The sequence below is a fragment of the Bacillus sp. 3103sda1 genome, from assembly GCF_024159135.1.
Taxonomy (GTDB): Bacteria; Bacillota; Bacilli; order Bacillales; family Bacillaceae_G; genus Bacillus_A; species Bacillus_A rhizoplanae.
Genome location: NZ_JAMYWS010000001.1, coordinates 149,680 through 252,500, shown reverse-complemented (window position 1 = coordinate 252,500; position 102,821 = coordinate 149,680). Strand labels below are relative to the sequence as shown.

At 39.1% G+C, this 102,821-nt stretch carries 83 protein-coding genes, 24 tRNA genes, 10 rRNA genes and 2 riboswitches (2 of these 119 only partly in view); of the genes, 26 read left to right on the top strand and 91 right to left on the bottom strand.

Going from position 1 to position 102,821, the window contains the following annotated elements; translation table 11 throughout:
• Window positions 1-327 (bottom strand): 16S ribosomal RNA (locus tag NKR74_RS01430); it reaches 1,225 nt to the left of the window's first position.
• Between the two features lie 599 nt (window positions 328-926).
• The gene (locus NKR74_RS01425; protein ID WP_253628408.1) at window positions 927-1,814 is read right to left on the bottom strand and encodes a DMT family transporter; all 888 of its coding nucleotides are present in this window, start codon (window positions 1,812-1,814) and stop codon (window positions 927-929) included.
• Window positions 1,815-2,215: 401 nt separating this feature from the next.
• Between NKR74_RS01425 and NKR74_RS01420 the strand changes: the two genes are divergently transcribed.
• Window positions 2,216-2,758, top strand: a complete 543-nt coding sequence (locus NKR74_RS01420; RefSeq protein WP_253628407.1) for a DUF1697 domain-containing protein — start codon at window positions 2,216-2,218, stop codon at window positions 2,756-2,758.
• A 170-nt stretch (window positions 2,759-2,928) separates the two neighbouring features.
• On the opposite strand, the gene NKR74_RS01415 is transcribed toward NKR74_RS01420, so the two are convergent.
• From NKR74_RS01415 to groES, 8 genes are all read right to left on the bottom strand, one after another.
• Window positions 2,929-3,789: an SMP-30/gluconolactonase/LRE family protein gene (locus tag NKR74_RS01415; protein ID WP_253628406.1), complete on the bottom strand. Its 861-nt coding sequence runs from the start codon at window positions 3,787-3,789 to the stop codon at window positions 2,929-2,931.
• Between the two features lie 133 nt (window positions 3,790-3,922).
• A 5S ribosomal RNA gene (gene rrf, locus NKR74_RS01410) occupies window positions 3,923-4,038 on the bottom strand.
• Between the two features lie 50 nt (window positions 4,039-4,088).
• Window positions 4,089-7,011 (bottom strand): 23S ribosomal RNA (locus NKR74_RS01405).
• A gap of 137 nt (window positions 7,012-7,148) precedes the next feature.
• Window positions 7,149-8,700, bottom strand: a 16S ribosomal RNA gene (locus NKR74_RS01400).
• The 16S, 23S and 5S rRNA genes sit together here, the layout of an rRNA operon.
• A gap of 570 nt (window positions 8,701-9,270) precedes the next feature.
• Window positions 9,271-10,596 (bottom strand): NCS2 family permease, encoded by a 1,326-nt coding sequence (locus NKR74_RS01395; RefSeq protein ID WP_253628405.1) that lies wholly within the window; start codon window positions 10,594-10,596, stop codon window positions 9,271-9,273.
• A gap of 129 nt (window positions 10,597-10,725) precedes the next feature.
• A riboswitch (purine riboswitch) is annotated at window positions 10,726-10,828 on the bottom strand.
• Window positions 10,829-10,990: 162 nt separating this feature from the next.
• Window positions 10,991-12,529: a glutamine-hydrolyzing GMP synthase gene (gene guaA, locus NKR74_RS01390; protein WP_301287634.1), complete on the bottom strand. Its 1,539-nt coding sequence runs from the start codon at window positions 12,527-12,529 to the stop codon at window positions 10,991-10,993.
• Window positions 12,530-12,680: 151 nt separating this feature from the next.
• Window positions 12,681-12,782, bottom strand: a riboswitch (purine riboswitch).
• Window positions 12,783-13,168: 386 nt separating this feature from the next.
• Window positions 13,169-14,806 carry a chaperonin GroEL gene (gene groL, locus NKR74_RS01385; RefSeq protein ID WP_154712711.1) on the bottom strand — a complete coding sequence of 546 codons (1,638 nt, stop codon included), beginning with the start codon at window positions 14,804-14,806 and terminating at the stop codon, window positions 13,169-13,171.
• Between the two features lie 38 nt (window positions 14,807-14,844).
• A complete protein-coding gene (groES, locus tag NKR74_RS01380; protein WP_098309780.1) occupies window positions 14,845-15,129 on the bottom strand; it encodes a co-chaperone GroES in 285 nt (94 codons plus the stop codon).
• 370 nt (window positions 15,130-15,499) lie between these two features.
• Between groES and NKR74_RS01375 the strand changes: the two genes are divergently transcribed.
• Window positions 15,500-16,228 (top strand): CPBP family intramembrane glutamic endopeptidase, encoded by a 729-nt coding sequence (locus NKR74_RS01375; RefSeq protein WP_253628404.1) that lies wholly within the window; start codon window positions 15,500-15,502, stop codon window positions 16,226-16,228.
• Window positions 16,229-16,230: 2 nt separating this feature from the next.
• The gene (locus NKR74_RS01370) at window positions 16,231-16,428 is read left to right on the top strand and encodes a YdiK family protein (protein WP_098309782.1); all 198 of its coding nucleotides are present in this window, start codon (window positions 16,231-16,233) and stop codon (window positions 16,426-16,428) included.
• Window positions 16,429-16,454: 26 nt separating this feature from the next.
• Here NKR74_RS01370 and NKR74_RS01365 read toward each other — a convergent pair whose 3' ends face one another.
• Window positions 16,455-17,084, bottom strand: a complete 630-nt coding sequence (locus NKR74_RS01365) for a redox-sensing transcriptional repressor Rex (RefSeq protein ID WP_098309783.1) — start codon at window positions 17,082-17,084, stop codon at window positions 16,455-16,457.
• 182 nt (window positions 17,085-17,266) lie between these two features.
• Here NKR74_RS01365 and NKR74_RS01360 point away from each other — a divergent pair, with 182 nt between their 5' ends.
• Window positions 17,267-19,192 (top strand): ABC-F family ATP-binding cassette domain-containing protein, encoded by a 1,926-nt coding sequence (locus NKR74_RS01360; RefSeq protein WP_218007850.1) that lies wholly within the window; start codon window positions 17,267-17,269, stop codon window positions 19,190-19,192.
• A 306-nt stretch (window positions 19,193-19,498) separates the two neighbouring features.
• Here the strand turns inward: NKR74_RS01360 and tsaD are convergent, their stop codons facing one another.
• The 23 genes from tsaD to NKR74_RS01245 form a co-directional block, all read right to left on the bottom strand.
• Window positions 19,499-20,515 (bottom strand): tRNA (adenosine(37)-N6)-threonylcarbamoyltransferase complex transferase subunit TsaD, encoded by a 1,017-nt coding sequence (tsaD, locus tag NKR74_RS01355; protein ID WP_253628403.1) that lies wholly within the window; start codon window positions 20,513-20,515, stop codon window positions 19,499-19,501.
• Complete coding sequence (gene rimI, locus NKR74_RS01350) at window positions 20,515-20,958, bottom strand: ribosomal protein S18-alanine N-acetyltransferase (protein WP_098309786.1); 444 nt, start codon at window positions 20,956-20,958, stop codon at window positions 20,515-20,517. Before rimI ends, tsaD begins: the two co-directional genes overlap by 1 nt.
• Window positions 20,959-20,969: 11 nt before the next feature.
• Window positions 20,970-21,662: a tRNA (adenosine(37)-N6)-threonylcarbamoyltransferase complex dimerization subunit type 1 TsaB gene (tsaB, locus tag NKR74_RS01345; RefSeq protein ID WP_098309787.1), complete on the bottom strand. Its 693-nt coding sequence runs from the start codon at window positions 21,660-21,662 to the stop codon at window positions 20,970-20,972.
• Window positions 21,643-22,116, bottom strand: a complete 474-nt coding sequence (gene tsaE / locus NKR74_RS01340; RefSeq protein ID WP_098309788.1) for a tRNA (adenosine(37)-N6)-threonylcarbamoyltransferase complex ATPase subunit type 1 TsaE — start codon at window positions 22,114-22,116, stop codon at window positions 21,643-21,645. The genes tsaB and tsaE overlap by 20 nt, the downstream gene beginning before the upstream one ends.
• A gap of 190 nt (window positions 22,117-22,306) precedes the next feature.
• Window positions 22,307-22,382, bottom strand: a tRNA-Asp gene (locus NKR74_RS01335).
• Between the two features lie 3 nt (window positions 22,383-22,385).
• Window positions 22,386-22,462 (bottom strand) — tRNA-Met (locus NKR74_RS01330).
• A gap of 11 nt (window positions 22,463-22,473) precedes the next feature.
• Window positions 22,474-22,589, bottom strand: a 5S ribosomal RNA gene (rrf, locus tag NKR74_RS01325).
• Between the two features lie 50 nt (window positions 22,590-22,639).
• Window positions 22,640-25,562 (bottom strand): 23S ribosomal RNA (locus NKR74_RS01320).
• 137 nt (window positions 25,563-25,699) lie between these two features.
• Window positions 25,700-27,251, bottom strand: a 16S ribosomal RNA gene (locus NKR74_RS01315).
• A 74-nt stretch (window positions 27,252-27,325) separates the two neighbouring features.
• A tRNA-Gly gene (locus NKR74_RS01310) sits at window positions 27,326-27,396 on the bottom strand.
• A gap of 1 nt (window position 27,397) precedes the next feature.
• Window positions 27,398-27,474, bottom strand: a tRNA-Pro gene (locus NKR74_RS01305).
• Between the two features lie 4 nt (window positions 27,475-27,478).
• A tRNA-Arg gene (locus tag NKR74_RS01300) sits at window positions 27,479-27,555 on the bottom strand.
• A gap of 83 nt (window positions 27,556-27,638) precedes the next feature.
• A tRNA-Leu gene (locus tag NKR74_RS01295) sits at window positions 27,639-27,724 on the bottom strand.
• A gap of 3 nt (window positions 27,725-27,727) precedes the next feature.
• Window positions 27,728-27,808: transfer RNA gene (locus tag NKR74_RS01290), tRNA-Leu, on the bottom strand.
• 13 nt (window positions 27,809-27,821) lie between these two features.
• A tRNA-Lys gene (locus NKR74_RS01285) sits at window positions 27,822-27,897 on the bottom strand.
• 5 nt (window positions 27,898-27,902) lie between these two features.
• Window positions 27,903-27,977 (bottom strand) — tRNA-Gln (locus tag NKR74_RS01280).
• 127 nt (window positions 27,978-28,104) lie between these two features.
• Window positions 28,105-28,180: transfer RNA gene (locus tag NKR74_RS01275), tRNA-Asp, on the bottom strand.
• Window positions 28,181-28,183: 3 nt separating this feature from the next.
• Window positions 28,184-28,260 (bottom strand) — tRNA-Met (locus NKR74_RS01270).
• A gap of 20 nt (window positions 28,261-28,280) precedes the next feature.
• A tRNA-Val gene (locus tag NKR74_RS01265) sits at window positions 28,281-28,356 on the bottom strand.
• 4 nt (window positions 28,357-28,360) lie between these two features.
• Window positions 28,361-28,435, bottom strand: a tRNA-Glu gene (locus NKR74_RS01260).
• Window positions 28,436-28,442: 7 nt separating this feature from the next.
• A tRNA-Ser gene (locus tag NKR74_RS01255) sits at window positions 28,443-28,533 on the bottom strand.
• Between the two features lie 8 nt (window positions 28,534-28,541).
• A tRNA-Asn gene (locus NKR74_RS01250) sits at window positions 28,542-28,616 on the bottom strand.
• Window positions 28,617-28,721: 105 nt separating this feature from the next.
• On the bottom strand, window positions 28,722-29,186 hold the full coding sequence (locus NKR74_RS01245; RefSeq protein ID WP_253628402.1) for a SprT family protein: 465 nt from the start codon (window positions 29,184-29,186) through the stop codon (window positions 28,722-28,724).
• A gap of 110 nt (window positions 29,187-29,296) precedes the next feature.
• Between NKR74_RS01245 and cmpA the strand changes: the two genes are divergently transcribed.
• Window positions 29,297-29,410: a cortex morphogenetic protein CmpA gene (gene cmpA, locus NKR74_RS01240; protein ID WP_098309274.1), complete on the top strand. Its 114-nt coding sequence runs from the start codon at window positions 29,297-29,299 to the stop codon at window positions 29,408-29,410.
• A 129-nt stretch (window positions 29,411-29,539) separates the two neighbouring features.
• Here cmpA and NKR74_RS01235 read toward each other — a convergent pair whose 3' ends face one another.
• The 6 genes from NKR74_RS01235 to acpS all read right to left on the bottom strand — a co-directional run bounded on the left by NKR74_RS01235 (window position 29,540) and on the right by acpS (window position 35,555).
• On the bottom strand, window positions 29,540-31,708 hold the full coding sequence (locus tag NKR74_RS01235) for a Tex family protein (RefSeq protein ID WP_253628401.1): 2,169 nt from the start codon (window positions 31,706-31,708) through the stop codon (window positions 29,540-29,542).
• Window positions 31,709-31,773: 65 nt separating this feature from the next.
• Window positions 31,774-32,124: a type II toxin-antitoxin system endoribonuclease NdoA gene (gene ndoA, locus NKR74_RS01230; RefSeq protein WP_020063273.1), complete on the bottom strand. Its 351-nt coding sequence runs from the start codon at window positions 32,122-32,124 to the stop codon at window positions 31,774-31,776.
• 4 nt (window positions 32,125-32,128) lie between these two features.
• Window positions 32,129-32,416: an antitoxin EndoAI gene (locus NKR74_RS01225; RefSeq protein WP_000004571.1), complete on the bottom strand. Its 288-nt coding sequence runs from the start codon at window positions 32,414-32,416 to the stop codon at window positions 32,129-32,131.
• Between the two features lie 245 nt (window positions 32,417-32,661).
• Window positions 32,662-33,831: an alanine racemase gene (alr, locus tag NKR74_RS01220; RefSeq protein ID WP_253628400.1), complete on the bottom strand. Its 1,170-nt coding sequence runs from the start codon at window positions 33,829-33,831 to the stop codon at window positions 32,662-32,664.
• A gap of 260 nt (window positions 33,832-34,091) precedes the next feature.
• Window positions 34,092-35,039, bottom strand: a complete 948-nt coding sequence (locus NKR74_RS01215; protein ID WP_253631060.1) for a LolA family protein — start codon at window positions 35,037-35,039, stop codon at window positions 34,092-34,094.
• Window positions 35,040-35,195: 156 nt separating this feature from the next.
• Window positions 35,196-35,555 (bottom strand): holo-ACP synthase, encoded by a 360-nt coding sequence (acpS, locus tag NKR74_RS01210; RefSeq protein WP_098309278.1) that lies wholly within the window; start codon window positions 35,553-35,555, stop codon window positions 35,196-35,198.
• Window positions 35,556-35,643: 88 nt separating this feature from the next.
• On the opposite strand from acpS, the gene NKR74_RS01205 reads away from it, so the two are divergent.
• Window positions 35,644-36,198, top strand: a complete 555-nt coding sequence (locus tag NKR74_RS01205) for a rhomboid family intramembrane serine protease (protein WP_253628399.1) — start codon at window positions 35,644-35,646, stop codon at window positions 36,196-36,198.
• A 166-nt stretch (window positions 36,199-36,364) separates the two neighbouring features.
• Here the strand turns inward: NKR74_RS01205 and uvsE are convergent, their stop codons facing one another.
• The 12 genes from uvsE to NKR74_RS01145 all read right to left on the bottom strand — a co-directional run bounded on the left by uvsE (window position 36,365) and on the right by NKR74_RS01145 (window position 49,948).
• Window positions 36,365-37,327: a UV DNA damage repair endonuclease UvsE gene (gene uvsE, locus NKR74_RS01200; RefSeq protein WP_098309280.1), complete on the bottom strand. Its 963-nt coding sequence runs from the start codon at window positions 37,325-37,327 to the stop codon at window positions 36,365-36,367.
• 105 nt (window positions 37,328-37,432) lie between these two features.
• Window positions 37,433-38,971 carry a degradosome RNA helicase CshA gene (cshA, locus tag NKR74_RS01195; protein ID WP_253628398.1) on the bottom strand — a complete coding sequence of 513 codons (1,539 nt, stop codon included), beginning with the start codon at window positions 38,969-38,971 and terminating at the stop codon, window positions 37,433-37,435.
• Between the two features lie 805 nt (window positions 38,972-39,776).
• A complete protein-coding gene (locus NKR74_RS01190) occupies window positions 39,777-41,153 on the bottom strand; it encodes a UDP-N-acetylmuramoyl-tripeptide--D-alanyl-D-alanine ligase (RefSeq protein ID WP_253628397.1) in 1,377 nt (458 codons plus the stop codon).
• 61 nt (window positions 41,154-41,214) lie between these two features.
• Window positions 41,215-42,303 (bottom strand): D-alanine--D-alanine ligase, encoded by a 1,089-nt coding sequence (locus tag NKR74_RS01185; RefSeq protein ID WP_253631059.1) that lies wholly within the window; start codon window positions 42,301-42,303, stop codon window positions 41,215-41,217.
• A gap of 259 nt (window positions 42,304-42,562) precedes the next feature.
• Window positions 42,563-43,837 carry an MDR family MFS transporter gene (locus NKR74_RS01180; protein WP_253628396.1) on the bottom strand — a complete coding sequence of 425 codons (1,275 nt, stop codon included), beginning with the start codon at window positions 43,835-43,837 and terminating at the stop codon, window positions 42,563-42,565.
• 104 nt (window positions 43,838-43,941) lie between these two features.
• Window positions 43,942-45,357 (bottom strand): branched-chain amino acid transporter BcaP, encoded by a 1,416-nt coding sequence (gene bcaP, locus NKR74_RS01175; RefSeq protein WP_253628395.1) that lies wholly within the window; start codon window positions 45,355-45,357, stop codon window positions 43,942-43,944.
• A 373-nt stretch (window positions 45,358-45,730) separates the two neighbouring features.
• Window positions 45,731-46,906 carry a homogentisate 1,2-dioxygenase gene (locus NKR74_RS01170; protein ID WP_141525037.1) on the bottom strand — a complete coding sequence of 392 codons (1,176 nt, stop codon included), beginning with the start codon at window positions 46,904-46,906 and terminating at the stop codon, window positions 45,731-45,733.
• Window positions 46,866-47,822 carry a fumarylacetoacetate hydrolase family protein gene (locus NKR74_RS01165; protein WP_253628394.1) on the bottom strand — a complete coding sequence of 319 codons (957 nt, stop codon included), beginning with the start codon at window positions 47,820-47,822 and terminating at the stop codon, window positions 46,866-46,868. Before NKR74_RS01165 ends, NKR74_RS01170 begins: the two co-directional genes overlap by 41 nt.
• 181 nt (window positions 47,823-48,003) lie before the next feature.
• A complete protein-coding gene (gene hppD, locus NKR74_RS01160; RefSeq protein WP_253628393.1) occupies window positions 48,004-49,122 on the bottom strand; it encodes a 4-hydroxyphenylpyruvate dioxygenase in 1,119 nt (372 codons plus the stop codon).
• 315 nt (window positions 49,123-49,437) lie between these two features.
• Window positions 49,438-49,548 (bottom strand): DUF3948 family protein, encoded by a 111-nt coding sequence (locus tag NKR74_RS01155; RefSeq protein WP_141525038.1) that lies wholly within the window; start codon window positions 49,546-49,548, stop codon window positions 49,438-49,440.
• A gap of 89 nt (window positions 49,549-49,637) precedes the next feature.
• Window positions 49,638-49,748 (bottom strand): DUF3948 family protein, encoded by a 111-nt coding sequence (locus tag NKR74_RS01150; RefSeq protein WP_098309290.1) that lies wholly within the window; start codon window positions 49,746-49,748, stop codon window positions 49,638-49,640.
• An 89-nt stretch (window positions 49,749-49,837) separates the two neighbouring features.
• Window positions 49,838-49,948 carry a DUF3948 family protein gene (locus NKR74_RS01145; RefSeq protein WP_154709425.1) on the bottom strand — a complete coding sequence of 37 codons (111 nt, stop codon included), beginning with the start codon at window positions 49,946-49,948 and terminating at the stop codon, window positions 49,838-49,840.
• A gap of 326 nt (window positions 49,949-50,274) precedes the next feature.
• Between NKR74_RS01145 and NKR74_RS01140 the strand changes: the two genes are divergently transcribed.
• Together NKR74_RS01140 and NKR74_RS01135 are read left to right on the top strand one after the other, a co-directional pair.
• The gene (locus NKR74_RS01140) at window positions 50,275-51,144 is read left to right on the top strand and encodes a Cof-type HAD-IIB family hydrolase (RefSeq protein ID WP_301287631.1); all 870 of its coding nucleotides are present in this window, start codon (window positions 50,275-50,277) and stop codon (window positions 51,142-51,144) included.
• Window positions 51,145-51,292: 148 nt separating this feature from the next.
• Window positions 51,293-51,499, top strand: coding sequence for a hypothetical protein (locus NKR74_RS01135; RefSeq protein ID WP_253628392.1), 207 nt, complete (start codon window positions 51,293-51,295; stop codon window positions 51,497-51,499).
• A 105-nt stretch (window positions 51,500-51,604) separates the two neighbouring features.
• On the opposite strand, the gene abc-f is transcribed toward NKR74_RS01135, so the two are convergent.
• The 3 genes from abc-f to NKR74_RS01125 form a co-directional block, all read right to left on the bottom strand.
• Window positions 51,605-53,476, bottom strand: a complete 1,872-nt coding sequence (abc-f, locus tag NKR74_RS01130) for a ribosomal protection-like ABC-F family protein (protein ID WP_253628391.1) — start codon at window positions 53,474-53,476, stop codon at window positions 51,605-51,607.
• A 132-nt stretch (window positions 53,477-53,608) separates the two neighbouring features.
• Complete coding sequence (locus tag NKR74_RS23890) at window positions 53,609-53,743, bottom strand: RAxF-45 family protein (RefSeq protein ID WP_301287752.1); 135 nt, start codon at window positions 53,741-53,743, stop codon at window positions 53,609-53,611.
• A gap of 315 nt (window positions 53,744-54,058) precedes the next feature.
• A complete protein-coding gene (locus tag NKR74_RS01125; protein ID WP_253631210.1) occupies window positions 54,059-54,199 on the bottom strand; it encodes a hypothetical protein in 141 nt (46 codons plus the stop codon).
• 206 nt (window positions 54,200-54,405) lie between these two features.
• Between NKR74_RS01125 and NKR74_RS01120 the strand changes: the two genes are divergently transcribed.
• Window positions 54,406-54,645 carry a YciI family protein gene (locus NKR74_RS01120; protein WP_309247645.1) on the top strand — a complete coding sequence of 80 codons (240 nt, stop codon included), beginning with the start codon at window positions 54,406-54,408 and terminating at the stop codon, window positions 54,643-54,645.
• A gap of 34 nt (window positions 54,646-54,679) precedes the next feature.
• The gene (locus NKR74_RS01115; RefSeq protein WP_253628390.1) at window positions 54,680-55,447 is read left to right on the top strand and encodes a DUF4931 domain-containing protein; all 768 of its coding nucleotides are present in this window, start codon (window positions 54,680-54,682) and stop codon (window positions 55,445-55,447) included.
• A gap of 18 nt (window positions 55,448-55,465) precedes the next feature.
• On the opposite strand, the gene NKR74_RS01110 is transcribed toward NKR74_RS01115, so the two are convergent.
• From NKR74_RS01110 to NKR74_RS01095, 4 genes are all read right to left on the bottom strand, one after another.
• Entirely contained in the window at window positions 55,466-55,999 is a 534-nt protein-coding gene (locus NKR74_RS01110) for a transglycosylase SLT domain-containing protein (RefSeq protein WP_098309334.1), read from the bottom strand.
• A gap of 607 nt (window positions 56,000-56,606) precedes the next feature.
• On the bottom strand, window positions 56,607-57,365 hold the full coding sequence (locus NKR74_RS01105; RefSeq protein ID WP_253628389.1) for a TatD family hydrolase: 759 nt from the start codon (window positions 57,363-57,365) through the stop codon (window positions 56,607-56,609).
• A 713-nt stretch (window positions 57,366-58,078) separates the two neighbouring features.
• Entirely contained in the window at window positions 58,079-58,687 is a 609-nt protein-coding gene (locus tag NKR74_RS01100; protein WP_253628388.1) for a lysophospholipid acyltransferase family protein, read from the bottom strand.
• Window positions 58,688-59,135: 448 nt separating this feature from the next.
• Entirely contained in the window at window positions 59,136-60,065 is a 930-nt protein-coding gene (locus NKR74_RS01095) for a substrate-binding domain-containing protein (protein ID WP_253628387.1), read from the bottom strand.
• Between the two features lie 164 nt (window positions 60,066-60,229).
• On the opposite strand from NKR74_RS01095, the gene modA reads away from it, so the two are divergent.
• The 7 genes from modA (at window position 60,230) to NKR74_RS01060 (ending at window position 66,170) form a co-directional block, all read left to right on the top strand.
• On the top strand, window positions 60,230-61,033 hold the full coding sequence (gene modA, locus NKR74_RS01090; RefSeq protein WP_253628386.1) for a molybdate ABC transporter substrate-binding protein: 804 nt from the start codon (window positions 60,230-60,232) through the stop codon (window positions 61,031-61,033).
• A gap of 5 nt (window positions 61,034-61,038) precedes the next feature.
• A complete protein-coding gene (gene modB / locus NKR74_RS01085) occupies window positions 61,039-61,713 on the top strand; it encodes a molybdate ABC transporter permease subunit (RefSeq protein ID WP_098309301.1) in 675 nt (224 codons plus the stop codon).
• 100 nt (window positions 61,714-61,813) lie between these two features.
• On the top strand, window positions 61,814-62,302 hold the full coding sequence (locus tag NKR74_RS01080) for an NUDIX hydrolase (protein WP_098309302.1): 489 nt from the start codon (window positions 61,814-61,816) through the stop codon (window positions 62,300-62,302).
• A 440-nt stretch (window positions 62,303-62,742) separates the two neighbouring features.
• Window positions 62,743-63,594, top strand: coding sequence for a GRP family sugar transporter (locus NKR74_RS01075; protein ID WP_098309303.1), 852 nt, complete (start codon window positions 62,743-62,745; stop codon window positions 63,592-63,594).
• Window positions 63,595-63,729: 135 nt separating this feature from the next.
• The gene (gene proC, locus NKR74_RS01070; protein WP_098309304.1) at window positions 63,730-64,533 is read left to right on the top strand and encodes a pyrroline-5-carboxylate reductase; all 804 of its coding nucleotides are present in this window, start codon (window positions 63,730-63,732) and stop codon (window positions 64,531-64,533) included.
• Window position 64,534: 1 nt separating this feature from the next.
• A complete protein-coding gene (locus tag NKR74_RS01065) occupies window positions 64,535-65,368 on the top strand; it encodes an aldo/keto reductase (protein ID WP_098309305.1) in 834 nt (277 codons plus the stop codon).
• Window positions 65,369-65,711: 343 nt separating this feature from the next.
• Entirely contained in the window at window positions 65,712-66,170 is a 459-nt protein-coding gene (locus tag NKR74_RS01060; protein WP_253628385.1) for a YusW family protein, read from the top strand.
• A 376-nt stretch (window positions 66,171-66,546) separates the two neighbouring features.
• Here the strand turns inward: NKR74_RS01060 and NKR74_RS01055 are convergent, their stop codons facing one another.
• The 3 genes from NKR74_RS01055 to NKR74_RS01045 all read right to left on the bottom strand — a co-directional run bounded on the left by NKR74_RS01055 (window position 66,547) and on the right by NKR74_RS01045 (window position 67,827).
• Window positions 66,547-66,771 (bottom strand): hypothetical protein, encoded by a 225-nt coding sequence (locus NKR74_RS01055; protein ID WP_098309307.1) that lies wholly within the window; start codon window positions 66,769-66,771, stop codon window positions 66,547-66,549.
• A gap of 1 nt (window position 66,772) precedes the next feature.
• Window positions 66,773-67,096, bottom strand: coding sequence for a YbjQ family protein (locus NKR74_RS01050; protein ID WP_098309308.1), 324 nt, complete (start codon window positions 67,094-67,096; stop codon window positions 66,773-66,775).
• Window positions 67,097-67,293: 197 nt separating this feature from the next.
• Window positions 67,294-67,827 carry a hypothetical protein gene (locus tag NKR74_RS01045; protein ID WP_253628384.1) on the bottom strand — a complete coding sequence of 178 codons (534 nt, stop codon included), beginning with the start codon at window positions 67,825-67,827 and terminating at the stop codon, window positions 67,294-67,296.
• 307 nt (window positions 67,828-68,134) lie between these two features.
• Between NKR74_RS01045 and NKR74_RS01040 the strand changes: the two genes are divergently transcribed.
• Window positions 68,135-69,142 carry an alpha/beta hydrolase gene (locus NKR74_RS01040; RefSeq protein ID WP_253628383.1) on the top strand — a complete coding sequence of 336 codons (1,008 nt, stop codon included), beginning with the start codon at window positions 68,135-68,137 and terminating at the stop codon, window positions 69,140-69,142.
• A gap of 301 nt (window positions 69,143-69,443) precedes the next feature.
• Here NKR74_RS01040 and dctP read toward each other — a convergent pair whose 3' ends face one another.
• From dctP to NKR74_RS01025, 3 genes are all read right to left on the bottom strand, one after another.
• A complete protein-coding gene (gene dctP, locus NKR74_RS01035) occupies window positions 69,444-70,721 on the bottom strand; it encodes a C4-dicarboxylate transporter DctP (RefSeq protein ID WP_098309311.1) in 1,278 nt (425 codons plus the stop codon).
• A gap of 122 nt (window positions 70,722-70,843) precedes the next feature.
• The gene (locus tag NKR74_RS01030; protein ID WP_098309312.1) at window positions 70,844-71,542 is read right to left on the bottom strand and encodes a response regulator; all 699 of its coding nucleotides are present in this window, start codon (window positions 71,540-71,542) and stop codon (window positions 70,844-70,846) included.
• Window positions 71,532-73,133 (bottom strand): ATP-binding protein, encoded by a 1,602-nt coding sequence (locus NKR74_RS01025; RefSeq protein WP_253628382.1) that lies wholly within the window; start codon window positions 73,131-73,133, stop codon window positions 71,532-71,534. The genes NKR74_RS01030 and NKR74_RS01025 overlap by 11 nt, the downstream gene beginning before the upstream one ends.
• An 88-nt stretch (window positions 73,134-73,221) precedes the next feature.
• Here NKR74_RS01025 and NKR74_RS01020 point away from each other — a divergent pair, with 88 nt between their 5' ends.
• The 4 genes from NKR74_RS01020 to mug all read left to right on the top strand — a co-directional run bounded on the left by NKR74_RS01020 (window position 73,222) and on the right by mug (window position 77,239).
• Complete coding sequence (locus NKR74_RS01020; RefSeq protein WP_253628381.1) at window positions 73,222-74,292, top strand: TRAP transporter substrate-binding protein; 1,071 nt, start codon at window positions 73,222-73,224, stop codon at window positions 74,290-74,292.
• Window positions 74,293-74,668: 376 nt separating this feature from the next.
• Window positions 74,669-74,818 (top strand): six-cysteine ranthipeptide SCIFF, encoded by a 150-nt coding sequence (scfA, locus tag NKR74_RS01015; protein WP_253628380.1) that lies wholly within the window; start codon window positions 74,669-74,671, stop codon window positions 74,816-74,818.
• Between the two features lie 103 nt (window positions 74,819-74,921).
• Window positions 74,922-76,328, top strand: a complete 1,407-nt coding sequence (scfB, locus tag NKR74_RS01010; RefSeq protein WP_253628379.1) for a thioether cross-link-forming SCIFF peptide maturase — start codon at window positions 74,922-74,924, stop codon at window positions 76,326-76,328.
• Between the two features lie 404 nt (window positions 76,329-76,732).
• Window positions 76,733-77,239: a G/U mismatch-specific DNA glycosylase gene (gene mug / locus NKR74_RS01005; protein WP_253628378.1), complete on the top strand. Its 507-nt coding sequence runs from the start codon at window positions 76,733-76,735 to the stop codon at window positions 77,237-77,239.
• Between the two features lie 46 nt (window positions 77,240-77,285).
• Here mug and NKR74_RS01000 read toward each other — a convergent pair whose 3' ends face one another.
• The 3 genes from NKR74_RS01000 to NKR74_RS00990 all read right to left on the bottom strand — a co-directional run bounded on the left by NKR74_RS01000 (window position 77,286) and on the right by NKR74_RS00990 (window position 80,464).
• Window positions 77,286-78,137, bottom strand: a complete 852-nt coding sequence (locus tag NKR74_RS01000; protein WP_253628377.1) for a putative protein N(5)-glutamine methyltransferase — start codon at window positions 78,135-78,137, stop codon at window positions 77,286-77,288.
• Window positions 78,138-78,428: 291 nt separating this feature from the next.
• Window positions 78,429-78,809, bottom strand: coding sequence for a VOC family protein (locus NKR74_RS00995; RefSeq protein WP_098309319.1), 381 nt, complete (start codon window positions 78,807-78,809; stop codon window positions 78,429-78,431).
• Window positions 78,810-79,279: 470 nt separating this feature from the next.
• On the bottom strand, window positions 79,280-80,464 hold the full coding sequence (locus NKR74_RS00990) for an FAD-dependent monooxygenase (RefSeq protein ID WP_253628376.1): 1,185 nt from the start codon (window positions 80,462-80,464) through the stop codon (window positions 79,280-79,282).
• Between the two features lie 352 nt (window positions 80,465-80,816).
• Between NKR74_RS00990 and NKR74_RS00985 the strand changes: the two genes are divergently transcribed.
• Window positions 80,817-82,253, top strand: coding sequence for an APC family permease (locus NKR74_RS00985; protein ID WP_253628375.1), 1,437 nt, complete (start codon window positions 80,817-80,819; stop codon window positions 82,251-82,253).
• Window positions 82,254-82,466: 213 nt separating this feature from the next.
• Here the strand turns inward: NKR74_RS00985 and NKR74_RS00980 are convergent, their stop codons facing one another.
• Window positions 82,467-82,763: an RNA polymerase alpha subunit C-terminal domain-containing protein gene (locus tag NKR74_RS00980; RefSeq protein ID WP_253628374.1), complete on the bottom strand. Its 297-nt coding sequence runs from the start codon at window positions 82,761-82,763 to the stop codon at window positions 82,467-82,469.
• Window positions 82,764-82,993: 230 nt separating this feature from the next.
• On the bottom strand, window positions 82,994-83,872 hold the full coding sequence (locus NKR74_RS00975) for a LysR family transcriptional regulator (RefSeq protein WP_253628373.1): 879 nt from the start codon (window positions 83,870-83,872) through the stop codon (window positions 82,994-82,996).
• A 195-nt stretch (window positions 83,873-84,067) separates the two neighbouring features.
• On the opposite strand from NKR74_RS00975, the gene NKR74_RS00970 reads away from it, so the two are divergent.
• Window positions 84,068-85,270, top strand: coding sequence for an MFS transporter (locus NKR74_RS00970; RefSeq protein ID WP_253628372.1), 1,203 nt, complete (start codon window positions 84,068-84,070; stop codon window positions 85,268-85,270).
• 235 nt (window positions 85,271-85,505) lie between these two features.
• Here NKR74_RS00970 and glmS read toward each other — a convergent pair whose 3' ends face one another.
• From glmS to NKR74_RS00875, 19 genes are all read right to left on the bottom strand, one after another.
• Window positions 85,506-87,308, bottom strand: a complete 1,803-nt coding sequence (gene glmS / locus NKR74_RS00965) for a glutamine--fructose-6-phosphate transaminase (isomerizing) (RefSeq protein ID WP_253628371.1) — start codon at window positions 87,306-87,308, stop codon at window positions 85,506-85,508.
• A gap of 484 nt (window positions 87,309-87,792) precedes the next feature.
• Complete coding sequence (gene glmM / locus NKR74_RS00960; RefSeq protein WP_253628370.1) at window positions 87,793-89,139, bottom strand: phosphoglucosamine mutase; 1,347 nt, start codon at window positions 89,137-89,139, stop codon at window positions 87,793-87,795.
• 2 nt (window positions 89,140-89,141) lie between these two features.
• Complete coding sequence (locus NKR74_RS00955; protein ID WP_253628369.1) at window positions 89,142-90,482, bottom strand: CdaR family protein; 1,341 nt, start codon at window positions 90,480-90,482, stop codon at window positions 89,142-89,144.
• On the bottom strand, window positions 90,475-91,299 hold the full coding sequence (gene cdaA / locus NKR74_RS00950; protein ID WP_253628368.1) for a diadenylate cyclase CdaA: 825 nt from the start codon (window positions 91,297-91,299) through the stop codon (window positions 90,475-90,477). Before cdaA ends, NKR74_RS00955 begins: the two co-directional genes overlap by 8 nt.
• A 205-nt stretch (window positions 91,300-91,504) precedes the next feature.
• A complete protein-coding gene (rocF, locus tag NKR74_RS00945) occupies window positions 91,505-92,398 on the bottom strand; it encodes an arginase (protein WP_253628367.1) in 894 nt (297 codons plus the stop codon).
• Window positions 92,399-92,558: 160 nt separating this feature from the next.
• Complete coding sequence (locus NKR74_RS00940) at window positions 92,559-93,710, bottom strand: glycerate kinase (RefSeq protein WP_098309330.1); 1,152 nt, start codon at window positions 93,708-93,710, stop codon at window positions 92,559-92,561.
• Window positions 93,711-94,007: 297 nt separating this feature from the next.
• Window positions 94,008-94,080, bottom strand: a tRNA-Ala gene (locus NKR74_RS00935).
• 4 nt (window positions 94,081-94,084) lie between these two features.
• Window positions 94,085-94,159: transfer RNA gene (locus NKR74_RS00930), tRNA-Gly, on the bottom strand.
• Between the two features lie 7 nt (window positions 94,160-94,166).
• A tRNA-Lys gene (locus NKR74_RS00925) sits at window positions 94,167-94,239 on the bottom strand.
• Window positions 94,240-94,244: 5 nt separating this feature from the next.
• Window positions 94,245-94,319: transfer RNA gene (locus NKR74_RS00920), tRNA-Gln, on the bottom strand.
• Between the two features lie 69 nt (window positions 94,320-94,388).
• Window positions 94,389-94,472 (bottom strand) — tRNA-Tyr (locus NKR74_RS00915).
• Window positions 94,473-94,488: 16 nt separating this feature from the next.
• A tRNA-Val gene (locus NKR74_RS00910) sits at window positions 94,489-94,564 on the bottom strand.
• Between the two features lie 5 nt (window positions 94,565-94,569).
• Window positions 94,570-94,644, bottom strand: a tRNA-Glu gene (locus tag NKR74_RS00905).
• Window positions 94,645-94,667: 23 nt separating this feature from the next.
• Window positions 94,668-94,740: transfer RNA gene (locus NKR74_RS00900), tRNA-Thr, on the bottom strand.
• Between the two features lie 3 nt (window positions 94,741-94,743).
• Window positions 94,744-94,818, bottom strand: a tRNA-Asn gene (locus NKR74_RS00895).
• Window positions 94,819-94,827: 9 nt separating this feature from the next.
• Window positions 94,828-94,943, bottom strand: a 5S ribosomal RNA gene (rrf, locus tag NKR74_RS00890).
• Window positions 94,944-94,993: 50 nt separating this feature from the next.
• A 23S ribosomal RNA gene (locus NKR74_RS00885) occupies window positions 94,994-97,916 on the bottom strand.
• Between the two features lie 136 nt (window positions 97,917-98,052).
• Window positions 98,053-99,604 (bottom strand): 16S ribosomal RNA (locus NKR74_RS00880).
• Between the two features lie 219 nt (window positions 99,605-99,823).
• Entirely contained in the window at window positions 99,824-100,042 is a 219-nt protein-coding gene (locus tag NKR74_RS00875) for a hypothetical protein (protein ID WP_098310024.1), read from the bottom strand.
• 269 nt (window positions 100,043-100,311) lie between these two features.
• Here NKR74_RS00875 and pdaB point away from each other — a divergent pair, with 269 nt between their 5' ends.
• A complete protein-coding gene (gene pdaB / locus NKR74_RS00870; RefSeq protein WP_098310023.1) occupies window positions 100,312-101,076 on the top strand; it encodes a polysaccharide deacetylase family sporulation protein PdaB in 765 nt (254 codons plus the stop codon).
• Window positions 101,077-101,146: 70 nt separating this feature from the next.
• Here the strand turns inward: pdaB and NKR74_RS00865 are convergent, their stop codons facing one another.
• The gene (locus tag NKR74_RS00865; protein ID WP_098310022.1) at window positions 101,147-101,749 is read right to left on the bottom strand and encodes a KinB-signaling pathway activation protein; all 603 of its coding nucleotides are present in this window, start codon (window positions 101,747-101,749) and stop codon (window positions 101,147-101,149) included.
• Window positions 101,750-101,887: 138 nt separating this feature from the next.
• Here NKR74_RS00865 and gerD point away from each other — a divergent pair, with 138 nt between their 5' ends.
• Entirely contained in the window at window positions 101,888-102,496 is a 609-nt protein-coding gene (gerD, locus tag NKR74_RS00860; RefSeq protein WP_098310021.1) for a spore germination lipoprotein GerD, read from the top strand.
• A 15-nt stretch (window positions 102,497-102,511) separates the two neighbouring features.
• Here the strand turns inward: gerD and NKR74_RS00855 are convergent, their stop codons facing one another.
• A protein-coding gene (locus tag NKR74_RS00855; protein ID WP_253628366.1) for an Mrp/NBP35 family ATP-binding protein crosses the window boundary here: on the bottom strand, window positions 102,512-102,821 show its final stretch. It continues 752 nt past the right edge of the window; only the last 310 of its 1,062 coding nucleotides appear in the window; its start codon lies beyond the right edge, outside the window; its stop codon occupies window positions 102,512-102,514.

The following is a 102,821-nucleotide window of genomic DNA, read 5'->3' as shown; positions in this document are numbered from 1 at the left end:
CCAGTGTGGCCGATCACCCTCTCAGGTCGGCTACGCATCGTCGCCTTGGTGAGCCGTTACCTCACCAACTAGCTAATGCGCCGCAGGTCCATCTATAAGTGACAGCCGAAGCCGCCTTTCAATTTCGCACCATGCGGTGCAAAATGTTATCCGGTATTAGCCCCGGTTTCCCGGAGTTATCCCAGTCTTATAGGCAGGTTACCTACGTGTTACTCACCCGTCCGCCGCTAACTTCTTAAGAGCAAGCTCTTAATTGGTTCGCTCGACTTGCATGTATTAGGCACGCCGCCAGCGTTCATCCTGAGCCAGGATCAAACTCTCCAATAAAGTGTTTGTCTAGCATCATAAATAAAAATTGACGTTTCACGTTGTTTGTTTCGTTCAGTTTTCAAAGAACTTGTTTGCCGCTCAATTGCGACTTCCTTATGTTAACATCTTTGTGTTTCAATGTCAACTAAGTTTTTCATTTCGTTTTCGCTTTCTGCTCTGTTTCATCAGCGATTCTTAATATATTACACACTTCTTTCTATAGAGTCAACATTTTTTTCAAATCTTTTTATTAACGATTTCCTTTCATAATGAATAACTCTAAGTGATCATCTTCAAAATAAATTTAACTCCCCTATAACGAACTATTTTAACACCAGGGATCTTCTCGATATCACTCAATCAAGTAGATTCCCTAACGATTAAACACATTTATCCACATAACTACAATTTATTGTTATCCAAACACCTAACTGTTCTTCTCTCACTATAACAAGTCATCACCAATGTGAGATCACGTTATTTTATACGGACATTTTAAAAACTCTTTAATTTCATGAATCAATTCCTGAGCATGGTCAAACATCATAGCATGAGACGTTTCAGGAATTACAACTGTTTTACTTTTACTTAATTTAGATTCAAATAAGTATTAATTTTTATTTACTTATACTTAATACTGATTGAAATAACATTTTAAACTTTTCTTGATCTGCCCAGATAATTGCTAACAAAACAAGTCCCCCGCCCACAACAATTCTCCAAGTTATAACCTCATCTAATAAAATGACAGATGCTATCATACTAACTAATGGAAGAATATTTAAATACATCCCACCAACAGCTGCTGAAACTTCTTCCAATGCCTTGTTCCACAGTAAGTAGGCAAGAATAGTAGGGCCGATAATCAAATAGGCTAAACTTCCCCATGCCTGCCACGTTATTACATCCGGGATTCCACGATACGATACTTCAAAGATAGTAAAAGGCAAAACTATAATAGCCCCAGCAAGTAAAGTTAATGTAGTAAATGCTCCACTCGATAAATCCGCTTCTTCCTTCGGCTGTTTCAATAAAATATTATAAAAAGCGAACAAAACCGTACTAGCTAAAATAAGTAAATCCCCCATAGGCGATGATGTACTCTCTTGCTCATTTAACGGGATCGTTATTAGTAATACACCGCACATCCCCAAAAACATGCCAACCCAATATTTCCAATTAATTTTTTCTTGAAGAAAAAAAGCAGAAAACATAATAGTAAATAAAGGTAATGTAGCATCAATAATACTCACATGCATTCCACTTGTAAGCGAAATTCCATATGAAGTAAACATAAAGTATCCCGCAACACCTGTGAAAGATAAAAGTATCATTCTATTCCAAGGAATATACGTCTGTCGTATTTCCTTCCAATGAAAGGGAAAGAATAAGCAACCAGCTAAGGATAAACGCAAAAAAAGTAAAGTAAAAGGCGGGAACGAATATAATGCCCATTTCGTTGGTGCGATAGCAATTCCCCAGAACATAATCGCTATTATTAGCATAAAAGTGCCTCTCATATGCATTTCACATCCGTTTCAATTACAATTGTTAAGTTAAGTACTAGATTGCATCCAAATCCACACCCAAAACAGTTGTTCGATTTGAAAAATTATTTTAGATTAAACGTCTTTGAACTAATTAGATTTTTCTAATTTACTAAAAGATGATGTAGATTCGATACTGAATATATAATTTGTATAAGGAGAATACAAGAAATTCAACAGTAACCTGTAAATATAGGATTTTTCGTATTTTAATAGACTGTGTAAAATATATAGTTGAATAAATTTCGTGATTTTAACTACTTACTACATAGAGCTTTTCCTACATGAAAAAGGAATCCCTCTTCAAGGTAACGAATTTGTTAGTTGCAATCTAAAACAAAAAGACTGAAGGTGACAGAATGACAATTTATATCGCGCTATTGCGAGGCATTAACGTAAGTGGACATAATAAGATCAAAATGGCTGAATTGAGGCATATGCTAGAAACAATGGGTCTCAACCGAGTACAAACATATATTCAAACTGGCAATGTCCTATTTGAATCAGCGGAGGATATAGAGTCATTGCGCTCCCGAATTGAGAATGAAATTAAAACAGTTTTTGGAATTTCAATCACCGTTGTCTTAAGAACATCCATGGAATTTGAGAATATCATTGAGCATTGCCCATATACAGATGTACCCTTAGCCAAAGGAGAAAGTGTTCATGTTTCCATTTTGACTGAAGAGCCTCAGCCAAAGGTAGTCGAACTGTTGTCGAACAGCGAACGTGATAATGATGAATACTATATCCACGGACGTGAAATTTACTTCTTGTTCCATCAAAGCATGCTGGATTCCAAGTTGGCAAAGAATCTACAGAAACTCGGAAATACAGCAACAACACGCAACTGGAATACAATCAATAAGTTGGCTGCGCTATTGAAAGCGATGCAAGCTTAATAGGGAAAAACATATTCTGAGGGAGGAACAATAAAAAACTGAAATTTCATGAAGACATTCATATCTTTTCGCTATTGTTCTCCCCTAAAAATCGAAGGAATGATGTAATTTGTACATAAATGAACTATAGGGATTAAATTAATTTTTCCATATAGTACTCATCAGTAAATTCATCCATTAAATTGATACGTAGGACATCCTCTTATGTTCGTTTTTATTCGAAATACTCCACCGGCACTCGGACCTGTACTATGCATTCTTGCCGTTGTAATATATAACTCATTTAATTCACTTCCACCAAATGTACAAGAGGTTACATATGAAGCAGGTATAGGAATAGTTAGCAATTGTTCTCCATTTACAGGGTTCCACCTCGATACTTTAGAACCTCCCCAGTGTGCAATCCATAGCATACCTTCTTCATCAATCGTCATTCCATCAGGAAGGCCTTCTTCTTTTGGTATGATAACAACATCTTGAGGATTTTCAATATGCCCTGTATGGATATCATAATCAAAACGAACCACTTTTCTTGTAGGTGTATCTATAAAATACATGTATTTATGATTAGGTGACCATGCTAAACCATTAGAAGTACACACTTGTTCTAATTTCTTTTTGACAGTTAAATCAGTATCTAAACAGTAAAGCGCTCCCTCTCCACTTATACCAACTGAGTCCGTAGTACCTGCCCAAAAACGGCCTGCCGGATCACACTTCCCATCATTAAAGCGATTGTCTTGTAAATGGCTTTCCGGATTATAAATAGCCTGTAGTTCTTCCGTATCCGGATTTAATGAATGAAAGCCGTTCTCTAAAGCAAGGATCATGTTACCAGATTCACTAGGAACCACTGATCCTACCATCTGTCCAACAAAGATTCCCTTATTTTTATTTGTAATAGGATTATAGATATGAACCTTCTTCTCTAAGATATCAACCCAATATAGTAACTGCTTTTTACTATCCCAACAAGGCCCTTCCCCAAGGGTAGCCTTAGCATCAATCACTAACTCTAATTTACCTAACAAATTAACATCTCCTCATTAAAGAATATTCTGTCTATTTATAGTAACATGTATGAATATCTCTATTAAAGCTTGGATATGCCAATTACAATATAAAAGCACAAAAAAGACGAGTCATACTGACTCGTCTCAGATTGCCTGGCAACGTCCTACTCTCACAGGGACAAAGTCCCAACTACCATCGGCGCTAGAGAGCTTAACTTCCGTGTTCGGTATGGGAACGGGTGTGACCTCTCTGCCATCATTACCAGACTTATGAAGGTATATTCCTTCAAAACTAGATAACATTTGCTTCATATTATATGGTTAAGTCCTCGATCTATTAGTATTCGTCAGCTCCACATGTCACCATGCTTCCACCTCGAACCTATCAACCTGATCATCTTTCAGGGATCTTACTAGCTTAACGCTATGGGAAATCTCATCTTGAGGGGGGCTTCATGCTTAGATGCTTTCAGCACTTATCCCTTCCGCACATAGCTACCCAGCTATGCCCTTGGCAGAACAACTGGTACACCAGCGGTGCGTCCATCCCGGTCCTCTCGTACTAAGGACAGCTCCTCTCAAATTTCCTACGCCCACGACGGATAGGGACCGAACTGTCTCACGACGTTCTGAACCCAGCTCGCGTACCGCTTTAATGGGCGAACAGCCCAACCCTTGGGACCGACTACAGCCCCAGGATGCGATGAGCCGACATCGAGGTGCCAAACCTCCCCGTCGATGTGGACTCTTGGGGGAGATAAGCCTGTTATCCCCGGGGTAGCTTTTATCCGTTGAGCGATGGCCCTTCCATGCGGAACCACCGGATCACTAAGCCCGACTTTCGTCCCTGCTCGACTTGTAGGTCTCGCAGTCAAGCTCCCTTATGCCTTTGCACTCTACGAATGATTTCCAACCATTCTGAGGGAACCTTTGGGCGCCTCCGTTACTTTTTAGGAGGCGACCGCCCCAGTCAAACTGCCCACCTGACACTGTCTCCCGGGTCGATAAGACCCGTAGGTTAGAATTTCAATACAGCCAGGGCGGTATCCCACCAGCGCCTCCACCGAAGCTAGCGCTCCGGCTTCAAAGGCTCCCGCCTATCCTGTACAAGCTGTACCAAAATTCAATATCAGGCTACAGTAAAGCTCCACGGGGTCTTTCCGTCCTGTCGCGGGTAACCTGCATCTTCACAGGTACTATAATTTCACCGAGTCTCTGGTTGAGACAGTGCCCAAATCGTTACACCTTTCGTGCGGGTCGGAACTTACCCGACAAGGAATTTCGCTACCTTAGGACCGTTATAGTTACGGCCGCCGTTTACTGGGGCTTCAGTTCAGAGCTTCGCTTGCGCTAACCCCTCTCCTTAACCTTCCAGCACCGGGCAGGTGTCAGCCCCTATACTTCGCCTTACGGCTTCGCAGAGACCTGTGTTTTTGCTAAACAGTCGCTTGGGCCTATTCACTGCGGCTTTCCGTTAAGAAAGCACCCCTTCTCCCGAAGTTACGGGGTCATTTTGCCGAGTTCCTTAACCAGAGTTCTCTCGCACACCTTAGGATTCTCTCCTCGCCTACCTGTGTCGGTTTGCGGTACAGGCACCTTTTATCTCGCTAGAAGCTTTTCTTGGCAGCGGGGAATCAAAGACTTCGCTCCATAAGGAGCTTCCCCATCACAGCTCAGCCTTTGCGGTAAGCGGATTTGCCTACTTACCAGCCTAACTGCTTGGACGTGCACAACCAATCGCACGCTTCTTCTATCCTTCTGCGTCCCTCCATTGCTCAAACGATAAAGAGGTGGTACAGGAATATCAACCTGTTGTCCATCGCCTACGCCTGTCGGCCTCGGCTTAGGTCCTGACTAACCCTGAGCGGACGAGCCTTCCTCAGGAAACCTTAGGCATTCGGTGGACGGGATTCTCACCCGTCTTTCGCTACTCATACCGGCATTCTCACTTCTAAGCGCTCCACCAGTCCTTACGATCTGACTTCACAGCACTTAGAACGCTCCCCTACCACTGATACCATAGGTATCAATCCGCAGCTTCGGTGGTGTATTTAGCCCCGGTACATTTTCGGCGCAGAGTCACTCGACTAGTGAGCTATTACGCACTCTTTAAATGGTGGCTGCTTCTAAGCCAACATCCTAGTTGTCTAAGCAACTCCACATCCTTTTCCACTTAATACACACTTTGGGACCTTAGCTGGCGGTCTGGGCTGTTTCCCTTTTGACTACGGATCTTATCACTCGCAGTCTGACTCCCAAGGATAAGTCATTGGCATTCGGAGTTTGACTGAATTCGGTAATCCGATGAGGACCCCTAGTTCAATCAGTGCTCTACCTCCAAGACTCTCACACTTGAGGCTAGCCCTAAAGCTATTTCGGGGAGAACCAGCTATCTCCAGGTTCGATTGGAATTTCTCCGCTACCCACACCTCATCCCCGCACTTTTCAACGTGCGTGGGTTCGGGCCTCCATTCAGTGTTACCTGAACTTCACCCTGGACATGGGTAGATCACCTGGTTTCGGGTCTACGACCACGTACTAAACGCCCTATTCAGACTCGCTTTCGCTACGGCTCCGCCTCTTCAGCTTAACCTCGCACGGGATCGTAACTCGCCGGTTCATTCTACAAAAGGCACGCCATCACCCGTTAACGGGCTCTGACTATTTGTAGGCACACGGTTTCAGGATCTCTTTCACTCCCCTTCCGGGGTGCTTTTCACCTTTCCCTCACGGTACTGGTTCACTATCGATCACTAGGTAGTATTTAGCCTTGGGAGATGGTCCTCCCGGATTCCGACGGAATTTCACGTGTTCCGCCGTACTCAGGATACATTCAAGAGGGAACGAAGTTTCAACTACAGGGTTGTTACCTTCTATGACGAGCCTTTCCAGGCTGCTTCGTCTACCTCGTTCCTTTGTAACTCCGTATAGAATGTCCTACAACCCCAAGAGGCAAGCCTCTTGGTTTGGGCTAGATTCCGTTTCGCTCGCCGCTACTCAGGAAATCGCATTTGCTTTCTCTTCCTCCAGGTACTTAGATGTTTCAGTTCCCTGGGTCTGTCTTCTTTACCCTATGTATTCAGATAAAGATACCATACCATTACGTATGGTGGGTTTCCCCATTCGGAAATCTCCGGATCAAAGCTTACTTACAGCTCCCCGAAGCATATCGGTGTTAGTCCCGTCCTTCATCGACTCCTAGTGTCAAGGCATCCACCGTGCGCCCTTTCTAACTTAACCAAAATTAAAAAAATATGAGCTACACTGTTATCTAGTTTTCAAAGAACATATATTTTCGAGAGATAGTTCTCTCAAAACTGAACAAAACGAAACACGGAAACTTATATTGATGAACAGCGTTCATCAATTCTCCATAGAAAGGAGGTGATCCAGCCGCACCTTCCGATACGGCTACCTTGTTACGACTTCACCCCAATCATCTGTCCCACCTTAGGCGGCTGGCTCCAAAAAGGTTACCCCACCGACTTCGGGTGTTACAAACTCTCGTGGTGTGACGGGCGGTGTGTACAAGGCCCGGGAACGTATTCACCGCGGCATGCTGATCCGCGATTACTAGCGATTCCAGCTTCATGTAGGCGAGTTGCAGCCTACAATCCGAACTGAGAACGGTTTTATGAGATTAGCTCCACCTCGCGGTCTTGCGACTCTTTGTACCGTCCATTGTAGCACGTGTGTAGCCCAGGTCATAAGGGGCATGATGATTTGACGTCATCCCCACCTTCCTCCGGTTTGTCACCGGCAGTCACCTTAGAGTGCCCAACTTAATGATGGCAACTAAGATCAAGGGTTGCGCTCGTTGCGGGACTTAACCCAACATCTCACGACACGAGCTGACGACAACCATGCACCACCTGTCACTCTGCTCCCGAAGGAGAAGCCCTATCTCTAGGGTTGTCAGAGGATGTCAAGACCTGGTAAGGTTCTTCGCGTTGCTTCGAATTAAACCACATGCTCCACCGCTTGTGCGGGCCCCCGTCAATTCCTTTGAGTTTCAGCCTTGCGGCCGTACTCCCCAGGCGGAGTGCTTAATGCGTTAACTTCAGCACTAAAGGGCGGAAACCCTCTAACACTTAGCACTCATCGTTTACGGCGTGGACTACCAGGGTATCTAATCCTGTTTGCTCCCCACGCTTTCGCGCCTCAGTGTCAGTTGCAGACCAGAAAGTCGCCTTCGCCACTGGTGTTCCTCCATATCTCTACGCATTTCACCGCTACACATGGAATTCCACTTTCCTCTTCTGCACTCAAGTCTCCCAGTTTCCAATGACCCTCCACGGTTGAGCCGTGGGCTTTCACATCAGACTTAAGAAACCACCTGCGCGCGCTTTACGCCCAATAATTCCGGATAACGCTTGCCACCTACGTATTACCGCGGCTGCTGGCACGTAGTTAGCCGTGGCTTTCTGGTTAGGTACCGTCAAGGTGCCAGCTTATTCAACTAGCACTTGTTCTTCCCTAACAACAGAGCTTTACGACCCGAAGGCCTTCATCGCTCACGCGGCGTTGCTCCGTCAGACTTTCGTCCATTGCGGAAGATTCCCTACTGCTGCCTCCCGTAGGAGTCTGGGCCGTGTCTCAGTCCCAGTGTGGCCGATCACCCTCTCAGGTCGGCTACGCATCGTCGCCTTGGTGAGCCGTTACCTCACCAACTAGCTAATGCGCCGCAGGTCCATCTATAAGTGACAGCCGAAGCCGCCTTTCAATTTCGCACCATGCGGTGCAAAATGTTATCCGGTATTAGCCCCGGTTTCCCGGAGTTATCCCAGTCTTATAGGCAGGTTACCTACGTGTTACTCACCCGTCCGCCGCTAACTTCTTAAGAGCAAGCTCTTAATCGGTTCGCTCGACTTGCATGTATTAGGCACGCCGCCAGCGTTCATCCTGAGCCAGGATCAAACTCTCCAATAAAGTGTTTGTCTAGCATCATAAATAAAAATTGACGTTTCACGTTGTTTGTTTCGTTCAGTTTTCAAAGAACTTGTTTGCCGCTCAATTGCGACTTCCTTATGTTAACATCTTTGTGTTTCAATGTCAACTAAGTTTTTCATTTCGTTTTCGCTTTCTGCTCTGTTGCATCAGCGACTTCTAGAATATTACACTCTTTTATATTAAACGTCAATATGTTTTTCTAAGAAAATATAAAAAGGTTTATTTATCCCGCATTAACGGGCAGTCCCCCCACCTCAAGATTCTGAGAAAAGCGAAGAAGGTGGGTAGCCCGATTAGTTCAACTAACCATCATTGAGGGGTAAAGCTCTCTACTACTGATGGAAGTTTTGATTTATCTTTCTTATTATAATTGTTAAAGAAACTATGAATCGAATAATCACGCAGTAAATAAAAATCCATAATAAACGTAAGTGGTGCCCGGAACTCATACAACCTATTTTTCTCTTTTTCTATACGTTTATTATAAAAACTCCTAAAGATGCAAAAAAGGACTAGGCATCCCCTCCTAGTCCTTTCAAAAAACCCCTTTTATTGACGAACGTAGACAAAATACAGTACGAATAAAACTCCCAGTACATACATAATTGGATGAATCTCTTTACGACGACCACTTACAACCATTGTAATTGGATAAAAGATAAAACCAATCGCAATCCCTGTTGCAATACTATATGTGAGCGGCATTGCAATAATTGTAAAGAATGCCGGTACTGCAGTTTCAAATTTCTTCCAATCAATTTCTCCTAATGATGAGACCATCAAAACCCCTACAATAATTAAAGCCGGTGCTGTTACGGATGGTGTTACTACACTTAATAATGGTGAAAAGAAAAGTGCTAATAAGAAAAAACCTGCCGTTACAACTGCTGTAAATCCAGAACGTCCTCCTGCTGCTACCCCTGCAGAGGATTCAATATAAGACGTCGTTGTAGATGTACCAAGTATTGCTCCGATTACAGTTGCAATCGCATCAGAGATTAATGCTCTTCCTGCACGTGGTAATTTATTATCTTTCATTAAGCCAGCTTGATTGGCAACTGCAACAAGTGTTCCTGCTGTATCAAAGAAATCGATAAAGAAGAAAGTTAAAATAACAACAAGCATTTTAGGAGTGAAAATGTCACCAATATGTTGAAGAGCAACTCCAAACGTTGGCTTCAAGCTTGGAACTGCACCAACAATCTCCTTTGGTGCGTCAATTAATCCTGTCGCCACACCAACGATTGCTGTAAGCACCATCCCATAAAACACTGCTCCATTAACTTTTCTTGTCATTAAAATAACAATTGCAACTACACCAAAAATAGCGAGTAATGTTGTTCCTTTTGTTAAATCACCTAAACCAACAAGTACAGCATCATTATTTACAATAATCCCTGCATTTTGAAAACCAAGAAATGCGATGAACAATCCAATTCCAGCTGCTACTGCAAACTTTAATTCTGTTGGAATTGCGTTAATAATTTTTTCACGAATGCCGGAAGCTGTAAGAATGATAAAAAGAATACCTGATACTAGCGTCCCAGCAATCGCTGTTTGCCACGGAATCCCCATTGTTAATACAGCTGTATAAGCAAAGAAAGCATTAATCCCCATTCCCGGTGCTAATGCGATTGGGTACTTTGCAAAAATCCCCATAATTAGTGATCCAATTGCTGCTGCTAAAGCAGTTGCAACAAACACTGCACCTGGATCCATTCCTGTTCCTGCCGGTAGTCCCTTAACGTGGCTAAGCGACAACGTAGCAGGATTGACGAATAACACATATGCCATAGATAAAAATGTTGTTAACCCTGCAATGAACTCTGTTTTATAATTTGTTCCGAGCTCATCGAACTGAAAGTAACGTTTCATTCTATGTTTCCCCCGTTATATGATTGCTCATCGTAACTCTTCCTAGCCCCTCTTTTATCTATAAAAATAAAAAAGGCTTCCATTGCATATACATGGAAGCGTCTGTAAACAAAGGCAATGATCCCTTACCTTTATATTAAAACGCCTCGTAGTCAAGCCATTTACGGTAGCTAGGTAGAAACTTTCGGGCCATATCCCCGATATTATACGACGGCTGTAATATTCACTTTTATTATTAATTACATACTCATAGTAACTCGTATTCATCTAAATGTCAAACGAAAAACGAACGTTTTTTATTTAAAACTAAATTTCGTTCGTATAAAAACAAAAAAGACGATCCATCTACACATCAAGGTATAGATGGATCGTCTTCTATATCATGAAATTCACTTTATTCCCACTCAATTGTTGCTGGTGGCTTACTTGTTATATCATACACGATACGGTTCACGTGTTTTACTTCGTTTACGATACGTACAGAGATTTTCTCTAATACGTCCCAAGGAATACGTGCCCAGTCTGCTGTCATACCATCGATAGATGTTACTGCACGAATACCTACTGTGTAATCATACGTACGCTCGTCACCCATAACACCTACGCTGCGCATGCCAGGAAGTGCAGTGAAATATTGCCAAACTTCACGGTCTAAACCGGCTTTTTTGATTTCTTCGCGTAAGATCGCATCAGATTCACGAACGATTTCTAGTTTTTCTTCTGTAATTTCACCTAATACACGAATACCAAGACCTGGACCTGGGAATGGTTGACGCCATACGATTTCATCTGGAATTCCTAGTTCGGATCCTAACGCACGTACTTCATCTTTAAATAATGTATTTAATGGTTCAATTAATTTAAATTGCATATCTTCTGGAAGTCCACCAACGTTATGATGAGACTTAATTGTTTGTGCAGTTGCTGTACCACTTTCAATAATATCAGTGTACAGTGTACCTTGTGCTAAGAAGTCCATTCCTTCTAATTTAGATGCTTCATCATCGAATACATAAATAAATTCGTTACCGATGATTTTGCGTTTTTGTTCTGGATCTTCAACGCCTTTTAATTTGCTCATGAATCGTTCTTGCGCATCCACTTTAATAACGTTCATGTGGAAGCCTTCACTAAATGTTTTCATAACCCCTTCAGCTTCTCCTTTACGAAGTAAGCCATGGTCAACGAAAATACATGTTAGTTGATCACCGATTGCTTTATGAATTAATACAGCTACAACAGAAGAGTCTACACCACCGCTAAGTGCACATAGTACTTTTTTGTCGCCAACTGTTTCACGAATCTTTTCTAATTCTACTTCAATGAAGTTCTCCATATTCCAGCCTTCAGAACATCCACATACACCGAATACAAAGTTCTTAATTAAATCATTACCGTGCTCAGAGTGACGTACTTCCGGGTGGAATTGTACGCCGTATAAGTTTTGCGCTTCATTGCTCATACCAGCAATTGGGCAAGACTCACTTGTTGCATCTACTACAAAGCCTTCTGGTAAGCCTGTTACTAAGTCACCATGACTCATCCAAACAACTTGTTCTTCTGGAAGGTTTGTATATAATTTCGATTGATTCTCTACTTTTAATACTGCTTTTCCGTACTCACGATGGTTTGCACGTTCTACTTTTCCACCAAAGTGCTTTGTCATTAATTGCATGCCGTAGCAAATACCGAAGATCGGTAAGCCTAAGTCAAAGATTTTTTCGTCACAGTGGAAGGCACTTTCGCCATATACACTGTTTGGTCCACCAGAGAAAATAATTCCTTTTGGATTCATCGCTTTAATTTCTTCTGCTGTAATTGTATGCGGATGAAGTTCACTATACACGCCAAACTCACGAATGCGACGTGCAATTAACTGGTTGTACTGACTTCCAAAATCTAAAACGATAATCGTATCGTGCTGTTTCTTCAAAATAATCACCCCATAGTTCTGTATATAAACATTTTCACCAATTTGGTAAAAACAATTACCAATATAATAAAAAAAGCCAGTCCCCTGCCCTCAGTCTCATAACAAAGAAAAGGCAGGAGTCTAGCCCTATAAAGGAATCCGTTCCTTATAAACATAGACACACTGCCTTCATAGTCAGGTTGTTTACGGTAACCCGGTAGAGACTCTCAATCCATATTATTGAGGATATATGAAGGAATACTTTATATTATCTTCCTAGATTCTAACAATGAAGTATGAATACGGTCAAGAGAGAAAGCGACAAAATTCTACAGAAATTATTTTCCTGTATAGAGAAACTTCCTTCAACCCCAGCTTCACTAACAGTTATTCGAACGAGTCAACATCTTATAGACAGTTTCCCGAAACACCTATCTTTTTTATCCCGCATTAACGGGCAGTAAGCCTCCCACCTCAAGTTTTAGAGAGAAGCGAGGAAGATAAGCGGGGGACAACTGCCCGTAAAAGCCCGATTGGTTCAACTAACCATCAGTGGGGATGAAAAAAACCACTGATGGAAGTTTCACTTTATATTTTACTGCTTATAGAACAAAAAACATCCATCTCTATAAAGAGATGGATGTTTCGCGGCGCATGAAATTACATCATGCCGCCCATACCGCCCATGCCCATGCCGCCCATGTCAGGCATTCCAGCAGCACCAGCTGGTTCTGGTTTGTCAGCAACAACTGCTTCAGTTGTTAAGAACATTGCTGCAACAGATGCTGCATTTTGAAGAGCAGAACGAGTTACTTTCGTTGGATCTACGATACCAGACTCAAGCATGTTTACCCATTCGCCTGTTGCTGCGTTGAAACCAACGCCTACTTTTTCACCTTTTAAGCGTTCTACAACAACAGATCCTTCTAGACCAGCATTGATTGCGATTTGACGAACTGGTTCTTCTAACGCACGAAGTACGATGTTAATACCTGTTGCTTCATCACCTTCAGCTGTAATACCAGCTACTTTAGCATATACGTTCATAAGTGCAGTACCACCACCTGCTACAATACCTTCTTCTACTGCTGCACGAGTTGAGTTAAGTGCATCTTCAATGCGAAGTTTGCGCTCTTTCAATTCAGTTTCAGTTGCTGCACCTACTTTAATTACAGCTACGCCACCTGCTAGTTTAGCAAGACGCTCTTGTAATTTTTCACGATCGAACTCAGAAGTTGTTTCTTCTAACTGCGCACGAATTTGACCAATGCGAGCTTCGATTTGTTCTGTATTTCCTACACCTTCAACAATTGTTGTATTTTCTTTCGTTACAACAATTTTGCTAGCACGTCCTAAAGATGCGATAGTTGCAGATTTTAAGTCGCGGCCTAATTCTTCTGTAATTACTTCACCGCCAGTTAAGATAGCGATATCTTCTAGCATCGCTTTACGACGATCACCAAAGCCAGGAGCTTTAACAGCTACTACGTTGAATGTACCACGAAGTTTATTTACTACTAATGTAGCTAACGCTTCGCCTTCTACGTCTTCAGAGATGATAAGAAGTGGTTTACCTTGTTGTACCACTTGCTCTAATACTGGTAAGATTTCTTGAATGCTAGAAACCTTTTTATCAGTAATTAAGATAAATGGGTTATCAAGAACAGCTTCCATTTTATCAGAATCAGTAATCATGTAAGGAGAAGCATATCCACGGTCGAACTGCATACCTTCTACTACATCTAATTCTGTTGTGAATCCTTTAGATTCTTCTAATGTAATAACGCCGTCGTTACCAACACGCTCCATTGCTTCTGCAATTAATTGTCCTACTTCTTCGTCAGCAGCAGAAATAGCAGCTACTTGTGCGATAGAAGATTTACCTTCGATTGGTTTAGAAATCGTTTTTAATTCTTCAATTGCTGCTACAGTAGCTTTTTCAATACCTTTACGAAGACCCATTGGGTTCGCACCAGCTGTTACGTTCTTTAAACCTTCACGAATCATTGCTTGTGCTAATACAGTTGCAGTTGTCGTTCCATCACCAGCTACATCATTTGTTTTGCTAGCAACTTCTGCTACTAGTTTTGCACCCATATTTTCAAATGCATCTTCTAATTCGATTTCTTTTGCAATTGTTACACCGTCATTTGTAATAAGCGGAGAACCGAATTTTTTCTCAAGTACAACGTTACGACCTTTTGGTCCAAGCGTAACTTTTACTGCGTTTGCAAGAGTGTCGACACCGCGAAGCATCGAACGACGTGCTTCTTCACTAAATTTAATATCTTTTGCCATAATATTTGACCCCCTTGAATTTTTAAAGATTTATATAATTAACTGATAACTGCTAAAATGTCGCTTTCACGTAAAATTAAGTATTCTGCACCTTCGTATTTTACTTCAGTACCTGCATATTTTGAGAAGATAATACGATCGCCTACAGCTAACTCTAAAGCAACACGCTCACCATTTTCAAGCACACGACCAGTACCAACTGCCACTACCTTACCTTCTTGTGGTTTTTCTTTTGCAGTGTCTGGTAATACGATACCACTTGCTGTTTTTTCTTCTGCTTGAACAAGTTCAATTACAACGCGATCACCTAATGGCTTTAGCATGAACAATAACCTCCTCAATTTACTATGTAAATTTTATGTTTATTAGCACTCAAACACTTAGAGTGCTAACACACTTATTATAATAAAGAATCTCATTTTCTTTTGCAAGTGAAAAAACGTAATTTTTCGGAAAACTATTTTACATCCTCTTCAGTCTTTCCATAAGCTTCTCTTCTTTACCTGATGGGTAGCGCAATAATATAAATCCTTGGCTTCATGGAAGATCGGCACTGATAGAAGATTCTATTTGATATTCCATCGTTTTTCCCTCTTCTCCTATGTTACAATAAGAAGATGCCATAAGTTGTTTTCTCTATGGATAGAGCATTTTCCTTTTTCATTACAAAAAATTTAAAAAGGAGTTACGAAATTGAAGAGACAATACTGGTGGGTTGTTGTTACATATATTTTAATGCAATTATCAGGTGTAATTGGAGGGTGGCTCCTTTTAAAAAGCGGAATATACAACAATGGAAACAGGAGCTTTCAAGAAGAGGTTCAATTGGCAACTGCACATTGGGGAATAATTAGCTTCTTTGTTGCTCTTATTATTATCCTTCTGATATTACGCAACGATACACAATCAGAAAAATGGGATCGGGAAAGAACAAACATTCCCGCTACAATAGGATGGATTATTTTGGGGGTTTTTCTTGCTTTATTTGCCCAAGTAATTGCTGGCACAATTGAAACACAAATTTTTAAAGTTAAACCTGAATCTGAAAATACACAAAACATTATCGAGATTATAAAAGCTGCTCCATTATTTATGATTGTTTCTTCTATATTCGCTCCCATTCTTGAAGAAATTGTATTTAGAAAGATTCTATTTGGAACACTATATAAACGATATAACTTCTTTATCGCAGCAATTGTGAGTTCACTTATATTTGCTTTAATTCATTTTGACCCTACACATTTATTAGTGTATATTTCCATGGGGCTTGTTTTTTCATTTTTATATGTAAAAACAAAACGAATTATTGTACCTATTATGGCTCATGTTATGATGAATACAAATGTTATGCTAATTACATTTGTACTTCACCCATACATAGAAAAAGCTGAAAAATTGCAAGGATTCATCGGGGGATTTTAAACATGCGAACTTCACCATTTGTTATGGCAACTTTGTATTTTCTTCTTGGGTGTATTTTTACATACTTAGCAATTACAAGTGTTGAAGATACAATTTGGAACTTTTATACAATATTACTCGCTATAATGGCAACAGTTGATTTTAATTTGGCACTTCGCCTTCTTTTTTCTAAACCGAAAAAAGGTAGTATGAAGAAATAATAAAAACGCAGGGAATTCCTGCGTTTTTATTGTGGGTAATTTTTTAAAAAGTACACAAGCGTTTGTAATTCTACCGCTAAATCGATATGATGAATTCGAATATGTTCTAATATATTTAACCTAGCAGGTGTAAAGTTTAAAACACCTTGTATACCAGTATGCGATAAGCGATCTGCTACAGCTTGTGCAACAGAAGCAGGTACTGTTAATATTGCCACTTTTATATCATCGGATAATTTCTCTTCTAATTCATCCAGATGATATACTGGAATTCCTCCGATTTCTTTTCCAACTTTCTCTTCATCAACGTCAAATGCCATCTCAATTTTTGTATTATTATTTTTCGTAAAATTGTAATGTAAGAAAGCTGTCCCTAAATTACCTACCCCTATTAGTGCTACACGCGTTACATCATCTTGATCAAGTGTTTCACGGAAAAACGACAATAAATAATTTACGTTATAGCCGTATCCCTTTTTCCCTAATGCCCCAAAGTATGAAAAATCTCTTCGAATCGTCGCCGAATCCACTTTCACCGCTTCACTTAATTCTGCAGATGATACGCGTTGCTTACCAGATAACGATAAGTTTTGGATAAATCGATAGTATAGAGGCAATCTTTTGGCAGTCGCCTGCGGAATTTTAGGCTGCTCCATGCAACCCCCTCCTCTCTTCCTATCTGTTCAAGTGATTGAAACATGTACGGAAGTTTAGCATTGAAAGTTTTCCCTGTATAATAGAGAGAGAACTTCTCTATTATGTTCAACTATACACTATTTTTAGTATGATTGAGAAATATAATCATGGCAAAGTTAAGAAATTATTTGAGGTGAAAACATTGATTCTACTACAAGTGAATAACCTTTCCAAGTTATACGCCGCTGAAGTGATTCTTTCAAACATTAAGCTAGAGGTACAGACGCGTGATCGCATTGCACTTGTCGGCCGTAACGGCGCTGGAAAGTCTACATTATTAAAGATTATTGCGGGAGAACTGTCCCATGACAGCGGAGAAATTATTAAACCGAAAGATGTATCTATCGGTTACTTAGCACAGCACACTGGTCTTGAAACATCATTAACCATTTGGGATGAAATGCTAACGGTATTTCTCGACTTGCAACGCATGGAGAAAGAACTCCGAAGGCTAGAACAAGAAATGGGGAAAGAAGAAAATTTCACAAATGTCACTGTACATGAAAGATTGTTAGCAGAGTATGATCGCCTGCAATTAGATTATAAAAATAAAGGCGGCTACCAATACGAAGCTGATATTCGCTCTGTTTTAAGCGGACTTGGCTTTCCTTCTGAGACACACGGAACTACAATCTCCACTTTAAGTGGTGGGCAAAAAACCCGTTTAGCTCTTGGCAAATTATTATTAACAAAACCAGATTTGCTTATTTTGGATGAGCCAACCAACCATTTAGATATCGATACATTAACGTGGCTGGAACAATATTTACAAGGCTATCCTGGTGCTATTTTAATCGTTTCACACGATCGATACTTTCTAGATAAACTCGTAACACAGGTGTATGAAATCTCTAATAAACAAAGTCGAAAATACACGGGGAACTACAGTAAGTATTTAGAACTTAAAGCATCGCTATACGAACAAGAGATGAAGCGTTATGAGAAACAGCAAGAAGAAGTCACAAAGTTACAAGACTTCATTCAAAAAAATATCGCCCGCGCTTCCACAACAAAACGGGCACAAAGTCGCCAAAAACAATTAAATCGTATGGAGCTTATGACAAAACCACTCGGTGATACAAAATCTGCTTCTTTCCACTTTGATATCGATAGGCAAAGTGGAAATGATGTACTACAAGTAAAAAATATCACAATTGGTTATAATAACGAGCCAATCATTGAGCACATTCATTTCCAATTAACGAGAGGTGATAGTGTTGCACTTGTAGGTCCAAATGGAATCGGAAAATCCACTTTATTAAAATCTCTTGTGGATAAACTTCGTCCTTTAAACGGCAGTTTTTCATTCGGCTCTAACGTTTCTATTGGATATTATGACCAAGAACAAGCAAACTTAACATCATCAAAACGCGTATTAGATGAACTTTGGGATGATTACCCGCTGCAACCAGAAAAAGAAATCCGCACAGTACTTGGAAACTTTTTATTTTCTGGTGATGATGTTTTAAAGCCAGTCTCTTCTTTAAGTGGTGGACAAAAAGCACGTTTAGCTCTTGCAAAACTTATGATGCAAAAATCAAATGTACTTATTTTAGATGAACCGACAAACCATTTAGACTTAAGTAGTAAAGAAATATTAGAAAATGCTCTTATTGATTTTCCAGGAACTATTTTATTTGTTTCTCATGACCGCTATTTCATTAATCGCATCGCCACAAAAGTTATTGAATTGTCAACAGACGGGGCAGCGGAATATCTAGGCGATTACGATTATTATATAGAAAAGAAAAATGAAATGTTAGAGCGGGCAGAACTTGAAGAACAAGAAACGAATAAACCTGCACAAAAACAAGTGGCGCAAGAAAAATTAAATTATATTGAAGAAAAAGAACGTAAAAAGCAAGAGCGCCAACGTACGCGTAGAATTGAGGAATTAGAAGAAAACATTGCTGCAATGGAAGAGCAAATCGCTACATTAGAAGAACAACTTTGTCTGCCTGAAGTATATGCTGATTACGAAAGAGCAAGTGATATTACAGCAGAAAAACAAACACTACAAGAACAATTAGAAGCATGTATGGAAGAATGGGAAGAATTACAAATATAAAAATAAAAAGGTTAGCAGTTACGCTGACCTTTTTATTTATCCACAGTGTTATTCACATATTCAATTTCATATTATCAAGCTAAATATTAATTTTTCCACATTATCCACAAATAAAATAATATTTATCCACAGTTTATACTCACAAAAAAACCTATATTATCAACAGATAATATAGGTTTTATCCACAGGTTGTGGTTAATTATGTGTATAAAGTGAAACTTTCATCTGTGGCCCCACTAACATTTAACTAAACTTATCTTCTTTAACGAGAGTCGAAAATTCAGTGTCTCATTAAACGCGGAATAACTATGATTCAATATCCAACCCAGGATTTGCATTTAATGCTAATGTTGCCCTCTTTCCTTGCTCATATGCAATCGTACCAGCTGCAGCAATCATAGCAGCGTTATCTGTGCATAAAGATAACGGTGGAATAATAAGCTCTATATCGTTTTTATTTGCAAACTCCTCTTCTAGTCGAGCCCGCAATCCTTTATTTGCCGCAACTCCTCCAGCAAGAAGCACTTGCTTCACGCCATACTCCTCCGCTGCTCGTACTGTTTTTGTTACTAACACATCAATTACACTTGCCTGAAAACTTGCAGCTAAATCTTCAGGTGTTAGTTCCTCTCCGCGCTGCTTAGCGTTATGCACAGTGTTAATAACTGCGGATTTTAAACCACTAAAACTAAAATCATAAGAATCTGGTTCCAGCCATGCACGAGGCAGATCGATTGTCGGCTCTCCTTCATGGGCAAGACGATCAATGTGCGGTCCACCTGGATATGGCAATGATAACGTACGTGCCACCTTGTCGTATGCTTCTCCTGCAGCATCATCTCTTGTTTCGCCAATTACTTCAAATGAACCATGCTCTTTCATATAAACAAGCTCTGTATGTCCACCAGATACAACGAGAGACAATAATGGAAACTGCAGTTCTTGTACTAAGCGATTTGCATAAATATGACCAGCAATATGATGCACGCCAACCAACGGGATACCATGTGCAAAAGCTACCGCTTTTGCTGCATTCACACCAATTAACAATGCCCCAACAAGGCCTGGCCCCTCTGTAACAGCAATTGCATCAATATCTTCAAACGTAATTTGCGCTTCTTTTAACGCTTCTTCTAATACAACCGTTATTTGTTCCACATGGTGACGAGATGCAATTTCCGGAACAACCCCGCCAAAACGTTTATGACTTTCAATTTGCGAAGCTACAATGTTCGCTAAAATTTCTCGTCCATTTTTCACAACTGCTACAGCTGTTTCATCACAGCTTGTTTCAATACCCAGTATAATTGTATCTTTTTTCATCATAAGTTCACCCACATTACAAGACCATCTTCATAATTGTCTGTATAGTATCTTTTGCGAATTCCGCCATTTTGAAAACCAAATTTCCGATATAACTTTTTTGCAACTTCATTTGAAACACGCACTTCAAGTGTCATCGTATTTGCTCCAAGAGCTCTCGCTTTGTTCATTACTTCTTGTAATAACACTTCTCCGAGCCTTTGACCACGGTATTGTGGTAATACCGCAATGTTCGTAATATGTGATTCATCAAGAACGACCCAAAGTCCGCAATAACCTAGAATTCCTTCCTCTGTTTCCAGTACAACGTAGTGTGCATACTCATTCATTTTTAATTCTCGTTCAAATGCTTCGGCAGTCCAAGGAGTCGCAAATGAAGCTTCTTCAATCGCAACAATTTGCGGAATATCCTCTTCCTTCATATTTCTAAATGTAATGTTCATTCATAAAACCCCTATTTCGTTTGACTTTCTAACCATTTTGCCTCTGCTTCTGCCAAACGAAGGTAACTTGGAACGAATGTATGCACAGATTGCTCTTCTTTCTGTAAGCCCAAGAAAGCTAATTCACTTGGGCGTGGATTATGTTTCGTCAGCGGGGCAAATACTGCTTGATCTCCTAAGTGTTCTACAATTGTATCTTTATGCTGTTCTACATCATTTCCGATAAATAAAATAGGTTGTCCTATCTCTTTTAACATTTGTAACCAATCGGCAATGAGAATAATACGATCCTCTTTCACAGATTGCAACTTTTGTTCTCTATATGTATACAATCCCGTATAAATTTGCTGACGACGACCATCAAATAACGGACAAATATACCCTGGGAAATTTATTCCGTTTGCTGCCAGCACTTCTAAACTTGATACACCAACAATCGGAATTTGCAATGACCAAGCTAATGTTTTTGCTACTGTTACACCAATACGAACACCTGTATAAGAGCCTGGACCAGCTGCTACAACGATTTTATTTAATTCTTTTGGTTTCACATTACATTCTTGTAAAAGTTGCTCTACTGCTGGCATTAGACGCACAGAGTGATTTTTTGTTAAATTTGTAATGATTTCTCCCACAACCATATTTCCATCAATAAGAGAAACTCCCATTACATAGTTAGAAGTATCAATTGCTAGTACTTTCATTTTGTAATAGCTCCTCACATAATCTAATATAACGTTCTCCGCTCGGCTCTAATACAATTTTTCTTGTACTATCCCCCGTGTGGAATAAACTGATTTTTAAAAGTGAAAGTGGTAAAAAAGACTCTATTAAATGCGCCCACTCCACCACTGTTACACCTTGACCATAAAAATATTCATCAAACCCTAAATCTTCTTCGCTCTCCGCTAGGCGGTATACATCCATATGATAAAGCGGTAATCGTCCTTTGTATTCTTTAATAATATTGAACGTTGGGCTATTCACAACACGTTTTACACCAAGACCTTTTGCAAGACCTTTTGTAAATGTTGTCTTACCTGCACCTAAGTCTCCTTCTAAAATCAAAACATCCTGCGCCTGAACTAATTGTCCAAGCTTTTCTGATAAATTCTGCGTTTCTTCTGAAGACATTGTTGTTATTTCATATTTATTCAAAGGTTTCACCTACCTTACTGTTAGTATTCCCTGCTCTTTATTATACAGATTTTTTATTTTTGTTTCAGTTTCGATTATATAAAAAAGACCTTAGGAGTTGTCCTAAGGATAAGATTGACTGTCTTATAAGTTTAATTAGAGTAAATAAAAAAACACGAAACATATTGTTTCGTTCTTTATATTATATAAGTGGCGGTCCCGACCGGGGTCGAACCGGCGATCTCCTGCGTGACAGGCAGGCATGTTAACCACTACACCACGGGACCATTTGGTTGCGGGGACAGGATTTGAACCTGCGACCTTCGGGTTATGAGCCCGACGAGCTACCAGACTGCTCCACCCCGCGATGATAATAAAGCCTGGCAACGTCCTACTCTCACAGGGACAAAGTCCCAACTACCATCGGCGCTAGAGAGCTTAACTTCCGTGTTCGGTATGGGAACGGGTGTGACCTCTCTGCCATCATTACCAGACTTATGAAGGTATATTCCTTCAAAACTAGATAACATTTGCTTCATATTATATGGTTAAGTCCTCGATCTATTAGTATTCGTCAGCTCCACATGTCACCATGCTTCCACCTCGAACCTATCAACCTGATCATCTTTCAGGGATCTTACTAGCTTAACGCTATGGGAAATCTCATCTTGAGGGGGGCTTCATGCTTAGATGCTTTCAGCACTTATCCCTTCCGCACATAGCTACCCAGCTATGCCCTTGGCAGAACAACTGGTACACCAGCGGTGCGTCCATCCCGGTCCTCTCGTACTAAGGACAGCTCCTCTCAAATTTCCTACGCCCACGACGGATAGGGACCGAACTGTCTCACGACGTTCTGAACCCAGCTCGCGTACCGCTTTAATGGGCGAACAGCCCAACCCTTGGGACCGACTACAGCCCCAGGATGCGATGAGCCGACATCGAGGTGCCAAACCTCCCCGTCGATGTGGACTCTTGGGGGAGATAAGCCTGTTATCCCCGGGGTAGCTTTTATCCGTTGAGCGATGGCCCTTCCATGCGGAACCACCGGATCACTAAGCCCGACTTTCGTCCCTGCTCGACTTGTAGGTCTCGCAGTCAAGCTCCCTTATGCCTTTGCACTCTACGAATGATTTCCAACCATTCTGAGGGAACCTTTGGGCGCCTCCGTTACTTTTTAGGAGGCGACCGCCCCAGTCAAACTGCCCACCTGACACTGTCTCCCGGGTCGATAAGACCCGTAGGTTAGAATTTCAATACAGCCAGGGCGGTATCCCACCAGCGCCTCCACCGAAGCTAGCGCTCCGGCTTCAAAGGCTCCCGCCTATCCTGTACAAGCTGTACCAAAATTCAATATCAGGCTACAGTAAAGCTCCACGGGGTCTTTCCGTCCTGTCGCGGGTAACCTGCATCTTCACAGGTACTATAATTTCACCGAGTCTCTGGTTGAGACAGTGCCCAAATCGTTACACCTTTCGTGCGGGTCGGAACTTACCCGACAAGGAATTTCGCTACCTTAGGACCGTTATAGTTACGGCCGCCGTTTACTGGGGCTTCAGTTCAGAGCTTCGCTTGCGCTAACCCCTCTCCTTAACCTTCCAGCACCGGGCAGGTGTCAGCCCCTATACTTCGCCTTACGGCTTCGCAGAGACCTGTGTTTTTGCTAAACAGTCGCTTGGGCCTATTCACTGCGGCTTTCCGTTAAGAAAGCACCCCTTCTCCCGAAGTTACGGGGTCATTTTGCCGAGTTCCTTAACCAGAGTTCTCTCGCACACCTTAGGATTCTCTCCTCGCCTACCTGTGTCGGTTTGCGGTACAGGCACCTTTTATCTCGCTAGAAGCTTTTCTTGGCAGCGGGGAATCAAAGACTTCGCTCCATAAGGAGCTTCCCCATCACAGCTCAGCCTTTGCGGTAAGCGGATTTGCCTACTTACCAGCCTAACTGCTTGGACGTGCACAACCAATCGCACGCTTCTTCTATCCTTCTGCGTCCCTCCATTGCTCAAACGATAAAGAGGTGGTACAGGAATATCAACCTGTTGTCCATCGCCTACGCCTGTCGGCCTCGGCTTAGGTCCTGACTAACCCTGAGCGGACGAGCCTTCCTCAGGAAACCTTAGGCATTCGGTGGACGGGATTCTCACCCGTCTTTCGCTACTCATACCGGCATTCTCACTTCTAAGCGCTCCACCAGTCCTTACGATCTGACTTCACAGCACTTAGAACGCTCCCCTACCACTGATACCATAGGTATCAATCCGCAGCTTCGGTGGTGTATTTAGCCCCGGTACATTTTCGGCGCAGAGTCACTCGACTAGTGAGCTATTACGCACTCTTTAAATGGTGGCTGCTTCTAAGCCAACATCCTAGTTGTCTAAGCAACTCCACATCCTTTTCCACTTAATACACACTTTGGGACCTTAGCTGGCGGTCTGGGCTGTTTCCCTTTTGACTACGGATCTTATCACTCGCAGTCTGACTCCCAAGGATAAGTCATTGGCATTCGGAGTTTGACTGAATTCGGTAATCCGATGAGGACCCCTAGTTCAATCAGTGCTCTACCTCCAAGACTCTCACACTTGAGGCTAGCCCTAAAGCTATTTCGGGGAGAACCAGCTATCTCCAGGTTCGATTGGAATTTCTCCGCTACCCACACCTCATCCCCGCACTTTTCAACGTGCGTGGGTTCGGGCCTCCATTCAGTGTTACCTGAACTTCACCCTGGACATGGGTAGATCACCTGGTTTCGGGTCTACGACCACGTACTAAACGCCCTATTCAGACTCGCTTTCGCTACGGCTCCGCCTCTTCAGCTTAACCTCGCACGGGATCGTAACTCGCCGGTTCATTCTACAAAAGGCACGCCATCACCCGTTAACGGGCTCTGACTATTTGTAGGCACACGGTTTCAGGATCTCTTTCACTCCCCTTCCGGGGTGCTTTTCACCTTTCCCTCACGGTACTGGTTCACTATCGATCACTAGGTAGTATTTAGCCTTGGGAGATGGTCCTCCCGGATTCCGACGGAATTTCACGTGTTCCGCCGTACTCAGGATACATTCAAGAGGGAACGAAGTTTCAACTACAGGGTTGTTACCTTCTATGACGAGCCTTTCCAGGCTGCTTCGTCTACCTCGTTCCTTTGTAACTCCGTATAGAATGTCCTACAACCCCAAGAGGCAAGCCTCTTGGTTTGGGCTAGATTCCGTTTCGCTCGCCGCTACTCAGGAAATCGCATTTGCTTTCTCTTCCTCCAGGTACTTAGATGTTTCAGTTCCCTGGGTCTGTCTTCTTTACCCTATGTATTCAGATAAAGATACCATACCATTACGTATGGTGGGTTTCCCCATTCGGAAATCTCCGGATCAAAGCTTACTTACAGCTCCCCGAAGCATATCGGTGTTAGTCCCGTCCTTCATCGACTCCTAGTGTCAAGGCATCCACCGTGCGCCCTTTCTAACTTAACCAAAATTAAAAAAATATGAGCTACACTGTTATCTAGTTTTCAAAGAACATATATTTTCGAGAGATAGTTCTCTCAAAACTGAACAAAACGAAACACGGAAACTTATATTGATGAACAGCGTTCATCAATTCTCCATAGAAAGGAGGTGATCCAGCCGCACCTTCCGATACGGCTACCTTGTTACGACTTCACCCCAATCATCTGTCCCACCTTAGGCGGCTGGCTCCAAAAAGGTTACCCCACCGACTTCGGGTGTTACAAACTCTCGTGGTGTGACGGGCGGTGTGTACAAGGCCCGGGAACGTATTCACCGCGGCATGCTGATCCGCGATTACTAGCGATTCCAGCTTCATGTAGGCGAGTTGCAGCCTACAATCCGAACTGAGAACGGTTTTATGAGATTAGCTCCACCTCGCGGTCTTGCGACTCTTTGTACCGTCCATTGTAGCACGTGTGTAGCCCAGGTCATAAGGGGCATGATGATTTGACGTCATCCCCACCTTCCTCCGGTTTGTCACCGGCAGTCACCTTAGAGTGCCCAACTTAATGATGGCAACTAAGATCAAGGGTTGCGCTCGTTGCGGGACTTAACCCAACATCTCACGACACGAGCTGACGACAACCATGCACCACCTGTCACTCTGCTCCCGAAGGAGAAGCCCTATCTCTAGGGTTGTCAGAGGATGTCAAGACCTGGTAAGGTTCTTCGCGTTGCTTCGAATTAAACCACATGCTCCACCGCTTGTGCGGGCCCCCGTCAATTCCTTTGAGTTTCAGCCTTGCGGCCGTACTCCCCAGGCGGAGTGCTTAATGCGTTAACTTCAGCACTAAAGGGCGGAAACCCTCTAACACTTAGCACTCATCGTTTACGGCGTGGACTACCAGGGTATCTAATCCTGTTTGCTCCCCACGCTTTCGCGCCTCAGTGTCAGTTGCAGACCAGAAAGTCGCCTTCGCCACTGGTGTTCCTCCATATCTCTACGCATTTCACCGCTACACATGGAATTCCACTTTCCTCTTCTGCACTCAAGTCTCCCAGTTTCCAATGACCCTCCACGGTTGAGCCGTGGGCTTTCACATCAGACTTAAGAAACCACCTGCGCGCGCTTTACGCCCAATAATTCCGGATAACGCTTGCCACCTACGTATTACCGCGGCTGCTGGCACGTAGTTAGCCGTGGCTTTCTGGTTAGGTACCGTCAAGGTGCCAGCTTATTCAACTAGCACTTGTTCTTCCCTAACAACAGAGCTTTACGACCCGAAGGCCTTCATCGCTCACGCGGCGTTGCTCCGTCAGACTTTCGTCCATTGCGGAAGATTCCCTACTGCTGCCTCCCGTAGGAGTCTGGGCCGTGTCTCAGTCCCAGTGTGGCCGATCACCCTCTCAGGTCGGCTACGCATCGTCGCCTTGGTGAGCCGTTACCTCACCAACTAGCTAATGCGCCGCAGGTCCATCTATAAGTGACAGCCGAAGCCGCCTTTCAATTTCGCACCATGCGGTGCAAAATGTTATCCGGTATTAGCCCCGGTTTCCCGGAGTTATCCCAGTCTTATAGGCAGGTTACCTACGTGTTACTCACCCGTCCGCCGCTAACTTCTTAAGAGCAAGCTCTTAATTGGTTCGCTCGACTTGCATGTATTAGGCACGCCGCCAGCGTTCATCCTGAGCCAGGATCAAACTCTCCAATAAAGTGTTTGTCTAGCATCATAAATAAAAATTGACGTTTCACGTTGTTTGTTTCGTTCAGTTTTCAAAGAACTAAAAGCGGGTGAAGAGAATCGAACTCTCGACCAGAGCTTGGAAGGCTCTTGTTTTACCACTAAACTACACCCGCATGGTCGGGAAGACAGGATTCGAACCTGCGACCCCCTGGTCCCAAACCAGGTGCTCTACCAAGCTGAGCCACTTCCCGTAATTGGCGCGCCCGAGAGGACTCGAACCCCTAACCTTTTGATCCGTAGTCAAACGCTCTATCCAATTGAGCTACGGGCGCTTAATGTATGTTGTTTGTTTTTTGCGACTTTATTAATATACCATGGTGGTAAGATTAATGCAAGCATTTTTTATTTCTTTTTTTGGTGCGGCCGAGAGGACTTGAACCTCCACGGGGTTGCCCCCACTAGGCCCTCAACCTAGCGCGTCTGCCATTCCGCCACGACCGCATATGCGGGTGAAGGGAGTCGAACCCCCACGCCAAAGGCGCCAGATCCTAAGTCTGGTGCGTCTGCCAATTCCGCCACACCCGCGAAATGAAATAAATGGTGAGCCATGAAGGACTCGAACCTTCGACCCTCTGATTAAAAGTCAGATGCTCTACCAACTGAGCTAATGGCTCTTAAATGGCTGGGCTAGCTGGATTCGAACCAGCGCATGACGGAGTCAAAGTCCGTTGCCTTACCGCTTGGCTATAGCCCATCGATTTAATCGAATAAATTAACATCTTTGAGGATATCACTTAAATTCGCTTCACAAGATTTTCTAGTGACAAAATACACTTTATCATACCCTCTAACAAAAAAATAACTTCCATTAGAAGTTTAAATGGCGGTCCCGACCGGGGTCGAACCGGCGATCTCCTGCGTGACAGGCAGGCATGTTAACCACTACACCACGGGACCATTTGGTTGCGGGGACAGGATTTGAACCTGCGACCTTCGGGTTATGAGCCCGACGAGCTACCGAACTGCTCCACCCCGCGATGATATTTATAAATTTATATGGTGGAGGATGACGGGATCGAACCGCCGACCCCCTGCTTGTAAGGCAGGTGCTCTCCCAGCTGAGCTAATCCTCCGAAGTGGTGACCCGTACGGGATTCGAACCCGTGTTACCGCCGTGAAAGGGCGGTGTCTTAACCACTTGACCAACGGGCCAAAATTATGGCAGAGAAGAAGGGATTCGAACCCTCGCACCGCGTAAGCGATCTACTCCCTTAGCAGGGGAGCCCCTTGAGCCACTTGGGTACTTCTCTATATTATATGGCTCCGCAGGTAGGACTCGAACCTACGACCGATCGGTTAACAGCCGATAGCTCTACCACTGAGCTACTGCGGAATAAGAAAGACATTTTTCATCTTATAAAAAATCATTTTACAAGTCAAGCACTTCTTACAATATCTTGTAGTGAGCTGACATGTTTATACTATACTGGATTGATTTTTAACTGTCAAGGTGTTTTTTCACCTGCTTCAAACGTCCTTTACACTTTCCGCAAACGTAGCAATTTGTATTTATTCTTCTCCTTCTTATGTATTGGAAGCCACACGATAAACAAACATATACGTATTGTTTTTTCTCTTTCCTCTCATCAGGAATTCTTTTGCAAAAACGCGGCGCATCTACCTTATTCAACAACTCACGAAAATCTCTGTCTCTATGTTGATACCCTTTCCCCATAAGATGTAAATGATAATGACAAAGCTCATGCTTAATTACTGCAATTAATTCCTTTTCTCCATAAGCTTGATAATAATGATAATTTAATTCTATATTGTGTGTCTCTAACATATATCGCCCACCTGTCGTACGTAAACGTTTATTAAATGTCGCTTTATGCAAAAAAGGCCTCGCAAAATATTCTACTGATATTTTCTCCACCAATCTCTGAATATCTATTCCCTGCATCCGCATCTCTCCTACTTATAACTAAAATAAATTCACACGTCTTATCTGTCCCCTGCATACATTAAATAGTACATATACCCATCCTCATTTCTGTAAAAGGAGGGATTCATATGCCAGCATGGCTTCGTAAACAAATGCGGCGTGCTTATTATGAAAAAAACCGATATCAAATCAAATTACTTAACGAATGCTGGTTTTTTTATAAAAAAAAGCAATATCCTTAGTAAATAAAGGGAGCGGAACATCCCTCCACTCCCTTTTCATGTATCCGACACTTAATGGATAGCAGCTCCTATTAGCAAATTAACTCTCAGTGTAGAATGAAGAAAGCCACAATGATTCCTTTTACTTCATCACTCTATTGGTAGCATAGATAAAGCGACGCGTCCTTTTTTCATATCAACCTCATCGACCCACACTTTTACAATTTGTCCGACAGACACGATATCTAATGGATGTTTTACAAACTGCTTACTCATTTTTGAAATATGAACTAATCCATCTTGCTTCACACCAATATCAACAAAAGCACCAAAATCGACAACATTACGAACTGTACCTTCCAATTCCATGCCTCGTTTTAAATCTTCTAGTTTTAAAATACCTTTCTTAAGAAGCGGCTTCGGTAATTCATCACGTAAATCTCGCTCTGGACGAATAAGAGCATCAATAATATCTCGCAAGGTCGGTTCACCAATGTTTGTTTGCTCTGATAATGATGGAATTTCTACTTCTTCTAAACGCTTCTGCAAATGAGGTTGTCCAACATCTGCAATAGATAATCCTAAGCTTTTCAATAACAGCTCTACATTCTTATATTGCTCCGGATGAATACTTGTTCGATCAAGTGGATTTTCACCTTCTAGAACACGTAAAAAACCGATACATTGTTCATATGTCTTTGCACCTAATCGCGGTATATCTTTCAGCTCAGCACGTTTTATAAATTTCCCGCTCTCTTCGCGTTTTTTTACAATGTTTTTCGCAACTGTTTTTGATAAACCAGAAACATATTGCAATAAGGAAACAGAAGCAGTATTTACATTCACTCCAACTTGGTTTACAGCTGTTTCAACAACAAATGTTAATGATTCATTCAACTGTTTTTGTGATACATCATGTTGATATTGCCCTACACCAACAGACTTTGGATCAATCTTTACTAATTCTGCAAGCGGATCTTGCAAACGTCTTCCAATGGAAACAGCGCTTCTTTCTTCAACTTGCAAATCAGGAAACTCTTCCCTTGCTAAGTCTGATGCTGAATATACACTCGCACCAGCTTCATTGACAATAATGTAAAATACATCACGTGTAACTGCTTGTAATACATCTACTACAAACTCTTCCGTTTCACGAGAAGCTGTACCATTTCCAATTGCAACTACTTCTACTTCATACTTTTCTAAAATTGAAATACATTTCTTTTTCGCCTCTTCATATTTCCTAACAGGCGGATGTGGATAGATAACGTCGATATGAAGTACTTTTCCCGTATCATCTACGACGGCAAGTTTACACCCCGTACGATATGCTGGATCTACAGCTAATACAAACTTCCCTTTCATCGGCGGTTGTAACAATAAATTCCTTAAGTTCTCTGAAAAAATATGAATCGCTTGTTCTTCCGCTATCTCTGTTAACTCTTTACGAATTTCTCTTTCAATAGATGGTTGAATTAAACGCTTGTAACCATCTTCAATCGCCTCTTGCACATAAGAAGTACTTGGCGCGTATGATTTATGAATTACTTTTTTATGTAAGAACTGAATGATTTCTTCAACCGGAGGAACGATTGCTACTTTTAAAATTTCTTCTTTTTCACCGCGATTCATGGCTAATACACGATGAGGTACAACTTTTTGTACTGGCTCTTCATAGCTGTAATACATTTCGTATACATTCTTTTCATCTTTTTCTTCATCTTTTACAACTGCTGAAATGGTTCCTTTTCTAAAAGTAGTATTACGAATCCAACTGCGATAAGATGCTTCATCAGATACGTATTCTGCGATAATATCTTTTGCACCTTGTAACGCTTCTTCTGGTGAATGAACTTCTTTCTCTTCATTTACGAATACTTTTGCTCTTTCCAACGCATCATCCTTCGCAAACGTTAATAACCAATCCGCTAAAGGTTCTAACCCTTTCTCTTTTGCAATCGTTGCTTTTGTTCTTCGTTTTTCTTTATATGGACGATATAAATCTTCCACTTCTTGTAGTTTTGTTGCAGATACAATGTTACGACGCAACTCTTCTGTAAGCTTTCCCTTTTCATGAATTAAACGCAACACTTCTTCTTTACGATTTTCAAGTTGAGTGACATACTGCCATCTTTCTAAAATCGAACGAATTTGCACCTCATCTAATGAGTTTGTCCACTCTTTCCGATAACGAGCAATAAATGGAACTGTATTACCCTCCTCTGTTAATTGAATAACATGACGTACTTGCTTCTCTGAAAAATTCAATTCTTTCGCTAACATTTTCATTAACTCTTGACGGTCATCTACCATTTCCATTTGCAACAAAACCTCCTTAATAATAAAAAAAGTTGCTCTTAAAAGAGAGCAACTTCAATGTTGAACTAAAAATCTATCAGTCCTAAACTAATTTGCAGAGCTTCATCTACACGATTCATCATCAGATCGTCTAACTGAGTGATTTTGTCCGTTAAGCGCTGCTTATCGATTGTTCGAATCTGTTCGAGCAAGATAACAGAATCTCTCTCAAATCCATACTTTTTTGCATCAATCTCCACATGGGTGGGCAATTTCGCTTTCTGAATCTGTGCAGTAATGGCCGCCACAATCACAGTAGGACTAAAACGATTCCCAATGTCATTTTGAATGACCAGAACCGGACGAACGCCTCCTTGCTCAGAACCAACAACTGGGGAAAGGTCTGCAAAATACACGTCGCCGCGTTTTACAATCAAAAGATTACCCCCCGCTAACTAAGCGTTCTACTGTATGAGCTGCTTCATACTCCGCTAAGAAAGCTTCAGATGCAATACCAAGATTAATTTTTCCCATTTCAATGTACCCACGTCGCATTGATTCATGCTGGTAGCGCTTCTTTGTTTTATGTTGGCGCAATAGCAATTGTGTTGCCTGGCAAATAAGTTCATGGCGATTCTTATTCTCTTGTTTTCCAATTCCGTCTAATTCTGTTACCACTTGTTTTGGCAACCGAACAACGATTTCAGTAGTTACACTTGATTCGGACACAAAAATACACCTCCACCGTCAACTACACACACACATATATATGACACCTATTGTAATAATACCATTGTATGAAGCCTGTTGCAAAGACTTCCTGATTTCTTGTTTTATGTTTTCCAATTTGGAAATAAAACATTCACTTCCTTGTACTTTTCTATGTCCTTCTTCCAAATTGAGTTTCTTAGCTTGTCAAAAAGGGACATACTCACCTTTTTATAAAGGTACACTTGAACTATAGAATTCTCATCTTATATGCCATTTAAATAATTTACAACCTCTACAACTTTTCCATTTTTTACATATACACGCGGAACACGAAAACTAATTGTTGCAATAATTTCATAGTTAATTGTCTCTGAATACTCGGCAACCTCATTAGCACTAATATACCGATCATTTTGTCTTCCAATTAGAGTAACTTTTGTTCCAAGCGGCACTTCATATGGTACATGAATCATCATCATATCCATTGTAACCCTGCCTACAATCGGCACTCTTATATCATTTACAAGCACCTTGAACCCCTGCAACCTACGTAACCAACCGTCAGCATATCCAACAGGCAATGTGGCAATCCATTCTTCTGTTTTCGCTCGATAAGTAACGTTATAACTAATTCCAGCATCTTTTGTCACCTGTTTTATATGTGTAACCGTTGTATGCCAAGATAATGCAGGATCAAGCTTAATCGGTAAAAAAGGATGGATTTGCATAGATGAGAGCAACCCATACATTGCAATCCCTATTCTGACAGCGTTAAAAGTAACACTTTGAAAACGTAAAGTTGCCACACTATTAGCTGTATGAATAAATTTTGGGGTTAATCCAAATTCTTTTAGCCAACTTAATTGTTCCAAAAACATATTATACTGCTTATCAAAATAAGCTGTCTCCGCTTCATCAGCTGTTGCAAAGTGAGTATAAACCCCTTCTAATTTTAAAAAAGGCGCACTTTGTAAACTTTTTAGAAACCTTTTCAATTCATCTTTTCTACGAATTCCAATTCTCCCCATACCGCTATCAAATTTAAGATGAAAATGGAGTGACCTTGAAGAATCCCACACCTTTTCCGCTTTTTCTATCCATTCTTTTTGAAACACAGTTAATGTAATCTCATTCTCTGCTGCCACATTAACGTCTTCCGGACGTGAAGAACCTAATACTAAAATAGGAACTGTAATTCCAGCTCTTCTTAAGACAAGAGCTTCATCCAGGAATGCAACAGCTAATTTTGTGGCTCCTGCTGTTAACGCTGTATTTGCAACTTGCACTGATCCATGACCATATGCATTTGCTTTCACAACAGCAAAAATCTCCACATTTTTCGGAATGATGGATTTAATACGAGTCAAATTATCATAAATCGCATCTAAATTTACCTCTACCCACGTATCACGATAAAATGGCGATTTTTCCATCCAGAAAAAACACTTCCTTTATACGATATGCAAAGCTTATTCTTTTATATTCACTTTTTTTCTTACCTTTATTCCATCATATTAAGCACCGCTTTCATCAACAGATTCTACATATCAAAAATACTATTTGTTAAATCGTCATAAGGCGGAACTTCCATCAGTGGGGTTTTCTTCATCCACCACTGATGGAAAGCCCGCCCAATTGGGCTCTTACGGGATAAAAAACGTGGTGTACTCTGTAGCCACCACGTCTTAGTCGTTTACTTCACTTGTTTTTGAGTCACAGAGCGCGCTACCATTAACAACTCATCTTGTTTTAAACCTTTTGATACAAGCATATACTCGACTCCATTATGTGACCATGTAACAGAATCTTTTGTTAATGCACCAATTGCGAAACCTAAATCAACAGGCTCCCCATTCATATTTTGCAATGCGATAGTTGGTGCTACCTTCGCTTTTTCTTGTATTAATGTAAAACTCTTCTTATTGTCAGTGTACGTAAGAATACTACGTTTACCACTGTCTGTCTTAAATTCTTTCTCCTCTTTTAAAGTCATACCTTGCGGCGTATCACTTGGGTATAACACAGCAAATGACTTCTCTTCTTGTGCTGTCGTTTGTATATCGACTTGCGCTCTAGACATATTTTGTTTCGTATCAAACGCGCCTTTATCAAATTTTGTATCAAACTTTACTTTAGAAAAATCTACTTGCACAAGAACATTTTGATCATTGTCCATCAATTTCACCGAAACAGGTGCTAAATCTTTTTTATTAAATGTAATTTGTTGCCTTGGCAACATATTTTGATGATGATAGTTTGTTTTCGTTTCAAACACATAATATTTGTCTGTTTTCTTAAATGAACGGTCCTTATCGTTCAAAATATCCCTGACAAGTGATTCATATAAATATGCTTGGCTGCTATTTTGCGGCCAATCACTTTGAAAACGAAAACTTTTATTTAAAGACGGGGTAAGAACGAATACACCTTCATCATTTCGTAAAATAATCTGGCTTTGATCTTTCTTTGCATTTTTCAAATTCACTCGGTAATACGAGGGTTTTTTATACCAAACCTCAACGTCATATACTTGGGGTTCATTTCCTGTTTTAATTGATAATTTCGCTTCCGCTTGATAGCTTTTCATATCTTTTACTCTTTCATTCAAGTCTTGCACAACATCTTCCTTCTTCTTCTCCATACAGCCCGCTAACAGAAAAACGGTCAACAAACCGACAATAAACAAAAATAGCCGCCTTTTCATATGTTCAGCCCCTTTGTCTCAATAAGTAAGTGGAAGAAAACCTCTTCCTTAACGCTACTCAAATATATGAGACAAAGAGATGAAATATGCAGACTAGCTTGACGGGCTTTCTAAAATGACTTGCGCCACCGCAAACTCTCGGCTATGGCTAATCGAAAGATGAATAGTATGATTTGTATTTGCAAGTAAAATCGGTTTTCCTCTTTCATCATTCGTGATTTCAATATGTAAAAAGCTAACCTCTTTTCCAATTCCAGTACCAAGCGCTTTCGAGTATGCTTCTTTTGCCGCAAAGCGTCCTGCAACAAATTCACTACGCCTCTTTCCTTTTAACGAATGTGCTACTTGGCGCTCTTTTTCTGTTAAAATACGCTCTATAAATTTCGGTTGCCCCTCTATCATCTTTTCAATTCTTTCAATTTCAATAATATCGATTCCAATCCCTACAATCATATCCTTACGTTCCTTCCTTCTATTCTCTTCCTCATTTTCATATTGTAAGAATAACAGACAATCCGTTAACAGCAAAAGGGGTGAAGATATGAATACTCCATTAAAATACTCATTTACTTCTTTCCCTCCGATTACTACTACCTTACTTTTCATACAACTTATTTTACTATTATTAGGGAATAAGGTACTATCTATCGGAATCGCCTGCAATGAGTGTATCGCTGAAGGGGAATGGTGGCGAATTATTTCTTCATTGTTTATCCATACAACATTTTCTCATTTTTTATCCAATAGTATTTGCTGCTTAGCACTCGGCTTTTCATTAGAAAAACAACTGCGGAGCATTCGATTTTCACTTGCGTTTCTTATATCTGGAGTCACTGGAAATATCATCTCTTACTTTATACTTCCAATTCAGTATGCTCATACAGGAGCTTCAGGTGCCATTTTTGGGCTATTAGGTCTGCAGCTTTACATATTCTATATGCAATACCGCCCAAATAGAAAAAAAGAAACCCTTCTCTTTTTTGTTATTTTATCCATTCTCCTAACGTTTACATTTGTCGACAAAACAACAAACTCAATTAGCCATCTCGTTGGATTACTCACTGGTGCTTGCTTAGGTCCATTACTCATAAAGTGAAACTTCCATCAGTGGGGGAGTTTTTCATCCCCCACTGATGGTTAGTTGAACCAATCGGGCTTTTACGGACAGTTATCCCCCACCTATCTTCCTTGCTTCTCCCTCAACCTTAAGGTGGGGGCTTACTGCCCGTTAATGCGGGATAAAAAAATAGATGGTGCATCGCTTACTTTACAAAAAAGCTTGCACCATCTACTATCTCTATCCCACCCTTATCTTTCATATCTCTCATCAACTGAAAGAGTGCCTCGTCTTTTTGTTTCGCTTCTATCATACAATGTATTTCCGGAACACTCTCTTTTATATATTGCAAGAAAGAAAAAAATTGATCAGAATCAATAAAATCAGCATGGGCCCTTAGATCATTTCCTTCTCGTGGACTAGAAATATGCATTTTAATCGGCAAAGGAGATTGCTCCCACGTTTGTACAACACGTTCCCAATGAGTTTCCCACTCTTCAAAGCCGTGATTTACCATATGATGATGCAAATCAAAAACTACTGGGATTCCAAGTTTTTCTCCTAAGTACAATGTCTCTTTTAAGGAAAATGTTGTATCATCATTTTCTAACATAATCATCTTTTGAATCCCCACCGGAACAAGTGACCAGTTTTCAATGAATTGTTCTAGTGCTTTCTCTTTATCCTCATACGCACCACCAACATGTAAAACACAGCGATGCGTTCTATCAATCCCCATTCCCTTTAACAACTTCCCATGCATCTGCAATGTTTTCACGGACTGCTTTAAAATCGGAGGATGTAATGAATTTAACACGACAAAATGGTCGGGATGAAAATCAATTCGCATTCCTTGACGTTTTGCATATTCTCCAAGTTGTTTTAAGTTTTCTCTTAACGGCTTTATATAATCCCACTCTAACAACGCCTCATGGTTTGCCAAAGGAATGATTTTCGAACTTAAGCGAAAAAATGAAACATCATGTCCATAATTATGTTTTAACAACCGTAGACAATTCTCTAAATTAGAATTAGAAATCCTCTCCAATTTTTTGATTGCTGCTTCTCGATCCTGTATTCGCCGAAACTGCGCATACGTCATTGTTTGCGAAGGAGAAGCATTCTTTAAATGGACACTCATTGCAACATACCCAAGCTTTACAAGCATTCCATTTCCTCTTTTCCGATACAAGTTTCTATGTAGTATACCCAACTAAAGAAACAAAAAAAGACAGCCTTTATGAAAAAGACTGTCTCTCTTCTATGAATTGAATTAAGCTTGCGGCTTACGGCTTGTGTGCTTTCTCTCGCCGCTACGTCCTCTAGGAGCTCCAGAACGACCTTCACGTCCTTGACCTTCTCCTTTACGGCCTCCACGATTGCGGTTACCATCGCGATTACGACCGCCTTCACGATTACGGTTACCATCGCGGTAACCACCTCTTCCATTTCCACTTCCGTTTCCGTTTCTCTTTCTAGAACGATCTTTTGAAACTACAGGTGGTTCTGATGTTAAAGAAACTGGCGTTGCATCCGGCTCTTTTGTCATCATTTTTAAAGCAGCTGCTACAACCGCTACAGAATCATGCTCTTCTAACAGCTCTTCTGCAATACGTTTGTAGTACGATAAGTTTTCACTTTCAATCGTGCTTTGAAGTTTTTCAGCGATTAAACGTTGTTGTCCTTCTAAAGCTTCATCTAAAGTTGGTGGATTCATACGATCCATTTTGCGTTTTGTTGTACGTTCAATATTCTTTAATTGGCCCGTTTCACGTGGTGTTACAAACAGCATCGCAAGACCTGTTTTACCCGCACGGCCCGTACGACCAATACGGTGTACGTATGATTCTGGATCTTGTGGAATATCGAAGTTATATACATGCGTTACACCTGAAATATCAAGACCACGCGCTGCTACGTCTGTCGCAACAAGAACTTCGATTGAACCTTCTTTAAATTTACGTAATACAGAAAGGCGCTTCGCTTGTGTTAAATCACCATGAATTCCTTCTGCTGCATAACCACGTAAATTTAACGCTTCTGATAATTCATCAACACGACGCTTTGTACGACCGAATACGATTGCAAGCTCTGGAGATTGAATATCTAATAAGCGTGTTAACACGTCAAATTTCTTTTTCTCTTGCACTTCTACATAGAACTGCTGAATGTTTGGCATTGTTACTTCTTTAGCTTTAACCTTAATATGTTTAGGCTCGCTCATGAAGCGTTCAGCAATACGACGGATTGGGTCTGGCATTGTTGCTGAGAATAATAATGTTTGGTGTGTTTCAGGCACATCCGTTAAAATTGCTTCAATATCTTCAATGAAGCCCATGTTTAACATTTCATCTGCTTCGTCAAGAACAACTGTCTCTACGTTTTGCAGACGAAGTGTTTTACGTTTAATATGATCTAAAATACGTCCTGGTGTACCCACGATAATGTGTGGACCTTTTTTCAATGCACGGATTTGACGATTAATATCTTGGCCGCCATAGATTGGTAAAATGCGAACACGCTTATGTTGACCAATTTTGTATAGCTCTTCACCTACTTGAATCGCTAACTCACGAGTTGGTGCGATAACAATACCTTGAACTGTATCTTGATTTGTATTTACTTTTTCTAATAGCGGTAATCCAAATGCAGCTGTTTTTCCTGTACCTGTTTGAGCTTGACCAATAATGTCATCACCTTGTAAGGCTACTGGAATTGTTTCTGCCTGAATTGGTGTTGCCTCTTCAAATCCCATACTTTCAACAGACTTTAATAAAGAACTGCTTAATCCTAATTCTCGAAATGTTGTCAATGTTACTTCTCCTTTTCTATCTAAAATAGCCCAGATTATTCCTTCTTCTAATATTCACAGGATATACAAGTAAGGTTGGGCTAAGTCTTCTTCAGACAAAATGTGTCATCAGCACAAGATTGCCTGACAATTATAATAAAACTAGCTTTTGAAAACTGAATGTAGAAAGTCGCAACAAAAATATGCGCCACACAAGACATTCAAACGTAAAGCTAGACAAAAGTAGTCCCAAAAAAATTTATCGACGGGATAGAGGGGTTAGGCGGAAATCAATCCCAACTCCACTAACGCCAAGCGCCGAGCAAAAATGCCTGGCACGCTAGAAACCCCCACTTCAAACAATTATAACTTTCAAGTGGCGGGAGCATTTTTCCTAACTATCCATTCAAAAAAGACATTTTCCGTGTTTGCGGAAAATGCCCTTTCCCTTATGTTCACGTATATAAACGGGCCTACATTTATCACAAAAATACTCTACAACGTTATTACACCCTATCAATTATAAGTTTTGTATGTGTAAAAAGCAAACCCAACTCTTCCCTTATTTTACATATTGATTTTTCTATCCTTGTTCCAACTTTCCATCTCCGTGTTGTAAGCGCTTCTTTATTTTATCCCGTATTAACGGGCAGTAAACCACCTACTAATGGAAGCTTTACTTTATCCCGCATTAACGGGCAGTAAAACCCCCACCTCAGGATTGAGAGAAGCGAAGAAGACAGGTGGGGATAACTGCCCGTAAAAGCCCGATTGGTTCAACTAACCATCAGTGGGGGATAAAGAACCCCCCCCATTGATGGAAGTTTCACTTTATCATCGCAATAACTTCTTCTAATTTCATTCCACGAGATGCTTTTACTAATACAACGTCTTTCACATCAACGACTTCTTTTAAATCTTTAACAAGTTCTTCTTTATTGTCATAAGCTTTCACGCGTTCACTAGAAAAATTAATTCTTGCACCTTCTGCCATTTGCGCCCCGAGCGTACCGTACGTAAATACATACGCAATACGAGCTGGATCAATTAATTTTCCAACTTCATAATGAAATTGTACTTCTTGGTCACCAAGCTCTAGCATATCGCCAAGCACAAGAATTTTTTTAGAAAATCCATTTAATTCATTCATTAAATGGAATGCTGCTTCCATCGCTGTCGGACTTGCGTTATATGCATCATTAATAATCGTTAACCCTGCATCTGTTTTCACAACTTCCATACGCATGCCTGTCATTTTCAAATTCACTAAACCTTGTTTCATTTCTTCCCAAGTTACACCGAAAAATTCAGCAACCGCCATTGATGCTAATGCATTATATACATTATGCTTCCCAAGAACGGGTAAATAAAATGCTACATTCTGCGCTTGATTCATCGTAAATTGTGTACCTGTTGCCTCTAATTTTACAGATACCGGGTAATAATCGTTCGCTCTTGCATCACCAAACGTAATTGTCTTTGCAGATAAATTCATCCCTGGCACGCGTGTAGTTAACAATGGTTCATCTCCGTTATAAACAAATACGCCATTATCTTGTAAACCTGCGACAATTTCTAGCTTCGCTTCTGCAATTCCATCACGAGAGCCCAAATCCATTAAATGCGCTTCTCCAATATTTGTAATAATTGCTGCATCAGGGCGAGCAATCTTGGACAAAAATTCAATTTCCCCGCGGCTTGACATACCCATCTCTAATACAGCCATTTCTGTATCTTCTTCTAAATTTAAAATTGTCAAAGGTAGTCCAATATGGTTATTGAAATTCCCTTCTGTTTTTTGCACTTTAAATTTCGCTCCAAGTAAGCTTGTCACAATATCTTTCGTTGACGTTTTTCCGTTACTTCCTGTTACACCAACTACTTTCACGTTTAACTGGTCGCGATAGCTCTTCGCCAATGTTTGCAGCGCTTGTAATGTATCTTCTACAAAAATAACTGGTAAATTTGTTGGCGGGTTCGCTACACCTTTCTTCCAAAGTGTTGCAACTGCACCGCTTTCTATTGCTTTCTCCACAAAAGCATGACCATCAAAACGTTCTCCTTGAATCGGAATATATAAGTTTCCTTGTTCAATTTTTCTTGTATCAATGGAAACACCTTTTATAGCTACATCATTCCACTGCCCTGCTAGGCCAGTTCCACATACCATTTGCTCAATTTGCTTCACTGTTCTTTGTATCATACAAAAACACTCCTTACACGGAAGAAACACTATTCATTTGAATAGTGCTTCTCCTTTCTTGTTAGATTGTATATTTAATTTTTTGTTTTTCTTCGTGACGCTCAATCGCTAAACGTACTAGCTCTTGAATAAGCTCTGGATACGGCACTCCCGTATTTTCCCATAAAAGAGGGAACATACTAAACGGCGTGAATCCTGGCATTGTATTTACTTCATTAATAAATACGTCGCCATCTTTCGTTAAGAAGAAATCTGCACGCGTTAATCCCGCACCATCTAAAGATTGAAATGCACGAATTGCATACTCTTTAATCTTCTCATATTCCGCTTCTGTAATTTCAGCAGGAATAACCATTGCTGTATCGCCATCAATGTATTTTGATTTATAGTCATAGAATTCTTTTTTCGCCACAATTTCGCCTACAACAGAACATTTCGGTGCATCGTTTCCTAATACTCCAATTTCCACTTCACGACCGATAATATTCTCTTCTACGATAATTTTACGATCAAATTGGAACGCCTCTTCAAATGCATTCTCTAACTCATCACGATTTTTACATTTATTAATTCCAACGCTTGAGCCAAGGTTTGCTGGTTTCACAAAACATGGATAGCCTAATGTTTCTTCAACTTTTTCATACGCTGCTGTACGATCTTTTTCCCATACACTGCGAATAAACGAAACATATTTAGCTTGTGGCAATCCCGCTTCTGCGAAAATATTTTTCATAATGACTTTATCCATACCTGCAGCCGATGCTAACACACCGTTCCCTACATATGGAATATTCATAAGTTCTAACAAGCCTTGTACTGTTCCATCTTCACCATTCGGTCCATGTAATAACGGGAAGATTACATCAATTGCATTCTCTTTATCAGAAGCTGCCATTGGGATAATCTCTGAACTTAATGATACAGGAGAAATTGCATTTTCTTCTCCATTTAATTGCAACGCTTGAACGCTTTTCACTTCACCTTCAATACGCTCACCGCGCATCCATTGTCCTTGTTCAGTAATATAAATTGGATGAACCTCAAATTTTTCTTGATCTAACGCTTTACTAACAGCAAGAGCCGTTTGTAAAGAAACTTGATGCTCCGCTGATTTTCCACCATATAATAAACCTAATTTAATTTTCATAATGAAATCCACCCTAATCGTTTGTTTTCATTTTTCTATTGTAGCACTTTTTACGAAAATAGGTAGTTCCTATTTGAAATAAAGTAAAACTTCCATCAGTGGTTTTTTCATCCCCCACCTATCTTCTTCGCTTCTCTCTGAATCTTGAGGTGGGGAGTCTTACTGCCCACGAATAGCAAGCTAACTAAGCTAACATAATAATTTTTCTAGTTATGTACCTAATAATATGAAAAAAAGAACCTATTTGTGTATGCAGAAAACTTTATGACGTTTGTTTGACCATGTCATCTTTTTGTCTTTGCTCTACAAGTCGGTCTAATGATACGTAAACAAGGCCCGCTATCATACATCCAATCCCTAAAATCGTAAATAAAATGTGACCCAACAAACGATCAAGTAAAATACCACCCAGTAAAGGTCCAAACGCATTACCTGTAATCCATTGTAAGCTAGCTGCTCCCATATACGTACCTCGTAAATGTTCTGGTGCTAAATTTGCTACAAATGTCATTTGCACAGGAGACATAACCATTTCTCCTAGTGTATAAATTACATATACGATTAGTAATGTAACAAGCACTACAGTAGCATTTGTCCCAGCTCCTCCAAACCACCTCGGAAGCCAACCGATTGCAAGAAGACCTATTCCAAATAACCAAGCACCATACAACATCGTTTTCCCAACCGGTTTATCTGTCGCCCATTTCGAAATTTGAAATTGAAACAAAACCACCAAAAGTCCATTTACTGCCATTAAATAAGGAAATGGATTATTCATTCCAAATATCCCCTTCATTTCATTATCAAAATGAAGCGGAAGCATACCTTCTGTTTGCGAAAATCCCATTGAAATAACAATTCCGGCTAATAAATAGATTAGTAAAATTTTATCTTGAAACACAACTTTCCATACAGATTGTCTCGTTCCCTCTCCCTCACTCACTTGTTTTACTACACCCTTCGGCATTGTTTCTTTAATAAGTAGTAAAACTAGCAGCGCATAGAATAACATAGAGGACGATGCGATAATAAAAATAACAGTTTTAGACAGAAGTACAACCGAAGCACCTAGAATCGGCCCAATTGCCGCTCCAATATTATGTCCCATCCGCAGCAAACCATATGCTTCTGTTCGCTTTTCAGGTTCTGTTACATCCGCTACCATCGCAGAGGCTGCCGGGTGAAACAGCGAATTACTAAGACCTAGACAAACAGATAGAATAGCATACGGTATAAAACCATCTATAAATAAGAAACCAAGCATTAAGACCGCATTACTAGCCATCGAAAATATCATAATTGGCTTTCGCCCATAAATATCTGCAATTCTCCCACCTATAAGCGAACCAAAACTTGCTGCAATAGGGGACAACGCCATAATAATTCCTACCTGTAGTAGTGAATCCACTTTATCTTTTAAATATAATGCAAAAAATGGCATTAACATCATCATTGCAATTCCATTTAATGTTTCTCCAATAAACCGGATCCAAACATTACGATCCATCCCCTTTAACTCTTGCCATGTCTTCTTCATATTCCCACTCCTTTTATCGACCACCTTTCATCTTATATCAATTTTAGAAAAATGTAAATTTTCAAAATAAAGAAGCCGTTCTTTTGGTAAGAACGGCTTTCTCTTTATAAATTCACAGTTTTTTTATCATCTTTTTCTTTATTTAATGCACTATGCTTTCTGCTATATACGAAATAGACTATAACTCCAATCGCCAACCAAATACCAAAACATTCCCATGTAATCGCTGGTAATTGAAGCATTAAGTATAGACAAAAAATTACTGCTAACGCTGGTAAAAACGGTACAAGTGGCGCTTTAAATGCACGCGGTAAATCCGGATGTGTTTTTCGCATTACAATAACCGCTATTGCAACAAGTACGAATGCCGATAGAGTTCCGATATTCACAAGGTGAGCCAATACACTTAGATCAACAAGCCCTGAAATAAGAGCTGCTACAATACCTGTTATCCACGTATTTAAAAATGGCGTTTTAAACGTCGGATGTACTTTCGAAAGACGTTTCGGTAATAGACCATCACGGCTCATTGCATACGATACACGTACTTGACCATACATCATAACTAACATAACAGTTGTAATCCCTGTAATAGCACCTACCGAAATAACACCCGCCAAACCATCTTGTCCAATAAATTGAAGCGCAAATGCTACTGGATCTGATCTATCCAATTGACCAAACGGTACAATACCTGTCAAAACAAGTGAAACCGCAATATATAGGACTGTACAAATTAATAGTGATGCAATAATACCAATCGGTAAATCACGCTGCGGGCGTTTTACTTCCTCCGCTGCTGTTGAAACAGCATCAAAACCAATAAAAGCAAAGAATACTGTCGCTGCACCTACCATTACACCATTAAAACCAAACGGCATAAACGGTGTCCAGTTTTCTGGTTTTACGTATTTAAATCCAGCGAAGATGAATAATAGTACAACGGCTAATTTAATGAATACCATAATGTTATTTACGCGGGCACTTTCACGAACACCTCGTGATAAAAGAATAGTCATAATTAAAATAATAAGAACAGCTGGTAAATCAATTATTCCACCTTTTCCTGCCCCTGGAGCAGAAGCTAAAATCGTTGGAATATGAATTCCAAATCCATTTAATAAAGACTGAAAATAAGCGGACCATCCATTAGCAACAGCTGATGTCGCTAATAAGTATTCAAGCATTAAATCCCATCCAATTAAGAAGGCAAATACCTCTCCCATCGTTGCATACGTATACGTATACACACTACCAGATACCGGTACACTGGAAGCAAATTCAGCATAACAAAAGGCAGCAAAGGCACAAGCTAGTGCAGCTAATGCAAACGATAAAATAACGGCAGGCCCAGAATGTTTCGCAGCAACTACCCCTGTCAGCACGAAGATCCCTGTTCCGACAATTGCTCCTACCCCTAACAAGGTTAAGTCTAATGCCCCTAATGTTCGATCTAATTTTTTCTGACTTCCTTCTTGTAACAATTGTGTCAGCGGCTTTTTTTGAAAGATTTGCTTCATACTCTGCACCTCAACATTTATAATTTTCTGAAAATTTTAATATTTATTTTTATTGTACTTATTACATCTTTTTTCGTCAATAACTTCTGTCGAATTTAACAGAAAATTCATATTTCTTCATAAATAAAAAAATTTGTACGAAGCAGATTGAGATTTTATACATTTTCTTTATCCTTCCCCTACCTTCTTTAAGCCTTCAAAAGATTGTGGTAAGTTACCATACTACTGTATGCAAAGAGGTTATATAGTTATATGGTTATATCTTTTTATAAACATTTTTGGTATTTTATATAATGTCGATTCTTTCATTAAAACAAGCACGCTCATTTATGAGCGCGCTTGTTTTGTTTTTCATACATAATAGGCATTCACCTTATACAGTGTATGAGCCTTGTTCTAGCCAACTATACATATATTGTCCATCTTCCATCTCATGTGCATGCTTTATCACGCGTAGCGGACGGAATGTATCAATCATAACAGCTAGTTCAATAGTTTCTTTTTTACCAAGACTTGCTTCTGTTTTTCCAGGGTGCGGACCATGTGGGATTCCACTTGGATGAAGCGTGATAGACCCTTCCTCTACACCTTTTCTGCTCATAAAATTCCCTTCCACATAATAGAGCACTTCATCACTATTTACATTACTATGATAATACGGCGCCGGGATTGCTTCTGGATGATAATCATATAGACGCGGAACAAATGAACAAATGACAAAGTTATGCCCTTCAAATGTTTGGTGTACTGGTGGTGGCTGATGAATGCGCCCTGTAATAGGCTCAAAATCCTCAATATTAAATACCCATGGATATAAATGACCATCCCATCCAACAACATCTAACGGATGATGCTGTAAAACATGCTTATGCATATATCCTCTAGACTTTGTCATCACAACAAAGGCACCTTTTTCATCATACGTTTCTAACGTCTCTGGACCACGAATATCACGCTCACAAAATGGACTATGTTCTAATAATTGTCCATACTCATTGCGATAATTACGCGGTGTGGTAATTTGACTATTTGCTTCAACAACGAGGAATTTCGATTCTCCAACTTCAGGGATTACACGGTAAATCGTACCGATTGGAATGATAATATAATCTCCTTTTCGATAATGAATCGTACCGAACATTGTCTCAATTTTCCCAGATCCATAATGAACGAATAGCATTTCATCTCCATCGCCATTGCGATAAAAATAGTCCATTTTCTCCGTCGGGTTTACAACCCCGATTATTAGATCTTCATTTCCTAATAGAAAATTCCTTCCGTTCACGGCATCTCCTGTTTTTCTATATTCTTTCGTACGAAAATGACGATGCGCTAACGCCACGTCTTCTTCATACTGCATATGACACGATTGAGCTAAAGAAGCATGACCGACTTCAGTTGGCATGTAATGATGATACAAAATAGATTGCGTACCAGAAAAACCTTTCGTTCCCATTACTTGCTCACGATAGAGCGACCCGTCTTGTTTACGAAATTGTACATGTCGTTTACGAGGAAGTTCCCCCATGCGACGATAATACATGCTCATCCCCCGCTTTCTTTTCTGCTTTTACCGTATTACGCAATGTTCCTAAGCTAGTAATCTTTAACTCTACCACATCACCAGCTTTAAGCCATTTTTCTGTTCCAAGCTCTAAAATACAGCCGCTTCCAACTGTACCAGAACCAAGTATATCTCCTGGGTACAACGTAACATCTTGGGATGCTCGTTCAATCATTTCAGCAAACGTATAATAGATATCTTGAAAATTACCTTTTGACCATTGTTCTCCATTAATATGAGCTGTCATTTCTAAATTATAACGATCATCGCTTCGATATACGTCTAACTCATCTTTCGTCACAATATACGGCCCAAGTGAGGTAGCAAAGTCTTTTCCTTTTGCTGGTCCAAGCCCGACTTTCATTTCATGCGCCTGTAAATCTCTAGCGCTCCAATCATTCATAATGCAGTAACCAAAAATATATTCATGAGCTTGTTCACGCGAGATATCTTTACCTTCTTTACCAATGACACAAGCAATCTCTAACTCATAGTCAAGTTTCTTTGTTGCACCTGGGCACAAAATAGCTTCTTCCGGCCCAATAACAGCACGATGATTCGTAAAATAAAACACCGGAATATCATACCACTCTGGAACAACATCTAAACCACGGCGACCACGCGCTGTTTTTACATGTTGTTCAAATGCATAAAAATCACGAATACTCCCTGGGTTTGGTAAAGGTGCACAAAGCTGTACATCCGTAATATGATAAACACCGCTCGTTGGTGTGCCAATCTTACGAACTATTTCCATATATTCATCTGATTTCTCTAAAAAAGAAATCATTGTAGAAGGAAGTACCCCTCCACTTGCTGTATGCATATCAATAACCTTGTCACCTTCAAGCCAACCAGCTCTCATTTCTTCTGAAGGAAGACGAAATGTAATAAACTTCATCGTTTTCTCTCCTCGCTTTGAAAGTAAAGCAGCGGGCGGAAGGAGTATCTCTCCTAACCGTTATCCCGCTCCAACGGAAAACTTGATACCTATCTATTTACTGAGAAATCAAAGAAGATAACTATCAATACGAGTCCGATTGATTCAACTAACTATCAATTTGGAACTGCTAAGTTTCACTTTATAGATTTCCTCTGCGTGCCTGCTCTCTTTCAATCGATTCAAATAATGCTTTAAAGTTTCCTTCACCAAATCCCCTTGAGCCTTTACGTTGAATAATCTCAATAAATAAAGTTGGACGATCCACAATTGGCTTTGTGAAAATTTGTAATAAGTAGCCTTCCTCATCACGATCCACAAGGATTTTCAGCTCTTTTAATTTTTCAATTTCCTCATCAATTTGACCAACACGTGCTGTTAATTCTTCATAATACGTATCTGGTGTATCTAAAAATTCCACTCCGTTTGCACGAAGCGCAGAAACAGTTTTTACAATATCATTTGTTAATAACGCAAGATGTTGTACGCCTGCTCCGTTATAGAACTCTAAATACTCTTGGATTTGTGATTTTCTTTTTCCTTCTGCTGGTTCATTGATTGGAAACTTAATACGACTTCCGTTTGTCATTACTTTCGACATTAAAGCAGAATATTCCGTACTAATATCATCATCGTCAAAATGAATCATTTGTTTAAAGCCCATTACATTTTCATAATAACTTACCCATTCTTCCATTTTTTCAACATTACCAACAACATGATCAACAGCAATTAGTCCTGTTTCTTCAAAAGGAGTAGTAGATTCTAGTGGTTCATATCCTGGCATAAACGCACCTTTATAATTTTTACGCTCTACAAGCGTGTGAATTGTATCACCATATGTGCCAATAACTGCCTTTTTAATTGTTCCATGTTCATCAGATAGCACTTCTGGCGGAGCAATTGCAACTGCACCGCGTTTTACAGCTTCTGCATATGCTTTCTCTACATCTTCTACAAGAAGTGCCACATCTTTTACACCATCGCCGTGCTGTTTCACAAACTCAGCAATGCGGCTATTCGTGTTTAAAGCACCTGACACAACAAAACGCATATTTTTTTGCACAAGTACGTAAGATACTTTATCACGGTTTCCTGTTTCTAAACCGGAATATGCAGCTATACGGAAACCAAATGCTCTCGCAAGGTAATAGCTCGTTTGTTTTGCATTACCAACATAAAATTCTAAATGATCCACATCACGTACTGGAAAAAAATCCTCCATTTGTGCTGCTAAAGTGTCCATAGACTTTTGTTCCATATTTTCCTCATCTCCCTGTAATATAATTTTCCAACTATTTCTCCTAAAAGAACGCAAGCGCTTCCAAATATCAGTAAAAAATAAATTGCACCGCAATTATTTTTTGTCAATTTTAATTTTTCTATTTTTTCTGTCAAATACCTCCCTTTTTCTTGCATAGAAAATTCGACTTTTTTCTGTTTCTCTCCTTATATTATATAAAGTGAAACTTCCATCAGTTCCTCTTTACTGATAACTCAACGAAAACACAAAGAGGGACTCCGTTTTTTCGAAGTCCCTCTTTTCATTCACGTTCAAATTTACACAGAATTTAAATTATACTAAAGCACTTGAAAGAAACATGATAAGTGCTGTTAATGCTGTTGCCACTCCTGCTGATCCTAGTAAATCCATTTTTGTTAATTGTAATACTTCTTTAGTTTCCATTATTCTCATGCTCCCTTTAATAGATTTCTGTATGTAACTTTCATTTTGTAATAGTTTTCCGCCCTACTATGTACAAAAATTACTATGAATTATACTAAAACGCTTGAAAGAAATACAATAAGCGCTGTTAATGCTGTTGCCACTCCTGCTGATCCTAGTAAATCCATTTTTGTTAATTGTAATACTTCTTTAGTTTCCATTACTCTCATTCTCCTTTTTATAGATTTCTATATATAATTTGCACTTTGTAATAGTTTTCCGCTCTACTATGTACAAAAATTACTATGAATTATGCTAAAACGCTTGAAAGAAATACGATAAGCGCTGTTAATGCTGTTGCTACTCCTGCTGATCCTAGTAAATCCATTTTTGTTAATTGTAATACTTCTTTAGTTTCCATTACTCTCATTCTCCTTTTTATAAATCTTTATATTAAATTCCCAAGAAATAATTTATTTATAGTTTTTAACTTAATGTCATATTGGATTATATAATGTAACGTTTGTAACATTAATGTAACATAACTTTTTTACTTAAGCAATAGTTCGTATAAAATTATTATGTTTTTTTAACAAGTATAAAGCGTGGGGAGAAGATACCTCTCACATTTTTACCTTCTCAAGCATATTAAGTAGTTAAAATAAGCGAGTATATCTGTGTAACATTAATGTAACAGTTTCGATATAACATTTAATTTAGTATGATTGAAACAAAGAGGTGATCAGCTTGAAATTAATCGCACTTGATATGGATGGTACGCTCTTATCATCTAATCTAGAAATCTCCAAGGAAAATTTAGAGGCAATACGCAACGCTGAAGAGGCAGGACATATCGTTATGATTTGTTCTGGTAGAGCAAAAGAAGATATTTTAAAACTGCTTGAGCAATACCGCTTGTCTCTTCCACTAGGAGCTAGTAATGGAGCAGTAGTATACGCTGATGGAAAAGTAATTCATTCGCGCACTTTGCAAGAAGAAAAAGTATATGAAGTTGCAAAACAGCTCGAAGCTGGGGGATTTCCGTATAAGCTCTATACAAATAAGGGTGTATATGCACCGTATAATTGGAAAGAGCAAGTAACAAAAGCTTTTCAACTAAACAAAGATTCCCTTGATGTTACAATTGAAGAAATTGAGCGAATTAGCGAGAAGCAACTAAAAGCTAATTTAATTACAACTTTTCAAAGTATTGACGATGTAGTATCCGACTCAACCATTGAAATTTCAAAATTTTTTATCCTTACATTCAACAAAGGGGAACGTATACAATTGCTACAATCTTTAGAGAAAGATGCGGCAATTATGGTGACAGCTTCCGCTCCAACAAACTTAGAGATTATGGACAAACATGGTCATAAAGGCAATGGATTACAAGAAATGGCAAAACATTTTCATATTCCTTTACAAGATACTGTTGCCATTGGAGATAACTTTAATGATGTTCCAATGTTAGAGGTGGCAGGTTTATCAATAGCAATGGGAAATGCAGAACACGATGTCAAACAACTATGTGACATTGTAACAGCGACAAACGATGAAAATGGCGTAGCTTATGCAATCGAGCAATACATTTTACAAAAAACGCAACAAAGATAATAGAAAAGGAGAAACCATTAAATTGGTTTCTCCTTTTCTCATAATATATGGTTTTTACCAATATACAAGAATCCTACTTAAAAAATCATTCTATTATCGATAGATCCAGCATACGATAATAACAGTTTCTTAATAAAGGAGAGAAAACATGGACAAGTTATTCCTAGATGTTTTGAACTATATTTGTTTAATGCTCGTTATATTAGGAGCATTACTCTTATTTCCTTTCTTCCCGACACTCGTCCTCTTTTTAGTGTTTCTCTTCATGTTCGGGATTGCTATTATCATTTCACTTGGGCCATCAGAAGAAAAAGAAAAACAAAAAGAAAGCAGAATTCAGCGCGCAAGGCTGTAAATTCTGCTTTCTTTTTGTTCAATCATAACGTATTCTTGTTAAACCGATGACAAAGAAGATACCAGCAAACAGAAGTAACACGCCAATATATCCTACACCAGCTTTTTAATTCTTCATATCCATACTATTCTCTAAATCCTCATATAATTTTGTTCTTAATAATTCTTTTTGCTCTTTTTCTTTATATAGTTTCTCCAATTCTAAAACATTTTTAGTTTCAGCCATTTTGCATTCTAACTCGTATATACTTTGCTCCACATTCATAAGCTGTTCTTCCAAATTTATAATGTCTTTATCTATAGGTATTTGTTTTGACACAGCTACTATTTTTTCCTTTTGTACAACAGTTTGTTGTTCTTTTTCTCTGCTCTCTTGCCACTTCTCGCGTGCCCAAGCATAATTCCCAGCAAATCCATACACTGTTTGATTATCAATCCAATACGTTTTCGCAAACAATTTATTTAAGAAATAACGGTCATGGGATACAGCCAGAATAGTTCCATTATACTGTTCAAGCGCTTCTTCTAATACTTCTCTCGATTCAATATCAAGATGGTTTGTCGGTTCATCGAGTACAAGAAAATTAATATCTTGATGCATGAGCTGTGCCAATCTTAAACGCATTCGCTCGCCCCCGCTTAATTGATTCACCTTTTTAAATACAGCTGGTCCGTAGAATAGAAAGCGAGCAAGTATATGGCGAGCTTCTCCTTCTGTTACTGCTACCTGTTCTCTGAACATTTCTAATACCGTTTGTTTACCGTTAACGATCATATGTTGAGACAAATAGCCGAGCTTTACTCCACTCCCAATACGAATTTCACCTACATCTGGATTCATTTCTTGTAGTAATAAATTCAATAATGTTGTCTTTCCTGTACCATTACGCCCAACAATCGCAACGCGCTCTTGAAAACGAACATGTAATTCTACATTTTGAAATAAGATGCGTTCACCAAAATTCTTTCCGACTTCTTTCATGATAACAACATCTTTCCCGCTGCGTTCTTGTCCTTCAAACTGAAGCCCCATTTGCTTATGCTCTAAGACAGGCTTCTTCAATTTTTCCATACGCTCTAAAGCACGTTCCATATTGCGGGCGCGTTTATGCAATCCTTCATTAGGCGGATTCGCTTGGTTAGCCCACTCCCTAAGTCTTTTAATTGCCTCTTTCATTTTCTTTATTTTCTTTTGCTGCTCTTGATACGCTTGGAACTCTTGCAGTAATCTTTCTTCTTTCTCCTTTACAAACTGTGAATAGTTCTTATGATATACATGCAATTCCCCATCTTCTAAATCAAAAATCTTCGTTACGACCTCATCCAAGAAATAACGATCATGTGAAATCACAACGACTGTCCCATTGTATTCCTTTAAAAGTTGCTCAAGCCATTCCACCGCGAATAAATCTAAATGATTTGTCGGTTCATCGAGAAATAGTAAGTCTGGCTTCTTAAGGAGCATATAAGCTAAGCTCACTTTCGTCTGTTCACCACCGCTTAGCTCTATAAAACTTCGCGGAAATAATTCTGTTATTTGCAGTCCATTAGCGACTTTCATGATATTCGCTTCGATTTCATAACCACCTAAAAAGGAAAACTGCTCCTGTATTTCTCCGTACTCTGTCATCATTTTTTCCGTAACGTTTATGGCCATCTTCTGTTCAAGTTCACGCATTTTCTTTTCTAATGCTTGCTCTTTCGTAAATGCAGAGCTTAATACATCATATACAGTCATTCCTTCAGTAAACTTCGGAATTTGAGCAACATGACCAATACGCGTACCTTTCTTCATATGGATCGCACCGCCATCCACATGTTCAATTCCCGTTAACAGTTGAAAAATTGTTGTTTTACCACTGCCGTTACGACCAACTAAACCAATGCGGTCGCCTTCCTTTATCTCAAACGATATATTTCCAAATATGATATTTCCACCAAATATCTTCGCTATATTGTTTACACTACAAATCATCATCTTTTCCGTACTCCTTTCAACGTAAAAAAGCCATGAGTAAAGAACCTTACCCACGGCTTTTATTTCAAAATAGAAAAGGGAACCACCATAGTTCCCTTTTCACACGTTTCTATAAAATGGGTGAAGAGACCTCTATCGTTCAATAGTTGTTATGAAATTGCTAAAAAAGGGCATACGTATCCCGTTAGCAACTACACAATGAAAAATTGCACGACAAATGTAGATAAAATCTAAAAATTGCGTGCGTACAACTATAGAACGATTCATCTCTTTCACCTCTTTCGTACGGAATTTTATACTTACCATTTTATTATACTCTCCTAAAATATGTTTGGATAGTCATTTTTCTGAAAATAATGTAAATAGACACATTCATACATAAAAGACAGCTGTGGTTCAAAAATAAAAGGAGGCATAGCACATGATAGATATTGTAAAAACTGTTATTCAAATTTTAGTTGATGCAAAACCAATTGTTGATGAAATTAACAATTCATGAAAAGACGACGAAAAAAGTAAAGACGAGATATCCTAAATTAGGCAGGGTATCTCGTCTTTGTTTTGCTCTACCGCAAATTGCTGTTATACAATTTTTTTATAATATGCGTGCTTCTCCATCAGTTCCTCATGCGTACCTTCACCTGTAATATGCCCATCCTCTACTACAAGAATTTGATCTGCTTGTAGTATTGTCGATAAGCGATATGCGATGACAAACATCATTTTATTGGAAACGATACACTTCTTTCTTCTTTCATATGATAACTCTATTTTCTAATTTTTCCCTAATCCCACTATAAAGGATTTAAAATGACTTTTCACGAATATGTACTAGTTGGAATATGGCAAATAGGGGGAGAAATATGTTTTTAACAATGGTAAATTATATCCAACCACTTGAGGTTGTAAAACATTATCTGTAGGAGCATATTCAATTTTTAGATAAATACTACGACCTAAACAAGTTTATATTTTCAGGGCGCCGTAACCCTCGCGTTGGTGGAATCATTTTAATGAATGCTGTATCTGAACAAGAGATAGAAACAATTATTGCAGAAGATCCTTTTTATATTCATAACATTGCTCGTTATGAAATTATTGAATTTACACCAACAAAATACACAGACCCTTTTCAAATATTCATTAACGATACGCCAAATATAGGATAATTTTTCATATACATACGGTTACAGGGGGAGAAAAATGGAGACACAACAACAGCTATTCTTTTTAAATCAGATTGGACAACAAAAACCAAACAGCATGCAAAATAAAGAAACAGCCTGCCCATTTTGCGATCAAACACAACTAAGCAATATTTTAGAAACGGATGAAACAATTATTTGGCTAAAAAATAAATATCCGACATTACAAAATACATTACAAACAGTCATTATCGAAACTGATAATTGTCACGATCATATTGCCACCTATACACAAAAGCATATGCGAAAGCTTATCCGATTTTCAGTTAAGCACTGGTTATCGTTAGAAGAAAGCGAAAAATTCCAATCTGTCATTTTATATAAAAACCATGGACCGCTATCAGGAGGAACAATCCACCATGCACATATGCAAATTATTGGTATGGAACATGTCGACTATCGACAAAATGTAAGAACCGAACATTTCAAAGGAATCATTGTAAACAAAGAACACGGAATCGAGTTGAATATTTCTACTCATCCAATTATCGGTTTTACAGAGTTTAACATTATAATAGAAAATACGAATCTAATTGATATGATGGCAGATTATATTCAAAAAACGGTACGCTACGTATTACACGATTTTCATAAACGGTGTAATAGTTATAACATGTTCTTTTATAGCTTAGATGGAAAAATTATATGTAAAATTGTTCCCCGATTTGTCGTTTCACCACTATACGTTGGATATAACATCCCTCAAGTTTCTACACAATTACAGGGAGTAAAAGAACAGTTAAGGACATATTTCATAGAAAAATAGAGTAGGTCATCATACAACCTACTCTTTCATAACACCTTTATTTTTATAATACGCATTCTCTAACCCGATATTGTAATTCATATTTTTATCCGTCCACTCCGTTCCAAGATTACCAGGCCAGCCGGATGTGTTTGCTATATATTTTAGTAACTCAAATTCTGTTAAACCTTTCTCTACACCTCTTTTATACCCTTTTGCCAAATGAGGCATAGCAATTTGAGCATTTATTCGCGGATCTTTTAATTGCTCATCTGTTACATTCTCAGGAGCAATTCCACCACCCCGATGCAATTGAAATAGCCCAAATGATGTTCCATGGTCTCCAACGGCTCTTGGATTTAGACGACTCTCATGCTCGGCAATTGTAAGAGGTATCCATTCTGGAAGATTATATTTCTCAGCCTCTTCGCTAATAATTTGTTTCATCTGTTTTGCTTCTTCTGAATCAACATAACTTGTTGAATTTATAACTCTGTCCATTCCTTCTGATTCGCCCCGAAAAAACGTATATATTCCCACTACAATTAAGAACCCTACAAAGAACTTCTTCACGTATCTTACCTCTTCTTTCGCTGAAATTTGTCGCCTTTCAGCCTTACACATATACAATTGCTTCATTTCTATCATACCAAGAATATTCTACACCACCATCCTTCTTAAGTCTGATTTTGTGATGCAAAAGATATTAAACATACATGAAAATGTAACATTTCTCTATCAATCATTGGAACTAACTTAAATCACATACCATTTATAGAATTACATTCACTATTATTTCACTCAATATAAATAGAATAGGAGAAGTCAAAATGAACGATATCGAGATTACTTCTGATAAAGTAAAACTTCCCTCAGTGGGGGCTTCATCCCCCACTGAGGGTTAGTTGAACCAATCGGGCTTTTACGGGCAGCTATCCCCCACCTATCTTCTTCGATTCTCTCTAAATCTTGAGGTGGGGTCTTACTGCCCGTTAATGCGGAACCAACATGGTCTTCATGTGAATAAGCCATTTACCGAAAATCATTTTGTAGATTTATTGAAAAAATACGGATTTTTTATCATTATCGGATGTATAGCTCTTATCTTCTGGTTATTAATCAGGCGTGACAAAAGATTTAAGTAATAGAAAAGATTCAGGGAAACCCTGAATCTTTTCTATTATATTTTATAAAACTGAACTGTGTTTTTATAAATAGTTTCCGCTGTATCTTCAAGTGATAGTCCTTTTATTTCACTCATACTCTTTAACACTTGTAAAATCATATATGGATGTGTCATTTCATCATTAAATTTCCACGGTCCATCCGTTTCTACCATAAGGTGCGATAACGGATAAAAAGCAGCAATATCCTTGATTTTTTCTTTATATACAATGTCAGGTGTAATAGAAATGTAATACCCATTCCCTATCATTCTCTCCATCGTTTGTTGACTTCCCTTAAACCAATGAAAGTGAGCTCGGCGTATTTGATAAGATTCAAGTAAATCACAAACAACTTCTGCGTCATCATATACAGCGTGCAGTACAATTGGCAAATCATGTTTTTGGGCCAAGTATACGAATCTTTCTAGTATTTCAATATATGGTTTCAACCACAACTTGGGATTCTCTTGCCGTAAATAATAAGGCAAACCAACTTCTCCGATCGCAACAATGTGATGTGCTTCTTTTTCAATCAGTTGATAAATTTTTTCGCATTGTTCAAAATCAATGTCTTGCTCGGGATGAAATCCAAGTGCTGGATATATAGACGGATAATTCTTCGCTAGCTCCAACGTTCGTTGACAAGAATGATAATTCATCGACACAGCAATCATTCCTGCTATTTCCTTCACCTTTTGTATATCTTCAATTAACTGTAATTGCTCTTCTTTTTTATATTGATCCAAATGTATATGACTATCAATCCATCTCACTTCTATCACCTCTTTCTTTCATTGTAATATGACTTTCTAAAATGTATATAAAATAAAAAAAAACAAGAAGGCTCTCCTTCTTGTTCGTCTATTTATTAAACAATTAAATTTGTAATCACGTCAAAAATCCCAATACATACAATCGCAACACCAAAGTAGCTAAAACATTCTACGAATGGAAATTTAGCCATTTCTTCTTTTTGCATCCCACTTGTCTCCCTTCTATAATCTCCCTAACTTCTATGTCTATTTGTATTATGAGTGAAATATGACAAAAGTGCCATCGAATTCGCTTACTTTAATCTTACATTTTTGTAAGGTTTAAAAAAATAGCCACATCTCTTTTAAGATGTGGCTTACAGTTAGTTGGTCGTTAATCCTTTTCATCACATTATTACTTTAGGCAGAAAGATATATTTCGTTCTTTCTACTTTTATTATAGGTGATACTATTCATTACAACTATCGAGTTACATTACATGTACCTTACAAAAATGTAATCATGCTGTAAGCTAATTCGATAGTTATAACTCCTCATATTTCGTACAATGTAGTCAGAAACAAGGCAGCACCCAATCAAACTGTTTCTACTACATTGGACAAGTAATGATACTGCCGCAATGAATCTTATATAATTTTGTGTCCCCCTTTCCCCTTATATAGATAAAATTGAAAAGACGACCTTCTATGCCAGGTCGTCTTTTCCTATTTCCATTATGCTTTTTTATCTTCTTGCAATCTTTCTTTTAACTGTGCAAACGTCTCATTTAATTTTTCTGTCATTAGTTGCATCACTTCTTTACGATCCATCTGCGATGATTGCTCCACTTGAATCGGATCACCAAAAATTAACTGCGCTCTTTTTCCGCGAAACAATTCTTTTAAACTTTTAGGTCCAACATATGCCGCTGGAACTAACGGAACATTAGAACGAAATGCAATTGTAACAGCGCCAGCTTTTAATGAGACAGCTTCTGCTGTTCTCGTTCCGCTCGGAAAAATCCCAACAACTTTTCCTTCTTTTAATAATCTAGATGGAATTTTCAGTGTACTTGGTCCTGGATTTTCACGATCAACCGGGAAGGCATTTACATTCTTAAAAAACCAATTCCCAAATTTACTTTGAAACAATTCTTTTTTCGCCATGTAATAAATTTTCGTTGGTAACATTCCCGTTGCTAACATTACAACATCCATCCAGCTTGTATGCGTACAAGCTACAACATACGCTCCGCCTTGCGGTAATTTTTCTTTTCCATATACCTCTACTTTTCCAAATGTTTTAAATATATATTTCAACAGCCTTGTAATGAATGTATACATTCGATCTGTTCCCTTCTACAATTCAATTTTTATAACTGTATTTATTTTTAATTATAACACTAAGTATTAATAGTTAGTAATAAAAATAAGTGACAAATTTTAAAATATTATTCTTACAAAAGCTATAGTTCTACCGTAAGCTAATTCGTCAGTAACTTCTCCTCATATTACGTTGGACTTATAAGCGGTGCAGCTCTTCCTTCAACAATTGTGTGTACTTGTACATGTTCTATAGGTTCCCCGTTCCCCTTTATATAAAGTGAAACTTCCATCGGTGGGGATTTTTTCATTCCCCACTGATGGTTAGTTGAACCAATCGGACTTTTACGGGCAGTTAGCTCCCACTTATCTTCCTCGCTTCTCTCTCAATCTTGAGGTGGGGGTCTTACTGCCCGCGAATAGCGGGATAAATGAAAAGGGCTGCTTGTCATCATACAAGCAGCTCTTTTCAATTTGTTTCGTACATAATTTTACCTGTTTTACTTATATCATAACCACCGATAGCACACAGTTCATTTTGAAATTCAGGAGACTGTAATACTTCTTTTACTGTTTCAATCAACGCGGTATTTTCTTCTGTTTTTAAAATCACTAAATCATAGCGTTCTTGTATAAGTGGAACAAAATCTATATTCACAATTTGTGCTACCTTTTCTGCTCCTATCCCTACATCGGCTTTTCCATTCGCTACTTGAGAAGCAACACCAATATGGTTTGACTCTTCCCAGTCATACCCAACAATACTCTTTTTGGATACTCCATTTATACGCAATTGTTCATCAACAAGAACACGAATGCCAGATCCTCGTTCCCTATTTACAAATTGAACGGATGCATCACATAAATCCTGCAATGTCTTTATACGTTTCGGATTTCCTTTTTGCACATAAAAACCGGATGTTCTTGATAATAAATTAATAACAATACAAGGTTGTCCAACTAAAATTCGTTTCACAAACGGAATGTTGTATTCTCCTGTATCCCCATCGAACAAATGGAGACTCACAATATCTCCTTTTCCTTGATACATTTGAATTAAACTTGTTAAGCTCCCTTGATATGCCCTTAGTATATTAGGAGCTTTCAAATGATTTTCTAGATGTTTGGTTAACATATCTAGAGACAAATCTTGTCCGCTAATAATACAAGAATCGGATTTGTTTGTTTGATTTATTACCTGTATAGATGATGAATCAGCTTGTATCTTCCCTGTTTTCATCTCTGTAATATATCTCTCTAAATCACTTGCATCAATACGCATTTGCCTACCAACTCGATAAGAGGGCAAATCACCTTTTTTTATCAAATCATACACTGTTAATTTTGATACTTTTAATCGTTTCGCTACTTCTTCCGTTGTGTAGGAATGATGATCCATAAGCCGATTCCTCGCTTTCTGCCTTCATTGTAACAAAAATAACAGTTTTTCTTCTATTTATTTTTACTATTATGAGAAAAATCACAACATATCTAATTATAACTATTTATAATTAGATATAATTAGTTATAATTGGAATGGGATGAAAGAAAGGAGAAATAAAGATGAACAAACGCATATTTCGTTCTATTTGCAGTATTTTATTCGTGCTACTTCTCGTAATAAGTACGGGATGTACAAATACAAATAAACAAGAAAAAACAACTGCTAAAGAAGAAAACGTTGAACTTACTATTTCTGCTGCAGCTAGTCTACAAGACGCACTAAAAGACATTCAAACACAATATGAAAAGAAAGAACCAAATGTAAAGCTGTCATTTAACTTTGGAAGTTCTGGCGCTCTTCAGCAACAAATTGAACAAGGAGCTCCTGCCGATCTATTTTTCTCGGCCGCAGAAGACAAATTCGAAACGCTTGTAAGCAAAGGAATTATTGATCAAAAAGAAGGAAAAAATCTGCTCGGCAATGAGTTAGTATTAATTGTCCCAAAAGATAGTAACATAAAAGATTTTCAATCATTAAAAGAAGATCAAGTAAAGAAAATTGCATTAGGTACACCTGAATCTGTTCCGGCAGGTAAATACGCAAAAGATGCTCTTACTCATTTAAACCTTTGGAACGATCTCCAAAATAAAATAGTATACACAAAAGATGTACGCCAAGTATTAACATACGTAGAAACAGGCAGCGTTGATGCAGGAATTGTTTATAAAACAGATGCACTTATTTCTAAGAAAGTAAACATTGCGAACACAGCACCAACAAATTCACACGAACCAATCCACTATCCACTAGGCATTATAAAAGCAACGAAACATAAAAAAGAAGCAACTGCCTTTTATGAATATTTACAGTCTAAAGACGCTCTAGAGATCTTTAAAAAATATGGTTTTACAGTGCTGCAGTAGTCATTATGGTATTTGATGCATTTTGGTCACCTATCATTCTTTCACTAAAAGTTGCTGCGCTTGCTACTATAATCGTGATGGTGTTCGGAACGATAATTGGACGTGTTTTAGCTCGTTCGTCAAAACGCTATAAAATTTTATTAGAAACATTTTTCCTATTGCCAATGGTACTCCCGCCTACAGTAATTGGATTTTTTCTTATTATCATCTTTGGAAAAAATAGTCCAATTGGTCAGTGGATAGAAACTTTGTTTCAACAATCTATTATGTTCACATCTTGGGCTGCTGTTATCGCTTCAACTGTAGTTGCATTTCCACTTATGTACCAATCAGCAAAAACAGGGTTTATCATTGCTAATGAACAAATTGAAGATGGAGCTAGAGACCTCGGAGCAAATGAAATACAAGTGTTCTTACATGTAACATTACCACTTGCGTTCCCTTCTCTACTTAGCGGAATGATTTTAAGTTTCGTACGTGCTCTAGGAGAATTTGGTGCAACACTTATGTTTGCCGGAAACATTCCCGGTAAAACACAAACGATTCCAACAGCTATTTATATGGCAATTGACGGAAGCAATATGTCACTTGCATGGGCACTTGTTCTCACAACTGTCGGTATGTCACTTATCTTTTTATTGCTCATTCAGCTTATAAACAAAAGAATAGCATCTTCCTAACAGCAGCTTTCGACAAAGCTGCTGTTTTTTGATTATTTCCCGTGAAATGAGATGAAAATACGATTTCCTTGTAGAATTATAGAAGAAAAGGAGAGATTTCATGTTCAATCAAACACTTTGTTTTATAAGAAAAGATGATGAAATATTAATGCTCAATCGACAGAAAGCACCTCTGCAAGGCCTTTGGAATGGCGTTGGCGGTAAGATGACAGAAACTGAAACACCAACCGCATGCATTTTACGCGAGATTGAGGAAGAAACAGGTCTATCCTTAGCAAAGCAAGAAGTTGCATATAGAGGAACATTATCATGGAAAATTGACAATACACACTTCGAGGGATTACACCTTTTTACAGCAAACCTTCCAGCTCATATTCTTTACCACACTCCTAAAAAAGTAGCTGAAGGTATTTTAGACTGGAAACATATTTCTTGGATTTTATCTGAACAAAATCAAGGAGTAAATTCTTTAACGAAGAAATTTTTACCCACGGTTTTACAAGAAGATGGCGTATATGAACATACTTCCGTTTTTCAAAATGATCAGCTCACACAATACGAAAAACAAGCATGTGCACATATAAAATAGCCTCTGATAAAGTAAAACTTCCATCAGTGGGGGGCTTTTTTCATCCCCCACTGATGGTTAGTTGAACCAATCGGGCGCATGCCAGCAGCTATCCCCTACCTATTTTCCTCACTCCTCTCTGAATCTCTCTACCTTTTTATACCTTTATAAAGTATTAAAACTTTTCACATTCATATAAATATACATTCTATTTGAATTTACTTTCTAAATGAGATACTTTCCTGTTATTATATGAAGGTGCGAAAAAGGAATAAATGAAAACGCATAAATTATATTGAAAACGCATTTATATAATAATAGTGCTTTTCTTATTCACAGCACTACTTCATAGATGTGGAGTCATGTTTTAACAATCGGTAATCCTCTACTTCTTAAGTAGGAAATTACCGATTGTTAGAACGGAATACATTTTATTGATATAACAAGAAGGGAGTCTTGTAATGGACATTTTATTAGCACTTCTTCCTGCATTAGCATGGGGAAATATTTTAATAGTAAGTGTAAAAATGGGCGGCGGTGCATATAGCCAAACAGTTGGTATGACTATTGGCGCTCTATTCTTCGCTACAATCATATATGCCTTTACAACACCTGCATTATCTTTAACTATATTAATTGTTGGCTTTGTTTCAGGGTTATTCTGGGCTTTAGGACAAGTTAATCAATTAAAAACAGTAGAAAAAATGGGTGTTTCAACAACTGTTACAATTTCAACAGGTATGCAGCTTGTAGCTACTACTATCTTTGGGGTTATCGCATTTCATGAATGGACAACTACTACTACAATCATTCTGGGAACGATTGCAATCCTTTTAATTGTGATTGGTGTTGTTTTTACTTCTTTAGATGATAAAGAAAATGCACAGCCACCTGGACAACTAAAAAAAGGAATCGTTACTTTAATTACTTCTACTTTTGGTTACCTTGTATATGTAGTCATTATTCGTTGGTACAACGTTGATGGTTGGTCTGCTATTTTACCTCAAGCAGTTGGTATGTTTGTTGGAGCCGTTATACTAACAGCTAAACATAAACCTTTCAATAAATATGCAATTCGTAATATCTTATCTGGTTTATTATGGGGTACAGGTAACTTATTCTTATTCCTTTCTCAACCAAAAGTTGGTGTTGCAACAAGTTTCTCGTTATCCCAAACTGGGATCATTATCTCAACATTTGGTGCAATTATCTTCTTAGGTGAAAAGAAAACAAAACGCCAAATGGTATTTATCGCACTTGGTAGTGCATTAATTATTGGCGGTGCAGTTCTTCTTGGTATGACAAAATCTTAATTATATATCCTAGTTTCGGAAATGATACTTTCTGAGACTAGGATTTTTTTATACACAAGTCTTTTCTTTTTACAATTATCTTTCATCAATGTTATCGTTTTGTTACTACATTTCCTACAGGAAGGATTAAAGGATATGCAAAAAAAACAACGAATTTTATTTATTGGTGCAGGCCGTATGGCTGAAGCAATATTTACTGGTCTACTTAAAACAAGTAAAGAATACATTGAAGAAATTATTGTATCTAATCGAAGCGATACAGAAAAACTCAAGCAATTAGAGCAACGATATGGCGTATCGACCACAAATGATTGGAAACAGTACATCAAAACTGTGGATACCATCGTTTTAGCAATGCCACCAGCTGCACATGAACATTTATTAGCGGAATTATCTCCTCTTCTAACTCATCAGTTTGTAGTGACCGTTGCTGCTGGAATTGGCCCATCTTACTTAGAAGAAAAACTTCCTCAAGGTACACCAGTTGCCTGGATTATGCCAAATACAGCTGCGACGATCGGACAGTCTATCTCCTTATATACAATGGGACATTCCGTAAATGAAGAACAGCAAGAAACGTTACAACTTCTTTTAAAAGGCATTGGTACATCACAACTCTGCACAGAAGAAGAAATTCATCAACTAACTGCTGTTACTGGCAGTGCACCAGCCTTTCTTTACCACTTTGCTGAAGGTCTAATTGAAGCAACAAAAAGTTATGGGATTAATGAAGCAACAGCAAAACATCTTGTCATTCAAATGATTGCTGGTTCTGCTGCTATGCTCGAACAAGAACAAGATCCAGCTATGCTGCGTGAACAAGTGACAACGCCAGGTGGTTCAACTGCAGAAGGTTTAAAAGTTTTATATGAGTATAATTTCTCAAAGGTCATTCACCAAGCAATTGAAGCAACAAATAAAAAAGCGAGGGGGAATTAACATGAAATTAACGAGCTTACAAGATTGCACAACTTTACATAACGGTGTGAAAATGCCATGGTTTGGTTTAGGTGTCTTTAAAGTAGAAGACGGCTCAGAGGTTATTGATTCTGTAAAAGCAGCTATCAAAAACGGATACCGTAGCATTGATACAGCGGCTATATATAAAAATGAAGAAGGTGTTGGACAAGCAATTCAAGAATCCGGTATTCCACGCGAAGAACTATTCATTACATCAAAAGTATGGAATAGCGACCAAGGCTATGAATCTACACTACAAGCGTTCGAAACAAGTCTACAAAAGCTTGGCTTAGAGTACTTAGATTTATACTTAGTACATTGGCCTGTAAAAGGTAAATATAAAGAGACGTGGAAAGCATTAGAAAAGCTTTATAAAGACGGTCGTGTTCGTTCTATTGGTGTTAGTAACTTCCAAGTCCACCATTTACAAGACGTACTAGAAGATGCGGAAATTAGACCAATGATTAACCAAGTAGAATATCACCCACGCTTAACTCAAGAAGAACTGCATACTTTTTGTAAAGAGCATGGCATTCAATTAGAAGCATGGTCACCATTAATGCAAGGTCAGCTTCTTAATCATCCAACTTTACAAGAAATTGCAGCAAAGTATAATAAATCTACTGCCCAAGTAATCCTGCGTTGGGATTTGCAAAATGAGGTTGTTACGATTCCAAAATCCGTAAAGGAGCATCGTATTATTGAAAATGCAGATATCTTTGACTTTGAATTAACTGCTGAAGATATGAAAGCAATTCAATCTCTGAATGAGAATCACCGTGTTGGTCCTGATCCAGATAACTTTAATTTTTAATATATAAGGTCATCAAGCACATGTTTGATACCTTTTCGCTTTGATAAAGTGAAACTTCCATCAGTGGAGGGCTTTTCATCCCCCACTGATGATTAGTTGAACCAATTGGGCTTTTACGGGCAGTTATCCCCCACCTATCTTCTTAGTTCTCTCTGCATCTTGAGGTGGGGATCTTACTGCCCGTTAATGCGGAATAAAACTATCAATAAAAAAGGTATCCCCTCACAGGATACCTTTTTCTTTATGCTTCATCTCCTTATTGTAAAAAATCATTACTTTTTCTTACATAAAAATATAAAAAATGGAAAAACTTTTATTGAAAAATAATAAGGAGGCATACAACATGAGAATCTTATTTTCAATCCTTTTAGCATTCATGCTAGTACCTGCAATGACAGGATGTACAACAACAAAACAGGATACAACTACTAATAAGAAAACGACAGAAGGAACAAAAGATGCAGTAAATCAAGATTTAAAGTTAAGTTTTAATGAATTCAATTTAAAGGCAACTTATCAAGATACAAAGAAAGACTACGAAGCAGAATATAAACAGAAAAAAGCAACTGACAAACCAGAAGCAAAAGTAGACGATAGTAAAACAAATGAAAGGTTGGCTGGAGATGAAGCAATGAATAAATTGGCTCCACTCTTACAACAGCTTAAATTTGATAAGGACACAAAAGACCAAGATGTCGTTGATCAAGTAGTAGATGTATTCCAACTCGATAAAGATTATCAAAAATTCGACTTAAAAGTTGTCTTTACAGATGGAACGAAAAAAGAATATAAAATGCCATAATAAAGTGAAGCTTCCTTCTGGGAACGGTTTTTTCCCAGAAGGTTAGTTGAACCAATCGGTCTCTTACGGGCGGTTACTCCTATATACTCTTCATTTCCCTTAAATCTTAATCTGAGGAGTTACTGCACGTTAATAAGGTAAACAAAAGCAAAGCAGCTCTTTTAGCTTCCGTCTAAAAGAGCTGCTTTTATATAGTGAAAGTTATTTCTATTGATTCCATATAACAATAAAGTGAAACTTCCCTCAGTGAGTGCTTTTTTCACTGAGGGTTAGTTGAACCAATCGGGCTTTTACGGGCAGTTATCCCCCACCTATCTTCCTCGCTTCTCTCTCAATCTTGAGGTGGGGGTCTTACTGCCCGTTAATGCGGGATAAACTAACACTTTTTATGAAACCTTTTTCCGTTCATTTCGTTATAGTATACTTCATATTTCTCTCTCGTAATTGGATCAAAATATATTTCCCCTGTAAACAAATACCCATTTGGTACTTCTGTGCCATGATTATCTTGTAATCTTTTATCTTTTCTTTTAGCAATCATTAAAATAATAAGAAAAATAATCACCTGTACACAGAAATATATGAAAATGCCTTTCCACATACTATTCAACCGTTTCTACAATAACAGCTGTACCATATGCTACAATTTCACTCATATTATGACTAAGACTGCCTGAATCAAAACGAACCATAATAATTGCATTCGCTCCCATCGCTGCAGCATTTTCAATCATACGATCTAACGCATATTTTCTTGCATCCTCAAGCATTTCTGTATACTGTGAAATCTCTCCGCCAAATAAACCTTTGAATGCAGCCATAATATCTTTTCCTAAGCCTCTTGCCCGTACCGTTAATCCAAACACAGTTCCTAACGTCTTTTTTACTTCGTAACCTGGCACACTTTCCGTTGTTACAACAATCATTTCGTTCAACCCCTTTAAAATTTATTATTATTATCAATAATGATAATAATATATGCAAAGAATGTCAAATATTCCTCTATCTTAAAATTTATTTACAAAACAACAAAAAACCCCCACCTATCTTCGATTTCTTAAAATCTTGAGGTGCGGGTTTTATAGTCGTTAAGTGCAAAATATAACTTTGTTTGTAAACAAAGTTATTTCGCTCCCTGCTCTTCTTTTTTAAAACGATCATAATAATTAACTGCTGTAGAAAAATGTACTTCAACATCACGAATTAATGCAGAATTTTCTTCTTTCGCTAATTGCGCTAATTTTTTCATCGCCTGTTCTGTTTCATCTAAAAAACCTACATACAAGGCGTTTTCACTTTCTTTTGATTTTGGAACCCGAATTTCTTTACGCACATTCTCAATATCTGCTAACGTATTTTCTGTTACCTTTTGTACGTCTTCTTTAAACTTCGGAGATTGTAATGTGCTTGCAGATCCTTCTTTAGCTTCTTTCCAAAGCTCCATAGCCTGATTTAATTCGTCATCAATTTTTTTCTCATATTGACTATGTACGGAATTATACACTTTCACATCTTCCGGATTGTCTGCCTTTTGATCTTTTTGATCTATCTGTTCTAAGTTTTCTTTCGTTTCTTTTTTTACTTCTTTATTACTAGTACATCCTGTTAATAGTAATGCACTACTAAGCAGAATCGCACCCCAAGCTTTTTGTTTCATTTCAAACTACTCCTTTTATCCACTGTATTTCTTCCATATATTATATCGACAATGAGTAGAAAATTACACGTTTCTGCTTTCTTTTGTACCTATGACGATATTCTTTTCACAATATTGTCACCTTATCTACATTACTTATACTAAAAACCTACACGACTACTACCTTTAAAAAGAAATTTTGAACATCCTTACACAAAAAGATGATATAGAATATTCAGTCACAAAAGCAGGGTAATCTATTCCTTTTAATTAAAAAATTGTAAAATCATACAATATGCTATTTTATACAATTGGGGGGTATGACATTTTGTTCTTTTCAAAAGCAATAGACTTATATGCCTTATATGGTTTGCATAAGAAACGCAGCAAAGAATTTCAATTTTCTTCTCTTCCTAGTAAAGTTTTAGAAACGAAAGACATCCAAGAGTTTTATAAAACCAATTCAATCAATATTCAATTTAAAATAAAAGATTTTAATAATCAAAATTACGATATCGGTAAATTTGAATATAAAAGCTCAATTCAATCTGGTATTTCATGTAATGATATTGTGACTGGAGAGGCTTTTTTACACCAAAATGATGCCTCACCTAACATTATTTTTGTTCATGGTTGGAGAATGGATTCAAATGAAAGAGTAAAAAAAATATTTCATGATCAAATAATGAATTTGAAATGGAATATGTATTATTTTACGCTACCATATCACTTCGAAAGAAAGCCAGAATGTTCACTATATAGCGGAGAATACATGATTAGCGCCAACATTGAGCGAACAGTCCAATCATCTCAGCAAGCTGTAGCTGATTTAAGAGGATTAATACAATGGATTAAGAAAAACAAACAAGGACCGGTAATTTTAGTCGGTATTAGCCTAGGTGGATTCATTACAAATTTAATGGCTTTAGTTGAATCTCAAATTGATGTACTAGCTTCTATTTTTTATGCCAATCGTCTTTCTTATTCCATTTGGAATACAAAGCCTGGGAAATATATTAAAGCAGACTTACAAGAACACGGAATTACTTATAATGATTTAATACAGTATTGGAGAATTACAGAACCTAACCAAACGGTTCCAGTAATGAATAAAGACAACATCCTGTTAATTTCCGCCAAAAACGATCAGTATGTCCATATCGAAGACACTGATTCCTTATGGCAGTCCTGGGGAAAACCTACACGACATGTATATAATGGCGGACATGCTGGAATTGTCCTTAATCGCAAAAGAATTGCGACGGATACCATTAACTTTATCCAAAAACGGATAGCTGGGGAAAGAAACCATTATGCAATGGATTCAATAAAATGAAACTTCCGCCAGTGGGGGTCTTACTGTCCCAAAATAGCGGGATAAAGTGAAACTTTAATCAGTGGGGGTTTTCTTCATCCTCCACTGATTATTAGTTGAACCAATCGGGCTTTTACGGGCAGTTTATCTCCCACCTAACTTCTTTGCTTTCGCCGAATTTTGAGGTGGGAGTATTACTGCCCACGAATAGCGGGATAAACTAATTTTAAAAAAACTATCCACCTATTATAGTGGATAGTTCCTTTTCCCCTTATATTCTTCATTCCTTTTAAAACAAACGATCATTTCTACTGCTTATGCATTATACAGCTTTCTTCGTCTCTTTCAACACTTTCATACCAGAAACTGCTTCTGCATATTTTGCTTCATCAAATTCGTTTTCACTCTTTGCAACAATCATCGTAGCGATCCCGTTTCCAATTAAGTTTACAATAGCTCTGCCTTCACTCATGAAGCGATCTACTCCAAGAAGTAATGCTAATCCTTCCAAAGGAATAACCTTTAATGCTGATAAAGTAGACGCTAATACAATAAATCCACTTCCTGTCACACCTGCAGCTCCCTTAGACGTTAACATAAGCACTAAAATAATTGTAACTTGCTGCCCAATTGTTAAATCGATACCAAATACTTGTGCTAAAAAGACAACTGACATGGATAAATAAATAGACGTACCATCAAGATTGAAGGAATAACCTGTTGGAATAACGAGACCAACAACGGATTTTGAACATCCATATTGCTCCATCTTATTCATCATTCTTGGCAGTACAGATTCAGAAGAACTTGTTCCTAATACAATTAATATTTCATCCCGAATAAACTTTAAATAATTCCATAAACTAAATCCATATATCTTACAAATAATATTTAAAACAACAAAAACGAATAGGAACATCGTTATATATACTGACATCATTAATTTTCCAAGTGGCACAAGCGAAGCAAGTCCAAAGTAACCGATTGTATATGCCATAGCACCAAATGCCCCGATCGGTGCAGCTTTCATTACATAGCCAATAATGTTAAAGAATACGTGTGAAAGTTTATCTAAGAAATCAATCACTGACTTTCCTTTTTCTCCAAGAGCCGCTAGCCCTATACCAAATAAAATCGAAAAGAATAATACTTGTAAAATATCACCCTTTGCAAACGCATCAACCATATTAGAAGGCACGATATGAGTTACAAAATCAATCCAGTTAATTCCATGTCCTCCGCCTTGTGTATATTTTGATACGTCCCCTTTTGCAAGCTCATTAAAATTAAGGCCTTCACCTGGCTTCATAATATTTACAACAATTAAACCAACAATAAGTGCAAATGTCGTCACCACTTCAAAATAAATAAGAGCTTTTCCACCAACCTTACCAACCTTTTTCATATCTCCCATTTTGGCAATACCAAGTACAATTGTTAAGAAAATAATCGGTGCAATTACCATTTTTACAGCATTGATAAATGTATCGCCTAATGGCTTCATTTGTTTACCGACACTTGGCCAAAGTAATCCAACTAACACACCAAGCACAATAGCCGTTAATACTTGAAAAGTTAAATTTTTAAAGAGTCGTTTCACCTTTCTTCTCCCTCCTCTAATTTTATAAGCTTTTCTACCCCTTTGTTCCTAACATAATGATAGCGTTTACATTAAAAAGAGAGAAGTTTATGGTCATAACGAATATTTTGTTCATTTTGGTCTTAGTTTTTCATTTCATGAAACACATAACGATTAATTGGTCTTCCGACTCCACCATATTGAACTGCCAAATGAATTACGCCGCTTTTTTCTAAATAATCTAAGTAACGCCGGGCCGTAACTCTAGCTATCCCAATTGCACGTGCCACTTCTTCGGCAGAACGAGGTTCTTCTTGCTTTTTTACATACGTTACAATTTCATTTAATGTAAATTCGTTCAAGCCTTTTGGCAAATTGCTCACAGTTTTCTCAGAACGCCCAGAATATAGTAATAAATCTAGTTGCTCCTGCGAAATAACCCCAGAATCTCTCAAACTCGTTCTATATTGGCGGTACTTCTCTAACGCTTGCTGAATACGATACAGCTTAAAAGGCTTAATGATATAGTCTAGAGCTCCATTTTGAAGCATGAGTTTAATTGTTTCCCTATCTTTAGCAGCAGAAACAACAATTACATCCGTTTCTAATTCTTGCTTTCGAAATTCCTGCAGTACTTTAATACCATCCTTTTTAGGCATAAAGATATCCAAAATAACAAGATCTGGATTCATTTTTTTGACAAAACGAATCCCCTCCTCACCATCGCTTGCAACAGCTATTACTTGAAACCCTTCTACACTTCTTATAAATTCTTTATTCACTTCCTGAACCATTGGATCATCTTCTATCAACACTACTTTAAATTCCTCTTTACATGCCATACAATTCCGCCTCCATCTCCATTGGAAAAGTAATGATAAAAGAAGTTCCTTCATCTTGAAAAGATGAAATTCTAATTTCTCCTCTTCCCTTTTCAACAATTTGTTTTACTAGAAAAAGACCATAACCTGTCCCGCTACGCTTATTCACAGTAAACCCTTTCTCATATACCCTTGGTAAATGCTCTTCTTTTATTCCGCAGCCATTATCTTCAATTAATATCGCACATACGTCCTCTGACTGCTCAATACTAATATCAATTCTTTTATTCGCGGCCTCAATTTGTTCAAATGATCCGAATGCATTTTCTATTAAATTTCCTAATAATACAACGAAATCGTGTTGATCTAATTGGTATGGAAAAGCCTCCAAATAACTATTTTGATCAATAACCACTTGAATTCCAAGCTCTTTTCCTCTACTAACTTTACTTAAAAGCAGACCTGCAACGGCATCATTTTTAATTGTCTCATTTAAAAAATTTGTTACATTTTCCTGTTCTTCTGAAGTGTTATATGCAAGTTGTAATGCCTTATCAGCTTTACCGAGCTGAATTAAACCCGCTATTGTATGAAGCTTATTCATATGCTCATGACTTTGCACACGCAATGCCTCTACAAAGTTCTTCACTCCAGTTAATTCTTCCGCAAGCTTTGTTACTTCGGTACGATCTTGGAAAATTGCCACAGCTCCAATTAATTCCTTCCCCTTCTTAATAGGGATACGATTACTTAAAATAACCTGTCCGCTGACTTTTATCTCTTCATTGTATACTGCCTGATTTTTCTCCACGATTTCTGGAAGCCTTGTATCCTGTAATACTTTACGAATAGGCTTTCCTACAACATCTCCATCTACATGAAAAACTTGCTTTGCTTTCTCGTTGAAAACCGTAATAATTTCTTGATTATCAATCGCAATCACACCCTCATTCATGGAATGGAAGGTTGCTGTCCTTTCTTCAAGTATCCGTTTAATTTCATATGGCTCTAACTGAAACATTTGTTTTTTTATATGATTAGCGAGCATTAATGAACCTATCAATCCAAATATTAAAGTTAATATGACTATAAAAAGAATTTCTCCTCGTAATTCAACCATAATCCCCCAAAAGCTTGGTATTTTGTTTCCCACAACGACAACACCGATTTGGTTTAAGTCTTGATCTTTAATAGGCATAAACGCACGAATTACAGTACCTATTTCTCCCTTTGCTTTTGAAAAATAAATATGTTCTGCAAATGCAGGTTCTTCATCTGCTCCTTTTGAAGGTTTCCCGATCATTTCTTTCACAGGATGCGAATATCGAACTCGTTCCATATTCATAACTACAATATAATCTGTTTCATTAATTACTCTAATCTTTTCAATAACAGGATTTAATGTAACCCATCCATTTGCTTCTTGAAGAGCCCTCTTTACATCTGACATTTCTGCTACCGTTCGCGCTGTATTCATAGATCTAATTCTTAATTCTTTCTCTTCTTTTTGTTGAATATTTGCGATTATAACCCCTCCACTAATCATGAGCGAAAATATAACTACTGCATAAGAAAGAATCGTAATTTTCCAACGGATTGGTAATTTCCTCACTTCTGGCCCTCCTTTCCTCAAAAAGCATCTTTACGAATAGAAATCTTCTCGATATGCTTACAATAACAACCTCAAAAGGAGAACTAAGATGAAAAAAGCAGCTACTTTTCTACTCCTTTTCATCACTTTAATTGCAAGCGCTTTATTTATTAAATATCAGGGTTATTTTTCTCAAAATACACTCTCATACGATGATGAACAAGAAGGACTAGAAGACCAAATCGTCTTTAAATTTAGCCATGTTGTAGCCGAAAACACACCAAAAGGACGTGCTGCCAACAAATTTGCTGAACTCGTTGATGAAAAATCAAATGGTAAAATAAAAATAGAAGTCTTCCCTAATGGAAGCTTATATTCTGATATAGAAGAATTTCGTGCTTTAAAATCTGGGCAAGTACAAATTATTGCTCCCTCTACATCAAAACTTGGAGCGTTCTCCCCTGAATGGGGCGTACTTGATTTACCATTTGCTTTTTCAAGTTATGAAGCCTTACAAGAAGGCTTAAACGGAAAAATTGGGGAACAATTACTTCAATCCTTACAAAAAGATGGAATAAAAGGGCTTGCCCACTGGTCCAACGGCTTTAAACAAATCACTTCAAATAAAGGACCCATTTATACACCCGAAGATATAAAGGGACAATCTTTTCGCATCATGCAAAGTAATGTAATCAAGTCCCAATTTGATTTATTAAAAGTTCACACATATCCTGATTCATTTAACTCTACATATCAATTAATTGAATCAGGAAAAGTTGATGGCGAAGAAAATACCATTTCAAATATCTACTCTAAAAAATTCTATAACGTCCAAAACTATTTGACAATTACTAACCATGGGTATTTAGGATATGTTGTCATGATGGATCAAAAAACCTGGGACAAACAAACGAAAAAAACAAAGCAAATACTAATGGAAGCAATGGAAGAAACGACTGCTTGGAATAATCAACAATCCATTCAAATGAACAAAGAACAACTTGAACTCATGAAACAAAACTCATCAATTCAAATTCATGAATTAAACGACGAACAACGAAAAGAATGGGAAAAGACACTATCACCTATATACGACCAACTTGCTCCTACGATTGGGGAGAATTTGATGGAGGAGTTGAAGGAATTACAGCGGAAGTATGAAACACATGTTCCGCAATAGCAAAACTCATAAATATTCAAGGATAGATACCTAAAAAAATTCGTCCTTTCTTAAGAAAGGACGAATTTACTATTATAACAGGGAATCCCAAATCATAATTACATGCGAACGTTTCGCACTCTCGAAACTCTTCAAATCGTGATGAAGAAAAAGTAGAAACGAAATCAAGTGGATTTTCCGCAGTATCAAGACATCAGGAATGATTGACGTGAACCCGCGGTGTTGTTAAAATTATTGTTGGAATTAATGTGAAAGGATTCACAAATCTTGGTCTTTATTGTGAAATTATTCACAAATATTACTTCTAAATGTGAAAAGTTTCACAATATTTAACTCTTATTTCTTCAAAAAACATTTTAAAAAGGAGTTGTGCGTTATGAAAAGAATCGTAACACTGAGCACTCATAAACTGAAGGATACCGCAAAACACGGCGGATGCGGTGCATGCCAAACATCTTGCCAATCTGCTTGCAAAACGTCTTGCGGAGTTGCAAATCAGAAGTGTGAAAACACAATGAACAGTTAGGAAATAAGAAATGTACCGCCCAACTGCTTTCCAGATGGGCGGCAATTTTTATCCCGTTAATAGAAGTTTCACTTTATGGACAAAAGGAGTTTGATTATTAAGTATGATTCATCAATATAAATTAAATGGATACAACATCGTGCTGGATACCTATAGTGGATCGGTGCATGTTGTCGATGACCTCGCCTATGAAATCATTGGGCTTTATGAGAATACTCCTGCAGAAGAAATCGTGACAATGATGCTGGAAAAGTACAAATATGATTCCAACATCTCCGAGGGGGACATTCGCGAAACAATCGCGGATGTCGAAGAGCTAAAAAATGATGGACAACTCTTTACTGAGGATGAATTTAAGGACCTCTCAATCGATTTGAGAAATCGTCAAACTTATGTAAAAGCTCTCTGCCTCAATGTCGCGCATACCTGTAACCTATCATGCGAATACTGCTTCGCCAGCCAAGGAAAATATAACGGAAACAGAGCAATCATGAGCTATGAGGTTGGACAAAGAGCCATCGATTACCTATTAGAAAACTCCGGTCATCACCGAAACCTCGACGTCGACTTCTTCGGTGGAGAACCACTCATGGCATGGAAGGTTGTCAAACAGATTGTCGCTTACGCAAGAAGCAAAGAAAAAGAGTACAAAAAGACTTTTCGCTTCACCTTCACTACGAATGGCATGCTGCTGAGCGATGAGATCACCGATTTCTTGAACGAGGAAATGTACAATGTAGTACTAAGTCTTGATGGAAGAAAAGAGGTTCATGATCACCTTCGCAAAACCGTCACCGGAAAAGGAAGCTACGATTATATCGTTCCGAAATTCCAGGAATTCATCGAAAAGCGTGGAGACAAAGAATACTATGTACGTGGAACCTACACTCGCAACAATGTCGACTTCACCAATGATATTTTTCACATTGCAGATCTTGGTTTCGACAAGCTCTCGATGGAACCGGTCATCTGTGATCCACGTGAACCATATGCGCTCACTGATGAGGACCTCCCAGAGATTTATAACCAGTACGAAATTCTCGCCAAAGAAATGCTAAAGCGCGCAGAAGAAGGCAATGGCTTTACCTTCTACCATTACATGCTTGACCTCTCAGAAGGCCCTTGCATTCAAAAAAGAATTTCCGGCTGCGGCTCAGGAACGGAATATCTCGCTGTCACACCATGGGGCGAGCTCTTCCCTTGCCATCAATTCGTTGGAGATGAAGAATACAGTATGGGAAACATCTGGGATGGAATCACAAAACTAGAGACGCAATGCCAATTTAAAGAAAGCAACTGCTACTCGAAGCCGGAATGCCAGGACTGCTGGGCGAAGCTCTACTGCAGTGGCGGTTGCCCTGCCAACGCGCTGCACGCAACCGGCTCTCTCAAGGGAACTTACGATTTCAGTTGTGACATCTTCCGTAAGAGAATCGAATGTTCCATGATGGTTAAAGTGGCCGAATCCATCAGAGCTATGGAACAAAGTGAACGGGCCCTAGTTGAATAAACATAAAGATGCAACAAGAGGCTGAGCATGAATCAGAAAAAAATCTGGTTTATGCTCAGCCTTTTTGAAAATATTTCAATGCCTTTGTTTAAATTTAAGAATTCACATCCGATATATCTATCCTTAGAACAGCTTAAATCTATCTCTAAGAACAAGAATGATAAAAACACTTTTTTAACAGTCCAATATTTTATAGTCTAAAATACTTTGTATGTAATCGAAAATACCATTAAGATAACAGCTAGAAGTATTATGAATTTTGTCCATTTTTGATTCACTTACACTCCCCCCTTACATCTTTCTATAGGAAATTTAATCCAATACACTAAGAAGGAACTGAAAAGATTGTGGTAAAATAAAAAAACTTTATCAGTTTGTATTCCATATAAGGAGGCTGTGTATTCTTGAAACCAGTTAATGATCATATTAAAAAAGGTTTAAAAATTTTGTTTGTCGGCTTTAATCCAAGCATTCGCTCAAGTGAAACAGGACATCACTTCGCCAATCCTAATAATCGTTTTTGGAAAATTCTCCATGAAGCCGGACTAACACCAAGAAAATATGATGCTTCGGAAGACTATAAATTATTGGATTTGGATATGGGTCTTACAAACATAGTAGCAAGACCAACTAAGGCAGCAGATGAGATTACCAAGGAAGAGTATAAAGAAGGAAAAGAAATTCTAAAACAGAAAATTACACAACTAAAGCCCGAAGTAGTCTGTTTTGTTGGGAAAGGCGTTTATCAAGAATATAGCGGGCGAAAGGTAGCACCATGGGGACAACAGCCTGAGTCAGTCATACCTGGAACAATTGATTTTGTTGCCCCCTCCTCAAGCGGATTAGTAAGAATAAGGCTTGAAGAAATTGTGAAGATATATAAGCAGCTGGCTCAATTAGTATGCAAGTAAGACATCGGTAGTTATTTAGTACCGTCGTTTTTTTGCATTGAACTGCTCACGAATAGCGGGATAAATAGGCGGGCCTAGTTCCGATGACAACGGTGGCATCCAGTTCATTAGAACGAGCCATCTGCGGTATCAACCCATTACGAGCGAAGATCTCGACAGTTTGCTTTGCCTGCCGTTCACTAGTCTCAATCAGCAAATGGCCGCCAGGTGCCAGCCACTCTGGCGCCGCAGCCGCCACCCGTCGCTGGACATCAAGCCCGTCCACACCTCCGTCGAGTGCCACACGTGCCTCATGTATGCGAGCCTCCGAGGGGAGTAACTTGATCGCCTCGGTGGGGACGTAGGGTACGTTTGCGACCAGGACGTCGACGCGGCCCCGCAGTGTAGCGGGTAGCGGCTCGTAGAGGTCACCTTCATACACGTGACCACCGGTGGCAGCGACGTTGCGCAAGGCGCACTGCACCGCGGCGGGGTCGATGTCGGAGGCATATAACTCAATCCGTTCCTGCACTGCCGCCAGCGCGGCCCCCAACGCGCCCGAACCGCAGCACAAGTCAACCACGACAGCTCCTTGCCGCGTGAGGGCGGCGGCCTGGCGGACGAGAAACTCTGTGCGGCGGCGAGGTACGAAAACGCCCGGGTCCACCGCTATCCGCAGACCGCAAAACTCCGTCCAGCCGATAACGTGTTCGAGGGGCAAACCAGCTACTCGCCGGTCCACCATGGCGGCGAGATCATCCAGCGTCCTGGCCGTAGAAATGAGTAACCGTGCCTCATCTTCGGCGAAAACACAACCAGCAGCCCGAAGCTTAGTAACGATGGCTGTACAGACGATATCTCCATGAAAACTGCCACAATTGACTTTCTCGAAGTTCAAAGATGCTTTCCTTGAGTCCATAAGTTCCCCCTCATTCCTATCTTCATAATCTGTCCGTTAGCTTACTTAATGAATTAAATTGCAGTTCAGTTTAATCTGTTTTTCCAGTCTACAACTTTATTTTCATCGGACACTTGGAACTGGAATTTTTCTTATTACTCTTTATAAAAAAACACACCAAAGGAGATATCATCATGAGATCCCAAAGGTGTGTTCTTAAGTGACTTTATTTTAGATTAAATAACTTTATTGCCCCTCAACATCAAAATGACTAAAATTCATTTTCATGTTTGTTCCCTATAATTTTGTGAATTACTTTTTTTCCATAACTGCAAAATAATTGTTTTCATTATCAGCAAAGTTAAATACTCTACCAGAAGGCATACTTACAATTTCTCCGACTGTGATTTCTTTATCCGATAAATCTTTATATAACTTATCGAGATTTTCCGTAAAAAACATCAGCGAAGGTGTGCCAAGATTTAATTCAGGCTGCATTTTAGCAATTAATTCTTTATTGTGAAGAATGATACTCGTTCCTGCTTCCTTTGTTGGAGAAATTTCAATCCATCTAAATCCTTGGCCGTTATCTTCTTCAGAAACTACACTAAACCCTACTTTTTCTGTCCAAAATTGCAATGCCTCATCTTGATTATTTACATATAGCATAATTTGACCGACTTTATTAATCATTTACTTTCCCCACTTTCTTCTATTTGTTTTTACTTAATAATTATACAAGAACATACGTTCTAATGCAATTTCAATTAGAATTACTTTCATTGATATATCTTTGCTGTATTCCCTATAGCTATTGAATTACCTAGGTTCAATTATTTTCTCTCCTTAAAATAATGCCCTGTACTTTACCTAATAAATTCAATGTAATTATAGTGAAATCCTTTTGCTGCTAAACTACCCCTTTAGTTAAATAAAAAAGATCCTATAAAACAGGATCTAAGCAAGCTTTAGAACATCGTAACATTTTTTAAAACGTCACGACTTTATGCAAATGTTACTTTAAAATAAAGTTTGTTCAAAATACGTTCTTAAAATATTCTATTGGATCATTTTTGTAATCCTTCCCCCATTAAAATGCTCGATTACGGAAAATCAACAATATTATGAAAGGCGTACTGAAACTCCCTTCCTAAATATCTATATTAATAATCTTTCAGTTCAATTTCATTGGAAGCTTTCACTATCATTTTTGTAATCATCTTGAACATTGCGCTCATAAGGAAGGGGACACGCAACATTAAATTGCGCAGCAAGATTTTGGAGCTTGAGCTTTCGATCATGCCTCCAGCAGCTGTTAGCCCTATTTTTTGATTTTTCTCAACAAAATTTCTCATCTCTTTTTCATAGGCAACAAAGGCACGGTCGTAATTGCCTTGCGCAGCTTTCAGTTCACCAGCTAGTACATAAGCTCCGACAAGTGCGAGGCTAGAGCCTTGACCCGAAAGTGGTGATGGGCCGTACGCCGCATCACCTACCAATGTAATCCTCCCCTTTGACCATGTCGGCATATGAATCTGGCAAATCTCATCAAAGTAAAAATCTGTCGCTTCTTTCATAGTTTTGAGTAGATGCGGAGCTTCCCAACCCGTATCACCTTGGAAAGCATTGTCTACAAGTTTCTTTTGGACTTCCACATCATAGCGATCGTACTTCAGTGCCTCTGATTTGAACACGAACATACCCTTTGCTTCAGTATTATCACAGGCACTATACATACCTACAGTTTTGCCTGGCATCGTATAAAGCAGCTGGCGGTGGTCGAGGTTAAGGTAATTCTCGAGGGTAAAAATCGAGATATAACAGCCCAAAGTACGTTTAAATTGTTCTTTGTCACCAAAAATTAAGGTGCGCACATTGGAATGGAGCCCGTCCGCACCGATGACCAGATCGAATGTCTGCGGCTTGCCACGAATAAATTGGACTTCTGCACCTGCTTCAGTCTCATGTATAGCGGTAATCGAGTCGTCCCAAATATATTCGACCGTATCCTTGGTCAGATCGTACAAAATATTACTAAGGTCCTCGCGCATGATTTCGATATCCAGCCCCTGCTGGTTTCCCATACTCGCTTCGCTTATTTTACCTTCGATTTTGCCTTTGCTATTCACGAAGTAAACACCGGTCATGTGCGTGTCAGCTGCACGAACTTGATTGAGTATCCCCATCCGCTTAAGCACCGTAATGGCTACACCACGAATATCAACACCATATCCACCTGGGCGCAATGCAGGCGCACGTTCTACTACAGTCACGTCGAAGCCGTAGCGGTGAAGCCAGTAAGCTAGTGCCGGCCCAGCAATGCTCGCACCGGAAATAAGGACGCGCATCGTTTGTTCACTCCTATCCTAATTAAAGTCATACAACATATCCACAGTATATTCACGGCCTATTTTATTTATGTAACGCAGTAAAATAATAGAAATCTAATTATTTAACAAAACGACGGAATATGAAATTTTGAATAAACTATGCAAAATTTCATAAAGGGACAACATTTTAAACAATGAAGAGCTTACAAAGTTCAAGCATGACGCGAATTGTATAATTGGTATGGTACTTGCAATAGAGGAGAGTGAATGAAACCGCTGAAAAAAGACTGAATTTTCAGTATTAAAAAGAAAGGAGGGAAACAAACTAGGAAGTTATACAACGTACAGGAAAATCGGAAGGAGGCTTTTCATGCAAACAAAAATCAAGCAGGAAACGAATAACATGGAGCAATATCACTACAAGCAAGAATTACAGAGGTCTTTAAAGTTTTTTAGCTCGTTTGCAGTTGCGTTTTCATTTATGTCTATCACAACGGGCATTTTCACAAATTTTGGTTTTGTTTTAAATAATGCGGGACCCGCAGGTATTTGGACGTGGCCAATCGTATTAGCAGGACACTTGCTTGTCGCTCTTGTTATTGCCGAATTGGCAGGAAGAATGCCACTCAGTGGCTACTCGTACCAATGGGTGACGCGGCTGGCAAATCAAGGATTAGGATGGTTTTCCGGCTGGCTCGGATTTTGCTTTTTTGTTATTGTCATTCCTGCCGTCGATTTCGGCCTGTCTCCACTCATTGCTGATGTATTCGGCTGGAATATCGGGGGAAAAACCCTTTTGTATATTGCACTCGCAACCCTACTGCTACAGGCTGCCCTCAACATTTTTGGCGTAAAACTGGCTTCTCGCCTCAATGACATTGCAGTATATACCGAAGTGATCGGTATGGTGGGTATTCTTGTTATTCTTGCTGTTGTTGCGCTATTCACAACTCCGAATTGGGATATGCTAACAAATATTGGCGAGCAGAAAAGCGGCACGTTCCTTGGCGGCTTTGTGATTGCTATGCTAATGGGATCGTGGACCATGGTCGGCTTTGAAGCCGCGGCGAATCTTTCGGAAGAAACAATTGACGCGAGTAAAAATGTACCACGTGCTGTATTTTTCGCGTTACTGATTGGTGGTATCATTGGGTTTGCTTTTCTTTTTACTGTTACAATTTCCATTACAGATTTAGCCGGTGTGACAGCTTCTGCCAACCCGCTTCCACTTATTATTAAAACAAAGCTCGGCCAATTCATCGGCACTTTGTTTATGCTTCTTGTTATCATTTCTATTTTTGCATGCGGATTAATCGGAATGGCTTCCGCTTCTCGTATCATTTATGCAATGGCGCGGGACGATGTATTTTTTGCTTCACGTTATTTTAAAAAGGTGAACCCAGGAACATCCGTACCGGTAAATGCGATTTTGCTTGTATTAGTCCTCGATATTATAGCAATCCTATTCTCCGATTCTTTAACTTTACTAGTCGGATCAACATCTGTTGTTCTTACCGCTTTATACTTCATAACAGTTTTGGCTTACTATTTGCGTAGAAAAGATCTGCCTGACGCGGAGACGTTCAATTTAGGGAAATGGAGAGCACCTGTCACGTATGGCGCTTTAATATGGCTCGTGTTCGAAATGGGGGTATTGACTATCCCCGATATGTTTCATGGAGTGGCAATTGTAGGCGGAACACTATTTGCAACGGGAACTCTTGTATATTTTGCGTTATTCCGAAGCAAGATTAAAGCAGGAAAAATCGGGATTCAAAATACAAACATTGATCAAGGGCACTCGTAAGCAATCCCCACATTACTAAAGCGAATCCTGAAAATGGACAAACATCAAAACACTGAAATTACCTGTTCGCTATATTCTTTAGTGGACAGGTAGTTTCATTTTTCTTGAATTCGCGCACACTTAATTGTAGTAATTAAGTGTTTATCCTAGATTTAAGTTTCAGTTTTATAAAAAAGTTTGATTATTGTCTATCAATGATATTCTGCAATCATTCTATTTTGGTCTGAATGATAACCCATTTGTCTGCAAAGCAGTCTTAAGTTTAGGTAAAGAGCTTGGTCCCATACCATGAAATTGCAAAATCTCGTCTTCACTAAAGTTTGATAGCTGTTGCAAAGAAGTTATTCCATTGTTTTCTATTGCTCGTCTAGCTGGTGCTGATAGTAATGAAAGAAATCCGTTGTCTGGTTTCCGTTCTTTCTCACAAATCGGGCAGGTCGGACAATCGCTACTTTTATAGTACTTATGCCCTTTGTTGCAAGTTCTTAAGCTTTTCTTTGAAGTTGCCATTTTTGACGTCCCCTTTTCTTAAGAATTATATTGTTAGCTTTTCAACATTCCATCAGCTAATCTATCGATATGAATAACACCGTTTTCTAGAGTCTTAAAAAAAATTGTCTTTTCCACATCACTAACAAGATTAGTTTTCACATCTTAATTTAACAATAAGTATAGATATTTTTTATTTCAGATATTCTTTTCCTTTTTACCATAAAAAATAACTTGCTTGAGGGGGTTAGCTAAAATAGTTCGATAAATCTACGTGCTGCTTTGGAAAGATATCGTTGTTTAAGCCAAACTAATGCTATCTCTGATTGAAGAGAAGAATCTAAAATGTCCAATACCCTAATTCCAATATTACGAAATGCAGATACTGCAGATTTAGGAAGTATACTTGCTCCAATTCCAGCTTCAACTAAAGAAAGAAGTATATTAATATCTGGGCATTCGCACAAAATATTTGGCTGGAATTCGAATCGTTCACATTCTTCTATAATTCTTTCATACAGCCCCTCTCCCTTCGTTCTGTGGACTAGTAATAAAGGTACATCTTCAATCTCTTTCATTTGAATAGCTTCTTTTGAATGGAAATCCCCCCAATCTTTCGGTACTACAAAAACAAATGATTCCGTTTCCAAAGGGATCATAGAAAGACCTTCCATTTCTAAAGGAAGACGAACAATAGCAAGTTCGATATTGCGGTTTTCCAACTGTTTACTCAATTCAACTGGATCTCCTCCCCGCAGTTTAAATGAAATCATTGGATAGTTTTCATGAAGATATTGAATTCTTTTAGGCAGATAAGAAACACATGAGACAACTATACCAATGGATAGAGAACCTCTGATTCCTTCACCAGCTTCTTTTACTTCTAATATCGATTCCTCAAATAAATTTAAAATATTCCGAGCTTTTTTATATAGAATTTCACCTGCCTCAGTGAGTTCCATAGTCTTACCATTTCTTTTTCGTTCTAATAGTACGGTACCAATCTCCTCTTCCATAAGTCGAAGTTGCTGGCTTAATGGGGGTTGTGCCATGTGAAGTTTTTTGGCAGCACGAGAAATTTGCCCTTCTTCAGCAATAATAAGAAAATAGCGTAATTGTCTTATGTCCATCGTTCACCTCCAATATATATGATTTTGATATATATAAATAACATTATAGATATTTTCCATATAATTATAGAGATGATAATATGAGTAAGCAAATAAAATAGCATTAAAATAACTCAAGCATGGGTTTTAATGTTTGTCTGATGAGAAAGACCAAAACGTAGGAGTTTAATATTAATTATATGGGAGGTGGAAATATTGGATAAACCCCGATTATGGACTAGGGATTTTATCAGTATTGCCATTACTAATTTTCTTGTGTTTACAACATTTTATTATTTGTTGGTTACACTGCCGATATATGCTTTAAAAGAATTGCACGGTGCCGAATCTGAAGCAGGACTTATTACTACAGTTTTTTTGATTGCATCCATCCTAACACGCCCATTTGCAGGTAAATGGATAGAAAAGGCAGGAAAGTATATCGTTTTTATAAGCTCCCTCCTTGTTCTTTTCGCAGCTTCAATTTTGTATTTTATTCCACACTCTGTTATTGGCTTGCTAACTCTTCGCTTGTTTCATGGAATTGGCTTTGGAATGGCCACAACGGCCGCTGGAGCAATTGTGGCCGATCTCATCCCGGAATCCCGCAAAGGAGAAGGAATGGGGTATTATGGACTAACGCTAAATCTTGGTATGGCTATTGGTCCCCTTTTAGGTTTGACTGTTATGCAACAAGCAGGGACAAATGTAATGTTTATCATAAATGCATTATGTGCTCTCTTTGCACTCGTTGCAGGATTATTCGTTAAATTACCTAAGAAAACTGTTATGCCAGAACGGGCAATTGAACAAAAAACAAGTATGAAAATTGGAGATTATTTAGAGAAATCTGCCATTCCTGTATCATTGGTTTCAGCTTTCTTTGCACTGATTTATTCGGGAATTGTTTCCTTCGTATCCATATATGCTAAAGAGCAAGGTTTAGTGGAAGCTGCTGGTTATTTCTTTGTTGTGTACGCAGTTGTCCTTTTAATTTCCCGGCCATCTACTGGAAAATGGTTTGATTTATTTGGGGCAAATATTATAATTTATCCCGCTATTTTATGCTTTGCAGTCGGTACGTTCTTATTGAGTGTATCGAATACGTCCTTGTTATTTCTTTCAGCAGCAGCCCTTATTGGATTAGGTTGGGGAACCGTGTTTCCTAGTCTTCAAACCATTGCGATTCAAGTAGCACCTCCTAAAAAGAGGGCATTGGCTACGGCTACATTCCTTTCTGTATTTGATTTTGGGTTCGGTATTGGATCATTTATCTTTGGTGTTGCAGCAGCTAAAATTGATCATGGCTCATTATATTTTTATTGTTCATTCCTTATAATAATCGGAATTGGGGTTTACTATTTACTGCATGGTAGAATATCTCCACGTTCTATTGCGAAAAAGGAAAAGATTTCTTAGGGTATTTTTAATTTATGAAATATAATGGAGTGGTGGATGCACTAGTGACAAATTACTCTTTACGTGTATACAAATAAAAATGTTTTGAACAAAGTATTTAAAGTTATTTTTAATTATAAAACAAAAAAAGCATGACATAAGCTGTCATGCTTTTTATCATATGTTTCATAACCAAATTCGATTAGTCTACATCTTTCTTGTAACTATACAAAATATCTATCAAATTACCAAACTCTTACTCAACAGTAACTGACTTAGCTAAGTTACGTGGTTTATCAACGTCACACTCACGGTGAAGCGCTGCATAGTATGCAATTAGCTGTAATGGAATAACTGCTACAAGCGGTGCTAGTGCTTCGTGTACAGCTGGTACGATGAAGCGGTCGCCTTCCATTTCTAAGCCTTTCATTGCGATGATGCAAGGGTTTGCTCCGCGTGCTGCTACTTCTTTTACATTACCACGAATACCTAAGTTTACGTGCTCTTGCGTAGCAAGTGCGATAACTGGTGTACCCTTTTCAATTAGCGCGATTGTACCGTGTTTTAACTCTCCTCCAGCAAAGCCTTCTGCTTGGATGTAAGAGATTTCTTTTAGCTTTAATGCGCCTTCTAAACCAACATAGAAGTCAACACCGCGGCCAATGAAGAAACAGTTGCGTGTTGTTGCTAAGTATTCTTTTGCAATTGCATCCATTTCATCTTTTTGATTGCAAAGTACTTCCATTGCGTTTGCAACAAGACCAAGTTCTTGGATTAAATCAAAGTCAACTGCTAAACCTTTTGCTTTTGTAATGTCAGCTGCTAAAATCGCTAGTACTGCAAGCTGTGCTGTGTATGCTTTTGTAGAAGCTACTGCGATTTCTGGGCCAGCATGTAATGGTAATGTATAATCAGCTTCACGAGACAGTGTAGAACCTGGCACGTTTGTAATTGTTAATGCCTTATGTCCCATTTCATTTGTTTGCACAAGTACTGCGCGGCTATCTGCAGTCTCACCACTTTGTGAAATGTAAATAAAGAATGGTTTTTCTGTTAATAATGGCATGTTGTAAGAAAATTCACTTGCTACATGTACTTCTACTGGTACTTTTGCAAAACTCTCAATGAATTGTTTTCCAACAAGACCCGCATGATAACTCGTTCCACATGCGATAATATAGATACGATCACTTTCTAAAATCGCATCACGAATCTCTTTATCTAGTTCGATTTCGCCATCTTCATTTTGGTACTTTTGAATAATATTACGGATTACAAGCGGCTGTTCATCAATTTCTTTTAGCATGAAATGAGGATATGTTCCTTTTTCAATGTCACTTGCATCTAATTCTGCTGTAAATGGTGCACGATCAATCGTTTCACCTTGTAAATTTTGAATTGTAATCTTTTCTTTTGTTACAAGAACCATTTCTTTATCCATTAGCTCGATAAATTGATCTGTAACTTGTAGCATTGCCATTGCATCACTTGCAACAACATTAAAGTTATCTCCAGTACCCACTAATAGCGGGCTTTTGTTTTTAGCAACATAAATCATGTCTGGGTTTTCTGCATCAAGTAATGCCAATGCATATGAGCCGTGTAATAATGTTAACGTTTTACGGAATGCTTCTTCTACCGTCAAACCTGTCTCCACTTGTTTTTCTACAAGCTGAACGATTACTTCTGTATCTGTTTCACTTACAAAGTTCACATCTTGAAGATATTCATTCTTTAATAGCTCATAGTTTTCAATTACACCGTTATGCACAAGGGTAAAGCGCTCTGAAGCACTTTGATGTGGATGTGCGTTTACCTGACTTGGTACACCATGAGTTGCCCAACGTGTATGACCAATTCCCACGTTAGCTGCTACATTTTCATCCACGATTTCGCGAAGCTTTGCAATACGACCTTTTTCTTTAAATACAACAACACCATTCGCCGCTTGCACTGCAATACCAGCTGAGTCATATCCGCGGTATTCTAGCTTCTCTAAACCTTTTAATAAAATTTCCTTTGCATCTTGTTCCCCAATAAATCCTACGATTCCACACATGTTTTGTCGCCGTTACAACATACTTATGTTCTCACATAAACATGTAACGACATATTCCGATCCTTATTATTCATACACAAAAAACGGATTTTACATATCGCTAGCTTTGTAAGCTTGTAACGGCTTTCACCTTCCTCTCTCTTTGGTTTCAGTCCGTATACTTCATACTGCTAGTGTAATCCGTTCCTCTTCTCTCATCACACTTTCACCTTTGTCCATTGAGTCACCCCAATGCTTTAAGTAAAAGTTTTCGGTTGTGATGAACAACCGGGAGCCATCCGCCGAAATCTCGATAAACTCCTCCTCGTCAACTACGTCTCAGGTAGTTCTGGCGCTTCTTACTTCAATCTATTTTGCCGAGAAAAAGAACAAAATCATCTTATAACAAATGGAATAAATCGTCAATGAAATTTTTTCATTGCAGATAAACATTATATGCAAAAGGAGCACATTTTGTGCTCCTTTTTATCATAAAATTCGCCTATTATTCAGCTCCAACTTCTGCTTTTACAACTTCTACAATACGGCTTACGTATTGATTACAAAGATCTTGTGTTGGCGCCTCTGCCATAACACGAATTAATGGCTCTGTACCAGAAGGACGAACAAGAATACGCCCATCACCATTCATCTCTTCCTCTACAACACGAATGATTTCTTTAATTTTTTCATTTTCTAATGCTTGTTTTTTATCTGTTACACGAACATTCACAAGTAATTGCGGGAATTTTTTCATTTCACTTGCAAGCTCAGATAATGATTTTTTCGTCATTTTCATAATGTTAACAAGTTGAAGTGCACTTAACATTCCATCGCCAGTTGTAATGTAATCTAAGAAAATAATATGACCAGATTGCTCACCGCCGAGGTTATAGCCACCACGTTTCATTTCTTCCATTACGTAACGGTCACCAACAGCTGTTTGATCACTTGTAATGCCATTTACTTCTAATGCTTTATAGAAACCTAAATTACTCATGACTGTCGAAACAACTGTATTATGTTTTAATTTTCCAGATTCGCTCATATATTTTGCACAAATGTACATAATTTGATCGCCATCTACAATATTTCCTTTTTCGTCAACAGCAATTAAACGGTCACCATCTCCGTCAAATGCTAGACCGATATCAGCACCTTTTTCTTTCACAAACTCTGCTAATACTTCTGGGTGCGTAGAACCTACGCCCTCGTTAATATTCATACCATTTGGCGCTGTTCCCATTGTGGAAATATCCGCTTCTAAATCAGCAAATAAATACGGTGCTAAAGAAGATGTCGCACCGTGCGCACAATCTAATGCGATATGTAAGCCCGCAAAATCTTCATCTACAGTTTGTTTAATGTATTGTAAGTATTTTTGTCCACCCTCAAAGTAGTCATTTACTTGACCTAATGCTGTACCCACAGGACGTGGAAGCTCATCTATTTCTTTATCTAATAATGCTTCGATTTCTTCCTCTTGCTCGTCTGTTAATTTAAATCCGTCTGGACCAAAGAACTTAATTCCATTATCTTGTACAGGATTATGAGATGCAGAAATCATCACACCAGCTTGCGCGTCTAACGCTTTTGTTAAGTATGCAACTCCAGGGGTAGAAATAACACCAAGGCGCATTACCTCTGCTCCAATTGATAATAATCCAGCTACTAAAGCACCTTCTAACATATGTCCGGACACACGTGTATCACGGCCGATAATAACTTTTGGACGCTCTGTATTCTTTGTTAATACGTAGCCACCAAATCGCCCAATTTTAAATGCTAATTCTGGCGTTAATTCTTTATTCGCAATACCGCGTACGCCGTCAGTACCAAAATATTTTCCCATTACTATTCGCTCCTTCTTTCTTGCTCATTTCCTTGATCCGGCTTCTGCACCGGCTGCACCGGCTCACCTTGTACTTCTTTTCCCGTTTCTTCTTTCTTTGCAAGTTCTACCTTCGCATTTTTTTGTTTTAATTCCAATGTGACATTATCGGGACCAGTAATTTGAATTGGAACATCATGTGTTCCTACATCCATATTTCCTAAATTAATTGATGCTTTAATCTGTGCTGCATTTACTTTTTCTACAGCACTTGCATCCCCAAAAATATCAACACTGATTTTCCCATTTGCCGGGTCTAATAATTTCATTGTTAATAAATCCGATAATCCATTTACCTGCAAAGGAATACCGTCTATTGTTTTGCTCTGTTGCTTTTGTACTTCAACTGTTACCTTTACTTGACTAGGTTCTGCTTTTGTAACACCTTTAGGTAAAGAAACAGAGGCATCGAAGGTTGTAGACTCTGTAATTTTACTTAAGTCTACTTCGACGCCATCAAGAGATGTAATCTTATCAAGTACTTCTTTTGAACCATAAATCGTTACTTCACTTGGTTCAACCTTTATATTCGTTACAGATATCCCTTCTTGTAAGCTCCCTTTTTTCGTTATACCCAAGGGAACCGTTTTTGAAGGTGATGAAGATGAAGATGAAGATGAAACTGGTATGGTGACATTGACAGTAGAAGAACCTGTTTTCAAATCCAAACGATTCCCATCTTTATCATACAATACAACTTTCGCTTCTTTTGTGATCGTTTTATTAACATCCTTCAAATCGACATACGCTCGCACAAGTGCAATTCGCGAAAGCTCTTCCTCTGTACCGGCTACTTCAACGGTACTTGGCTTTACAATAGGTTTGTCTACAATCGTTCCTGCCTGTAGTTGGTTCTCATTTAAATACTTCACTTCTACAGGAAAAGATTTTACTTCTTTCTTTTGAATTGTAACTTTTATTTTCGCTGGCTGAACCTTCAAATGTAAATTGCTCGGAACTCCACTATATTTTAAAGGGATCTCATATGTCCCCGGTGTATACCCTCGCAAATTGACAAATACCTCATACTGTCGTTTTACTTTAGCTGCAGCTACAACATTATTTTGTCCTTCAAGAGTGACTGTTACATTTTCTGGAATACCACTTACAATATACTTATCTTCGTCATAGTAAGCAGATACCGGAACTCCAGATATTGTTTCTGTTGTATCTCCTACTGGAAAAGGCGATGGATTAAAATCACCTGATACATTTTTATCTAGGTTTGTTGACATGTAAAGCATAATTGCCAACAGTAATGAAATTCCCCTTAAAAACCAATGGTTATCCATTAACTTATCCATGACGTTTTCTCCTCCAATTCCATAAAGATGAAGAAGATTCTTTTATATTCCCACTTAGCTCTTTCATAAGCATTTCCTTTAATTGTTCATTTTTCAAATCACGATGTAATTCACCATTTTTTGTTAAGGAAATTTGCCCAGTTTCTTCTGATACAACAATTGTCAAACTGTCTGTTACTTCACTTACTCCCATTGCTGCCCGGTGACGCGTTCCTAATTCTTTAGAAATAAACGGGCTTTCTGATAATGGTAAGTAACAACCAGCTGCTTTAATAATATTTCCTTGCATAATGACCGCCCCATCATGAAGGGGTGTATTCGGTATAAAGATATTAATTAATAGCTCTGATGAAATATTTGCATTTAGTGGGATTCCTGTTTCAATGTAATCTCCCATACCAGTCTCTCTAGCCATTGTAATAAGCGCACCAATGCGACGTTTCCCCATATATTCTGTTGCCTTTACAACAGCATTGACGACAGACTCCTGTTCATCATCCTCTTTATTACTTCCACGTGAAAATAAACTTCCTCGTCCAAGCTGCTCAAGGGCACGTCTTAACTCTGGTTGAAAAATGATAATAATCGCTAAAAATCCCCAAGTTAATGCTTGATCCATAAGCCATTGCAAAGTATGCAATTCAAAAACATTACTTAAAATGCGAACAATAATAATTACCGTAATCCCTTTCAAAAGTTGTACAGCTTTTGTACCACGGATTACAAGAATTAATTTATATATAACAAACCATACAAGGCCGATATCTACTATAGTGCTGAGATATTTCAAAAAAACATTCATATCTCCAAAAGGCATTCTGACCCTTCCTCCATCTATATGTAATTTACAACAATTAGTTAATTATAACATACATTATATGAACTACAATTTCAAACCTCCTTCCTAAACCTGACAATACAATCGTTAGATATCAGACTTTAAAAAGGGAGGTATTAACATTCTTTGTTGCTGTACCTTTATTTTAAAATAAAAAAAACAGCTTTTCAGCTGTTTTTTTAAATTATTTCAACTTTTCACCAAATAAAGATCCCATTAATGCAACGGCTGCAATTGCAGTTTTATTTCTTTCATCTAAAATTGGATTCACTTCCACAAACTCAGCAGATGTAATAATACCTGATTCAGCAAGCATTTCCATCGCTAAATGGCTTTCACGATACGATAATCCACCCATAACCGGAGTACCCACGCCAGGTGCATCATGTGGATCGAGACCATCTAAATCTAAAGATAAATGTACACCATCTGTATGTGATAAGTATGCAATTGTTTCTTCCATAACTGCTGTCATTCCCATACGATCAATTTCATGCATAGTGAAAACTTTAATACCCTCTTTTTGAATAAATTCTTTCTCTCCATCATCTAAAGAACGAGCACCAATGATAACCACATTTTCTTTTTTCACTTTCGGATACTCACCGTATAAATTAACAAGTGATGGATGACCATGTCCTAAGCTTGCAGCTAACGACATGCCATGAATATTACCAGATGGAGAAGTTTCTTCTGTATTTAAATCTCCATGCGCATCATACCAAATAACGCCAAGATTTTTATAATGTTTTGCAATTCCAGCAAGTGTTCCAATTGCAATGCTATGATCGCCGCCCAATACAAGCGGGAAACTTTTTTTCTCAATAATAGTATCAACTTTACTTGCCAGTTCGTTACATACTTTTACAACTTGTTCAAGATTTTTTAACTTTTCATTTTCATTTATTTGAAATTCTCTTTCAATACATATATCCCCTAAGTCTTCCACGTTATATCCTATATTTTGAATTCTTTCAACAACTCCAGCATAACGAATTGCACTCGCTCCCATATCAACACCGCGGCGCGTTTGTCCTAAATCCATTGGTACTCCCACAATTGAAACTTCTTTCTTCATAGATGATCTCCCCCTTTTATGCTTTCACTAAATATTTTAAATCTTTTCTATTGTCTGACTCAACTTGACATTTTTTTGTATTTATATACACTTAATACAATATAAAGAAGTGATAAAATTAGATTTTCCCGTTAAAATATGCATAAAAAAAAAACATCTCTTACGAATAGAGATGTTTTTGTAATCCAAGTTTCCATACAGCTGCAATATTTCGTGCTGTTATATAAATATTTTCTTTTCCCATTTCATACGCTTCTTCTAATGTCATTACTCCTGAAACAATGCTAAATACAGCATCAACACCTTCTTCATAAATAGGAGTATGATTCGAATGAACAGCTCCAGCAATTGCAATAACAGGAAGATTACGCTCTTTAGCACGTTTTGCCACTCCTATTGGTGCTTTCCCATACACTGTCTGTTCATCAATTCGTCCTTCTCCCGTAATCACTAAATCTGCACCTTGCAAATGAGCATTAAAATTCGTGTAATCAAGTACAATATCAATACCTTTTCTAAGGATGCCATGTAAAAAGGCGACGATAGCCGCTCCAAGTCCGCCCGCAGCACCTGCTCCTGGAATAAATTCAATATCAATATGAAGAGTTTGTTTGATTAATTGGGCATAATGCTTCAAATTACAGTCTAACCTCTCTACCATCTCGTCTGTGGCACCTTTTTGTCTTCCAAATACAAACGATGCCCCTGTTCCTCCTGTTAACGGATTCGCAACGTCACAAGCTGCTTCAATTTTAACCTTCTTTAAACGCGAATCTAACTGTGACATATCAAAATAAGTAATAGAATCTAAATTCCCACCATTCGGCTCTATAACACGATTATTGCTATCAAAAAAGCGCACACCTAAAGCGGATAACATTCCTGCTCCTCCATCATTTGTAGCACTTCCCCCAAGCCCTAAAACAATATGATGAACTCCTTGTTCTAGCGCGTGTAAAATGAGTTCTCCTGTTCCTTTTGTTGTCGTTAGGAGTGGATTCCTTTTATCAAGTGGAACATGGTGTAAACCAGAGGCAGCTGCCATTTCAATAAAAGCGGTCCGTTTATCTGAGGAGAGACCGTAAAATCCTTCTACTAAATTTCCTAATGGACCTGTAACAGGAATATTCACGATTCTTCCCTTTGTTGCATCAACAAGAGCTTGTACTGTTCCTTCTCCACCATCTGCAATAGGAATTTTTATATACTCTGCTTCTGAATATATAGAGCGAAAACCTTTCTCTACTGCTTCACATACTTCTAATGCAGTTAAACTTTCTTTATAAGAATCAGACGCAATGATAATCTTCACATGAAACAACTCCCTTTTACTGTATGAAAAACCATTAAACATATTACAAAATATATCTCGTTCTAATTTATCAAAAAATCAACAAGAAAACTCCATCTTCAAAATAAATAAGATAGCGGAATAAAGTAAAACTTCCATCAGTAAATCTCCATTCCCCAATGACTGAAAGCTCTATCATATCTTGTTTAACTTCTTAGAATCTTGAAATGAGAGTCTTACCGTACGCGAGTCACGGGGGGATAAACAAAAAAAAGCTTGAAATCCAATATTGGACTTCAAGCTTTTCTTTTATTTGTATGGAGCCTAGCGGGATCGAACCGCTGACCTCCTGCGTGCAAGGCAGGCGCTCTCCCAGCTGAGCTAAGGCCCCAAGTTGGAGCGGAAGACGGGATTCGAACCCGCGACCCCAACCTTGGCAAGGTTGTATTCTACCACTGAACTACTTCCGCAAAATGATGAGCCATGAAGGACTCGAACCTTCGACCCTCTGATTAAAAGTCAGATGCTCTACCAACTGAGCTAATGGCTCGTAAATGGCTGGGCTAGCTGGATTCGAACCAGCGCATGACGGAGTCAAAGTCCGTTGCCTTACCGCTTGGCTATAGCCCATTAATATTTACTAGTATGCTTGTTTCACCAAAAAAATAAACCTTTGTAAGGTTATTTTTTAAAAATAAATGGTGGAGGGGGGCAGATTCGAACTGCCGAACCCGAAGGAGCGGATTTACAGTCCGCCGCGTTTAGCCACTTCGCTACCCCTCCGACATTAAAAATTATATGGTGGAGGATGACGGGATCGAACCGCCGACCCCCTGCTTGTAAGGCAGGTGCTCTCCCAGCTGAGCTAATCCTCCAAAAGTGGTGACCCGTACGGGATTCGAACCCGTGTTACCGCCGTGAAAGGGCGGTGTCTTAACCACTTGACCAACGGGCCAAAAAGTTTTAATACTTCGCACAAGCTTCCAACCGGGCTTGAACCGGTGACCTCTTCCTTACCATGGAAGTGCTCTACCAGCTGAGCTATGGAAGCATATGGCTCCGCAGGTAGGACTCGAACCTACGACCGATCGGTTAACAGCCGATAGCTCTACCACTGAGCTACTGCGGAATAATGCAAGCCTGGCAACGTCCTACTCTCACAGGGACAAAGTCCCAACTACCATCGGCGCTAGAGAGCTTAACTTCCGTGTTCGGTATGGGAACGGGTGTGACCTCTCTGCCATCATTACCAGACTTATGAAGGTATATTCCTTCAAAACTAGATAACATTTGCTTCATATTATATGGTTAAGTCCTCGATCTATTAGTATTCGTCAGCTCCACATGTCACCATGCTTCCACCTCGAACCTATCAACCTGATCATCTTTCAGGGATCTTACTAGCTTAACGCTATGGGAAATCTCATCTTGAGGGGGGCTTCATGCTTAGATGCTTTCAGCACTTATCCCTTCCGCACATAGCTACCCAGCTATGCCCTTGGCAGAACAACTGGTACACCAGCGGTGCGTCCATCCCGGTCCTCTCGTACTAAGGACAGCTCCTCTCAAATTTCCTACGCCCACGACGGATAGGGACCGAACTGTCTCACGACGTTCTGAACCCAGCTCGCGTACCGCTTTAATGGGCGAACAGCCCAACCCTTGGGACCGACTACAGCCCCAGGATGCGATGAGCCGACATCGAGGTGCCAAACCTCCCCGTCGATGTGGACTCTTGGGGGAGATAAGCCTGTTATCCCCGGGGTAGCTTTTATCCGTTGAGCGATGGCCCTTCCATGCGGAACCACCGGATCACTAAGCCCGACTTTCGTCCCTGCTCGACTTGTAGGTCTCGCAGTCAAGCTCCCTTATGCCTTTGCACTCTACGAATGATTTCCAACCATTCTGAGGGAACCTTTGGGCGCCTCCGTTACTTTTTAGGAGGCGACCGCCCCAGTCAAACTGCCCACCTGACACTGTCTCCCGGGTCGATAAGACCCGTAGGTTAGAATTTCAATACAGCCAGGGCGGTATCCCACCAGCGCCTCCACCGAAGCTAGCGCTCCGGCTTCAAAGGCTCCCGCCTATCCTGTACAAGCTGTACCAAAATTCAATATCAGGCTACAGTAAAGCTCCACGGGGTCTTTCCGTCCTGTCGCGGGTAACCTGCATCTTCACAGGTACTATAATTTCACCGAGTCTCTGGTTGAGACAGTGCCCAAATCGTTACACCTTTCGTGCGGGTCGGAACTTACCCGACAAGGAATTTCGCTACCTTAGGACCGTTATAGTTACGGCCGCCGTTTACTGGGGCTTCAGTTCAGAGCTTCGCTTGCGCTAACCCCTCTCCTTAACCTTCCAGCACCGGGCAGGTGTCAGCCCCTATACTTCGCCTTACGGCTTCGCAGAGACCTGTGTTTTTGCTAAACAGTCGCTTGGGCCTATTCACTGCGGCTTTCCGTTAAGAAAGCACCCCTTCTCCCGAAGTTACGGGGTCATTTTGCCGAGTTCCTTAACCAGAGTTCTCTCGCACACCTTAGGATTCTCTCCTCGCCTACCTGTGTCGGTTTGCGGTACAGGCACCTTTTATCTCGCTAGAAGCTTTTCTTGGCAGCGGGGAATCAAAGACTTCGCTCCATAAGGAGCTTCCCCATCACAGCTCAGCCTTTGCGGTAAGCGGATTTGCCTACTTACCAGCCTAACTGCTTGGACGTGCACAACCAATCGCACGCTTCTTCTATCCTTCTGCGTCCCTCCATTGCTCAAACGATAAAGAGGTGGTACAGGAATATCAACCTGTTGTCCATCGCCTACGCCTGTCGGCCTCGGCTTAGGTCCTGACTAACCCTGAGCGGACGAGCCTTCCTCAGGAAACCTTAGGCATTCGGTGGACGGGATTCTCACCCGTCTTTCGCTACTCATACCGGCATTCTCACTTCTAAGCGCTCCACCAGTCCTTACGATCTGACTTCACAGCACTTAGAACGCTCCCCTACCACTGATACCATAGGTATCAATCCGCAGCTTCGGTGGTGTATTTAGCCCCGGTACATTTTCGGCGCAGAGTCACTCGACTAGTGAGCTATTACGCACTCTTTAAATGGTGGCTGCTTCTAAGCCAACATCCTAGTTGTCTAAGCAACTCCACATCCTTTTCCACTTAATACACACTTTGGGACCTTAGCTGGCGGTCTGGGCTGTTTCCCTTTTGACTACGGATCTTATCACTCGCAGTCTGACTCCCAAGGATAAGTCATTGGCATTCGGAGTTTGACTGAATTCGGTAATCCGATGAGGACCCCTAGTTCAATCAGTGCTCTACCTCCAAGACTCTCACACTTGAGGCTAGCCCTAAAGCTATTTCGGGGAGAACCAGCTATCTCCAGGTTCGATTGGAATTTCTCCGCTACCCACACCTCATCCCCGCACTTTTCAACGTGCGTGGGTTCGGGCCTCCATTCAGTGTTACCTGAACTTCACCCTGGACATGGGTAGATCACCTGGTTTCGGGTCTACGACCACGTACTAAACGCCCTATTCAGACTCGCTTTCGCTACGGCTCCGCCTCTTCAGCTTAACCTCGCACGGGATCGTAACTCGCCGGTTCATTCTACAAAAGGCACGCCATCACCCGTTAACGGGCTCTGACTATTTGTAGGCACACGGTTTCAGGATCTCTTTCACTCCCCTTCCGGGGTGCTTTTCACCTTTCCCTCACGGTACTGGTTCACTATCGATCACTAGGTAGTATTTAGCCTTGGGAGATGGTCCTCCCGGATTCCGACGGAATTTCACGTGTTCCGCCGTACTCAGGATACATTCAAGAGGGAACGAAGTTTCAACTACAGGGTTGTTACCTTCTATGACGAGCCTTTCCAGGCTGCTTCGTCTACCTCGTTCCTTTGTAACTCCGTATAGAATGTCCTACAACCCCAAGAGGCAAGCCTCTTGGTTTGGGCTAGATTCCGTTTCGCTCGCCGCTACTCAGGAAATCGCATTTGCTTTCTCTTCCTCCAGGTACTTAGATGTTTCAGTTCCCTGGGTCTGTCTTCCTTACCCTATGTATTCAGATAAGGATACCATACCATTACGTATGGTGGGTTTCCCCATTCGGAAATCTCCGGATCAAAGCTTACTTACAGCTCCCCGAAGCATATCGGTGTTAGTCCCGTCCTTCATCGACTCCTAGTGTCAAGGCATCCACCGTGCGCCCTTTCTAACTTAACCAAAATCAAAAAAATATGAGCTACACTGTTATCTAGTTTTCAAAGAACATATATTTTCGAGAGATAGTTCTCTCAAAACTGAACAAAACGAAACACGGAAACTTTATTGATGAACAGCGTTCATCAATTCTCCATAGAAAGGAGGTGATCCAGCCGCACCTTCCGATACGGCTACCTTGTTACGACTTCACCCCAATCATCTGTCCCACCTTAGGCGGCTGGCTCCAAAAAGGTTACCCCACCGACTTCGGGTGTTACAAACTCTCGTGGTGTGACGGGCGGTGTGTACAAGGCCCGGGAACGTATTCACCGCGGCATGCTGATCCGCGATTACTAGCGATTCCAGCTTCATGTAGGCGAGTTGCAGCCTACAATCCGAACTGAGAACGGTTTTATGAGATTAGCTCCACCTCGCGGTCTTGCGACTCTTTGTACCGTCCATTGTAGCACGTGTGTAGCCCAGGTCATAAGGGGCATGATGATTTGACGTCATCCCCACCTTCCTCCGGTTTGTCACCGGCAGTCACCTTAGAGTGCCCAACTTAATGATGGCAACTAAGATCAAGGGTTGCGCTCGTTGCGGGACTTAACCCAACATCTCACGACACGAGCTGACGACAACCATGCACCACCTGTCACTCTGCTCCCGAAGGAGAAGCCCTATCTCTAGGGTTGTCAGAGGATGTCAAGACCTGGTAAGGTTCTTCGCGTTGCTTCGAATTAAACCACATGCTCCACCGCTTGTGCGGGCCCCCGTCAATTCCTTTGAGTTTCAGCCTTGCGGCCGTACTCCCCAGGCGGAGTGCTTAATGCGTTAACTTCAGCACTAAAGGGCGGAAACCCTCTAACACTTAGCACTCATCGTTTACGGCGTGGACTACCAGGGTATCTAATCCTGTTTGCTCCCCACGCTTTCGCGCCTCAGTGTCAGTTGCAGACCAGAAAGTCGCCTTCGCCACTGGTGTTCCTCCATATCTCTACGCATTTCACCGCTACACATGGAATTCCACTTTCCTCTTCTGCACTCAAGTCTCCCAGTTTCCAATGACCCTCCACGGTTGAGCCGTGGGCTTTCACATCAGACTTAAGAAACCACCTGCGCGCGCTTTACGCCCAATAATTCCGGATAACGCTTGCCACCTACGTATTACCGCGGCTGCTGGCACGTAGTTAGCCGTGGCTTTCTGGTTAGGTACCGTCAAGGTGCCAGCTTATTCAACTAGCACTTGTTCTTCCCTAACAACAGAGCTTTACGACCCGAAGGCCTTCATCGCTCACGCGGCGTTGCTCCGTCAGACTTTCGTCCATTGCGGAAGATTCCCTACTGCTGCCTCCCGTAGGAGTCTGGGCCGTGTCTCAGTCCCAGTGTGGCCGATCACCCTCTCAGGTCGGCTACGCATCGTCGCCTTGGTGAGCCGTTACCTCACCAACTAGCTAATGCGCCGCAGGTCCATCTATAAGTGACAGCCGAAGCCGCCTTTCAATTTCGCACCATGCGGTGCAAAATGTTATCCGGTATTAGCCCCGGTTTCCCGGAGTTATCCCAGTCTTATAGGCAGGTTACCTACGTGTTACTCACCCGTCCGCCGCTAACTTCTTAAGAGCAAGCTCTTAATCGGTTCGCTCGACTTGCATGTATTAGGCACGCCGCCAGCGTTCATCCTGAGCCAGGATCAAACTCTCCAATAAAGTGTTTGTCTAGCATCATAAATAAAAATTGACGTTTCACGTTGTTTGTTTCGTTCAGTTTTCAAAGAACTTGTTAGCCGCTCATTTGCGACTTCCTTATGTTAACATCTCAACCATCTGATGTCAACAATGTTTTTTATTTCTTTTTTCGCTTGATGAATTCGTTCATCAGCGACGAATATTAATTTATCATATATAAAACTATATCGTCAATACTTTTTAATAAAAAATTCTTTTTCTCATATACCTTGTACAATCTTCAGGTGGAGCAATTCTTGTAAATACAGTAAATAACAATTTATATCGCTCTTCCATCGTCTTTTTTACAATACGATGGATCCTCTTATCCGCAAAGTCAAATAACAATTCATCTAACTCTCTTTTTAATACATATTCTAATTCTTTCTGTTCCTGCTCCGTAATCAATAACCCAATCATTCTGTCACCTCAGCTGTTTCTTATCTACATACTACTTTCCTGATATATGTAAAATTAACTAAAGTTATTTTTTATACTTGGAATCAAGTATCCTCTTCTACTTCATACACTTATCTCATCCATTTCTCTAAATATCAAGGCAGGATAAATTATATAAAGCGTTACCGTTCAGTATATCCTTTTCTTACGATGTTAATCGTTTAGTTCTCTTTTCTTCTTTTTCTGCATATAAGTAACTGAAAAGGATTGGACAAAGGGGCGGAGAAACGATGTTTTTCTTCTTTATAACAAGTAAACATAGGTTTAAACAAATTAGTCTTATTATTGTGCTTTCCCTTTTTACGGCATGGCTGCTCTTTTTAAAAACATATTCTTATCAATCGGTTTTTTCAACAACTACTGGTCCAAAAGCAATTTATAAAGGAGACACGACAAAAAAACAGGTTTCTTTAACGTTCGATATTAGTTGGGGGGATGAGAAAGCATTACCTATACTAGATACATTAAAAGAAAAAAAGATTACAAACGCCACATTCTTTCTTTCGGCAGCATGGGCAGAACGCCATCCTGATATTGTGGAGCGTATTATAAAAGATGGTCACGAAATCGGAAGTATGGGATACAATTACAAAGACTATACTTCTTTAGAAGCAGGCGAAATCCGAAGGGACCTCTTAAAGGCACAGGACGTATTTACAAAACTTCAAGTGAAGCAAGTTCAACTTCTACGTCCCCCTAATGGTAACTTTAATAAAACGGTATTAAAAATTGCTGAATCTCTAGGATATACGGTTGTACATTGGAGTAATAATTCAAATGACTGGAAAAACCCTGGAGTCAATAAAATTGTTACCACCGTTTCAGAAAATCTACGCGAAGGAGATATCATTCTACTTCACGCTTCTGATTCGGCACTACAAACAAATCAAGCATTACCAATGCTGCTTCAAAAATTGAAAACGGATGGATTTAAAAACATCCCTGTCTCTCAGCTCATCTCTAATACAAATGCTAAAAGCAAAGACATAGATTGAACTTACACCTTACTAAGGCGTAAGCCTTACTGTCCATTAAACAAAATAAAAGCTGATTCCAATATAGGAATCAGCTTTTTTGTCCTATTAAACGATGTAACATTAGAACTTGATACGCATTGCATAGCAACAACGGCACAACCATTAAGTATAACCAATTTGTATCATTGACCCGCAGCGCTGGAACCCATTCAATAACAGTCACAACAATCATAAAGAATAGGGCCGGGACAAAAGCTTTCTTATTCGTCTCTTTACTTTTTATGTAAGCAACAATTGCTCCAAATACAAAGAGAGTCCCAGCAACTAAAATATTCATCCCAAGTGATTCATTCCCATTTGCAATCAATACAGAGCGCAAATATACAAAATCAAATAATACAAATGCAATTAAGAAAATTTGTATTGCATTCCAAAGAGATGGAGAGCGAAACATCCCTAGTCCAAACCGGTGAATTGTTAAATACGCAAAGAAACCCATCTGACTAATGACACTAAAAATAAAACCTATCCCAAGCAACCAAAAAGAAATCATTAAAATTTCCTTTCCGTCGAAATTTTGAAAAAATTTATTATACTTGTCCCACCCTAAAATAAAACCGATAAAGATTGTACTGCTTCCCCCAAGAAACAATGTCGTCAAAAAGAGTCGTACCCATTTTCGGCTATTCACAGACATATCCCCCATTATCTATATATTTTTACTTAAATTGTAACAATGTCATTTTTAAAAAGCTAGCTATCAATATGTATAAATTCCTTCAAGATATTTATATTAAAAAAGAGAAATATGCGAAAGGAGTCCCGGCTGATGAAACGGATTCTGCTCATTTTGGTCTCTTTTATCCTTTTTATCGGAATAGTTGCATGTGCACAAGAAAAAGAAGCGAAATCCCAATTAGATTATGATCAAACGAAAAAAATGATTATTGATATCTTAAAAACGGATGAAGGCAAAAAAGCAATCCAAGATGTACTAACCGATGAAAAAATGAAACAAGCTCTTATTTTAGATGAATCTGTAGTGAAAAAAACGATTGAAGATACTATGCTATCAGAGAAAGGGCAACAATTTTGGGAAAAATTATTCAAAGATCCGGAGTTTGCTGCTAAGTTTGCAAAAAGCATGGAGAAAGAACAAACAAGTTTAATGAAAACATTATTAAAAGATCCTGAGTATCAAGCAGGTGTTATAGAGATCATGAAAAATCCGGAAGTTGGAAAAATCATGATGCAAACAATGAAAAGTAAAGAGTATCGTCAATATTTACAGCAAGTCTTAACTGAAACTGCCGAAAGTCCACTATTCCAAGCAAAAATGATAGATATTATTAGTAAAGGTGTTGAAAAGGCTCAGAAAAGTGGCGGTGAGCAGAAAAAAGAAGGCGGATCAGAAGAAGGAAAAAAAGAACAAAAATAGCCCTCGTACTGAGGGTTATTTTTGTTCAATTGCCGCTCTCTCAATTACTTGCTTAGCAATTTGTTTATAGATTACTCCAGTGTTATGCTCCTCATCGTATACGGATGGAGCAAATTCTTCTGCATTCCAATCTGGCTGCTGGAGCGGAATTTGCCCAAGTACTACTGTCTGTAGGTCTGCCGCTAACTTTTCTCCTCCACCTTTACCAAAGACATATTCTTTTTCACCAGTCACTTTACTTTCAAAATAAGACATATTTTCCACAACACCAATAATCTCATGCTCTGTGCGAAGTGCCATTGCACCAGCTCTAGCAGCTACAAAC

Coding starts and splice junctions, on each gene's coding strand:
- NKR74_RS01425 (WP_253628408.1), bottom strand. CDS start 1,814: ATGCTAATAATAGCGATTATGTTCTGGGGAATTGCTATCGCACCAACG.
- NKR74_RS01420 (WP_253628407.1), top strand. CDS start 2,216: ATGACAATTTATATCGCGCTATTGCGAGGCATTAACGTAAGTGGACAT.
- NKR74_RS01395 (WP_253628405.1), bottom strand. CDS start 10,596: ATGAAACGTTACTTTCAGTTCGATGAGCTCGGAACAAATTATAAAACA.
- groL (WP_154712711.1), bottom strand. CDS start 14,806: ATGGCAAAAGATATTAAATTTAGTGAAGAAGCACGTCGTTCGATGCTT.
- groES (WP_098309780.1), bottom strand. CDS start 15,129: ATGCTAAAGCCATTAGGTGATCGCGTTGTAATTGAACTTGTTCAAGCA.
- NKR74_RS01370 (WP_098309782.1), top strand. CDS start 16,231: ATGCGAACTTCACCATTTGTTATGGCAACTTTGTATTTTCTTCTTGGG.
- NKR74_RS01365 (WP_098309783.1), bottom strand. CDS start 17,084: ATGGAGCAGCCTAAAATTCCGCAGGCGACTGCCAAAAGATTGCCTCTA.
- tsaD (WP_253628403.1), bottom strand. CDS start 20,515: ATGAAAAAAGATACAATTATACTGGGTATTGAAACAAGCTGTGATGAA.
- rimI (WP_098309786.1), bottom strand. CDS start 20,958: ATGAACATTACATTTAGAAATATGAAGGAAGAGGATATTCCGCAAATT.
- tsaB (WP_098309787.1), bottom strand. CDS start 21,662: ATGAAAGTACTAGCAATTGATACTTCTAACTATGTAATGGGAGTTTCT.
- NKR74_RS01245 (WP_253628402.1), bottom strand. CDS start 29,186: ATGCAGGGAATAGATATTCAGAGATTGGTGGAGAAAATATCAGTAGAA.
- cmpA (WP_098309274.1), top strand. CDS start 29,297: ATGCCAGCATGGCTTCGTAAACAAATGCGGCGTGCTTATTATGAAAAA.
- NKR74_RS01235 (WP_253628401.1), bottom strand. CDS start 31,708: ATGGAAATGGTAGATGACCGTCAAGAGTTAATGAAAATGTTAGCGAAA.
- alr (WP_253628400.1), bottom strand. CDS start 33,831: ATGGAAAAATCGCCATTTTATCGTGATACGTGGGTAGAGGTAAATTTA.
- NKR74_RS01215 (WP_253631060.1), bottom strand. CDS start 35,039: ATGGAGAAGAAGAAGGAAGATGTTGTGCAAGACTTGAATGAAAGAGTA.
- acpS (WP_098309278.1), bottom strand. CDS start 35,555: ATGATTGTAGGGATTGGAATCGATATTATTGAAATTGAAAGAATTGAA.
- NKR74_RS01205 (WP_253628399.1), top strand. CDS start 35,644: ATGAATACTCCATTAAAATACTCATTTACTTCTTTCCCTCCGATTACT.
- uvsE (WP_098309280.1), bottom strand. CDS start 37,327: ATGCTTGTAAAGCTTGGGTATGTTGCAATGAGTGTCCATTTAAAGAAT.
- NKR74_RS01190 (WP_253628397.1), bottom strand. CDS start 41,153: ATGATACAAAGAACAGTGAAGCAAATTGAGCAAATGGTATGTGGAACT.
- NKR74_RS01180 (WP_253628396.1), bottom strand. CDS start 43,837: ATGAAGAAGACATGGCAAGAGTTAAAGGGGATGGATCGTAATGTTTGG.
- bcaP (WP_253628395.1), bottom strand. CDS start 45,357: ATGAAGCAAATCTTTCAAAAAAAGCCGCTGACACAATTGTTACAAGAA.
- NKR74_RS01170 (WP_141525037.1), bottom strand. CDS start 46,906: ATGAGCATGTATTATCGTCGCATGGGGGAACTTCCTCGTAAACGACAT.
- NKR74_RS01165 (WP_253628394.1), bottom strand. CDS start 47,822: ATGAAGTTTATTACATTTCGTCTTCCTTCAGAAGAAATGAGAGCTGGT.
- hppD (WP_253628393.1), bottom strand. CDS start 49,122: ATGGAACAAAAGTCTATGGACACTTTAGCAGCACAAATGGAGGATTTT.
- NKR74_RS01155 (WP_141525038.1), bottom strand. CDS start 49,548: ATGGAAACTAAAGAAGTATTACAATTAACAAAAATGGATTTACTAGGA.
- NKR74_RS01150 (WP_098309290.1), bottom strand. CDS start 49,748: ATGGAAACTAAAGAAGTATTACAATTAACAAAAATGGATTTACTAGGA.
- NKR74_RS01145 (WP_154709425.1), bottom strand. CDS start 49,948: ATGGAAACTAAAGAAGTATTACAATTAACAAAAATGGATTTACTAGGA.
- NKR74_RS01135 (WP_253628392.1), top strand. CDS start 51,293: ATGGACAAGTTATTCCTAGATGTTTTGAACTATATTTGTTTAATGCTC.
- abc-f (WP_253628391.1), bottom strand. CDS start 53,476: ATGATGATTTGTAGTGTAAACAATATAGCGAAGATATTTGGTGGAAAT.
- NKR74_RS23890 (WP_301287752.1), bottom strand. CDS start 53,743: ATGAATCGTTCTATAGTTGTACGCACGCAATTTTTAGATTTTATCTAC.
- NKR74_RS01125 (WP_253631210.1), bottom strand. CDS start 54,199: ATGATGTTTGTCATCGCATATCGCTTATCGACAATACTACAAGCAGAT.
- NKR74_RS01115 (WP_253628390.1), top strand. CDS start 54,680: ATGGAGACACAACAACAGCTATTCTTTTTAAATCAGATTGGACAACAA.
- NKR74_RS01100 (WP_253628388.1), bottom strand. CDS start 58,687: ATGTATACATTCATTACAAGGCTGTTGAAATATATATTTAAAACATTT.
- NKR74_RS01095 (WP_253628387.1), bottom strand. CDS start 60,065: ATGGATCATCATTCCTACACAACGGAAGAAGTAGCGAAACGATTAAAA.
- modA (WP_253628386.1), top strand. CDS start 60,230: ATGAACAAACGCATATTTCGTTCTATTTGCAGTATTTTATTCGTGCTA.
- modB (WP_098309301.1), top strand. CDS start 61,039: ATGGTATTTGATGCATTTTGGTCACCTATCATTCTTTCACTAAAAGTT.
- NKR74_RS01080 (WP_098309302.1), top strand. CDS start 61,814: ATGTTCAATCAAACACTTTGTTTTATAAGAAAAGATGATGAAATATTA.
- NKR74_RS01075 (WP_098309303.1), top strand. CDS start 62,743: ATGGACATTTTATTAGCACTTCTTCCTGCATTAGCATGGGGAAATATT.
- proC (WP_098309304.1), top strand. CDS start 63,730: ATGCAAAAAAAACAACGAATTTTATTTATTGGTGCAGGCCGTATGGCT.
- NKR74_RS01065 (WP_098309305.1), top strand. CDS start 64,535: ATGAAATTAACGAGCTTACAAGATTGCACAACTTTACATAACGGTGTG.
- NKR74_RS01060 (WP_253628385.1), top strand. CDS start 65,712: ATGAGAATCTTATTTTCAATCCTTTTAGCATTCATGCTAGTACCTGCA.
- NKR74_RS01055 (WP_098309307.1), bottom strand. CDS start 66,771: ATGTGGAAAGGCATTTTCATATATTTCTGTGTACAGGTGATTATTTTT.
- NKR74_RS01050 (WP_098309308.1), bottom strand. CDS start 67,096: ATGATTGTTGTAACAACGGAAAGTGTGCCAGGTTACGAAGTAAAAAAG.
- NKR74_RS01045 (WP_253628384.1), bottom strand. CDS start 67,827: ATGAAACAAAAAGCTTGGGGTGCGATTCTGCTTAGTAGTGCATTACTA.
- NKR74_RS01030 (WP_098309312.1), bottom strand. CDS start 71,542: ATGGCATGTAAAGAGGAATTTAAAGTAGTGTTGATAGAAGATGATCCA.
- NKR74_RS01020 (WP_253628381.1), top strand. CDS start 73,222: ATGAAAAAAGCAGCTACTTTTCTACTCCTTTTCATCACTTTAATTGCA.
- scfA (WP_253628380.1), top strand. CDS start 74,669: ATGAAAAGAATCGTAACACTGAGCACTCATAAACTGAAGGATACCGCA.
- scfB (WP_253628379.1), top strand. CDS start 74,922: ATGATTCATCAATATAAATTAAATGGATACAACATCGTGCTGGATACC.
- NKR74_RS01000 (WP_253628377.1), bottom strand. CDS start 78,137: ATGGACTCAAGGAAAGCATCTTTGAACTTCGAGAAAGTCAATTGTGGC.
- NKR74_RS00995 (WP_098309319.1), bottom strand. CDS start 78,809: ATGATTAATAAAGTCGGTCAAATTATGCTATATGTAAATAATCAAGAT.
- NKR74_RS00990 (WP_253628376.1), bottom strand. CDS start 80,464: ATGCGCGTCCTTATTTCCGGTGCGAGCATTGCTGGGCCGGCACTAGCT.
- NKR74_RS00985 (WP_253628375.1), top strand. CDS start 80,817: ATGCAAACAAAAATCAAGCAGGAAACGAATAACATGGAGCAATATCAC.
- NKR74_RS00980 (WP_253628374.1), bottom strand. CDS start 82,763: ATGGCAACTTCAAAGAAAAGCTTAAGAACTTGCAACAAAGGGCATAAG.
- NKR74_RS00975 (WP_253628373.1), bottom strand. CDS start 83,872: ATGGACATAAGACAATTACGCTATTTTCTTATTATTGCTGAAGAAGGG.
- glmS (WP_253628371.1), bottom strand. CDS start 87,308: ATGTGTGGAATCGTAGGATTTATTGGGGAACAAGATGCAAAGGAAATT.
- glmM (WP_253628370.1), bottom strand. CDS start 89,139: ATGGGAAAATATTTTGGTACTGACGGCGTACGCGGTATTGCGAATAAA.
- NKR74_RS00955 (WP_253628369.1), bottom strand. CDS start 90,482: ATGGATAAGTTAATGGATAACCATTGGTTTTTAAGGGGAATTTCATTA.
- cdaA (WP_253628368.1), bottom strand. CDS start 91,299: ATGCCTTTTGGAGATATGAATGTTTTTTTGAAATATCTCAGCACTATA.
- rocF (WP_253628367.1), bottom strand. CDS start 92,398: ATGAAGAAAGAAGTTTCAATTGTGGGAGTACCAATGGATTTAGGACAA.
- NKR74_RS00875 (WP_098310024.1), bottom strand. CDS start 100,042: ATGATTGGGTTATTGATTACGGAGCAGGAACAGAAAGAATTAGAATAT.
- pdaB (WP_098310023.1), top strand. CDS start 100,312: ATGTTTTTCTTCTTTATAACAAGTAAACATAGGTTTAAACAAATTAGT.
- gerD (WP_098310021.1), top strand. CDS start 101,888: ATGAAACGGATTCTGCTCATTTTGGTCTCTTTTATCCTTTTTATCGGA.